Annotated in this window: 108 protein-coding genes and 1 pseudogene (2 of these 109 cut by a window edge); 66 read left to right on the top strand and 43 right to left on the bottom strand. The window is 71.0% G+C overall.

Features of this window, described 5'->3' with window-relative positions; translation table 11 throughout:
- Positions 1 to 190: the beginning of a YnfA family protein gene (locus IO36_RS38470; protein WP_078943695.1), read on the bottom strand. 206 nt of this gene lie to the left of the window's left edge; only the first 190 of its 396 coding nucleotides appear in the window; its start codon is at positions 188 to 190; its stop codon lies beyond the left edge, outside the window.
- A gap of 409 nt (positions 191 to 599) precedes the next feature.
- On the opposite strand from IO36_RS38470, the gene IO36_RS38465 reads away from it, so the two are divergent.
- Positions 600 to 1103 (top strand): MarR family winged helix-turn-helix transcriptional regulator, encoded by a 504-nt coding sequence (locus IO36_RS38465; protein ID WP_037627338.1) that lies wholly within the window; start codon positions 600 to 602, stop codon positions 1101 to 1103.
- Here the strand turns inward: IO36_RS38465 and IO36_RS38460 are convergent.
- The gene (locus IO36_RS38460; protein ID WP_037627336.1) at positions 1076 to 1489 is read right to left on the bottom strand and encodes a winged helix-turn-helix transcriptional regulator; all 414 of its coding nucleotides are present in this window, start codon (positions 1487 to 1489) and stop codon (positions 1076 to 1078) included. The two genes, IO36_RS38465 and IO36_RS38460, sit on opposite strands and share 28 nt — an antisense overlap.
- Before the next feature lie 122 nt (positions 1490 to 1611).
- Between IO36_RS38460 and IO36_RS38455 the strand changes: the two genes are divergently transcribed.
- Entirely contained in the window at positions 1612 to 2502 is an 891-nt protein-coding gene (locus IO36_RS38455; RefSeq protein ID WP_037627333.1) for an NADP-dependent oxidoreductase, read from the top strand.
- A gap of 3 nt (positions 2503 to 2505) precedes the next feature.
- Here IO36_RS38455 and IO36_RS38450 read toward each other — a convergent pair whose 3' ends face one another.
- Complete coding sequence (locus IO36_RS38450; protein ID WP_037627331.1) at positions 2506 to 3930, bottom strand: MFS transporter; 1425 nt, start codon at positions 3928 to 3930, stop codon at positions 2506 to 2508.
- A gap of 134 nt (positions 3931 to 4064) precedes the next feature.
- Here IO36_RS38450 and IO36_RS38445 point away from each other — a divergent pair, with 134 nt between their 5' ends.
- Both IO36_RS38445 and IO36_RS38440 read left to right on the top strand, forming a co-directional pair.
- Positions 4065 to 5156, top strand: coding sequence for an LLM class flavin-dependent oxidoreductase (locus IO36_RS38445; protein WP_037627329.1), 1092 nt, complete (start codon positions 4065 to 4067; stop codon positions 5154 to 5156).
- Positions 5153 to 5863, top strand: a complete 711-nt coding sequence (locus IO36_RS38440; RefSeq protein WP_037627328.1) for a CE1759 family FMN reductase — start codon at positions 5153 to 5155, stop codon at positions 5861 to 5863. The genes IO36_RS38445 and IO36_RS38440 overlap by 4 nt, the downstream gene beginning before the upstream one ends.
- Before the next feature lie 413 nt (positions 5864 to 6276).
- Here the strand turns inward: IO36_RS38440 and IO36_RS38435 are convergent, their stop codons facing one another.
- The 3 genes from IO36_RS38435 to IO36_RS38425 all read right to left on the bottom strand — a co-directional run bounded on the left by IO36_RS38435 (position 6277) and on the right by IO36_RS38425 (position 10742).
- Positions 6277 to 7800 (bottom strand): sensor histidine kinase, encoded by a 1524-nt coding sequence (locus tag IO36_RS38435; protein WP_037627327.1) that lies wholly within the window; start codon positions 7798 to 7800, stop codon positions 6277 to 6279.
- Complete coding sequence (locus tag IO36_RS38430) at positions 7801 to 8526, bottom strand: response regulator transcription factor (RefSeq protein ID WP_037627325.1); 726 nt, start codon at positions 8524 to 8526, stop codon at positions 7801 to 7803.
- Positions 8527 to 8783: 257 nt separating this feature from the next.
- Positions 8784 to 10742 (bottom strand): APC family permease, encoded by a 1959-nt coding sequence (locus tag IO36_RS38425; protein ID WP_037627323.1) that lies wholly within the window; start codon positions 10740 to 10742, stop codon positions 8784 to 8786.
- Between the two features lie 435 nt (positions 10743 to 11177).
- Between IO36_RS38425 and kdpF the strand changes: the two genes are divergently transcribed.
- From kdpF to IO36_RS38405, 4 genes are all read left to right on the top strand, one after another.
- Entirely contained in the window at positions 11178 to 11267 is a 90-nt protein-coding gene (gene kdpF, locus IO36_RS43940) for a K(+)-transporting ATPase subunit F (protein ID WP_009326374.1), read from the top strand.
- Between the two features lie 32 nt (positions 11268 to 11299).
- Positions 11300 to 12964, top strand: a complete 1665-nt coding sequence (gene kdpA / locus IO36_RS38415; RefSeq protein ID WP_037627320.1) for a potassium-transporting ATPase subunit KdpA — start codon at positions 11300 to 11302, stop codon at positions 12962 to 12964.
- A gap of 98 nt (positions 12965 to 13062) precedes the next feature.
- Entirely contained in the window at positions 13063 to 15162 is a 2100-nt protein-coding gene (kdpB, locus tag IO36_RS38410) for a potassium-transporting ATPase subunit KdpB (protein WP_037627318.1), read from the top strand.
- A gap of 24 nt (positions 15163 to 15186) precedes the next feature.
- Entirely contained in the window at positions 15187 to 15855 is a 669-nt protein-coding gene (locus IO36_RS38405) for a potassium-transporting ATPase subunit C (protein ID WP_209441331.1), read from the top strand.
- A gap of 100 nt (positions 15856 to 15955) precedes the next feature.
- On the opposite strand, the gene IO36_RS38400 is transcribed toward IO36_RS38405, so the two are convergent.
- Both IO36_RS38400 and IO36_RS38395 read right to left on the bottom strand, forming a co-directional pair.
- On the bottom strand, positions 15956 to 16654 hold the full coding sequence (locus IO36_RS38400) for a class F sortase (protein WP_037627313.1): 699 nt from the start codon (positions 16652 to 16654) through the stop codon (positions 15956 to 15958).
- A gap of 316 nt (positions 16655 to 16970) precedes the next feature.
- A complete protein-coding gene (locus IO36_RS38395) occupies positions 16971 to 17582 on the bottom strand; it encodes a hypothetical protein (RefSeq protein WP_037627311.1) in 612 nt (203 codons plus the stop codon).
- A 365-nt stretch (positions 17583 to 17947) separates the two neighbouring features.
- Here IO36_RS38395 and IO36_RS38390 point away from each other — a divergent pair, with 365 nt between their 5' ends.
- The gene (locus IO36_RS38390) at positions 17948 to 18709 is read left to right on the top strand and encodes an SDR family NAD(P)-dependent oxidoreductase (RefSeq protein ID WP_051901251.1); all 762 of its coding nucleotides are present in this window, start codon (positions 17948 to 17950) and stop codon (positions 18707 to 18709) included.
- A gap of 265 nt (positions 18710 to 18974) precedes the next feature.
- On the opposite strand, the gene IO36_RS38385 is transcribed toward IO36_RS38390, so the two are convergent.
- A complete protein-coding gene (locus tag IO36_RS38385) occupies positions 18975 to 19412 on the bottom strand; it encodes a hypothetical protein (RefSeq protein ID WP_037627309.1) in 438 nt (145 codons plus the stop codon).
- A gap of 576 nt (positions 19413 to 19988) precedes the next feature.
- On the opposite strand from IO36_RS38385, the gene hemL reads away from it, so the two are divergent.
- The 7 genes from hemL (at position 19989) to ccsB (ending at position 27848) form a co-directional block, all read left to right on the top strand.
- A complete protein-coding gene (gene hemL / locus IO36_RS38380; RefSeq protein ID WP_037627307.1) occupies positions 19989 to 21305 on the top strand; it encodes a glutamate-1-semialdehyde 2,1-aminomutase in 1317 nt (438 codons plus the stop codon).
- Positions 21302 to 22003 (top strand): histidine phosphatase family protein, encoded by a 702-nt coding sequence (locus tag IO36_RS38375; protein ID WP_037627304.1) that lies wholly within the window; start codon positions 21302 to 21304, stop codon positions 22001 to 22003. Before hemL ends, IO36_RS38375 begins: the two co-directional genes overlap by 4 nt.
- A gap of 162 nt (positions 22004 to 22165) precedes the next feature.
- Positions 22166 to 23428: a polysaccharide deacetylase family protein gene (locus tag IO36_RS38370; protein ID WP_107065900.1), complete on the top strand. Its 1263-nt coding sequence runs from the start codon at positions 22166 to 22168 to the stop codon at positions 23426 to 23428.
- 66 nt (positions 23429 to 23494) lie between these two features.
- On the top strand, positions 23495 to 24112 hold the full coding sequence (locus tag IO36_RS38365; RefSeq protein ID WP_037627301.1) for a TlpA family protein disulfide reductase: 618 nt from the start codon (positions 23495 to 23497) through the stop codon (positions 24110 to 24112).
- 50 nt (positions 24113 to 24162) lie between these two features.
- On the top strand, positions 24163 to 24900 hold the full coding sequence (locus tag IO36_RS38360; RefSeq protein WP_037627558.1) for a cytochrome c biogenesis CcdA family protein: 738 nt from the start codon (positions 24163 to 24165) through the stop codon (positions 24898 to 24900).
- Between the two features lie 3 nt (positions 24901 to 24903).
- The gene (gene resB / locus IO36_RS38355; protein ID WP_078943693.1) at positions 24904 to 26730 is read left to right on the top strand and encodes a cytochrome c biogenesis protein ResB; all 1827 of its coding nucleotides are present in this window, start codon (positions 24904 to 24906) and stop codon (positions 26728 to 26730) included.
- Positions 26727 to 27848, top strand: a complete 1122-nt coding sequence (gene ccsB, locus IO36_RS38350; protein WP_051901250.1) for a c-type cytochrome biogenesis protein CcsB — start codon at positions 26727 to 26729, stop codon at positions 27846 to 27848. The genes resB and ccsB overlap by 4 nt, the downstream gene beginning before the upstream one ends.
- A gap of 92 nt (positions 27849 to 27940) precedes the next feature.
- Here ccsB and IO36_RS38345 read toward each other — a convergent pair whose 3' ends face one another.
- The 6 genes from IO36_RS38345 to IO36_RS38320 all read right to left on the bottom strand — a co-directional run bounded on the left by IO36_RS38345 (position 27941) and on the right by IO36_RS38320 (position 35151).
- Complete coding sequence (locus IO36_RS38345) at positions 27941 to 29485, bottom strand: ABC transporter substrate-binding protein (RefSeq protein WP_037627299.1); 1545 nt, start codon at positions 29483 to 29485, stop codon at positions 27941 to 27943.
- Positions 29485 to 31626, bottom strand: coding sequence for a hypothetical protein (locus IO36_RS38340; RefSeq protein ID WP_051901249.1), 2142 nt, complete (start codon positions 31624 to 31626; stop codon positions 29485 to 29487). The genes IO36_RS38345 and IO36_RS38340 overlap by 1 nt, the downstream gene beginning before the upstream one ends.
- A gap of 99 nt (positions 31627 to 31725) precedes the next feature.
- On the bottom strand, positions 31726 to 32718 hold the full coding sequence (locus IO36_RS38335) for an isopenicillin N synthase family dioxygenase (RefSeq protein ID WP_245173634.1): 993 nt from the start codon (positions 32716 to 32718) through the stop codon (positions 31726 to 31728).
- A 1-nt stretch (position 32719) separates the two neighbouring features.
- Positions 32720 to 33178, bottom strand: a complete 459-nt coding sequence (locus IO36_RS38330; RefSeq protein ID WP_037627296.1) for a nucleoside deaminase — start codon at positions 33176 to 33178, stop codon at positions 32720 to 32722.
- An 82-nt stretch (positions 33179 to 33260) separates the two neighbouring features.
- Complete coding sequence (locus IO36_RS38325; RefSeq protein WP_037627294.1) at positions 33261 to 33917, bottom strand: class I SAM-dependent DNA methyltransferase; 657 nt, start codon at positions 33915 to 33917, stop codon at positions 33261 to 33263.
- Between the two features lie 247 nt (positions 33918 to 34164).
- Positions 34165 to 35151: a quinone oxidoreductase family protein gene (locus IO36_RS38320; protein ID WP_037627291.1), complete on the bottom strand. Its 987-nt coding sequence runs from the start codon at positions 35149 to 35151 to the stop codon at positions 34165 to 34167.
- Between the two features lie 145 nt (positions 35152 to 35296).
- On the opposite strand from IO36_RS38320, the gene IO36_RS38315 reads away from it, so the two are divergent.
- The gene (locus IO36_RS38315) at positions 35297 to 35638 is read left to right on the top strand and encodes an ArsR/SmtB family transcription factor (RefSeq protein ID WP_037627289.1); all 342 of its coding nucleotides are present in this window, start codon (positions 35297 to 35299) and stop codon (positions 35636 to 35638) included.
- Positions 35639 to 35803: 165 nt separating this feature from the next.
- On the opposite strand, the gene IO36_RS38310 is transcribed toward IO36_RS38315, so the two are convergent.
- Positions 35804 to 36202 (bottom strand): PLD nuclease N-terminal domain-containing protein, encoded by a 399-nt coding sequence (locus IO36_RS38310; RefSeq protein ID WP_037627287.1) that lies wholly within the window; start codon positions 36200 to 36202, stop codon positions 35804 to 35806.
- 89 nt (positions 36203 to 36291) lie between these two features.
- On the opposite strand from IO36_RS38310, the gene IO36_RS38305 reads away from it, so the two are divergent.
- The 8 genes from IO36_RS38305 (at position 36292) to IO36_RS38270 (ending at position 42805) form a co-directional block, all read left to right on the top strand.
- On the top strand, positions 36292 to 37743 hold the full coding sequence (locus IO36_RS38305; protein WP_037627285.1) for a menaquinone biosynthesis decarboxylase: 1452 nt from the start codon (positions 36292 to 36294) through the stop codon (positions 37741 to 37743).
- A complete protein-coding gene (gene mqnP, locus IO36_RS38300) occupies positions 37740 to 38642 on the top strand; it encodes a menaquinone biosynthesis prenyltransferase MqnP (protein WP_037627283.1) in 903 nt (300 codons plus the stop codon). The genes IO36_RS38305 and mqnP overlap by 4 nt, the downstream gene beginning before the upstream one ends.
- 31 nt (positions 38643 to 38673) lie before the next feature.
- Complete coding sequence (locus tag IO36_RS38295; RefSeq protein WP_037627280.1) at positions 38674 to 39363, top strand: UbiX family flavin prenyltransferase; 690 nt, start codon at positions 38674 to 38676, stop codon at positions 39361 to 39363.
- Between the two features lie 54 nt (positions 39364 to 39417).
- The gene (locus tag IO36_RS38290; protein ID WP_037627278.1) at positions 39418 to 39873 is read left to right on the top strand and encodes an Lrp/AsnC family transcriptional regulator; all 456 of its coding nucleotides are present in this window, start codon (positions 39418 to 39420) and stop codon (positions 39871 to 39873) included.
- A gap of 97 nt (positions 39874 to 39970) precedes the next feature.
- Positions 39971 to 41134, top strand: a complete 1164-nt coding sequence (gene mqnE / locus IO36_RS38285; protein WP_037627276.1) for an aminofutalosine synthase MqnE — start codon at positions 39971 to 39973, stop codon at positions 41132 to 41134.
- A 1-nt stretch (position 41135) separates the two neighbouring features.
- Positions 41136 to 41669 carry a GNAT family N-acetyltransferase gene (locus IO36_RS38280; RefSeq protein WP_037627274.1) on the top strand — a complete coding sequence of 178 codons (534 nt, stop codon included), beginning with the start codon at positions 41136 to 41138 and terminating at the stop codon, positions 41667 to 41669.
- Between the two features lie 105 nt (positions 41670 to 41774).
- Positions 41775 to 42080 (top strand): DUF4229 domain-containing protein, encoded by a 306-nt coding sequence (locus tag IO36_RS38275; RefSeq protein ID WP_037627272.1) that lies wholly within the window; start codon positions 41775 to 41777, stop codon positions 42078 to 42080.
- A 47-nt stretch (positions 42081 to 42127) separates the two neighbouring features.
- The gene (locus IO36_RS38270; protein WP_037627270.1) at positions 42128 to 42805 is read left to right on the top strand and encodes a TetR/AcrR family transcriptional regulator; all 678 of its coding nucleotides are present in this window, start codon (positions 42128 to 42130) and stop codon (positions 42803 to 42805) included.
- Positions 42806 to 42910: 105 nt separating this feature from the next.
- Here the strand turns inward: IO36_RS38270 and IO36_RS38265 are convergent, their stop codons facing one another.
- Both IO36_RS38265 and IO36_RS38260 read right to left on the bottom strand, forming a co-directional pair.
- Positions 42911 to 44200, bottom strand: a complete 1290-nt coding sequence (locus IO36_RS38265) for a DUF6716 putative glycosyltransferase (RefSeq protein WP_037627269.1) — start codon at positions 44198 to 44200, stop codon at positions 42911 to 42913.
- A gap of 203 nt (positions 44201 to 44403) precedes the next feature.
- Positions 44404 to 45372, bottom strand: a complete 969-nt coding sequence (locus IO36_RS38260) for a MaoC family dehydratase (protein WP_037627550.1) — start codon at positions 45370 to 45372, stop codon at positions 44404 to 44406.
- A gap of 523 nt (positions 45373 to 45895) precedes the next feature.
- On the opposite strand from IO36_RS38260, the gene IO36_RS38255 reads away from it, so the two are divergent.
- Positions 45896 to 47800, top strand: a complete 1905-nt coding sequence (locus tag IO36_RS38255; protein ID WP_037627267.1) for an AMP-dependent synthetase/ligase — start codon at positions 45896 to 45898, stop codon at positions 47798 to 47800.
- A 103-nt stretch (positions 47801 to 47903) separates the two neighbouring features.
- Here IO36_RS38255 and IO36_RS38250 read toward each other — a convergent pair whose 3' ends face one another.
- Entirely contained in the window at positions 47904 to 48107 is a 204-nt protein-coding gene (locus tag IO36_RS38250) for a cold-shock protein (protein WP_037627265.1), read from the bottom strand.
- 344 nt (positions 48108 to 48451) lie between these two features.
- Between IO36_RS38250 and IO36_RS38245 the strand changes: the two genes are divergently transcribed.
- Entirely contained in the window at positions 48452 to 49300 is an 849-nt protein-coding gene (locus tag IO36_RS38245) for a menaquinone biosynthetic enzyme MqnA/MqnD family protein (protein WP_037627263.1), read from the top strand.
- Between the two features lie 102 nt (positions 49301 to 49402).
- Positions 49403 to 51517: a serine/threonine-protein kinase gene (locus IO36_RS38240; protein WP_037627260.1), complete on the top strand. Its 2115-nt coding sequence runs from the start codon at positions 49403 to 49405 to the stop codon at positions 51515 to 51517.
- Here the strand turns inward: IO36_RS38240 and IO36_RS38235 are convergent, their stop codons facing one another.
- Positions 51518 to 52012, bottom strand: coding sequence for a hypothetical protein (locus IO36_RS38235; RefSeq protein WP_037627259.1), 495 nt, complete (start codon positions 52010 to 52012; stop codon positions 51518 to 51520).
- A gap of 205 nt (positions 52013 to 52217) precedes the next feature.
- Entirely contained in the window at positions 52218 to 56783 is a 4566-nt protein-coding gene (locus IO36_RS38230) for an FtsK/SpoIIIE domain-containing protein (RefSeq protein WP_037627548.1), read from the bottom strand.
- 278 nt (positions 56784 to 57061) lie between these two features.
- Between IO36_RS38230 and IO36_RS38225 the strand changes: the two genes are divergently transcribed.
- The 6 genes from IO36_RS38225 to IO36_RS38200 all read left to right on the top strand — a co-directional run bounded on the left by IO36_RS38225 (position 57062) and on the right by IO36_RS38200 (position 60908).
- Positions 57062 to 57367, top strand: a complete 306-nt coding sequence (locus IO36_RS38225) for a WXG100 family type VII secretion target (protein WP_078943692.1) — start codon at positions 57062 to 57064, stop codon at positions 57365 to 57367.
- Positions 57368 to 57488: 121 nt separating this feature from the next.
- Positions 57489 to 57803 carry a hypothetical protein gene (locus IO36_RS38220; protein ID WP_037627258.1) on the top strand — a complete coding sequence of 105 codons (315 nt, stop codon included), beginning with the start codon at positions 57489 to 57491 and terminating at the stop codon, positions 57801 to 57803.
- Entirely contained in the window at positions 57800 to 59083 is a 1284-nt protein-coding gene (locus IO36_RS38215; protein ID WP_037627256.1) for a WXG100 family type VII secretion target, read from the top strand. Before IO36_RS38220 ends, IO36_RS38215 begins: the two co-directional genes overlap by 4 nt.
- Positions 59084 to 59158: 75 nt before the next feature.
- Positions 59159 to 59668 carry a hypothetical protein gene (locus tag IO36_RS38210; RefSeq protein WP_051901248.1) on the top strand — a complete coding sequence of 170 codons (510 nt, stop codon included), beginning with the start codon at positions 59159 to 59161 and terminating at the stop codon, positions 59666 to 59668.
- Positions 59665 to 60366, top strand: a complete 702-nt coding sequence (locus IO36_RS38205) for a hypothetical protein (protein ID WP_037627250.1) — start codon at positions 59665 to 59667, stop codon at positions 60364 to 60366. The genes IO36_RS38210 and IO36_RS38205 overlap by 4 nt, the downstream gene beginning before the upstream one ends.
- On the top strand, positions 60363 to 60908 hold the full coding sequence (locus IO36_RS38200) for a hypothetical protein (RefSeq protein WP_037627248.1): 546 nt from the start codon (positions 60363 to 60365) through the stop codon (positions 60906 to 60908). The genes IO36_RS38205 and IO36_RS38200 overlap by 4 nt, the downstream gene beginning before the upstream one ends.
- Before the next feature lie 49 nt (positions 60909 to 60957).
- On the opposite strand, the gene IO36_RS38195 is transcribed toward IO36_RS38200, so the two are convergent.
- A complete protein-coding gene (locus IO36_RS38195; RefSeq protein WP_037627246.1) occupies positions 60958 to 61170 on the bottom strand; it encodes a hypothetical protein in 213 nt (70 codons plus the stop codon).
- A 12-nt stretch (positions 61171 to 61182) separates the two neighbouring features.
- A complete protein-coding gene (locus IO36_RS38190) occupies positions 61183 to 61875 on the bottom strand; it encodes a hypothetical protein (protein WP_051901247.1) in 693 nt (230 codons plus the stop codon).
- 311 nt (positions 61876 to 62186) lie between these two features.
- On the opposite strand from IO36_RS38190, the gene IO36_RS38185 reads away from it, so the two are divergent.
- The 5 genes from IO36_RS38185 (at position 62187) to IO36_RS38165 (ending at position 66110) form a co-directional block, all read left to right on the top strand.
- On the top strand, positions 62187 to 62501 hold the full coding sequence (locus IO36_RS38185) for a hypothetical protein (RefSeq protein WP_158997734.1): 315 nt from the start codon (positions 62187 to 62189) through the stop codon (positions 62499 to 62501).
- Positions 62498 to 63901, top strand: a complete 1404-nt coding sequence (locus IO36_RS43565) for a hypothetical protein (RefSeq protein WP_051901246.1) — start codon at positions 62498 to 62500, stop codon at positions 63899 to 63901. Before IO36_RS38185 ends, IO36_RS43565 begins: the two co-directional genes overlap by 4 nt.
- Positions 63902 to 63970: 69 nt before the next feature.
- The gene (locus IO36_RS38175; RefSeq protein WP_037627243.1) at positions 63971 to 64798 is read left to right on the top strand and encodes a hypothetical protein; all 828 of its coding nucleotides are present in this window, start codon (positions 63971 to 63973) and stop codon (positions 64796 to 64798) included.
- Between the two features lie 104 nt (positions 64799 to 64902).
- Entirely contained in the window at positions 64903 to 65511 is a 609-nt protein-coding gene (locus IO36_RS38170; protein ID WP_063764946.1) for a hypothetical protein, read from the top strand.
- On the top strand, positions 65511 to 66110 hold the full coding sequence (locus IO36_RS38165) for a hypothetical protein (protein WP_037627241.1): 600 nt from the start codon (positions 65511 to 65513) through the stop codon (positions 66108 to 66110). Before IO36_RS38170 ends, IO36_RS38165 begins: the two co-directional genes overlap by 1 nt.
- 4 nt (positions 66111 to 66114) lie before the next feature.
- On the opposite strand, the gene IO36_RS38160 is transcribed toward IO36_RS38165, so the two are convergent.
- From IO36_RS38160 to IO36_RS38135, 6 genes are all read right to left on the bottom strand, one after another.
- Positions 66115 to 66846: a hypothetical protein gene (locus IO36_RS38160; RefSeq protein ID WP_245173633.1), complete on the bottom strand. Its 732-nt coding sequence runs from the start codon at positions 66844 to 66846 to the stop codon at positions 66115 to 66117.
- 43 nt (positions 66847 to 66889) lie between these two features.
- Positions 66890 to 67564, bottom strand: coding sequence for a hypothetical protein (locus IO36_RS38155; protein ID WP_245173632.1), 675 nt, complete (start codon positions 67562 to 67564; stop codon positions 66890 to 66892).
- 316 nt (positions 67565 to 67880) lie between these two features.
- Positions 67881 to 69164: a membrane protein gene (locus IO36_RS38150; RefSeq protein WP_037627237.1), complete on the bottom strand. Its 1284-nt coding sequence runs from the start codon at positions 69162 to 69164 to the stop codon at positions 67881 to 67883.
- A 1-nt stretch (position 69165) separates the two neighbouring features.
- Positions 69166 to 69468 carry a hypothetical protein gene (locus IO36_RS38145; RefSeq protein ID WP_037627235.1) on the bottom strand — a complete coding sequence of 101 codons (303 nt, stop codon included), beginning with the start codon at positions 69466 to 69468 and terminating at the stop codon, positions 69166 to 69168.
- Between the two features lie 51 nt (positions 69469 to 69519).
- Positions 69520 to 70563, bottom strand: a complete 1044-nt coding sequence (locus IO36_RS38140; protein WP_037627233.1) for a hypothetical protein — start codon at positions 70561 to 70563, stop codon at positions 69520 to 69522.
- The gene (locus IO36_RS38135; protein WP_245173631.1) at positions 70551 to 71165 is read right to left on the bottom strand and encodes a hypothetical protein; all 615 of its coding nucleotides are present in this window, start codon (positions 71163 to 71165) and stop codon (positions 70551 to 70553) included. Before IO36_RS38135 ends, IO36_RS38140 begins: the two co-directional genes overlap by 13 nt.
- Before the next feature lie 421 nt (positions 71166 to 71586).
- On the opposite strand from IO36_RS38135, the gene IO36_RS38130 reads away from it, so the two are divergent.
- The 13 genes from IO36_RS38130 (at position 71587) to IO36_RS38070 (ending at position 85318) form a co-directional block, all read left to right on the top strand.
- Positions 71587 to 72237 carry a hypothetical protein gene (locus IO36_RS38130; protein ID WP_037627231.1) on the top strand — a complete coding sequence of 217 codons (651 nt, stop codon included), beginning with the start codon at positions 71587 to 71589 and terminating at the stop codon, positions 72235 to 72237.
- A 94-nt stretch (positions 72238 to 72331) separates the two neighbouring features.
- Positions 72332 to 76912 (top strand): DUF6531 domain-containing protein, encoded by a 4581-nt coding sequence (locus tag IO36_RS49075; RefSeq protein ID WP_051901243.1) that lies wholly within the window; start codon positions 72332 to 72334, stop codon positions 76910 to 76912.
- 11 nt (positions 76913 to 76923) lie between these two features.
- Positions 76924 to 77508 carry a hypothetical protein gene (locus IO36_RS38120; RefSeq protein ID WP_245173630.1) on the top strand — a complete coding sequence of 195 codons (585 nt, stop codon included), beginning with the start codon at positions 76924 to 76926 and terminating at the stop codon, positions 77506 to 77508.
- An 18-nt stretch (positions 77509 to 77526) separates the two neighbouring features.
- Positions 77527 to 78147 carry a hypothetical protein gene (locus tag IO36_RS38115; RefSeq protein WP_037627227.1) on the top strand — a complete coding sequence of 207 codons (621 nt, stop codon included), beginning with the start codon at positions 77527 to 77529 and terminating at the stop codon, positions 78145 to 78147.
- A 360-nt stretch (positions 78148 to 78507) separates the two neighbouring features.
- Entirely contained in the window at positions 78508 to 79236 is a 729-nt protein-coding gene (locus IO36_RS38110; RefSeq protein WP_037627224.1) for a hypothetical protein, read from the top strand.
- Positions 79237 to 79256: 20 nt separating this feature from the next.
- Positions 79257 to 80117: a hypothetical protein gene (locus tag IO36_RS38105; RefSeq protein WP_037627222.1), complete on the top strand. Its 861-nt coding sequence runs from the start codon at positions 79257 to 79259 to the stop codon at positions 80115 to 80117.
- Complete coding sequence (locus IO36_RS38100) at positions 80114 to 81424, top strand: TadA family conjugal transfer-associated ATPase (protein WP_037627221.1); 1311 nt, start codon at positions 80114 to 80116, stop codon at positions 81422 to 81424. The genes IO36_RS38105 and IO36_RS38100 overlap by 4 nt, the downstream gene beginning before the upstream one ends.
- A 179-nt stretch (positions 81425 to 81603) precedes the next feature.
- The gene (locus IO36_RS38095; RefSeq protein WP_037627532.1) at positions 81604 to 82533 is read left to right on the top strand and encodes a type II secretion system F family protein; all 930 of its coding nucleotides are present in this window, start codon (positions 81604 to 81606) and stop codon (positions 82531 to 82533) included.
- The gene (locus IO36_RS38090) at positions 82530 to 83453 is read left to right on the top strand and encodes a type II secretion system F family protein (protein WP_037627220.1); all 924 of its coding nucleotides are present in this window, start codon (positions 82530 to 82532) and stop codon (positions 83451 to 83453) included. Before IO36_RS38095 ends, IO36_RS38090 begins: the two co-directional genes overlap by 4 nt.
- 47 nt (positions 83454 to 83500) lie before the next feature.
- Positions 83501 to 83752 (top strand): hypothetical protein, encoded by a 252-nt coding sequence (locus IO36_RS38085; RefSeq protein ID WP_037627216.1) that lies wholly within the window; start codon positions 83501 to 83503, stop codon positions 83750 to 83752.
- 95 nt (positions 83753 to 83847) lie between these two features.
- Positions 83848 to 84228 carry a TadE family protein gene (locus IO36_RS38080; protein WP_240657695.1) on the top strand — a complete coding sequence of 127 codons (381 nt, stop codon included), beginning with the start codon at positions 83848 to 83850 and terminating at the stop codon, positions 84226 to 84228.
- A 101-nt stretch (positions 84229 to 84329) separates the two neighbouring features.
- A complete protein-coding gene (locus IO36_RS38075; protein WP_037627529.1) occupies positions 84330 to 84746 on the top strand; it encodes a TadE/TadG family type IV pilus assembly protein in 417 nt (138 codons plus the stop codon).
- A gap of 80 nt (positions 84747 to 84826) precedes the next feature.
- Positions 84827 to 85318: a pilus assembly protein TadG-related protein gene (locus tag IO36_RS38070; protein WP_051901270.1), complete on the top strand. Its 492-nt coding sequence runs from the start codon at positions 84827 to 84829 to the stop codon at positions 85316 to 85318.
- A gap of 53 nt (positions 85319 to 85371) precedes the next feature.
- Here the strand turns inward: IO36_RS38070 and IO36_RS48745 are convergent, their stop codons facing one another.
- From IO36_RS48745 to IO36_RS38020, 10 genes are all read right to left on the bottom strand, one after another.
- Complete coding sequence (locus IO36_RS48745) at positions 85372 to 85755, bottom strand: hypothetical protein (RefSeq protein WP_245173629.1); 384 nt, start codon at positions 85753 to 85755, stop codon at positions 85372 to 85374.
- Between the two features lie 43 nt (positions 85756 to 85798).
- On the bottom strand, positions 85799 to 86128 hold the full coding sequence (locus IO36_RS38060; RefSeq protein ID WP_037627210.1) for a hypothetical protein: 330 nt from the start codon (positions 86126 to 86128) through the stop codon (positions 85799 to 85801).
- A 234-nt stretch (positions 86129 to 86362) separates the two neighbouring features.
- Positions 86363 to 87067: a hypothetical protein gene (locus IO36_RS38055; RefSeq protein ID WP_037627208.1), complete on the bottom strand. Its 705-nt coding sequence runs from the start codon at positions 87065 to 87067 to the stop codon at positions 86363 to 86365.
- Positions 87068 to 87122: 55 nt separating this feature from the next.
- A complete protein-coding gene (locus IO36_RS38050; protein ID WP_051901242.1) occupies positions 87123 to 87482 on the bottom strand; it encodes a toxin-antitoxin system YwqK family antitoxin in 360 nt (119 codons plus the stop codon).
- Positions 87483 to 87537: 55 nt separating this feature from the next.
- Entirely contained in the window at positions 87538 to 87744 is a 207-nt protein-coding gene (locus IO36_RS38045; protein ID WP_037627206.1) for a DUF397 domain-containing protein, read from the bottom strand.
- 8 nt (positions 87745 to 87752) lie between these two features.
- On the bottom strand, positions 87753 to 88604 hold the full coding sequence (locus tag IO36_RS38040; protein WP_037627523.1) for a helix-turn-helix domain-containing protein: 852 nt from the start codon (positions 88602 to 88604) through the stop codon (positions 87753 to 87755).
- Between the two features lie 189 nt (positions 88605 to 88793).
- Complete coding sequence (locus tag IO36_RS38035; RefSeq protein WP_158997732.1) at positions 88794 to 89141, bottom strand: DUF6086 family protein; 348 nt, start codon at positions 89139 to 89141, stop codon at positions 88794 to 88796.
- A gap of 35 nt (positions 89142 to 89176) precedes the next feature.
- Positions 89177 to 89668: a SitI3 family protein gene (locus IO36_RS38030; protein ID WP_037627203.1), complete on the bottom strand. Its 492-nt coding sequence runs from the start codon at positions 89666 to 89668 to the stop codon at positions 89177 to 89179.
- A 20-nt stretch (positions 89669 to 89688) separates the two neighbouring features.
- Positions 89689 to 91122 carry a CdiA C-terminal domain-containing protein gene (locus tag IO36_RS43555; protein WP_051901241.1) on the bottom strand — a complete coding sequence of 478 codons (1434 nt, stop codon included), beginning with the start codon at positions 91120 to 91122 and terminating at the stop codon, positions 89689 to 89691.
- The gene (locus IO36_RS38020; RefSeq protein WP_037627201.1) at positions 91119 to 91439 is read right to left on the bottom strand and encodes a hypothetical protein; all 321 of its coding nucleotides are present in this window, start codon (positions 91437 to 91439) and stop codon (positions 91119 to 91121) included. Before IO36_RS38020 ends, IO36_RS43555 begins: the two co-directional genes overlap by 4 nt.
- Before the next feature lie 384 nt (positions 91440 to 91823).
- On the opposite strand from IO36_RS38020, the gene IO36_RS38015 reads away from it, so the two are divergent.
- From IO36_RS38015 to IO36_RS38000, 4 genes are all read left to right on the top strand, one after another.
- Positions 91824 to 94892, top strand: coding sequence for a bacterial transcriptional activator domain-containing protein (locus tag IO36_RS38015; protein ID WP_037627200.1), 3069 nt, complete (start codon positions 91824 to 91826; stop codon positions 94890 to 94892).
- A 655-nt stretch (positions 94893 to 95547) separates the two neighbouring features.
- Positions 95548 to 96285, top strand: a complete 738-nt coding sequence (locus IO36_RS38010; RefSeq protein ID WP_037627518.1) for a prepilin peptidase — start codon at positions 95548 to 95550, stop codon at positions 96283 to 96285.
- Positions 96286 to 96403: 118 nt separating this feature from the next.
- Positions 96404 to 97603, top strand: a complete 1200-nt coding sequence (gene mqnC / locus IO36_RS38005; protein WP_037627198.1) for a cyclic dehypoxanthinyl futalosine synthase — start codon at positions 96404 to 96406, stop codon at positions 97601 to 97603.
- A gap of 7 nt (positions 97604 to 97610) precedes the next feature.
- The gene (locus IO36_RS38000; protein WP_037627194.1) at positions 97611 to 98210 is read left to right on the top strand and encodes an imidazolonepropionase-like domain-containing protein; all 600 of its coding nucleotides are present in this window, start codon (positions 97611 to 97613) and stop codon (positions 98208 to 98210) included.
- Positions 98211 to 98450: 240 nt separating this feature from the next.
- Here IO36_RS38000 and IO36_RS37995 read toward each other — a convergent pair whose 3' ends face one another.
- Positions 98451 to 99503 carry a chitinase gene (locus tag IO36_RS37995; protein WP_037627192.1) on the bottom strand — a complete coding sequence of 351 codons (1053 nt, stop codon included), beginning with the start codon at positions 99501 to 99503 and terminating at the stop codon, positions 98451 to 98453.
- 318 nt (positions 99504 to 99821) lie between these two features.
- On the opposite strand from IO36_RS37995, the gene IO36_RS37990 reads away from it, so the two are divergent.
- The 5 genes and pseudogenes from IO36_RS37990 to IO36_RS37970 all read left to right on the top strand — a co-directional run bounded on the left by IO36_RS37990 (position 99822) and on the right by IO36_RS37970 (position 106517).
- Positions 99822 to 100259 (top strand): hypothetical protein, encoded by a 438-nt coding sequence (locus IO36_RS37990; protein ID WP_037627190.1) that lies wholly within the window; start codon positions 99822 to 99824, stop codon positions 100257 to 100259.
- 17 nt (positions 100260 to 100276) lie between these two features.
- A pseudogene (locus IO36_RS37985) lies at positions 100277 to 102537 on the top strand (bifunctional polysaccharide deacetylase/glycosyltransferase family 2 protein).
- A complete protein-coding gene (locus IO36_RS37980) occupies positions 102538 to 103938 on the top strand; it encodes an acyltransferase family protein (RefSeq protein ID WP_037627188.1) in 1401 nt (466 codons plus the stop codon). It begins immediately after the preceding pseudogene.
- Positions 103939 to 104090: 152 nt separating this feature from the next.
- A complete protein-coding gene (locus IO36_RS37975) occupies positions 104091 to 105626 on the top strand; it encodes a reprolysin-like metallopeptidase (protein ID WP_037627185.1) in 1536 nt (511 codons plus the stop codon).
- Between the two features lie 195 nt (positions 105627 to 105821).
- Complete coding sequence (locus tag IO36_RS37970) at positions 105822 to 106517, top strand: demethylmenaquinone methyltransferase (RefSeq protein ID WP_037627517.1); 696 nt, start codon at positions 105822 to 105824, stop codon at positions 106515 to 106517.
- 45 nt (positions 106518 to 106562) lie between these two features.
- Here the strand turns inward: IO36_RS37970 and IO36_RS37965 are convergent, their stop codons facing one another.
- Both IO36_RS37965 and IO36_RS37960 read right to left on the bottom strand, forming a co-directional pair.
- Entirely contained in the window at positions 106563 to 106895 is a 333-nt protein-coding gene (locus IO36_RS37965) for a PASTA domain-containing protein (protein ID WP_167347442.1), read from the bottom strand.
- A gap of 240 nt (positions 106896 to 107135) precedes the next feature.
- Entirely contained in the window at positions 107136 to 107642 is a 507-nt protein-coding gene (locus IO36_RS37960) for a GNAT family N-acetyltransferase (RefSeq protein ID WP_037627182.1), read from the bottom strand.
- 98 nt (positions 107643 to 107740) lie between these two features.
- On the opposite strand from IO36_RS37960, the gene IO36_RS37955 reads away from it, so the two are divergent.
- Complete coding sequence (locus IO36_RS37955) at positions 107741 to 109042, top strand: geranylgeranyl reductase family protein (protein ID WP_037627180.1); 1302 nt, start codon at positions 107741 to 107743, stop codon at positions 109040 to 109042.
- Positions 109043 to 109179: 137 nt separating this feature from the next.
- Here the strand turns inward: IO36_RS37955 and IO36_RS37950 are convergent, their stop codons facing one another.
- A complete protein-coding gene (locus tag IO36_RS37950) occupies positions 109180 to 110013 on the bottom strand; it encodes a C40 family peptidase (protein WP_037627177.1) in 834 nt (277 codons plus the stop codon).
- A 722-nt stretch (positions 110014 to 110735) separates the two neighbouring features.
- Here IO36_RS37950 and IO36_RS37945 point away from each other — a divergent pair.
- The 4 genes in view from IO36_RS37945 to IO36_RS37930 are tightly spaced (at most 14 nt apart) and all read left to right on the top strand, a layout consistent with a single transcriptional unit that may run on beyond the window.
- Entirely contained in the window at positions 110736 to 111095 is a 360-nt protein-coding gene (locus IO36_RS37945) for an NADH-quinone oxidoreductase subunit A (protein WP_037627175.1), read from the top strand.
- A 14-nt stretch (positions 111096 to 111109) separates the two neighbouring features.
- Positions 111110 to 111664: a NuoB/complex I 20 kDa subunit family protein gene (locus IO36_RS37940; RefSeq protein WP_007383964.1), complete on the top strand. Its 555-nt coding sequence runs from the start codon at positions 111110 to 111112 to the stop codon at positions 111662 to 111664.
- Entirely contained in the window at positions 111661 to 112401 is a 741-nt protein-coding gene (locus IO36_RS37935) for an NADH-quinone oxidoreductase subunit C (protein ID WP_037627173.1), read from the top strand. Before IO36_RS37940 ends, IO36_RS37935 begins: the two co-directional genes overlap by 4 nt.
- On the top strand, positions 112398 to 113275 hold the 5' portion of the coding sequence (locus tag IO36_RS37930) for an NADH-quinone oxidoreductase subunit D (RefSeq protein ID WP_037627171.1). Its footprint extends 463 nt past the window's final position; only the first 878 of its 1341 coding nucleotides appear in the window; its start codon is at positions 112398 to 112400; its stop codon lies off the right edge, out of view. Before IO36_RS37935 ends, IO36_RS37930 begins: the two co-directional genes overlap by 4 nt.

Below are 113275 nucleotides of genomic sequence, written 5' to 3'. Positions count from 1 at the left end.
CGAGGGTCATCACGCCGGCGCCGATCCAGATCGCGCCGCGGTGTTCGCGGACGCCCTGCCAGACGAGCCAGGCGCCGCCGATCTCCAGGAGTGCGGCGAGGGCGAAGAGCAGCGCGGTGGGTCGGGGCCGTGCCGGTGCATCAGCCCGTCGCCGTCGGACGGAGATGTGGACGTTGGTGGCGACGGGCATCGATGTACCGGCACGTCCCCTCGCGTGCGTGGCCGGGTGCCGGTGAATCGTTGCTGAGGTCCAGCCCCTCGCGCCGGATCCCGGCCGCGGGTGCGTGGTGGCTGACGCCCTGGGCTTCGCGCCGGAATCCGGCGGCTGCGGTGCGTCGTGGCTGTCGCCGTGGGCTTCGCGTGGTCGGCCCGGCCGGCTGCACGCTTCGTCCTGCCCATCGGCACCTTTCAGCCCCGGGCAAGGACAATTCAGCCCCTCCGGCGTTTGAGGAGCGGGGGGTCGGGGGCGGAGCCCCTGGGGTCGGGTCGGGTCGGGTTGGGTAGGGGCGGAGGGGGCGAAAGTAGCTTGGGGAGTGGGTGCTCGTGTCTGGTGGGGGAAGGACTGCGGCGTACGATTTCGGCAGGTGAAAGGGGGCCCTATGGGCGGCGACGGGGGTGCGCGGGGGCGGCTGCTGGAGGAGCTGGCGGACGTGTCGCGCCGGTACATGGCCTCGTACGCCCTGTTCAACCAGGCCCTCGCCGACCACGTCGGCCTGCACCCCACGGACGTGCAGTGCGTGAACCTGCTCAGCCTGGAGAACGGTCCCGTGACCACGGGGCGGATCGCCGAGATGACGGGGCTGACCACCGGGTCGGCCACGCGGCTGGTGGACCGGCTGGAGAAGGCCGGTTACGTGGTGCGGGAGCGCGACGTGGTCGACCGGCGGCGGGTGCTGGTGGCGACCGTGCCCGAGAAGATCGCCGAGTTCGGGCGGATGTGGGAGCGGCTGGGCGCGGGCTGGTACGGCCTGTTCGAGGGGCTGGACGAGGACGGGATCGCCCTGATCATCGGGCACATGCGGCGCACGGTCGACTTCAGCGCCGAGCAGGTGGCCCGCCTGCGGTCCGGGGATTTTCAGGAAGCCTCGGACGACGCGTCGTAGCGCTCGCGTGCCTCGACGACCTCCTCGATGTGGTGCTCCGCCCAGTCCTTGACGGCGGTGAGCAGGCAGCTGAGGTTCACGCCCAGCTGTGTGAGTTCGTAGTCGACGCGGACCGGTACGGACGGCGTGACCGTGCGGGACAGGATGCCGTCGCGCTCCAGTGAACGCAGCGTCTGCGTCAGCATCTTGGGGCTGACGCCGGCGATCTTGCGGCCGAGGTCGCTGTACCGCATGGGTCCGCCCGCCTCGGCGAGCGCGCTCACGATCAGGCTGACCCACTTGTCGCTGATGCGGTCCAGGAGCTGGTTGGTGGGGCAGCTCTTGAGGAACGCGTCGTACTCGAAACGGGCCTGTTGGCGCCGCTGGGCCGCCGTCGTGGTCGCCATGACGTACCTCCGGGTGACGTACGCACCTTCAGGTGCCTACTTACCAATGGATAGTAGCTCTTCCTAGGGTTGTTGTGGCGGGTGAGAGACCCGCGGATGACCTACAGATGGGGTGAGCTGGGATGCGTGCAGCGGTCGTGACGTCGTTCGGTGGTCCGGAAGCCGTCGAGATCGGCGAGGTCGCCCTGCCGGAGCCGGGGGCGCGGCAGGTGCGGATCAGGGTGACGGCAGCGGCGGTGAACCCCGTGGACGCCGGGGTGCGCGCCGGTGTCTTCGGGGGCGCGGGGAAGCGGCTGGGGCTCGGCTGGGACGTGGCCGGGGTCGTGGACGCGGTGGGGGTCGCCTCGGGGTGGAACGTCGGTGACGAGGTGGTGGCGCTGGCGTACGGGACCGCCAAGGACCTCGGTACGCACGCCGACCAGGTGGTCGTCGACGCGGACGCGGTGGCCGTGGCGCCCCGTTCGGTCGACGCGGCGCACGCGGCGAGCCTGCCGCTCAACGCTCTGACCGCGGCCCAGGCGCTGGACCGGCTGGCGCTGGAGCCGGGGCAGAGTCTGCTCGTGACCGGGGCGGCGGGCGCGGTCGGCGGGTACGCCGTGCAGCTCGCCTCCCGGCTCGGGGTGAGGGTGATCGGGCTGGCCCGGGAGGACGACGAGGAGTTCGTGCGGTCCCTGGGGGCGGAGCGGTTCGTGTCGGACGGGGTGGCCCCGGGCAGTGTGGACGCGGTCCTGGACGCGGCGATCCTGGGTGCCGACGCCCTGGAGTGGGTGCGGGACGGGGGCGTCTTCCTGGGTGTCATCCCCGGGGCCCAGCCGGAGTCCGTGCGCGGGGTGCGGACCGGCGCCGTGGAGGTCGCCGCCGACGGGGCCCGGCTCGCGGAGCTCGTGGCGCTCGTCGACGAGGGGGTGCTGACGACGCGGGTGGCCGGGACGTACGCGCTCGACGAGGCCGTGAAGGCGCATGCGCGGCTCGCGGAGGGCGGGCTGCGGGGCCGGCTGGTCCTCGTGCCGTAGCGGTCACTGGTGGTGCTGGTCCGGTGCCTTGAGCGGGAGCAGGCGTACGAGGGGGCAGCACAGGAGGGTGACGGCGGCGACGACGGTGAGGCTCACGCCGGCGGGGCGGGCCCCGTCCCCGCCGGTGTGGAAGTAGACGGTGGTGACGGCGGCCGCTCCGACGGCGTTCGCGAGCTGCTGGACCGCGCCGAGCGAGCCGCCCGCGCTGCCGGCCTCCTCGGGGGCGATGTCGCCGATGGTGACGTCGTAGAGCGAGCCGAAGCAGGCGCCCATGCCGAGGCCGATGACGAGCAGCGGCGGGACCAGGGCCCAGCCGCCGGTGTCCGTGCCGGAGACGGTGACCAGGGCGAGCAGGTGGACGGTTCCGGCGAGGGTGACGAGGAAGCCGATGAGGACGAGGCGGCGGCCCAGGCGGGCGATCAGGCGGTAACAGGCGATCGAGGCGATGACGATGCCGGCGGACAGGGGGGTCAGGGCGAGCGCGGCGGACGCGGGGGAGCGGCCGAGGCCCTGCTGGAGGAAGAGGGAGACGACGTAGAGGAGTCCGGCGACCGCGGCGAAGAAGACGATGCCGAGGAGCAGTCCCGAGGTGAAGCCGCGGTTGTGCAGGAGGGAGGGCCGGATCAGGGGGCTGGGGGCGGTGCGCTGGCGGTGGCAGAACGCGGCGAAGAGCGCGAGTCCGGCGAGCAGGAGGAGGACGGGGACCGCGTTCCAGCCGTGGGCCGAGCCCTCGATGAGGCCGCTGAGCAGGGCGAGCATGGTGGCGCCGAGAAGGGCGGAGCCGGGGATGTCGACCGTGGTCCCGCGGTCGCCGGTGTCGTGGGGGAGCAGGCGGGCGGCGGCGAGGAGTGCGGCGCCGCCGAGGGCGAGGTTGATCAGGAACATCGGGCGCCAGCCGAGGCCGGCGAGGTCGGCGTCGACGATGAACCCGGCGAGGACGGGGCCGCCGACGGCGGACAGGCCCATCACCGGCCCGAAGAGGCTGTAGGCCTTGCCGATCTGGTCGCGGGGCCAGGTCGCGCCGAGGATGCCGAAGCCCTGGGGGATGACGAGCGCGCCGAACGCGCCCTGGACGAGCCGGGCGGCGACGAGGGTGCCCGGGGTCGGCGCGAGGCCGCAGGCGAGGGACGCGGCGGTGAAGCCGGCGAGGCCGGTCAGGAAGAGCCGGCGGCGGCCGTACCTGTCGCCGAGCCGTCCGCCGAGGACGAGCAGGACGCCGAGCGCGAGGGCGTAGGAGGCGCCGAGCCACTGGATGAGGGCGGTGCCGCCGCCGAGGTCGTGGGCGATGGTCGGGGCGGCGATGTTGGTGATGGTGCCGTCGAGGAGGTCGAGGACGTCGGCGGCGAGGACGACACCGAGGATCGCCCAGCGGGCGCGGGCGGAGGGGTGCTCCGTCTTTTCATTTGCGTCATGCAGTATCTGCGTCACGCAGATAAATGTGAGGCATGGGCCGCGGCGGGGTCAAGCGGGATTACGGCTGGAGGCCGGCGATGGAATACCTGGGGCGGGGTGGTGGTTCGAGGGTATAGTTGAAGCGTCAACAACTTGGAGGGTGAGCGACCATGCAGTTCGGGATCTTCAGCGTCGGCGATGTGACACCGGACCCCACCACGGGACGGGAGCCGACCGAGCGCGAGCGCATCAAGGCCATGGTCGCCATCGCGCTGAAGGCCGAGGAGGTCGGACTCGACGTCTTCGCGACCGGCGAGCACCACAACCCGCCGTTCGTGCCGTCGTCACCGACGACGATGCTCGGCTACATCGCGGCGCGCACCGAGAAGCTCGTGCTGTCCACGTCCACCACGCTGATCACCACCAACGACCCGGTGAAGATCGCCGAGGACTACGCGATGCTCCAGCACCTCGCGGACGGCCGGGTCGATCTGATGATGGGCCGCGGCAACACCGGCCCGGTCTACCCCTGGTTCGGGCAGGACATCCGCCAGGGCATCAACCTCGCCGTCGAGAACTACGCGCTGCTGCACCGTCTGTGGCGCGAGGACGTGGTGACGTGGGAGGGCAAGTTCCGTACGCCGCTGCAGTCGTTCACCTCCACCCCGCGCCCGCTGGACGGTGTCGCGCCCTTCGTCTGGCACGGCTCCATCCGCTCGCCCGAGATCGCCGAACAGGCCGCGTACTACGGCGACGGCTTCTTCCACAACAACATCTTCTGGCCCGCGGACCACACCAAGAAGATGATCGAGCTCTACCGCGAGCGGTACGCGCACTACGGGCACGGCACGGCCGAGCAGGCGATCGTCGGGCTCGGCGGCCAGGTGTTCATGCGGGCCAACTCGCAGGACGCGGTACGGGAGTTCAGGCCGTACTTCGACAACGCGCCGGTGTACGGGCACGGGCCGTCGCTGGAGGAGTTCACCGAGCAGACGCCGCTGACCGTCGGCTCGCCGCAGCAGGTCATCGAGAAGACGCTGGCGTTCCGCGAGTACGCCGGTGACTACCAGCGCCAGCTGTTCCTGATGGACCACGCGGGCCTGCCCCTCAAGACCGTCCTGGAGCAGCTCGACCTCCTCGGCGAGCAGGTCGTGCCCGTGCTGCGCGAGGAGTTCGCCAAGAACCGTCCGGCCGATGTGCCGGACGCGCCGACCCACGCGGCGCGGGTGGCCGCGGCCAAGGAAGAGGTGAGCCGGGTATGAAGCTCGTCGTCGTCTCGGCGGGGCTGAGTGTTCCGTCGTCCACACGGCTGCTGGGTGACCGGCTGGCGGCCGCGACCGCCGGCCGGGCGGGCGGCTCGGTGGACGTCCGGGTCGTCGAACTGCGCGACCTCGCGGTCGAGATCGCGCACAACCTGACCAACGGTTTCCCCGGTCCCGCCCTGTCCGCCGCGATCGACGACGTGACGTCCGCGGACGGTCTGATCGTCGTCACGCCGGTCTTCTCCGCTTCGTACAGCGGGCTGTTCAAGTCGTTCTTCGACGTGCTCGACCAGGGTGTGCTGGCGGGCAAGCCCGTGCTGATCGCGGCCACCGGGGGGAGTGGGCGGCACTCGCTGGTCCTCGAGCACGCGGTGCGGCCGTTGTTCGCCTATCTGCGGGCTGTGGTCGTGCCGACCGGGGTGTACGCGGCTTCGGAGGACTGGGGTGCGGAGGGGCTGGCCGAGCGGGTCGATCGGGCTGCGGGGGAGCTGGCGGCACTGCTGCCGGCGCCGGTCGCGGCTCCGGTGTCCTCCTCCGCCCCCGAGGCGGCGGTCCCGGCCCAGCCCGCTGCCGGCCGAGCGGACCGGCCCATCGCCGGGCAGGCAGCTCAGCCCGTTGCCGGGCGGCCGGACCAGCCCATCGCTGGGCGGGCGGACGGGTTCCATGTGGTCCCGTTCGAGGAACAGCTGGCGGCGCTGCGCCCGTAACAGCTGTTTCTTCGCCCCCTCCGCCCCTACCCTTCCCGTACCTGGGGCTCCGCCCCAGACCCCGCTCCTCAAACGCCGGAGGGGCTGAATTTTCCCGGGCCGGGGCTGGTAGGCGCGCCGGGGGGGGGCTGAATTTTCCCGGGCGGGGCTGGAACGTTCCCGCGCCGGAACTGGATCTCAGTTCCCGCGCCGGAACTGGATCTCACACAAGCCACCACGCACCCGCAGCCGGGATTCGGCGTGAGGGGCCGTGCCGGTACATCGATGCCCGTCGCCACTAACGTCCACATCCCTGTCCAACGGCGACGGGCTGATGCACCGGCACGGCCCCGACCCACCCACCGGACCGTCGGCGCTCCGCCTCCGGCGACGGGCTGATGCACCGGCACGGCCCCGACCCGCCCACCGGACCGTCAGTGCGCGGCGGCCTCCACCGTGAAGCCGATCACCGTTCCGCCGCCCCTTCGCGGGTAGGCGAACGGCGTGCCCCCGTGGGCCGCGGAGACCTCGCGGACGATCGACAGACCGAGGCCCGAGCCGGGCAGGCTGCGCGCGTCGGCCGCCCGGTAGAAGCGGTCGAAGACCCGCACCAGATCCTCGTCACCGATCCCGGGACCACGGTCGAGCACCTCGACCCGTACCGGTACGGGAGCCCCGTGACGCCCGGCGAATGACCCGTCCGAACCGGTGGAGTCGGCGGAGCCCGGGGACGGGGACGGCGCCGGGCCGGGCGCGCTGATCGTGTCGGTGTGGGGTGGGGCCGGGCGGGGCCCCGTCACCCGGATCTCGATCGGCTCCGTCCCGCCCCGGTCGAACTTCGCCGCGTTCTCCACCAGATTCGACACCGCCCGCTGCAACGCGCTCGGCCGCCCGTCGACCGTGGTGTCCCCCGCGACCCGGACGGACACGTCCCGCCCGGTGCGCCGCCGCGCGGTGATCGCCACGTCCTCGGCCAGCTCGGCGAGGTCCAGCCGCCGCACGGGCTCGGTGTCCGACTGCCCGGCCGCGAGGGCGACGAGCTCGTTGACGAGGTCGGTCAGCTCCCGCGACTCCAGCGCCAGGTCGGCGACGAGTTCCTCACGGGCGTCGGGCGGCAGTTCGTCGATCCGGCGGAGCATGGAGATGTTCGTGCGCAGGGAGGTCAGCGGCGTACGGAGCTCGTGTCCCGCGTCCTGGACGAGCCGGCGCTGGTCCTCCTCGGACTGGGCGAGCCGGCCGAGCATCCGGTCGAAGGACCGGCCGAGCCGGGCGACCTCGTCGTGTCCGGTGACCGGCACCTGGATGCCGAGGCGACCGGTGCGGGCGACGTCCTCCGCGGCCCCGGCGAGCCGCACCAGGCGCCGGGTGATGCGCCGGGCCAGCCACCAGCCGAACAGCCCCGCGGCGATCACGACGGCCCCGACGAGCAGGACGGTCCGCTGCTGGAGCTCCCGGAGCAGGTCCTCGGTGTCGCTGAACTGCTGGGCGACCTGGACGGCGCCGCGTCCGCCGCCGAGCGAGACGGTGGCGAGCCGGTAGCGGTCGCCGGCGACGTCGACGTCCTTGTGCTGGACGAGCCCGCCGGCCCGGTCGTGGTCGGCGACGGCGCGGTCGTGGCTGTCGACGGGCAGGGGCGGGACACCGTGGTCGACGATCACGCCGCCGGGCCCGAGGACCTGCACGTCGGTGCGGCTGGGCCGGATGATGTCGTCGAGGGGCCCGTCGTGGTCGGGGTCGGAGGAGGCGAAGTCGCTCGTGTGCAGCGAGTGCTCGCGGACCTGGTCGCGCAGGTCCTGCACGACCTCGGCGAAGACGGTCTGCTGGTCGACCCGTACCAGCCGTGCGGCGGCGTCGTAGCTGAGGAACCCGACCAGGACCGTGACGACGGCGGCGACGGCCGCGAAGGACACGGTGAAGGTGGCCCGCAGGGAGGACACCTGCCGCAGCCGTCGTCGCACTCAGTCCTCCCTCAGGACGTACCCCACGCCCCGCACGGTGTGGATCAGCGCGGGGGCGCCGGGCTCGTCGAGCTTGCGCCGCAGGTAGCCCACGTAGACGGCGAGGTTCTTGGAGCCGGGGCCGAAGTCGTAGCCCCAGATCCGGTCGTAGATCGTGGAGTGGTCGAGGACGATGCCGGCGTTGCGGACGAGCAGTTCGAGGAGCTCGAACTCGGTGCGGGTCAGTTCCAGCTCGCGCTGCCCGCGCCAGGCGCGGCGGGCCTGGATGTCCATGCGCAGCCCGGCGGCGGAGATCTGCGCGCCGGAGGTCTGGGGCTCGCGGGGCGCGGGTGTGGACGTGTCCTCGTCGAAGGAGCCGTTGCCGGTGCGGCGCAGCAGGGCGCGCAGCCGGGCGAAGACCTCCTCGACATCGAACGGCTTGACGACGTAGTCGTCGGCGCCGGCGTCGAGGCCGGCGATGCGGTCGGCGGTCTCGACGAGCGCGGTGAGCATCAGGATGGGGGTGCGGTCGCCCTCGGCGCGCAGCACGCGGCAGACCTGGAGGCCGTCGATGCCGGGCATCATGACGTCGAGGACGAGGACGTCCGGCGGGGTGCGGTGGGCCTGGGCCAGCGCCTCCACCCCGTCGGCCACGGCCGTCACCTGGTAGCCCTCCAGGGTCAGTGCCCTTTCCAGGGCATGGCGGATGGCGCGGTCGTCCTCGGCGAGCAGTACGTTCTGGGGCACGCGACCAGTCTGCCAAGCCGTGGGCGGCGTGCGACCTGGTGAGCGGGTCCGGGAGGGGCCTTCTTACCGGCCTCCTACCCCTTTCCGGTGTGTCGGACGTGCCCGGATGCCGTGTCACCTGGGACGGGCCGCACCCGGCCTCGGGGAGGCCTCACCCGCCACGGGGGCGGACTCCGCCGGAGCCCGGGACGGGCTCACCCGGCATCCGGCGGGGCTCACTCGGTACCCGGCGGGGCTCACCCGGTACCCGTCGGGCCTCAGCCGACGTGGACCTTGGGCCGTCGCGCCCGGTCGGGTTCGGCCTCGCGCAGGACCTCCCGGGTGACGGGGGCGACCTCGCCCTGCCCGAAGAGGAAGAAGCGCAGGAAGTTGGTGAAGGGGTTGCCCTCGGTCCACTCGAAGTAGATGTGCGGGATGCCGCCGGTGGTGTCGCGGACGTGCAGGAGCAGGGCGGCCAGGGCGTTGGGGATGGAGGCGGACTCCAGGGTCAGGACGCGGTAGCGGCCGTGCAGCACCTCGCCGCGTACGTTCATGACGGACTCGAACTCCGAGGGGTCCCCGACGGTGACCTCCAGGAAGACGAAGTCCTCGTGGGCCGGGAGGTCGTGGTCGGCGCGGATCTGCTCGATCTTCTCGCGGTACTCGGCGATGTCGCGCTTGTCGGGTTCGTTGGCGACGAAGCGCATGCGCCGGCTGGCGATGTCCCGGACGAACCGTTCGGCCATGTCGTCCATGCTCATGCTGGTCACCCGCAGTTCGAAGGCGCGGGCGAGCCGGGAGAGCAGGGAGACGAGGATGATGCCGGCGATGAAGCAGGCGCCGATCTTCACACCGTCGGGGCGCTCGATGATGTTGACGACGGTCGTGTAGAGGAAGACCGCGGAGATGACCGCGAAGAGCACGGTCCAGTGCTTCTGGCGGGCCTTGCGGGCGGCGATGGTGACGGCGATGGCGGCGGAGCTGATCAGGACGAGGACACCGGTGGCGTACGCGCCGCCCTGCTTGTCGACGTCGGCGTCGAAGATCCAGGTGACCAGGAACGCGATCAGGATGAAGACGATCACCATGGGGCGGACGGCCCGGGCCCAGTGCGGGGCCATGCCGTAGCGCGGGAGATAGCGCGGCATGAGGTTGAGCAGTCCCGCCATGGCGGAGGCGCCGGCGAACCACAGGATGCAGATGGTGGAGACGTCGTAGACCGTGCCGAAGGCGTTGCCGAGGTATTCGTGGGCGAGGTAGGCGAGGGCGCGGCCGTTGGCCTGGCCGCCCGGCTGGAACTCCTTCTCGGGGATCAGCACGGTGGTGATGAAGCTGGTGACGATCAGGAAGACGCTCATGATCACGGCGGAGGTGGTCAGCAGCTTCTTGGCGCCGCGGATGCGTCCGGCGGGCTTCTCCTCGGTGTCGGCCGGGTCGCCCTCCACGTGGGGCATGACCGCGACTCCGGTCTCGAAGCCGGACAGGCCGAGGGCGAGTTTCGGGAAGACGAGCAGGGAGACGCCGATCATGGCGAGGACGTTGCCGTGTTCGGCGGTGAGCGCGGTGGTCCAGTCGGTGACGAGGTGCTCGTGGGTGGCGACCTCCCAGACTCCCGCGGCGGCGACGACGACGTTGAGCCCGAGGTAGATGCCCACCAGGACCACCGCGACGCCGATCGCCTCCAGGAAGCCCTTGAGGAAGACGGCCCCCAGCAGGGCCACCAGGAACAGGGTGATCAGCATCTGCTTGTCGTGCAGCGCGCTGTTCAGATGGGGGTTCTCCACCAGGTGGGTGGAGGCGTCGGCCGCCGAGAGGGTGATGGTGATCAGGAAGTCGGTGGCGGCGAAGCCGAGGAGGGTGAGGACGAACAGCTTGCCCTTCCAGAAGGAGAGCAGGCGTTCCAGCATGGCGATGGAGCCCTCGCCGTGGGGGCTTTCCTCGGCGACCCGGCGGTAGACGGGCAGGGCGCCCGCGAGGGTGACGATGACGAGGACGACGGTCGCGACGGGGGACAGCAGTCCGGCGGCGAGTGCGGCGATGCCGGGCTGGTAGCCGAGGGTGGAGAAGTAGTCGACGCCGGTCAGGCACATGACGCGCCACCAGCGCTGGCCCTTGTGGGCGGGCGCGGGCTCGGTCGGCTTCGGCAGCTGACGGCCCTTGCTCTTGCTGATGTCGGAGAGGCCTTCCAGCATCCACGCCCGCAAGCGGCTCGGCGGGGCGGGCTCGGTGCTGGCCATCGGTGACTCTCCTGACGTACGTCTCTTCGAACGGTTCCGGCCATCGAGGAGACGGCGCCCATCAGCGTATGCAGAGAGTGATCCCTGGGCCCGAGCGTCCAGGGGCCTCAGGCGTCAAGCTTGCGTTAAGACCCGCTGGTCGCGCATCACGGGAGCGCCGAGAGGGAGTTCCCCGTCGCCCGTTCAGGTGCCGCGCCTTCCGTGACCGACCCGGCCCGTTCCGCTGTGCCCTGTATGGGAAGTGTCAAAGGCTCGCCGCTCCCCGTATGGGAGGTGTCAACGGCGGTCGCATCCGGCCGGTGAGGGGTTTTGCTCGGACTGTCCGTCCACACCCGCACCTCCCTAGGAGCTCACGATGGCCGATCTGGCCTTCGTCGTCACCACGATCGCGGTGTTCGCGCTGGTGGCCCTTGTCGCCAAGGGGGTGACGAAGCTGTGACCGCCGAAAACGTAGTCGGCCTGGTCGTGGCCGTCGCCCTGCTGGGCTATCTCGTCCTCGCCCTCATCTTCCCGGAGAGGTTCTGACCGTGACATCAGCTGCCACCGCAGCGGGCGACATGGGCTCCGTCCTCGCAGGCGTACTCCAGCTCGTCGCCCTCGTCGGCGCGCTGGCGCTCGTCCACGTGCCCGTCGGCACCTACATGGCCCGGGTCTACTCCTCCGAGAAGCACCTGCGGGTGGAGAGGTGGATCTACAAGGGCATCGGCGCCGACCCCGACGCGCAGATGCGCTGGCCCGCGTATCTGCGCGGTGTCCTCGCCTTCTCCGCGGTCGGCGTGCTGTTCCTCTATCTGCTCCAGCGGCTGCAGGGCGTGCTGCCGGGCTCGCTCCACTTCACCTCGGTCGGCCCGGCGCAGTCGTTCAACACGGCCGTGTCGTTCGTGACGAACACCAACTGGCAGTCGTACTACGGCGAGCAGACCATGGGGCATGTCGTGCAGACCGCCGGTCTGGCCGTGCAGAACTTCGTCTCCGCGGCGGTCGGCATGGCGGTCGCGGTGGCCCTGGTGCGTGGGTTCGCGCGGTCGCGGACCGGCGAGCTGGGCAACTTCTGGGCCGATCTGGTGCGCGGCACGCTGCGGATCCTGCTGCCGCTGTCCGTCGTCGCCGCGCTCGTCCTGGTGGCGTGCGGTGTGATCCAGAACTTCTCCGGCATCCACGAGGTCGGACAGTTCATGGGCAGCTCGCAGCAGTGGAACGGCGGCGCGGTCGCCTCGCAGGAGGCCGTCAAGGAGCTCGGCACGAACGGCGGCGGCTACTTCAACGCCAACTCCGCCCACCCCTTCGAGAATCCGACCCCGTTCTCGAACCTCTTCGAGATCTTCCTGATCCTGGTGATCCCCTTCTCCCTGACCCGGACCTTCGGCGTGATGGTCGGCTCGGTGAAGCAGGGGTACGCGATCCTCGCGACGATGGCCGCGATCTGGCTGGGCTTCACCGCCCTGATGATGTGGACGGAGTTCGCCCACCACGGCCCGGCGCTCCAGGCCGCGGGCGGCGCGCTGGAGGGCAAGGAGGTCCGCTTCGGCGTCGGCGGCTCCTCGATCTTCGCCGTGGCGACGACGCTGACCTCGACGGGCGCTGTGGACTCCTTCCACTCCTCGTTCACCGGGCTCGGCGGCGGCATCACGATGCTGGGGATGCAGCTCGGCGAGATCGCGCCCGGCGGCACCGGATCCGGCCTCTACGGCATGCTGATCATGGCGGTGATCGCGGTGTTCATCGCCGGTCTGATGGTCGGCCGCACGCCCGAGTACCTGGGCAAGAAGATCGGCGGCCGCGAGATGAAGCTCGCCGCCTGCTACATCCTGATCACCCCGGCCCTGGTGCTGGTGTTCACCGCCGCCTCCATGGCGCTGCCGACCCCGCGGCACTCGATGCTCAATCCCGGCGCGCACGGGTTCTCCGAGGTGCTGTACGCCTTCACCTCGGCGTCGAACAACAACGGTTCGGCCTTCGCCGGGCTGAACGCGAACACCGACTGGTTCAACACCATGACCGGGCTCGCGATGCTGCTGGGCCGCTTCCTGCCGATGGTGTTCGTCCTCGCGCTGGCCGGCTCGCTCGCCGGGCAGCGGCCGGTCCCGATGACCGCGGGCACCCTGCGCACCGAGAAGCCGCTGTTCACGGGGCTGCTGGTCGGCGCGATCCTGATCATCACCGGCCTGACCTACTTCCCGGCCCTCGCCCTGGGGCCGCTCGCCGAGGGGCTGGCGTCATGACGACCCCGACAGAGAACCCGACGACAGAGAACCCGGCCCGTACACGGAACCCGGCCCGTACACAGAACCCGGCCCGTACTGAGAACCAAGGGGACTCCATGTCCACAGCCACTCCCGCCCGGGCGCCGCACAGCGACGTCCCCGCGGGGCACAAGCCCGCCGAGGGCCGGGTCGGCACAGGTCTGTTCGACCCCGGGCAACTGGTCAGGTCGCTGCCGGACGCCTTCCGCAAACTCGACCCGCGGGTGATGGTCAAGTCGCCGGTCATGTTCGTGGTGTGGATCGGCTCCGTGCTGACCACCGTGTTCTCCTTCCAGCACCCGGGCGACTGGTTCGGCTGGACGATCAGCGCCTGGCTGTGGCTCACCGTCGTCTTCGCCAACCTGGCCGAGGCGGTCGCCGAGGGGCGCGGCAAGGCGCAGGCGGACACCCTGCGCAGGGCCAAGACCGACACGGTCGCGCGGCGACTGCTGACGGACGGCTCCGAGGAGCGGGTGCCAGGAACCGCGCTGACGATCGGCGACCTGGTCGTCTGCGAGGCCGGCGACACCATCCCCGGCGACGGGGACGTCGTCGAGGGCGTGGCCTCGGTGGACGAGTCGGCCATCACCGGCGAGTCCGCCCCGGTCATCCGGGAGTCCGGCGGGGACCGCTCCGCCGTCACCGGCGGCACGAAGGTCCTCTCCGACCGGATCGTCGTCAAGATCACGACCAGGCCCGGCGAGACCTTCATCGACCGGATGATCGCCCTGGTCGAGGGCGCGGCCCGGCAGAAGACGCCCAACGAGATCGCGCTGAACATCCTGCTGGCCTCGCTGACGATCGTCTTCCTGCTGGCCTGCGCCACGCTGCCGCCACTCGCGGACTACGCGGGCACCCGTCTCACGATGGTCGTGCTGGTGGCCCTGCTGGTCTGTCTGATCCCGACCACGATCGGCGCGCTGCTCTCCGCGATCGGCATCGCCGGCATGGACCGCCTGGTCCAGCGCAACGTGCTCGCCCTGTCCGGCCGGGCGGTCGAGGCCGCCGGTGACGTGTCGACGCTGCTCCTGGACAAGACCGGCACGATCACGCTCGGCAACCGGCGGGCCGCCGAGTTCGTGCCGGTCGCGGGGACGACCGAGGCCGAGGTCGCCGACGCCGCCCAGCTCTCCTCGCTCGCGGACGAGACTCCCGAGGGCCGCTCCGTCGTCGTCCTGGCCAAGGAGCGGTACGGGCTGCGCGAGCGGCACCAGGGCGAGCTCACCGGCGCCGAGTGGATCGCCTTCACCGCCCGGACCCGGATGTCCGGCGTGGACGTCGAGGGACGCAAGGTCCGCAAGGGCGCGGCCGGTTCGGTCGTCGCCTGGGTCCGGGAGCGGGGCGGCGCGGTCGCCGAGGACGCGGGTCCCCTCGCGGACCGGATCTCCGGGGCGGGCGGCACCCCGCTGCTCGTGGCCGTCGAGGACGCGCGCGGCGCCCGGGTCCTCGGTGTGATCCACCTCAAGGACGTCGTCAAGGAGGGCATGCGCGAACGGTTCGACGAACTGCGCCGCATGGGCATCAGGACGGTCATGATCACGGGTGACAACCCGCTGACCGCGAAGGCGATCGCCGAGGAGGCGGGCGTCGACGACTTCCTCGCCGAGGCCACCCCCGAGGACAAGATGGCGCTCATCAAGCGGGAACAGGCGGGCGGCAAGCTCGTCGCGATGACCGGCGACGGCACCAACGACGCCCCCGCGCTCGCCCAGGCCGACGTCGGCGTGGCCATGAACACCGGAACCTCGGCCGCCAAGGAGGCCGGGAACATGGTGGACCTGGACTCCGACCCCACCAAGCTCATCGAGATCGTCGAGATCGGCAAGCAACTGCTGATCACCCGGGGCGCGCTCACGACGTTCTCCATCGCCAACGACGTCGCGAAGTACTTCGCGATCATCCCGGCGCTGTTCGCCGCGGTCTACCCGGGCCTGGACAGGCTCAACATCATGCACCTGTCCTCGCCCGACTCCGCGATCCTCTCCGCGGTCGTCTTCAACGCGCTCGTCATCATCGCGCTGGTGCCGCTCGCCCTGAAGGGGGTGCGCTACCGCCCGACGAGCGCCGACAGGCTGCTCCGCCGCAACCTCGCCGTCTACGGCCTCGGCGGCCTGATCGCCCCGTTCGTCGGCATCAAGATCATCGACCTTCTCGTCTCCCTCGTCCCCGGGCTGTAACTCCTCGAAAGCGTGCTGACTGCCATGAACAACTCCGCGATCAACACGGCCCGGCTGCTCGGGGCGGGCCTGCGCGCCCTCCTCGTCCTGACCCTGGTGACCGGCGTCCTCTACCCGCTGGCGGTAACCGGCGTCGCACAAGGGCTGTTCGGGAACAAGGCGAACGGCTCCGAGATCACGGCGGACGGCAGGGTCGTCGGCTCGTCGCTGATCGGGCAGCCGTACGACCTGCCGTCGAAGAAGGGCCAGGAGACCCCCGAACCGGATCTGAAGTGGTTCCAGGGCCGCCCCGCGAACGGCCTCGGCACCAACTCCGTCAACACCCGGTACAAGCTGCTTCTGTCCGGTGCGACGAACCTCGCCGCCGACAACAAGGACCTCGTCCGGCAGGTCGAGGACGCCAAGGCCGCCGTGGTCGAGGACAACTCGGTGCCCGGCTACACGGTCAGGCCCTCCCAGGTCCCCGCCGACGCCGTCACCTCCTCCGGCTCCGGCCTCGACCCCGACATCTCCCCGCGGTACGCCGACCTCCAGGTCCACCGGGTCGCCGACCGCAACGGCCTCTCCGTCGCCCGGGTGAGGCAGTTGGTCGCCGACCACACCGAGGGCCGCACCCTCGGCTTCATCGGCGAACCCCGCGTCAACGTCCTCGAACTCAACGTCGCACTGCGGGAACTCGTGTCCCGGAGCTGACAACAGGCGCGCGAGAAAGGGGAGTCGGAACCCGGTCCCGCCGGGTGCCGGCTCCCCTTCCTGTGCGCACGGTCCGCAGGTCCGCGCCCGGTCCCGCCCGTCAGGCGAGGTGGGCGAAGACGACGAGGTTGTCGGTGTAGTCCTTGACCGAACGGTCGTAGGTGCCGGCGCAGGTGATGAGCCGGACCTCGGCGTCCGGGGTGTCTGCGTACACCCGGTCGTCCGGGAAGGCGTCCTTCGCGAAGGTCTCCGCGCTGTCGACGACGAACGACGCCGTCCGGCCGTCGGACCGCTCGACGCTGAAGGTGTCGCCCTTCTTCAGGTCGCCGAGCCCGGCGAACACGGCGGCGGAGGTCTTCGTGTCGACGTGGCCGGCGATGATCGCCGTCCCCACCTCGCCCGGGGAGACGCCCTTGGCGTACCAGCCGACCAGGTTCGTGTCGTTCGCGGGCGGGGGCTGGAGCCGGCCCGTGTCGTCGATGGAGAGCTCCGTGAAGGGCGCGTCCACCGAGATCTTCGGGATGTGCAGCCGGGTCGGCTCGGCCCGCGGGAGGTGCTTCCCGCCCGGGCGGTCGTTCGAGGGCGAGGCGGAGGAGAGAGGCGCGTGCGAGTGCGCGGGCGCCGCAGCGGCCGGGGCGGCGGGAGCGGGGCCGGAGGGTTCGTCCTGGCGGTGGAGCACGTTCGTGGCCAGCAGGACCGCGATACCGGCGCACCACACGACCCAGGTCGCACGGCGCCGGAAGGTCCGCTCGGGCGGCACGTGCGGGGTCTCGGCGGGAGAGGACAACCGGGCTGCCATCGGGTACCACCTCATCGGATCGGGGCAGCGGAGCGGACGGGTGGGGACAGCGGGAGCAACGGGGACCGGGGGAACAACGGGACCGGTGGGAGTTACGGGAACGGCAGAGGCAATGCGAACGGCAGAGGCAATGGGAACGGCAGGAGCGACGGGAACAGCAGCAGTAGGGGGGAGCGACAAGGGCGGTCTGGGTGGCGGGAGCGGGAGGGGACGGAGCCGTCGGGGGGACAGGGGCCGGGGGAGGGACCGGCCGGGCCGCCACGGGGTGAGTGGGTGGCGGCCCGGACCGCTATGTCGGCTATGTCGTCAGACATGGTCAGGCCACACCACCCTGGGCGTTCCTACGGCGCAGCATGTACACGCCCGCCGCGGCGAGGCCCAGGACCCCGACTCCGCCGGCCGTGACGCCGGACGTCGTGGCGAGACCGCCACCGCCGGTGTGCATGCCGCCGTGCGGCCGGTCCTCGGACTCCTTGCTGCCCGAGTCCCACGAGCCCTTGTCCGTCCCGGAGCTCCAGGAACCGCTGCCGTGCTCCGAGCTGCTGGAGGAGTCCTTGTCCTTGTAGGTCTCCGGGTCGTACTTCTTGTCGCCCTTCGAGGAGTCGTCCGTCTTGATGGACATCAGCGCGCCACCGCCGGTGTGCATGCCGCCTTCCGGCTTCTGGTGGTGCCAGGTGGGCTTGCCCTGGTCGCTGTCGTCCTTGCCGTGCTCCGCGCCGTAGCCGGAGTCCTCGTGCTCCTTGCCGGAGTCGGAGTGCTCCTTGCCGTAGCCGGAGTCTTCCTTGGAGGAAGAAGAGGAGGACGAGGAGGAAGAGGAGGAGTCGCTGTGGTCCCAGTCGCCGGACGCGGCGGCGTACGCGCCCGGGGCGCCGATCGCGAGGGCGGCGGTGGCCGTCGCGGCGGCCAGGAGCATGCGGGCAGATCGCATTGTCGGAGTCCTTCCGTCAGAACCAGGCAGCTGACCTCTTGTCAGCAGGCGAAAACCCGGTGCGACGTGATCCACCGTCAGCCCGATGTGCGCACCGCACCACTCGAGAGCCCCGCACGGCCCAGGGGGAAGGTCCTCCCGGGTGGTCGCCCGGGCGGCCGTCCAGGAGTGGCGCGACCGTTCTGACCTGGTATTTCATCGTCCTCGTCATGGCCGGAGCGGCCCGGATCGGCTCCGTACGCATGACCCGATCGGCGGCGACTCGTCTGCTTCGCGGGCTGCGCCGTGCGAGGGGTGCACCGTCAGATCCCTTTGTGGCGACGGCTCTTGTCTTGGGGGAGTCGTGGGAGATTCATGGGTGAGTCATGTCCTGGGAGAAGGGGGCGGCCGTGCGCGGCGAACGGAAGATCACGGTGGTGACCGGTGGCAGCCGGGGTATCGGCGCTGCCGTCTGCCGTCGGCTGGCCCTGGAGGGCCACGACGTCGTCATCGGCTACCGGTCCGGCCGGGAGGCGGCCGGGCAGGTGGCGGAGGCCGTCGTGGGCGCGGGCCGGCGCGGTCTGCCGGTGGCCGTGGACACGAGCGACCCCGTCGCGGTCGACGCGCTCTTCGACCGGGCGGCCGCCGAGCTGGGCCCGGTCACCGGGCTCGTGAACAACGCGGGCGTCAGCGGTCCCAACGGGCCGCTGGCCGACGCCGACCCCGAAGGCATGCGGGACGCCCTCGCGGTCAACGTCCTCGGCTATCTGCTCTGCGCGCGCCGGGCCGTGCGGGAGATGACCGCGGCCGGCGGGGGAGCGATCGTCAACGTCTCGTCCGCCGCGGCGACCCTGGGCAGCCCGGGGCAGTACGTCCACTACGCGGCGGCGAAGGCGGCCGTCGACACCCTGACCCTCGGTCTGGCCAAGGAGGTCGCGGCCGACGGGATCCGGGTGAACGGTGTCGCCCCGGGCACGGTCTGGACCGACTTCCACGAGGATCCGCAGCGCCCGGCCAAGGTCGCTGCCGTCGTCCCCATGGGCCGGGCGGGCCGGCCCGAGGAGATCTCCGGCGCGGTGGCCTGGCTCCTGTCGGACGACGCCTCGTACACGACGGGCGCGGTCCTGCGCGTCGCGGGCGGGCTCTAGTCGGGGGCGGTGGCGGGCTCCTGCGTACGGACTCCCTGGCGGTCCGGTCACCGGCCCGGAGCGCGGTCCGGTCACCGGCCCGGCGGGCGGTCCGGAGAATCGCCGGGCGGGAGGATCGGCCCACCGGTCCGGGGGCGGCGGTTCAGCCCACCGGTCCCGGGGCGGTCCGGGGCAGGGGCCCCGACACGGAGCCCGGCTCAGCGGTACCGGGGAACGGAAGAGGCGGGGTCCTGGGACCCCGCCCGCTGTCGTGGAGGACCCGGGATCAGGGCCAGACCAGGCAGTAGGGCTGGTGCCCCGCCTCGTGCAGCCGCTGGGAGAAGTCCTGCCACTCGTGCAGCAGCTGGTAGACGTTGAAGGCGTCGCGCGGACCGCCGCGGTCGGGGACCGTGGACCAGATGAAGGCGGCGGCGCCGACGGCCTCCTCGCCTATGCCGCGGATCGGGTCGACGACGGTCATCGGGAGCTTGACCACGGCGTAGTCGGGGTGCAGGACGACGAGCTCGAGCGGCGGCACCTTGTTCAGGGGGACGCCTTCTATGCCGGTGAGGACCATCGCGGCCATCGTCTCCGGCTTGATCTTGGTGAACATGCCGTTCATGCCGAGTTCGTCGCCGCCGAGCTCCTCGGGGCGCATCGAGATGGGGACCCTGGCGGCCGTCGCGCCGTCCGGCGCGCCGAAATATTTGTACGTCACCCCCACTCGGCCACCATTCCCGCTCTCCGCCCGCAGTCGTTCGACCGCGCGATCGATCCGCTCGTCGGGGTCACCCTGCGATCCCTGTACCTGGCCGGCTCTGCCGGCCGCTTCCTCCGCCTCACGCCGGTGCTTCCCCCGCCGGGCACGCCGAGGGTTGAGGTCATCGGTCCCCTCGCCCAGTCCACCGCGATGCATATCTCCACCCGACTGCTTTTCTAAGTCGCGCGACCCCCGCCACGCAACCCGATCATCGTGACAGTGACCTCCCCCACGGTCGCACGCCGAAACGTACGCCGAAATACCTGTCCGCGGGATCTTCGCGGCCCCTGAACGCCGTCGTTCATGTGAGCTGTCCGTTCGTGTCCCAGTTTCGCAGATGGCCGGGGTCCGGGACCCGGATGTCGTACCGGGCTCCGTCACACCGGCCCGGCGATGGCCGGGATCTTTCCTCTGCCGTGCCGTACGTCGGGCCGGGGCGCTCCGTTCACGCCGCCCCGTTCTTCCCCTCACGGCGCACGGGGGCCGCTGGCCTACCCTGAGGAGGTCACTAGCCCCCCGGAGTCGGAGACGTCGCAGGTCATGACCGAACTGCCTTATCCCTACGAAGCCCCAGCCTCGCAGTCGCTGTTCGACCGTGCGGCGGTCGTCACACCAGGTGGCGTGAATTCTCCGGTGCGGGCCTTCCGCGCCGTGGGCGGTACGCCCCGGTTCATGGTGTCCGGTACCGGTCCGTATCTGACCGACGCCGACGGCCGTGAGTACGTTGACCTCGTCTGCTCCTGGGGTCCGATGATCCTCGGGCACTCCCACCCCGAGGTCATCGCCGCCGTGCAGGCGGCCGTCGCGCGCGGTACGTCCTTCGGCACGCCCGGTGAGGGGGAGGTCGCCCTCGCCGAGGAGATCGTCGCCCGCATCGAGCCCGTCGAGCAGGTCCGGCTCGTCTCCAGCGGCACCGAGGCGACCATGTCGGCCATCCGGCTCGCCCGCGGGTTCACCCGGCGCACGAAGGTGATCAAGTTCGCCGGTTGCTACCACGGCCACGTCGACTCGCTGCTCGCCGCGGCCGGCAGCGGGCTGGCGACCTTCGCGCTGCCCGACACGCCCGGTGTGACCGGCGCCCAGGCGGCCGACACCATCGTCCTGCCGTACAACGACCTCGAGGCCGTGCAGGCCGCCTTCCACGCACACCCGGGCGAGATCGCCTGTGTGATCACCGAGGCCTCGCCCGGCAACATGGGCGTGGTGCCGCCGGCGCCCGGCTTCAACCAGGGTCTGAAGGACGCCTGCGCGAAGAACGGCGCCCTGTACATCTCCGACGAGGTCATGACCGGCTTCCGTACCAGCCGGGCCGGCTGGTACGGGATCGACGGGGTGCGCCCCGACCTGATGACCTTCGGCAAGGTCATGGGCGGCGGCTTCCCGGCCGCCGCGTTCGGCGGCCGCGCGGACGTGATGGCCCACCTCGCGCCGGCCGGGCCGGTGTACCAGGCGGGCACGCTCTCGGGCAATCCCGTCGCCACCGCCGCCGGGCTCGCGCAGCTGCGGCTGCTCGACCAGGCCGCGTACGACAAGGTCGACGCGGTGTCGGCGCGGATCCAGGAGCTGGTGACCGAGGCGCTCGCCAAGGAGGGTGTGACCCACCGTCTGCAGCGCGCCTCCAACATGTTCTCGGTCTTCTTCACGGGCCGTGAGGTGCGCGACTACGAGGGGGCGAAGGCGCAGGAGTCCTTCCGCTACACCGCGTTCTTCCACGCGATGCTGGCGCAGGGCGTCTACCTGCCGCCGTCCTCGTTCGAGTCGTGGTTCGTGTCGACGGCCCACGACGACCAGGCGGTTCAGCGGATCGCCGACGCCCTTCCGGCGGCGGCACGGGCAGCGGCGGAGGCCACGGCATGAGCGAGACCAGCGGGAAGAACGGCGCGGGGGACATCACCGTCGTCCACCTGATGCGGCACGGCGAGGTCGCCAACCCGGAGGGGGTGCTGTACGGGCGGCTGCCCGGCTATCACCTGTCCGAGCTGGGGCGGCAGATGGCGGACCGGGTGGCCGAGCACCTGGCCTCGCGCGATGTCACGCATGTCGTGGCCTCGCCGCTGGAGCGGGCGCAGGAGACGGCCACGCCGATCGCCAAGGCCCACGGGCTCGATCTGGCGACCGACGGGCGGCTCATCGAGGCCGACAACGTCTTCCAGGGCAAGACCTTCGGGGTCGGGGACGGCGCGCTGCGGCGGCCGGAGAACTGGAAGCACCTGGTCAACCCGTTCAAGCCGTCCTGGGGCGAGCCGTACGTGGACCAGGTGGTCCGCATGATGGGGGCGCTGGACGCGGCCAAGGACGCGGCGCGCGGGCACGAGGCGGTGCTGGTGAGCCATCAGCTGCCGATCTGGATCGTGCGCAGCTACGCGGAGAAGCGGCGGCTGTGGCACGACCCGCGCAAGCGGCAGTGCACCCTGGCCTCGCTGACGACGTTCACCTATCGCGGCGACAAGATCGTGTCCGTGGGGTACACCGAGCCCGCGCGGGATCTGGTGCCGGCTCATCTCCTCGCGGGCGCCAAGCCGGTGAAGGGGAAGGACAAGGCGTTCGGGGCCTGAGCGGCCGTCAGGGGGACCGGGCGAAGAACCGGTCCAATCGGGCGCATCTTCGTAAAATCATATAAATCCGAGCGCGTTAAACGGAACCCCGGTCTTCGTCGTGCCCTCTCATGGGATACAAGCTGAGAGTCAGCTGAGAGGGTGCGATGAAAAGAGGACCGTATGCGCGACGTCAGCCGAAGGGGAATGATCGGCCTCGGTGCGGGTGCGGCGACCGCGTTCGGACTCGCCGCGTGCGGTACCACCTCCGGTAAGGACGCCAAGCGGCATCCCGACAGCTCCGCGTCCGCCGGAACCGGCCGGCCCGGTGCCCCGAAGAAGCCGACCATGCGGCTCATCGGCGACGGCTCCACCGCCTTCACCGGCAAGCAGCCGCGCCAGCCGGCCGCGCCCGTGCCGCTGGAGCCCGGCGAGACCCCGCCGCAGTTCGTGGTCTTCTCCTGGGACGGGGCCGGAGAGGTCGGCACCGGCCTCTTCGACCGCTTCCTGCGGCTCGCCAGGGAGAACGACGCGCACATGACGTTCTTCCTCTCCGGGCTGTACCTGCTGCCCGAGTCGAAGAAGCGCCTCTACGACCCGCCGAACAACCCGCGCGGCGCGTCGGACATCGGCTACCTCAGCGACGAGCACGTCCGCTCCACCCTGAAGCTGGTCCGTCAGGCCTGGCTCGACGGCCACGAGATCGGCACCCACTTCAACGGGCACTTCTGCGGCGGCTCCGGCTCCGTCGGCAACTGGACGGCCCGGCAGTGGACCAGCGAGATCGAACAGGCCAAGTCCTTCGTCACCGAGTGGCGCACCAACACCGGCTGGACCGACCTGCCGCCGCTGCCCTTCGACTACGAGAAGGAACTGATCGGCGCCCGCACCCCCTGTCTGCTCGGCCAGAACAGCCTGCTGCCCGCCGCCAGGGAACTGGGCTGGCGCTACGACGCCTCCTCGCCCGGCGGCGTCCAGCGCTGGCCGCAGAAGAAGGAAGGGCTGTGGGACCTGCCCCTGCAGGCCATGCCCTTCCCCGGGCACCGCTTCGAGGTCCTCTCGATGGACTACAACATCCTCGCCAACCAGTCGATCGCCACCACCCGGGCGCCCTCGTACAACTACCCGGGCTGGCGCACCCAGGCGTCCGCGTCCTACGTGGCCGGGTTCAAGCGGGCGTACGAGACGAACCGGGCGCCCTTCTTCATCGGCAACCACTTCGAGGAGTGGAACGGCGGCATCTACATGGACGCCGTCGAGCACGTCTTCACGCACATCGCACAGGAGAAGCAGAAGGGCGCCGACGTGCGCATGGTCTCCTTCCGCCAGTTCGTGGACTGGCTGGACGTCCAGAAGCCCGAGGTGCTGGCGAAGCTCCAGGCCATGGACGTGGCCGAGGAGCCCGTCGGTGGCTGGCACCGCTACCTCCGGGGGCAGGCCGCCTGAAATGGGGGTTTCCACCCGCAAGGGGGGTGCGGAAGATCCCCGAAACGGGCATGCGAAACTTTTCACATGAGTGCCGCCTGCCGCGCAGACCAGCGCCCGAACCGCCCCCGCGTCGCCCTGTACACCGCGGGGGCCGCCCTTGCCGCGCTCCTGCTGTCCGCCTGCGGATCCGGCGGCACCTCCGGTGGCGGCGGCGGCAACAACTTCGTCAAGGGCAAGGACGGCATCTCCACCGTCGCCAAGGGCTCCCGGGACACGGCCCCCGACCTCTCGGGCAAGACGGTCGACGGCAAGCACATCGACGTCGCCGACTACAAGGGCAAGGTCGTCGTCCTCAACGTGTGGGGCTCCTGGTGCCCGCCGTGCCGCGCCGAGACGCCCAACCTCGTGAAGGTCGCCAAGGCCACCGCGGGGCAGGGCGTGCAGTTCGTCGGCATCAACACGCGGGACGCCAGCACCTCCCTGCCCCGGGCCTTCGAGGAGGAGCAGAAGGTCCCGTACCCCAGCCTGTACGACCCGACGGGCAAGCTGATGCTGCGCTTCAAGAAGGGCACGCTCAACCCGCAGACGATCCCCTCCACGATCATCATCGACCGGGACGGGAAGATCGCGGCGCGTACGCTCCAGGCGCTCAGCGAGGACAAGCTGCACGAGATGCTCGACCCCGTCCTCGCGGAGAAGTGACCGCCGTGTCCCTGCTCCAGACGACCACGACCCTCGCCGCCTCGACCGACATGAACACCACGGTCTACAGCGGCGCCCTGCTGCTCGCGCTGCCCATCGCGGTGCTCGGCGGGCTCGTCTCCTTCTTCTCGCCGTGCGTCCTGCCCCTCGTGCCCGGCTATCTGTCCTACGTCACGGGGGTCAGCGGCACGGACCTGGCCGAGGCCCGGCGCGGCCGGATGGTCGCGGGCGCCAGCCTCTTCGTGTTCGGCTTCACCGCCGTGTTCGTCTCCGGCGGGGCGCTGTTCGGCTACTTCGGCTCGACGCTGCACGAGTACAACGGCACGCTCGGCAAGGTCCTCGGCGCGCTGATGATCGCGCTGGGCGTCTTCTTCATGGGGCTGATGCCCTGGCTCACCCAGCGTGAGTTCCGCTTCCACAAGCGGCCGGTGACCGGGCTCGCGGGGGCGCCGATACTGGGCGCCCTGTTCGGCATCGGCTGGACGCCGTGCCTCGGCCCCACACTCACCTCCGTCAACATGCTCTCGATGGACCAGGCGAGCGCCGGGCGCGGGGCCATACTGACGGTCGCCTACTGTCTCGGTCTCGGCGTGCCCTTCGTCCTCGCCGCGGTCGCCTTCCGCAAGGCGCTCGGCGCGTTCGGCTGGGTGAAGCGGCACTACGCGTGGGTGATGCGGATCGGCGGCGGAATGATGATCGTGACCGGCCTGCTCCTGCTCACCGGTGCCTGGGACGGCATCGTGCAGCAGATGCAGAGCTGGTCCGAAGGCTTCACGGTAGGGATCTGATCCATGAGCAGCACTGACACCGGCAAGACGACCGGCCCGGCCGGCGCCGGGGAACCGGCCGGCGAGGACGTCCTGGCCTCCCGGGAGCCGGCGGACGCCCACGAGATCGGCGAGGCCGGGGCGCAGCTGTCCACCGCGCCCGTGGAGACCGCGATGCCCGGCTCCTTCGGCGGCTCCCGGGCCCCCGGGGCCGCCGGATGGATCGCCTGGACCGCCCGCGAGGTCACCGGCTGGGCGCGCTGGATCTGGCGCCAGCTCACCTCGATGCGGGTCGCGCTGATCCTGCTCTTCCTGCTGTCGCTCGGCGCCATCCCCGGATCGCTGATCCCGCAGTCCGGCACCGACGCGGACAAGGTGCAGGCGTTCAAGGACGCGCACAGCGTGCTCGGCCCGCTGTACGACCGGCTCGGCCTGTTCCACGTGTACAGCTCGGTGTGGTTCTCCGCGATCTACATCCTGCTGTTCGTCTCGCTCATCGGCTGCATCGTGCCCCGCACCTGGCAGTTCGTCGGACAGCTGCGCGGCCGTCCGCCGGGCGCCCCCAAGCGGCTGACCCGGCTGCCCGCGTACACGACCTGGCGCACCGCCGCGGAGCCCGAGCAGGTCCGCGAGATCGCACTGAAGGTCCTGAAGGAGAAGCGGTTCCGGGCCTACGCCGACAAGGACTCCGTCGCCGCGGAGAAGGGCTACCTGCGCGAGACCGGCAACCTGCTCTTCCACATCGCGCTGATCGTGATGCTCGTAGCCTTCGCCTGGGGCCAGCTCTTCAAGTCCGAGGGCGACAAGCTGATCGTCGAGGGCGACGGCTTCTCCAACTCGCTCCTGTCCTACGACGACTTCAAGTCCGGCAGCCTCTTCAGCCTCGACGACCTGACCCCGTTCAGCTTCGACCTGAAGAACTTCACCGGCACCTACGAGCGGACCGGCCCCAACAAGGGCACGCCCCGCACGTACCAGGCGGACCTCACCTACAGCGAGGGCGCCTACGGCAAGGAGCGCCGGACCGTCGTCAAGGTCAACGAGCCGCTCGTGATCGGTGACACGAAGGTCTATCTGACCGCCCACGGCTACGCGCCCACCGTGACCGTCCGCGACGGCAAGGGCAAGGTCGTCTTCCACGAGGCCGTGCCGCTGCTGCCGCTCGACTCCAACGTCACCTCGCAGGGCGCCATCAAGGTCATGGACGGCTACCGGAACGCGAAGGGCGCGACCGAACAGCTCGGCTTCTCGGCCTTCTTCGTGCCGACCTTCGCCGGGGCGGGCAAGGGCGACATGTTCTCCCAGTTCCCCGCGCTCGACTACCCCGTGCTGGCGCTGAGCGGCTTCCACGGCAGCCTCGGTGTCGACGCCGGCCTCCCGCAGAACGTGTACCAGCTCGACACGAGCCACATGAAGCAGTTCAAGGACGCCAAGGGCGAGATCGTCAAGGCGCGGCTGCGGCCGGGCGAGACGATGACGCTGCCGGACGGCGCCGGTTCGATCACCTTCGACAAGGACATCAAGGAGTGGGCGAACTTCCAGGTCACCCAGCAGCCCGGCAGTGACTGGGCGCTGGCCGGGGCGGTCGCCGCGATCTTCGGACTCGCCGGTTCGCTGTTCATCCAGCGCCGCCGCGTCTGGGTGCGGGCGACCACCGGCGACGACGGGGTCACCGTCGTCGAGATGGCCGGGCTCGGCCGCAGCGAGTCCGCGAAGCTTCCCGAGGAGCTCGGCGACCTGGCCGCGCTCGTGCACGAACAGGCACCCACCAAGCCCGACGAAGACGCGGCACCCACCGACGCCGACGCCGAACCCCCCGTACCCGCCGCTGAAGGGTCCAAGAAGCAGTGACGCTTGCCACCGCACACGACCTGGGCGCCGTGACCGAACTGGCCACCGCGACCAACGAACACCTCGCCAACATCAGCAACACGCTGATCTACTCCGCGATGGCCGTCTACACCCTGGCCTTCTTCGCCTTCATCGCCGAGTGGCTCTTCGGCAGCCGCAGCAAGGTCGCCCGCACGGCCAGCGCGCTCACCGCGAAGGACGCGACGGCGGGGGCCGCGGCTCCCGCGGTCACCGTGCAGAGCGCCGGCGGCACCACGGTGCTGGAGCGGCCGAAGGTCGTCACCCGCTCCGCGGCGGGCGCGCGTGACGTGCCCGACGGGCCCGGCGCCCACGGCGGCGACGAGCAGGGCGACCTGTACGGACGCATCGCCGTGTCCCTCAGCGTGCTGGCCTGGGGCGTCGAGGCGGCCGGTGTGCTCGCCCGCGCCCTGTCGGTGCAGCGGGCCCCCTGGGGCAACATGTACGAGTTCAACATCACCTTCTCCACCGTGGCGGTCGGGGTCTTCCTCGTCCTGCTCGCGCTGAAGAAGAACGTGCGCTGGCTCGGCCTCCCCCTGATCACCACGGTCCTGCTGGACCTCGGTCTCGCCGTCACCGTCCTGTACACCGCGAGCGACCAGCTGGTCCCCGCGCTGCACTCGTACTGGCTGTACATCCACGTCTCGACGGCGATCCTGTGCGGCGCCGTCTTCTACGTGGGCGCCGTCGGCACGATCCTGTACCTGTTCAAGGACTCCTACGAGAACAAGCTCGTGCGCGGCGGGACGCCCGGCACCTTCGCCACCTCCGTCATGGAGCGGCTGCCCTCCGCGGCCTCGCTCGACAAGTTCTCCTACCGCGTGAACGCGGCCGTCTTCCCGCTGTGGACGTTCACGATCATCGCGGGCGCGATCTGGGCGGGCGACGCCTGGGGCCGCTACTGGGGCTGGGACCCCAAGGAGACCTGGGCGTTCATCACCTGGGTCGCCTACGCCTGTCACCTGCACGCGCGGGCCACGGCCGGCTGGAAGGGCCGCAAGGCCGCCTACATCGCCCTGATCGCCTTCGGCTGCTGGCTGTTCAACTACTACGGCGTCAACATCTTCGTCGGCGGCAAGCACTCCTACGCGGGAGTCTGACCTCCCTCTCGCGCCAAGGCCGGCCCTCGTGACCCCGTCACGGAGGCCGGCCTTTTCCATGGGGCGGTGAGCCCCTGCCGGTGTCCGCCGCGTCAGGACGGGGGCAGACACTGCGCCGCCGGCGGCTTCCCGTCCGGCCAGGCGATCCGTACGAAGCGGGCGCGGCTGTCGTGGGTCAGTTCCACGACGGGCACGGCCTTGTCGTACGGGTTCCCGTGGGCGTCCAGACAGATCCACCCGCTCGCGCCGTTCACCCGCAGCTGCGCGCCCTTCACCTGGGGCCACTGCAGGCCGACGTCCGCGAGCGCGGGGATCCGCCCGGTCGGCGAGGCCCCGCGGATCCCGCGCACCGCCAGCCGCGTCGCGTCGTAGGCGATGATCAGCTGGCCGTCGTCGAGGGAGACCGGGCCGATCGGGCCGACCGGCTCCCGTACGGCGCTGTCCAGCAGACGCGTCAGCACCTTCGCGTCGGCCGCGCTGCCGCCGGTCCGCGCGGTGTCCTTCAGCCAGGCGTCCGGATGGGCCAGGGAGGTGTAGCGCACGGTCAGCCGGGGGTCCTTCACCGCGGCGGGGTCGAGGTCCTTGTCGCCCGCGAGGTAGGAGCCCTCGTCGCCGGTGAGCACGGTGAAGCGGCGGTCCGAGCAGCCCCGGGCGCCGAGCGCGTTGATGAACTGCCGCAACTGGGTGTGCCGGCCGGCGAACAGGACGGTGTCCGTGGTCTTCGGGGTGTTGCACAGGATGGTGGCGATCTGTGCGAAGACGTTGGCGGTGCTGCCCTCCTTGCTGCGGTCGGCGGGCGGGGTGAAGGGCTGGGCCTCGTAGCGGGCGCCCTTCAGCATCTTCTCGAACGACGTCTGGAGCGTGCGGGTGTAGGGGTCGCCGGTCCGGTCGTAGACGAGGAAGGCGCTGGCCGCCGACACCTTGGCGAAGGAGGCGAGGGCGCGTGCCTCGTCGGTGTTGGTCGGCGAGACCCGGGCGAGCCCCGGGAAGGGGTCCGTGCCGTCCTGTCCGTTGGCGAGACTGTCGGCGGTGATCGAACTCCCTATCACCGGGATGCCCCGCCGGGTCAGCTCCGCGACCGCCTTCCTGTTGTTGTCGGTGCTCATCCCGACCCCGGTCACCGCGCGCAGCCGGTCCGGCCCCTTCGCCATCCGGTCCAGCGCGTCGACCGTGTACCGCCAGGAGGCGCCGGTGGCACCGGGGTTGGCGAGCACGAGCCGGATCTTCGGCTTCAGTCCGGTCGTGTCGTGGTTGGCCTGGTACTGCGCCAGATACGCGCCCTGGAGTTCGTGCTGGACGTCGGCGAGGTTGTCGGCGTCGGTCGCGGTGAAGGGTTCGAGCAGTGCGACGGTGACGTAACTGCCGGGCGCCAGGCGGTGGTTCTCCCGGTTGATCGCCCGGACGGTGGCGCTGAACCGCGCGCGTCCGAAGGCGTACGTCGTCCAGGAGACGCCGACGCACTCGTCGCCGCCCTCGGGCTGGACGACCCCGGGGGCGCAGGACCGGTCCACCCGCGCGGCCGTCATCCCGCCCCAGGCGCCGAGGCCCACCAGGGCGGCCGCGAGCGTCAGGGCGACATACCTGCGGAAACGAATCTCCCAGATGTCCTCGCGCAGCCACACCCACAAGCGGGCCATCACCGCCCTCCTTCCTCGTCGTCCGGGACCCGCAGCGGCCGTCCGGCCAGCGCGTCCGCGGGCCAGTCCCGCGAGGCCCGCCACAGCAGGGCGTTGCCCGCGGGCCGCAGGTTCGACAGCTGTTCCAGTTCGAAGCGCAGCCGCTCGGCCACCCTCGGGTCGGGCAGCACCAGCGGGTCGGTCAGCTGCCACACGGCGTGCAGCAACCGCCGTACCCGCAGGTGCAGTACGGGGTCCACGTCCGGGGGCGGCCGGTGCGCGGCGTCCGTGCGGCCGAGGGCGACGGAGGCCCGGTGGTCCCGGCCCTCGACGTCACGGCCGTCCGGGCCGTGCGCGTGGTAGTAGGGCGCCGAGGCGATGAACAGGAGCGCGGACAGCCAGTCGCGGGTCTCGTGCAGGGGGAAGGTGTCGCGCAGCTGGGCCACCGCGAAGTCGGCCTTGCCGAGCGCGAGTTCGTGGTGCAGCCGATAGCGACCGCCGTCGGCGCCGGCGCTCTCGCCGAGGTCCTGGTAGTGGTCGACGAGGGCGCGGTGCACCGCCTGCCACCGTTCGTGGCCGGGGTCGTCGTGGTGCAGCCGCAGCAGCAGGAGCGCGCGCAGGAAGGGATCGCCGACGAAGTGTCCCGGCGCCGTCGTCCAGCCCTCCGCGGTGAGCCGTTCCTCCAGTCCGAGGACGCCCGACGTGCCGAAGTCCTCGGGCAGCCGGGCCTGGGCCAGCGAGCACGCCGAGTCGCGGTCGTGGGCCGCGGCCAGCACGGCCAGCTCGTCGAGCCGGCCGCCGGGGACGAGCCGGCCGAGGAGCTCCTGGTACGCGGGGCGGCCGGCCCGGTCCTCGTGCGGGGCCACGTCCGCGGTCAGCAGCGCGCCCAGGGAGTCGGCGCCGTCGGGGAGGTTCTGCCGGACCGAGGCGGCCAGCAGGGTGATGCCGAGCGGGCTGCCTCCCGTCAGCCGGTGGGTGGCGTGCGGCAGCTGTGGCGGTACGGCGACCGGCCCGGCGAGGTCTCCGGACGCGGTGTCCATGAGGTGCAGGGTGTCGTCCGGGGTCAGCGGCGGCAGCGTGACGAGCAGGGCCCGTGAGGAGGGGGAGGTGCCGGGCCGCCAGTCGGTGGCCCGGGCCGTCTCGGGCAGGGCGAGGCGGCCCGCGTTGCGCAGTGCCGGGTGCGCGGGGCCGCGCAGCGCCGTGAAGAACACGGCCTGGTCCTCGACTCCCTCGGCGCGGTCGCTCAGAACGGCCTCCAGGATGCCGAGGCCCGCGGGTTCCTGGACGTTGTCGATCAGCAGGACCGGGCGTCCCCGCCGGTGCGAACGCTGGACGACGCCCGCGTAGGCGTCGTCCAGGTCGGCCAGCAGCGCCCGTACGAGATGGCGCTCGGCGTGTCTTCGGGAGCCTCCGCCCGCCCGGAAGTGCCGGGAGAGCAGGATCAGCGCGAGCTTGGGGCTGCCGCCCGCGTTCGGGTAGTCGCGGTACCAGGCGGCGGCCCTGCGCAGTCTGCGGTGGGCGGGGGAGACGCCCTCGGTGAACGCCTCCAGGGTGGCCTCGATGATGGGCTCCACGACCGGACCCGTGCCGCTCATGGAGGCGATGAGCTTGGAGATCACCTTGCTCACCCAGCGGCCCGCGAATCCCGACAGCCAGCTCTCGGTCTCGCTGAGCAGCAGGATGCGCTCCGCCTCCTGCCGGATGCGCGGGAGGTCGCGGTCGCTCCAGCCGCCCGCCGCCACCGCCAGCAGCCCCGACGACAGCCGCGGGAACCCGATCCGTCCGGCACCCTTCACCGGTTCGGCGAGCTGTTCGGCGGCCGTGGTGAGCGCCTGTCCCACCGGTGACCAGGACTCGGGCGGACGGTCCGCGGGCGGCGCGGCGAACTGCGGTTCCTCGCCGTCGAGGAGGGCGGTCGGGGTGTGTCCGCGGTAGGCCTCGCGCAGGGCCAGGAGCACGGCGGTCTTGCCCAGCCCCCGGCCGCCCGTGAAGACCACGAAGGGCGGCTCCGCGGGGTGTTCGTAGGGTGTGGCGCGCAGCTGGAACGGACGCAGACCGACCAGTCGTGACGCGAGTCCGGGCGGATCGGTGTCGAAGAGCGCCCCCCGCCCGTGCAGCCCTGTGTGCACCGCATCTCCCCCTTGGTCCGCGGTTCGGTCCATATGTGCTGCTGTGAGGTGTATCAACAACAGTTTAAGAAGGGGGAGTTGGTTCGGGATAGAGCGATCGGCGTCCGTTCGGTCACGAAAACGTTCCGGTGTTCAACCGATAGTGATCGAATCGAGCTTCCGGCGCAGGTAGACATGGGAGTCGACGGGCTCGTGGGCGACCCGGCCGACGGGAGCGGGCACCGACTCGACCAGCGTTCCCGGGGTGCACTCGCCGAAGTACACGAGCGAGATCAGCTCCTCGGCGGGCGCGTCGGCCGGCGGCGGGAGCACCCGGTGCCGGCCCGAACGCCAGCGGTCGCCGGTCCAACGGGCCATGAGGTCGCCGATGTTGACGGTCAGCGCGGCCGGGTCGTAGGGCGCGTCCCGCCAGCCGCCGGCGTCCGTGAACACCTGGAGCCCGCCCTTGCCGGTCTGGCGGTCGAGCACGGTCACCGTGCCGAAGTCGGTGTGCGGCCCGATCCGGAACTGCCCGGGCCGCGGCTCGCCGACGACCTCGGTGCCCGGATACCAATTGATGTTGAAGCCGTACGTCGGGTGGTCCATGTGCCGGGTGAAGAAGTCCCCTTCGAGGCCGAGCGCCCCGCCGAGCAGGTCCAGCAGCAGCCGCTCGAGGCCGGCCATCGCCGTCAGGTACTCCTCGGTGAGCTCCCGCAGCTCCGGGGTCTCGGCGGGCCAGACGTTGGGCGCGTACCAGGCCGCGTTCACCTCCGGGTCCGCGAACGGTTCACGGGTCGCGAAGGTGAGCGACTCCTTGAGGTCCGGCGGGGTCCGCGTGCCCTCGGCGTAGCCGTTGGCCTCGGCGCCCGGACCGAGCCAGCCGCGCCCGCCGACCCGGGTGGCGTACGGCCGCTTGGCCTGCTCGGGCAGGACGAAGAAGGAGCGGGCGGTCTCGCGCAGCCGGCGGCGCAGTTCCGGGTCCACGCCGTGGCCGGTGACGAGCAGGAAGCCGGCCCGGCGCAGGGCGTCGTCGACGGTGCGGGCGAGCGCGGCGCGGGCGTCGCGGTCCCCGGAGCGCCAGGGCTCCAGGTCGACGGTGGGGATGTCGGAGGGGGGCGTCACGGGGACGCCGGAAGGGTTCGTCACGTCACTCACCGATGTCCTCGTTCCACAGGGCCGGGTTCTTCTCGATGAAGTCGCGCATCAGCGCCGTGCACTCGGGGTCGTCGAGCAGCACGATCTCCACCCCGTGCGCGGCGAGCCAGTCGTGGCCGCCGTGGAAGGTGGCCGCCTCGCCGACGACCACCCGGGAGATCCCGAACTGCCGGACCAGCCCGCTGCAGTACCAGCACGGCGACAGGGTGGTCACCATGGTCGTGCCCCGGTAACTCCGCTGCCGTCCCGCGTCGCGGAAGGCGGCCGTCTCGCCGTGCGCCGAGGGGTCGCCGTCCTGGACGCGGCGGTTGTGGCCCCGGCCGAGCAGGGTGCCGTCCGCGCCGTACAGCGCGGCCCCGATGGGGATGCCGCCCTCGGCGAGTCCGGCGCGTGCCTCCGCCAGCGCGGTCGCGAGCCATGCGCGGGCCTGTGCCTGATCGATGCGCTCCATGCCTCCACTGTCCCCCGGAGCCCCCGCTCGCGCGGCCGGAACACGAGGGCCGCGCGAGGAAGTGCCCGGCGGGGTGCCGCCGTCACGGGGCCGCGGGGGCACCGCCCTTGCGGGCCATGACGAAGGCCTGCGGGGTCTTCTCCCCGTCGTCGGCCTCGCGCACCAGGCGGGCGACCTCGTCCAGGCCCTCCGCCCGCAGGAGCGCGGCGATCCGCTCGGGCGGGAAGCGGTGCACGTCGAGGTCCACGTCATGGCCGTACGCGTGCTCCAGCCGGACCTGTCCGTCGCCCGCCTTGAACGCGATGAGCAGATGGCCGCCGGGGGCGAGGACCCGCCGGAACTCGGCGAACATCACGGGCAGTTCGTCGATCGGCGTGTGCACGGTCGAGTACCAGACGAGGGCTCCGGCGAGGGCCGCGTCCGGCAGGTCGAGTCCGGTCATCGTGCCCGTCTCGAACCGCAGACGAGGATGGGCACGGCGGGCCACCGCGACCATTCCGGGGGAGAGGTCGATCCCGAACGCGTCGAGGCCGAGCTTCTCCAGATGGACCGTCACCCGCCCGGGACCGCATCCGAGATCCGCCACGGGTCCGCCCCCGCCGGCCCGCACCCGTTCGGCGAACGCCTCCAGCATCGCCGTGTCCAGCGGCTTCGCGACCGGCAGGTCCCGGAACAGCTCGGCGTAGTCGGCGGCGACGGTGTCGTAGGAGGCGCGGGTGGCGTGGAGGCGGGTCGTCATGGCGGTGAACGCTAGACCCGGGGTCCGACAGCGACGGCCACGACCGCAGCGAACCGGCCATCCGGGGCGGCGGGTTCCCGCGGCCGCCGGTCCAGGCGTCACGACTCCCGCGAACCGGTCGCCCGGGGGCGCCGGTTGCCGCGTCACGGCCCCGTGAGTCCGGTCCCCGGCGACGGAGGGCTCGCGTGGACCGGCCGCGTGCGGCGGGCGGTTCCCGTGTCACGACCCCCGCGTGACGACCCCCGTGTCACGCATCCTGCGTGCCGGTCACCCGCAGGAGCAGCTTGCCCGTGCTCGTGCGCGATCCCATCAGCGCGTGCGCCCCGGCGGCGTCCTCCAGGGCGAACTCCGCCGTCACGGGCAGGGTGACGGTGCCGTCGGCCACCGTCGCGAACGCCTTCGCGGCGAGGTCCCGTACGGCGGCCGGGTCCGCCGCGGCCAGGCCGAGGATCGAGAACCCGGAGACGGTGAGGCCGGTCGGGTTCAGCTCCTTCTGTCCCACCGTCCAGGGCTCCTCCGAGCCGGCGTTGCCGAACGCGACGAGACGGCCGAAGCGGGCCAGGGAGGCGAGGGTGTCCCGGAAGGTCTCGCCGCCCACCGGGTCCAGGGCCAGGTCCACCCCGCGGCCGTCGGTCGCGTCGCGCACCTCGTCCCGGAAGGAACCCGTGAACACCTGGTCGTAGCCGTTGCCGAGGGCGTACTCGGCCTTCGCCGCGCTGGACACGACGCCGTACACCGTCCCGGCCCCGGCCGCCTTGGCCAGCTGCCCCAGCACCGTTCCCACGCCGCCCGCGGCACTCTGCACGAGCACCGTCTCGCCCGGCCGGATCCGGCCCACGCTGTGCAGGAGCGCGTACGCGGTGGGCAGGACGGTGGGCAGCGTGGCGCCCGTGCGCAGTCCGACACCGTCCGGCAGCGGGAAGGCGGTCGCGGCGTCGGCCACGACCACGTCCGCGTACGCCCCGCCCGCCGTGAGCGCCGCGACCTCCTGGCCGGCCCGCAGTCCCGTGACGTCCGGGCCGACCGCCCGGATCCGGCCCGAGACCTCGAGGCCCGGCACGAACGGCAGGCCCGGCACGCGGTAGCCCTCCGACCTCGCCAGCAGGTCGGCGAAGTTCACGCCCACGTAGGCCACGTCGATGCTCACCTGCCCGGGGCCGGGGTCGGGGACCTTCGCCTCGGTGACCCGCAGGACCTCGGGACCGCCGTACTCCTGGAATTCGACCGTACGCATGGCATACCTCCGGTAGACGCCCGGCTGGACGGCCCGCACCCGCGGACTGTTCAATGAAAAGCGAACACTCGGGAGTGTATGGTTTTCATCGAACACTCGGCAAGCGGTTCGGGAGAACGCGGGCCGCGGAACCAGGGAGGCCGGCGTGGCGGAGCGCACCAGTCACCGGGCGGCGCCCGAGCACACCCATCCCGACGACGTCCCGGTGCTCGCCGCCCTCGCGGCCCTCGCCGATCCCGTGCGGATCCAGCTCGTCAGAGAGCTGGCCGGGTCCCCGGAATGGAGCCGCAGCTGCGGCGGATTCGACGTGCCCGTCGGCAAGGCGGCCCTCAGCCATCACTTCGCCGTGCTGCGCGGCGCAGGTCTCGTCGAGCAGCGCGACGCGGGCCCCAAGCGGGTCAACCGGCTGCGCCGGGCGGAGTTCGACGCCCGCTTCCCGGGCCTTCTCGCCCTGGTGCTGCGCGCGGAGCCGGCCGACGGGATCTGAGGGGCCGTCGGCGCGGCCGACGGCCCGGGCGTCGCTACGACGTCCCGGTGGGCGGCACCCCTGTGAGCCGCGGCCCGGCGGCGGGCACGGCTCCTGCCACGGCCGGGGGTGCGCCCCCGGCCGGTTCTCGGCCGTCCTCCGCGGAGTCGGCCGTCCTCGCAGGACTCAGCTGTCCTCGTCGGACCTGCTCTGGTCCTCGCGGCGGCGCAGTTCCTCCTCGCGGCGGCGCAGGTCCTCCTCCCAGTCCTTCAGCAGGGCCTCGTCCTTGCGGTTCTCGGCCTTGAGGGACTTCAGGAACTCGGGGTTGTCGTCGGGCGCGACGAACGTGGTCCGGTGGTTGCGGTGCCACTCGGCGGGCGTGGAGCCGCCCGCGGGCCCCCGGCGGTTGCGGCCCGCGACCAGCCAGGCGACCGGACCGACCAGCACCTCGCCGAACAGCAGGATGATGATGACCCAGACCACCTTCGGCAGGCCCTTGACCTCCTCCTCCGGCGTGTTCAGACAGTCGATGAACGCGTAGATCCACAGCCCCAGCACCAGCAGGAAGGGCAGATACCTGAGCATGGCCGGACGATCCCCCAGTGAGCGACGGCGGGGCGGCACGGGCCCCCCGGTGACGGGCACAGATTAGCGGGTGGCCGATACTTGGACACATGGCTTACGACGATCTTCGCTCCCTGCTCAGGGCGCTGGAGCGCGAGGGAGACCTCAAGCGCATCAAGGCCGAGGTGGATCCGTACCTGGAGGTCGGGGAGATCGTCGACCGGGTGCAGAAGGCCGGCGGGCCCGCGCTCCTCTTCGAGAACGTGAAGGGCTCCTCCATGCCCCTCGCGATGAACGTGTTCGGCACCGACCGGCGGCTGCTCAAGGCCCTCGGCCTGAAGTCGTACGGAGAGATCTCCGAGAAGATCGGCGGACTGCTCCGGCCCGAACTGCCGCACGGCTTCGTGGGCGTGCGCGAGGCGTTCGGCAAGCTCGGCGCGATGGCGCACGTCCCGCCCAAGAAGGTCAAGGACGCGCCGGTTCAGGAAGTGGTGCTCCAGGGCGAGGACGTCGACCTCGACGCCCTGCCCGCCCTGTTCACCTGGCCCGACGACGGCGGCTCCTTCTTCAACCTCGGGCTCACCCACACCAAGGACCCCGAGTCCGGCATCCGCAACCTCGGTCTCTACCGGCTCCAGCGCCACGACAAGCGCACCATCGGCATGCACTGGCAGATCCACAAGGACAGCCGCAACCACTACCAGGTCGCCGCCCGCAGGGGCGAGCGGCTGCCCGTGGCGATCGCCTTCGGCTGCCCGCCCGCGGTCACCTACGCCTCCACCGCCCCGCTGCCCGGAGACATCGACGAGTACCTCTTCGCCGGGTTCCTCCAGGGCAAGCGGATCGAGATGGTCGACTGCAAGACCGTCCCGCTCCAGGTGCCCGCCAACGCCGAGGTCGTCCTGGAGGGCTGGCTCGAGCCCGGCGAGATGCTGCCCGAGGGGCCGTTCGGCGACCACACCGGCTTCTACACCCCGCAGGAGCCGTTCCCGGCGCTGACCATCGACTGCGTGACGATGCGGCGCAGGCCGCTGCTCCAGTCCATCGTGGTGGGCCGGCCCCCGACGGAGGACGGCCCGCTCGGCCGGGCGACGGAGCGGTTCTTCCTGCCCCTGCTGAAGATCATCGTCCCGGACATCGTGGACTACCACCTCCCCGAGGCGGGCGGTTTCCACAACTGCGCGATCGTCGCGATCGACAAGAAGTACCCCAAGCACGCCCAGAAGGTGATGCACGCCGTCTGGGGCGCCCACATGATGTCCCTGACGAAACTCATCGTGGTCGTGGACGCCGACTGCGACGTCCACGATCTGCACGAGGTCGCCTGGCGCGCCCTCGGCAACACGGACTACGCCCGTGACCTCACGGTCGTCGAAGGCCCGGTCGACCATCTCGACCACGCCTCCTACCAGCAGTTCTGGGGCGGCAAGGCGGGCATCGACGCGACGAGGAAGTGGCCCGAGGAGGGCTACACCCGGGACGGCGGCTGGCCCGAGATGGTGCTGTCCGACCCGCAGACGGCGGCGAAGGTCGACCGCCGTTGGAAGGAGTACGGGCTGTGAGTTCAGCTTCCGCGGCGCTTCCGCAGCCGGGCCGCACCAAGGCGTTCCTGCGCCTCGTCATGATCGAGCACTCGGTGTTCGCGCTGCCCTTCGCCTACATCGCGGCCCTGACGGCGATGTTCGAGGTCGACAGGAACATCCACTGGGGGACGCTGCTCCTGGTGACCGTCGCGATGGTGGGCCTGCGGACCTTCGCGATGGCCGCGAACCGGATCATCGACCGCGAGATCGACGCCCGCAACCCCCGGACGGCCCAGCGCGAACTGGTCACCGGCGCGATGAGCGTCAAGCACGCCTGGACCGGCGCGCTGATCGCCCTGGTCGTCTTCCTCGGCGCCGCGGCGCTGCTCAACCCGCTGTGCCTGGCGCTGGCGCCCATCGCGGTCATCCCGATGGTCGTCTATCCGTACGGCAAGCGGTTCACGAACTTCCCGCAGGCCATCCTCGGGCTCGCCCAGGCGATGGGCCCGGTCGGCGCCTGGATCGCCGTCACCGGCACCTGGTCCTGGGACGCGGTCGTCCTCGGTCTCGCGGTCGGCGTCTGGATCGGCGGCTTCGACCTGATCTACGCCTGCCAGGACGTCGAGACGGACCGTGAGATCGGTGTGATGTCCGTGCCGGCCCGCTTCGGCATCCCGGCCGCGGTCACCGGCGCCCGCGTCTGCCACGCCGTGACGACGGCGCTCTTCGTCTGGTACGGCGCGGCCACCGGCGCCGGGGTCTTCTTCTGGCTCGGCCTGGTGATCGTGGCCGGCGCGTTCCTCTACGAGCACTCCATCGTGAAGCCGCACGACCTGAGCCGGCTGAACCGGGCGTTCTTCCAGGTCAACGGCTTCATCGGGATCGCCCTGTTCGTGTGCGCCCTGCTCGACCTGCTGGTGCGCGGGCTGACGGTCTGACCATGGGCGGTGGCCGGATAGGCTCGACATCATGAAGCCAGGACAGACGCAGCGCCGGCCTTGGATCGTGGGGGTGTCCGGGGCGTCCGGTACGCCGTACGCGGCCTCGGTGCTGCGTTCACTGCTGGACGCGGGCGAGAGCGTCGACCTCGTCGTCAGCAGAGCCTCACGGCTCACGCTGCTCGACGAGACCGGCCTCCCCTTCCGTGACGCCCACTGGCGGGCCGACCTGCGGGCGTGGCTGGAGCGGGGCGCCGACGGCAAGCCCGGCACCTTCGACGTCCCCGACGAGCACCTCGACGCCGTACGGCACTGGAGCGCGGGCGACCTGGCGGCCGGGCCCTCCTCGGGCTCGTACCCGGCCAAGGGCATGCTGATCGTGCCCGCGTCCACCGCCTGTGTGGCCGGGGTCGCGCTCGGGCTGTCCAAGGACCTGCTGCAGCGCGCCGCGAGCGTCACCCTCAAGGAGGGCCGCACGCTGGTCGTCGCCGTGCGGGAGACCCCGCTGAACGGGCAGACACTGCGTCACCTGGTCTCCCTGGACGACGCGGGCGCCACCGTGCTGCCCGCCTCGCCCGCGTTCTACGCGGGGGCCACGCACATCCAGGACCTGGTGGACTTCGTCGCCGGCCGGGCCCTCGACGCGGCGGGCGTCGAACACGGCCTGTACCGCCGGTGGAAGGGCGGACTCGGGAGCGGCTCCCGGGACGCCACCACCTAGACTCGCAAGATTCTCAAGACGTCTCAGACCTTTTCAGCGGAAGGCTTCGATCGCATGGACGCGGTGGACAGGCAGCTCATCCAGGCCCTGAGAGAGAACGGCCGGGCCTCCTACGCGGAGCTGGGGCGCCTCGTCGGTCTGTCGGGACCCAGTGTCACCGACCGCATCAACCGGCTGGAGGCGGCCGGGGTCATCACCGGGTACCGCGCGACGGTCGACTCGGCCTCGCTCGGTCTCGGCGTCACCGCCCTGATCGGCATCTCGCTCTCCGACGCGGCCGACCACGAGGACGTGGCCCGGCGGCTGCGCGACCTCAGCGAGATCGAGGACTGCTGGTTCATCGCGGGCGACGACTCGTTCATGCTCAAGGTGCGCTCCAGCGACGTCGACGGACTGGAGAAGACCATCCGGCGTCTGTCCGGCACCAAGGGCGTCTCCCGCACCCGGACGACGATCGTGCTCTCCACGAAGTGGGAGAACCGGGTCGGAGAGCTGCCGGAAGAGGACTAGGCACACCCCGGGTGGGGCGAAAGGCCCAGGTGGGGGCCTTTCGCCGAGAGGGCGGGGAGTACGGTTGGCAGCGTTCGTCACAGGGAGAGGTAATCGCATGGATGTCGGGCTCAAGCGCGAGCTGGAGGACAAGGTCCGGGCCGGTGAGCGGCTGACCCGTGAGGACGGCATCGCGCTCTACGAGTCGGACGACCTGGCGTGGCTCGGCGGCCTCGCGCACGAGGTGCGCACGCGCAAGAACGGCGACGTCGTCCACTTCAACGTCAACCGCCACCTCAACATGACGAACGTGTGCACCGCGTCCTGCGCGTACTGCTCGTTCCAGCGCAAGCCGGGCGAGAAGGACGCGTACACGATGCGCATCGAGGAGGCGGTGAAGCTCGCCAAGGCGATGGAGGGCGAGAACCTCACCGAGCTGCACATCGTCAACGGCCTGCACCCCAGCCTGCCCTGGCGCTACTACCCGCGCTCGCTCAGCGAGCTGAAGAAGGCCCTGCCGAACGTCTCGCTGAAGGCGTTCACGGCCACCGAGATCCACCACTTCGAGACCATCTCGGGGCTGTCGGCCTCCGAGATCCTCGACGAGCTGATCGAGGCCGGGCTGGAGTCGCTGACCGGCGGCGGCGCGGAGATCTTCGACTGGGAGGTCAGGCAGCACATCGTCGACCACCGCACCCACTGGGAGGACTGGTCGCGCATCCACCGCCTCGCGCACGAGAAGGGTCTCAAGACCCCGTGCACGATGCTGTACGGGCACATCGAGGAGCCCCGCCACCGCGTGGACCACGTGCTGCGGCTGCGTGAGCTCCAGGACGAGACCGGCGGCTTCCAGGTCTTCATCCCGCTGCGCTACCAGCACGACTTCGTGGACATGCAGGACGGCAAGGTCAGGAACCGCCTCCAGGCGCGCACCCAGATGGCGACCGGCGCCGAGGCGCTGAAGACCTTCGCGGTCTCCCGGCTGCTCTTCGACAACGTCCCGCACGTCAAGGTCTTCTGGGTCATGCACGGCGTCCAGACCGCCCAGCTCGCGCTCCAGCACGGCGCCGACGACATGGACGGCTCGGTCGTCGAGTACAAGATCACGCACGACGCCGACAACTACGGCACCCCGAACAAGCTCACCCGCGAGGACCTGCTGGACCTCATCCGCGACGCCGGCTTCCGCCCGGTGGAGCGCAACACGCGGTACGAGATCATCCGCGAGTACGACGGACCGGACCCGGCGCGTCGTGAGTCGCCCCAGCCGATGCGGGTCTGACGTGGCGCTGGTCTTCGAACTGGACCCGGCGGTCACCCCGGGCCTCCGGGACGGCGTGGTCGCCCTGTGGACGGACGTCTCGAACGCCGGCGGCTCCGTCGGCTTCGTGCCGCCGGTGACCCCCGGCGACGTGCGCCCCGAGCTGGTGAAGCACTTCGTCGCCATGGCGGAGGGCCGCACCCGGCTGCTGGTCGGCCTGGACGAGGAGGGCGCCGTCGCCGCGACCGCCTTCCTCACCCACAACACCCACCGGCTGATGAAGCACTGGGTCTGGCTCTACACCGTGATGGTGCACCCCCGGCACCAGGGCAAGGGGCACGGGAGGGACCTGCTCGCCGCCGCCGAGGAGGCGGCGGGCGGCCTCGAGGGCGTCGACGCCATACGGCTGACCTGCCGGGGCGGTGAGGGCCTGGAGCGGTTCTACGCCTCCTGCGGCTACAAGGAGGTCGGGCGGGTCCCGGGCGCGATCCGTGTCGCGCCCGGCGACGACCGCGACGACATCACCATGCTGCTGCCCCTCGCCCGCCGCGGCTGAGGGGCCGCGCGTTCCCGACCGAGGACCCCCTGCAAGATCGACGTCCCGGCGTGCTTCACTGGACGGGGTCCTTCGGGAACGTTCGCAACGAAAGAGTGGATTGAGATGCTCCGCTACACACTGATGCGCCTTGGGATCTTCGTGGGCTGCCTCGTGGTCGTCTGGGGCCTCGTCTACTCGGGCATCGCCCCGCGCGGCCTCGGCGACTCCAACTACATGTGGGTCGTCCTGTTGGCCCTGGTGATCTCCGCGCCGATCAGCTTCGTCGTCCTGCGCGGCGCCCGCGACCGCGCCTCGGAGCAGGTCGTCGCGCGCGTCGACCGCGCCCGGGCGAACCTGGAGCGCAACCGCGCCCAGGAGGACGCCGCCGTGGACGAGGCCGCCACGGGCACCGCGAGCCGGGCGTCCTGAATCCGCCGCGCGCCCGGCCGCGCCGCGGTCCCTCGTAGGCTTGGCGCATGGGTGCTGTGAAGAACAAGCGGATGCCGCGCGCGGTGCGCGAACAGCAGATGCTGGACGCCGCTGTACGGACCTTCGGGCAGCGCGGGTACCGCGCGGCGTCGATGGACGAGATCGCCGAACTGGCGGGCGTGTCCAAGCCGTTGGTGTACCTGTACCTGAACTCGAAGGAAGACCTGTTCACCGCCTGCATCCGGCGTGAGGCCGCGGCGCTCACCGCCGCGGTCCGTGCCGGTGTCCGCACCGAACTGCCCGCCGACCGCCAACTCTGGGAAGGGCTGCGGGCGTTCTTCACCCACACCGCCGAGAACCCGGACGGCTGGTCGGTGCTGCACCTCCAGGCCCGTACGCACGGCGAGCCCTTCGCCGCCGAGGTCTTCGCGATGCGCGAGGAACTGGTCCGGTTCGTCACGCAGTTGATCGTCGTCGCGGCGCGCGAGGCGCACCGCGACCCGTCGTTGCCCGCGCGCGAGGTCGCCGGACTCGCGGAGGCGCTCGTCGGTGCCGCCGAGTCGATGGCCGCCTGGGCCAACGCCACCCCGGGCGTCTCGGCCCGGCAGGCCGCCGCCACCCTGATGAACTTCGCCTGGGCGGGACTCGGCACCCTCATGCAGGGCCGGCCCTGGACCCCGCCGCCCGCCGCCGCCGTCCCGCACCAGACCACCGCGGAGGCCTGACCGGGGAGGACGGCGGGGGCCGTTCGTGCCGGGTCGGGGTCCGAGGGTGCCGGGCGGTGGGGCCTTTCGTGCCGGGGCTTTCCTTGCCGGTCCGGGGCCGTCGGTTCAGTGCCGGCCCCAGCGGCGCAGGGCCGGGGCGACCCGTTCCCGGCCCACCCGGTAGAGGGACTTGGCGCCGCTGCGTGCCGCCCGCCGGATCACGGTCCGCAGCGGGCCCGTACCGGCCGCACCCGGCACGAGTGCCAGCGGCCGGCCCTTCTCGTCCATGCCGTTGCGCTCCAGGATGCCGCCGAGATACGCGCCCGCCCGCCGCGGCGAGTAGTACGGCCGCAGCGCCGGCAGCCGGCCCGCTCCCAGCGCCGCGAGCCGGGCGCGGGCGGCGGCGTAGGGGTCGCTCTTGCCGATGCCCTGCCGCGCCGCCCAGGCCGGGTCGACGCGGGGTGCCGCGCCGGCGTCCAGGTCGTCCCAGGAGGCCAGACAGCCCGAGTGGACGAAGTAGTGGTTGCCGTGCGCCTCCCGGACGCCGAAGTCGGTGAGGATCGCGGTCGGGATGCCCCGGTGCATCGACTCCAGGGCGGCCGTCGAGCTGACGGTCACCAACAGGTCGGTACGGTCCAGGACTTCGCCCATGTTGCCGTAGACCAGACGCAGGTTGGGCGGGGCCGGCTCGGCCAGCCGCTCGACGAGCAGCTGGTACGGGTCGGCCTCGACGTGGGTGGTGTGCTCGCCCGGGAGACTGCGCAGCTTCATCAGCACCAGCCGTTCGGGATGCCGTCGCGCGTGGGCCGCCGCCCGCTCCAGCAGCCCGAGCCGGGCCTCCCGGCCCTTGCGCACCGACGGCTGCACGGCGAAGGTGAGGGTGAACGGCCGTTCCGTGGACGGCGCGTAGGGCTCGCCGCCGAGGAAGGGCAGCGCGCACTCCACCACCGAGTCCGGATCGACGCCGACACTCGCGAACGCGGCCCGGAAGCGGTCCGCGTCGTACGCGCTGTTGGCGAGGACGAGATCGGTGCCGGCCCGGGTCATCAGTCCGTCGACCATCTTCTCGTACACGACCCCGACATAGCCGGTGACCGTGACCGGCCGCCGCTCCCGGCCCTCCCAGGCGATGCCGAGGCCGTGGGCGAGGGCGAGGGTCGTGCCGCCGACGGTGGCCAGGACCGCCACGTCGGCCGCGGCGAGCTCCTCGTCGTCGACCAGTTCCGCGACCGTGACCTCGCGCCGGGTGTCCGGCACGATCCCGATCTCCTCCAGCTGGCGCTCCGTCGGGGTGGCCCGGGTGCGCAGGAAGAGGGCGTCGAGCGCGTGCCCGGGCGCGATCTGCCGGGCCACGGAGGCGCCCCACTTCCAGCGGGTGTCGGAGTCGGCGATGACGGCGATTCGTCTGGGGGGCATGCGCGAGCCTTTCCTGGCCGGCCGGGGGAGTGGACCGAGGCTAGGAACGGTGTCTGAGGGCGGGATGAGTGAGGGCTTGAAAGCACCTTGGGGCGCTGGGTGTGGCCTATGAGGATTTTCTCAACCCACCCTTACCAACTGGGAGTTGAGGACGGAGGCGGTGCCCGGTGAGGGGCTCCGGCCATGAACTGTTCGCCCGGAGTTCACGCGTCCGGCGCGTGCGGCCGCACCTCGGCCCGCAGATGGACCCGGCCGCCCGAGCGGAGCTCGAACGACGGCCCCCGCTCGGCGTAGGTCACCGTTCCCGGCAGCAGCACCGGCGCCCTGAACTCGGCCCGCACTTCCACCGCTTGCCGCGGACCGTACTCGGCGAGGCAGCGGGCGAGCGTCCACATGCCGTGCGCGATGGCGCGCGGGAAGCCGAAGAGGCGGGCGGTGAGCGGATGCAGATGGATGGGGTTGCGGTCCCCGGAGACGGCGGCGTAGCGGCGGCCGACGTCCGCGGCGAGGGGCCACTCGGCGACGGCGGGCAGGGGCGCGGGTCCGTCGGGGGAGGGGAGCGGAGCGGACGGCGGTGCCTCGTGGCGCGGGTTCCCGTCCCCGTTCCCTTCCCGGCTCCCGTCCCCGCCGGCCTCGGCCCGCGCTTCGTCCGGGGTCCCGGGCCGGTGCCGGTGCCGGGCGAGGTAGGTGCTCGTGGACTCCCAGACGAGCCTGCCCCCGGTCCGCGCCTCGGTCAGCACGGTCGCCTCCGTGCCCCGTCGGTGCGGCGCCAGTTTCCCGACCTCCACGGCGAGTTCGTACTCCCGGGTCGCGCCGGCCCCCTCGTGCCGGGTGATGCCGATCGAGGTGTGCACCAGACCGAGCAGCGGGAGCGGGAACGCGCGCCCCGCCATGATCCGCATCGCCAGGGGGAAGGCGAGCACGTGCGGATAGGTGAGGGGCAGGGCGTCGGCGCCGGTCGGGAACCCGCAGGCCCGCTCGTACGCGGCGAGGTGCGCGAGGTCGATCCGTACGCGGGGCAGGACGAGCCGGGTGGCGGGCACGGGGGCGTCGGGGCGGGGCCGCTTGAGGGGGGAGAGCAGGGCGCCGCGGGCCAGCAGCGGGACGAGGGAGGGCGTGGCGGTGAGGGTGCGGGTCCGAGGCTCGGGGCGGATGGGCGGCCGAGTGCGCATCGAGGTCTCCAAGCGGACGGGGAGGTGCGGCTCCCGGTGGGTTCTCCGGGGAGGGGGTTGGACGGCGTTCGGGCGGGCATCTCTTTACTCTGGAGTAAGTTACCGGGGGTAAGGCTACGTCAGGGGGAGGGCGGGGTCGAGATGGGATGCGGAAGGCGGCTGTCGGTGCCGGACCCGCCGGGAGTGCCGGTGCCGGGTCGGACAGGGGCGCGGGTGCCGGGTTCGCCGGGGGTGCGGGTTCAAGGCCCGTCGGGGGTGCCGGTACCGGGTTCGGCGGGGTCGCCGGTGCCGGGCCCGCGTACGGAAAAGAGCACAGCTACCCCGGGTAACTCCCACCTCGCCTGCGGCAAAGCGTCACAAACCCCACACTTCGGCGCCGTAGGATCCCCGTCTCACCGGGTTGCCGAGACCCCCCTGAACCACCCACTTCCCAGGGCCGTATGAGGAAGCGCCACGCGCGCACCGTCGAGCCCGAACACGCTTTGCACCCGCCCCGGCCTCCCGGCCGACAAGGAGCCGCCCCGTGTCCAGCCCGTACGCCTACGACTCCGCCCCCGTCCTCCCGGAGCCCGAGATCAAGCGGCTGGACGGCGTGGTGCGCGAGGTCGCGGTGCCGCCGATCGTGGGCCAGGTGACGCACGGCTCCCTCGCCGACATCCCCTTCGACAACGCGGCCGCGGCCCCGCTGGAGCCGGTCCTCAGCCGGAAGGCGCCGGACGGCGAGGGCTGGCGGGACGTGAGCGCGGCCGAGTTCGCGGACGAGGTCCTCGCGGTGGCCAAGGGGCTGATCGCGGAGGGGTTCGTGCCGGGCGACCGGATCGCCATCATGGCCCGGACGACGTACGAGTGGACGCTCCTCGACTTCGCCGCCTGGGCCGCGGGCCTGGTCACCGTGCCCGTCTATCCGACCTCCTCGGTCTTCCAGACCCGCTGGATCCTCCAGGACTCGGGGGCCGTCGCGCTCGCCGTGGAGAACGTGGGGCAGGCCGCGGCGCTCGGCCCCGAGCGGGAGCACATCCCCGATCTGCGGCACGTGTGGGTCTTCGAGAAGGGGCACCTGGAGCGGCTCGCGGAGCTCGGCCGCGACGTCCCGGACCAGGAAGTGGCCGTACGGCGCGGGATGCTCGGCCCGGACACGCTCGCCACCCTCATCTACACCTCCGGCACCACCGGCCGTCCCAAGGGCTGCGTCCTGACCCACGGCAACTTCTTCGCCGAGGTCGACAACGCCGTCGAACTGCTCTACCCGATCTTCAAGGCCCGCTCCCAGGACCCCGCCTCCACCCTGCTCTTCCTGCCCCTCTCGCACGTCTTCGGCCGCATGGTGGCCGTCGCCTGTCTGCGCGCCCGGGTGAAACTGGGCCACGCCCCGAGCCTGGAGACCGAGGAACTCCTCGCGGACCTGGCGTCGTTCAAGCCGACCTTCCTGCTCGCCATCCCCTATGTGCTGGAGAAGGTCTTCAACACCGCCCGCGCGACGGCCGAACGGATGGGCCGCGGTTCCTCCTTCGACCGGGCGGCCCGGATCGCCCAGAAGTACGGAGAGGCCGTCGAGGCCCGGCAGCACGGCGCCGGTCCCGGACCCGGCCGCTCCCTGCGCGCGGCCCGCGCCCTCTACGACCCCCTGGTCTACCGCCGGATCCGGGCCGCCCTCGGCGGCAGGGTCCGGTACGCCATCTGCGGCGGGTCCCCGCTCGGCCGCCGGCTCGCCGCCTTCTACGCGGGAGCCGGGATCGAGATCTTCGAGGGGTACGGCCTGACGGAGACCACGGCCGCCGCGACCGTCACCCCGCCGCAGAAGCCGCGCCTCGGCACGGTGGGCCGGCCCCTGCCGGGCACCCGGGTGCGGATCGCCGCCGACGGGGAGGTGCTGCTGTGCGGCGCCCAGGTCTTCCGCGGCTACTGGGACCCGCACGCGGGCGGGGTCGTCGACGCCGCCCCGGACGGCTGGTTCGCCACCGGTGACATCGGGGAGCTGGACGACGGCGGCTATCTCGCCATCACCGGCCGCAAGAAGGAGATCCTGATCACCGCGGGCGGCAAGAACGTCGCCCCGGCGCCGCTCCAGGACTTCCTCCGCTCCCATCCGCTGATCGCCCAGTGCATGGTCCTCGGCGACCGCCGACCGTTCGTCTCCGCCCTCGTCACCCTCGACCCCGAGGGCATCGCCCACTGGCGCCGGATGAACGGCAAGCATCCGGTCCCGCCGGAACTCGTCATGGACGAACCGGAGTTGCTGGCCATCGTGCAGCGCGCGATCGACGAGGCCAACCGGATGGTCTCGCGCCCCGAGTCCATCCGCCGCTTCACCGTCCTGCCCGTCGCCTTCACCGAGGAGGCGGGCCACCTGACCCCCTCCATGAAGCTGCGCCGCGCGGCGATCGAGAAGGACTTCAGCAGGGAGATAGAGGCTCTGTACGCGGTGTAGACGCGCGGAGGAAAGGCAGGAGCCCCGCTGCCGGATGGCGCGGGGCTCCTTGGGTACTGCTATCCGTTCCGGATCAAAGCTTCGGGCTCATGGAGCCGGGGGCTTAGAGCGGAGTGACGTTCTCCGCCTGCGGGCCCTTCGGACCCTGCGTGACGTCGAAGGAAACCGACTGGTTCTCTTCGAGCGAACGGAAACCGTTCGCGTTGATCGCGGAGTAGTGGACGAAGACGTCCGGGCCGCCGCCTTCCTGGGCAATGAAACCAAAGCCCTTTTCGGCGTTGAACCACTTCACGGTTCCGGTAGCCATAAGCCCTCCTTGGGCCCAAAGGGTTGCCCTGCTCCAGAACCTGCGATTGTCTAAACAACTGCATACGTCTGAAAACGACGAGAGCCCGCGGTCACATGCTCCGCAGGCTCTGTACTGCAAGGGAAACCAAACTGCAACTTGCGGCGAGCCTAGCACGCGGGCAGCCGAAAGCAATAGAGGCGAAGATCACGTCATCCGGACGGGTGGTCCAAGGCCGGTCAGGGGCCTGACGTGCGTTGACTTCGAGGTGTCACGACGGTTGACACGCGGGGTCGGGATGGTTTCCACCAGCACACGCCGACCCTGAAGCCTGCACCGTATCGCATGGGGGCTAGCCTCGCGATGTGGACAATTCTCGCACCCGGCCGCGCGTCGGCCACATCCAGTTCCTGAACTGCCTGCCCCTGTACTGGGGGCTCGCGAGAACGGGCACGCTCCTCGACTTCGAGCTCACCAAGGACACCCCCGAGAAGCTCAGCGAGCAGCTGGTGCGGGGGGATCTCGACATCGGGCCGATCACGCTCGTCGAGTTCCTCAAGCACGCCGACGACCTCGTCGCCTTTCCCGACATCGCGGTGGGCTGCGACGGCCCCGTGATGTCCTGCGTGATCGTCTCGCAGGTCCCCCTCGACCGTCTGGACGGCGCCCGCGTCGCCCTCGGCTCCACCTCGCGCACCTCCGTGCGGCTCGCCCAGCTGCTGCTGGCCGAGAAGGTCGGGGTGCGGCCCTCGTACTACACGTGCCCGCCCGATCTGAGCCTGATGATGCAGGAGGCCGACGCCGCCGTCCTCATCGGCGACGCGGCGCTGCGCGCCAACCTGCTCGACGGGCCGAAGTACGGGCTCCAGGTGCACGACCTCGGCGCGCTGTGGAAGGAGTGGACCGGTCTGCCGTTCGTCTTCGCCGTCTGGGCGGCCCGGCGCGACTACCTGGAGCGCGAGCCGCTCGTCACCCGCAAGGTGCACCAGGCCTTCCTCGCCTCCAGGGACCTGTCCCTGGACGAGGTCTCCAAGGTCGCCGAGCAGGCGGCCCGCTGGGAGGCCTTCGACGAGTCCGTCCTGGAGCAGTACTTCACGACGCTCGACTTCCGCTTCGGCGGCCCGCAGCTCAAGGCCGTACGGGAGTTCGCGCGCCGGGTGGGCCCGACGACCGGGTTCCCGGAGGATGTGAACGTCCGGCTCCTGCAGCCGTGACGACGCCGGCCGCCCCCGGTCCCGCACGTTCCCGGGGCCGGGAGCGGTCACGGCACTACGCTGCTGGGCAGTGTGTACGGGGGAGGGGGAACCGTGAGTGCCATGCAGCCGCTCGGAGCCGACGAACCCACGGTCGTGGGGCCCTACCGCCTGCTGGGCCGGCTGGGCTCGGGCGGCATGGGGCGCGTGTACCTGGGACGCAGCGCGGGCGGACGTACCGTCGCGGTCAAGATCGTGCATCCGCACTTCGCGCTCGACGAGGAGTTCCGTGCCCGCTTCCGCCGTGAGGTGGAGGCCGCGCGGCGGGTGGGCGGTGCCTGGACGGCGCCCGTCCTGGACGCGGACCCCGAGGCCCCGGTCCCCTGGGTCGCCACCGGCTACGCCGCCGGACCCTCGCTGACGTCCGCCGTCGCCGACGGCGGACCGCTGCCCGTCCACTCTGCCCGCGTGCTCGGCGCCGGACTGGCCGAGGCGCTCACCGCGGTCCACGCCCTGGGGCTCGTCCACCGGGACGTGAAGCCCTCCAACGTGCTGCTCACCCTCGACGGCCCGCTCCTGATCGACTTCGGCATCGCCCGGGCCACGGACGGCACCGCTTCGCTGACCTCGACCGGGGTCTCGGTCGGCTCCCCGGGCTACATGTCCCCGGAGCAGATCCTCGGCAAGGGGATCACGGGAGCCGCGGACGTCTTCTCGCTCGGCGCGGTCCTCGCGTACGCGGCCACCGGCGAGCCGCCCTTCCCCGGCGACTCCTCCGCCTCCCTCCTCTACAAGGTGGTGCACGAAGAGCCTCGACTCGACTCCCTGGAAGGGGAGTTGCGCGAACTGGTGGCGGCCTGTCTGGCCAAGCAGCCGGCTGCGCGGCCCACTCCGGGCGAGGTGGCCGCCCGACTGGCCCCGCAGGGCGCCGCCCGGCTCGTGTCGGCGGGCTGGCTGCCGGGCGCCCTGGTGGAGCGGGTGAGCCGAAGTGCCGTACAGATCCTGAACCTTGAGGCGACGGGTTCGGCACAGGCGCCGCTGTCCGGACCGCTGGGCTTCAGCACCCCCTCGGTCGAGGCGGGGCGGGTGACCGGGGGCGGGGAGGGCTCCGGCGCCGGGGGCGGTACGGGTTCGGGAGTGTCGGCGGGCTCCGGCGGCGGGGCCGGTGCGGGGGCCGGCACCGGCTCGGGTACGGGGTCTGGCGCGGGGGCCGGTACCGGCTGGGGTACGGGTTCCGCGCCGGGGTCCGGTGGTGGCTCGGGTACGGGTTCCGTGCCGGGGTCCGGTGGTGGCTCGGGTACGGGGGCCGGGGTGGGGTCCGGGTTCGGCGCGGGCTCCGGCTTCGGCGTGGCTTCCGGCTCCGAATCCGGCGCGGTGGTGTCCGGGGCGGTCGTGTCCGGCGGGACCGCCGGGACGCCGGGTCCGGGGCAGGGGTTCGGGCCGCCTCCGCCCGGCTTCGGGCCACCGCCCGCGATGCCCGCGTACGTACCGGGGCAGGCCGGCGCCCGGGACACCGGGCCGCAGGACGCCGTGCACCACGAGGGGGCGGCGGCCCCGGGGACGTCCGAGCGCCCGGGCAGGCTCTCCGTCAGCGTCGCGGCGACCTCCGCGCCCGGCGCCGGAGGACAGGGCCGCCGGGTGAGCTGTACGGTCGCGCTGGCCGTCGCGGGCGCGCTGGCGGCGGTGACCGTCGGATCCGCGTTCCTCTTCGACCTGCTGCCGGGCGGCGACGAGGACGGGGCGAAGGTGGCGGGCGGGCGCCCGTCGGCGAGCCGGAGCGTCTCCGCCACGGGGCCGAGCGCGACCGCCGAGGAACCGGGCTCCACGCGGACCGCCCCGGTACCGGCCCCGACCGGGAGCACGGCCGATCCGGGCGGGCAGCTGTCGAAGATCCCCGCCTCCTACCTCGGCACCTGGGAGGGCGACGGACTCGGCCTGAGCGGCACGCTGCCCATGGGGAAGTTCCGCGTCACCGTCCACCAGGCGGCGGTGGGGCAGGAGCTGGGCACCTTCCGGCAGACCGACCAGATCGGCGGCATCTGCGACGACGTCCTCGTACTGAAGAAGGTCACCGCGAAGCAGCTCGTCGCCACGAGCGTGGCCTCGGAGTCCAACCGTGACGTCTGCACCAAGGGCCGGCACGAGGTCCGGCTGACGCCGGTCGGCAGCGACCTCACCTACGAGACGGACAACCCCGAGGCGGGGGACCCGGTGGCCCGGATGGCCAAGGTCGGCTGATCAGCCGGCCGTCGCGTCCGCCGGGCTCTCGCCGGGTCCGGCCTTCGCCACCTCGCGCGCCCTCATGATCTTCATGGCCGTCGTGATCAGCACGGTGGAGACCAGGACCGTCGAGAGCAGGCCGACGGCCCAGAACCACGGGTACTCGACGTGGATCCAGCAGGGGTTGCCCCGGGCGTAGCAGCCGCCGTCCCAGTCGCGCCGGTGCTTGGGGCGGAAGCCCGCGAAGACGACGACCGCCCACACGAAGACGGCGGCGGCGCCGGACAGGGAGGCGACGGCCCAGCCGACCGAGCGGAGCGGACTCGCCTTCCACGTCACGCGGCCGAGGGACATGACCGCCACGGCCAGTCCGGCCGGCAGCAGGGTGCCGACGAAGGCCGCGAAGGCGTACCCGCCGCCGGGTGCGGCGGGCGCCGTCCGGCCCCAGAGGTCGGCACCCCAGGTCATGACGGTGAGCGCGAACCCGACGATCGCCGCCGTGACGATCACCATGACGAGGCAGCCGAACCACGTACCTCCCCGGGAAGCCTTCTCGTCGTGCTGCCCCGCGGACGGTCCCCGCCGCACATGCTCGTACCCGAGTGCCGCCCCCGCGGCCCGCCGCCGCCTGGGTCGCGCCGATCCGCCCACCGGACCCGCCCCCCTCTTCTCTCGTCACCTCTGCCCTTGGTCCCGCCCCGGCCCGGACGGGCCCCGCTCACATCGGGGTCGTCACCGTCAGCGGCTCCCCGTCGCCGAGGTGCAGCAGGCCCTTGCCGGGGGCGACCGGCCCGCCGACCATGCTGCGGTTCGTACGGATGCCGATCAGCTCGCCCGCGGAGGAGTCCTGCGGACACAGCAGGATGCCCCGGCGGCCCTTCTTCATCTCGACCTGCCAGCCGGAGAAGCCGCTGCACACGTCCTCCTCGTCCCCGGCGATGACCAGGCCTAGACCGCGTTCGGTGCCGCGCTGCACGATCCGCTTGAAGACCGTCGCGGCGTCGCAGTCCTCCAGGACCTCGCCGTCGTCGACCAGCACCACGACCGGCGCCTCGGGCGTCGCCGAGTCGATGGCCTCGCGCAGGTCGTCGCTCTCGATGTCGTCCTCGTCGAAGACCTTCAACACGCCGTCCTGGCCGTCCAGTTCGCGCAACGGCGAGGGGCGCGGAGCCGCGACGACCAGCCGTACGCCCTGGGCCAGGTACGAGCGCGCCATGTTCATCAGCGTCGTACTGCGCCCGGACTTGGCGGGGCCCGCGACGACGAACGTCGGCACGCCCCGGGACAGGTCGGGGCCGAAGCCCCTGACGTCGTCGCCGCCGATGCCCACGAGGCTCCACAGCGGAGAGCGGGAGGCGTCGGGGTCGCGCATCTCCCACGCGTCCGCGAAGGTGATCCGGGTGGGCAGCACGTCCACCCGGAACGGGCGCCGGGAGCGCGGCAGCGCGGCGTCGCGGGCGGTGGCGGCCTCGCCGATCGCCGTGAGCGCGGCCGCCTGGCCCTGGCCGGTGGCGTCCTCGGTGAGCAGGGCGAACTGGGTCTCGGTGCCGTGCTCGTTGCGGTAGCCGCGGCCGGGCGGGATCTCCTCGGGGACCTTGCGCGCGTTGACGCCGATCAGCGAGAAGTCCGAGCGGTCGGCGAGCCGCAGGGCGTACTTGTCCTCGGTGAGCGAGCCGATCCGGGTGGAGAGGATCTGCCGGTCGCCCGTCATCACCAGGTGCAGCCCGACGCTCGCGCCCTCGCGCATCATCGCCGTGAGCTGGTCGGTCAGATCGCCGTGGTCGTACTCGCCGAGCGTCGGCAGCCAGCCCTCCCAGCGGTCCAGCAGCACCACGATGTGCGGCAGCCGCTCCTCCTCGGCCGACGCGGCCCGCTGCTCGCCGATGTCGGCGAAGCCCTTCTCCGCCAACAGGTCCTGCCTGCGCGAGAGTTCACCCTTGAGCCGGGCGACGAGGCGGACCACGCGCTCGGTCTGGTTGCGGCCGACGACGGCACCGCAGTGCGGCAGCCGGGTCAGCGCGTTGAGCGCGCCGTTGCCGCAGTCGATGCCGTACAGATGGACGTCGGCGGCCGAGTGGGTGCGGGCCAGCGAACCGGCGATCGTCCGCAGGATCTGGGAGCGGCCGCTGCGCGGGGCGCCGCCGATGAGCAGATGCCCGAAGGAGGCGAAGTCCACCACGACCGGGCGGCGCGCCTGGTCGGCGGGCAGGTCCTCGACGCCGTACGGAGCCGGAGGGAGCTTGCCGGGACCGCCCCGGAACGCCGGCGCGGTGATCTCGTCGAGCAGCAGCGTCTCGGCGAGGGCGGGCAGCCAGGGGCTGTGCTGGGGCGGGATGCCGAGGGCCAGGTTGGCCTCGCGCACGGCGTCGACCAGCACCTTGAGGTCGGTGATCTCCTCCTCCTCGCGCTGCTCGGCCTTCGGCTTGACCAGCGCGGCCCGCCCGAGGTCCGCCCAGCCGAGCGGTCCGGCCCAGGGCGCGAGCGCCGCCGGGTCGGCCGCACCGGGCCGGCGGCCGCCGACGCGTCCGGACTGGAACGGTACGAGGGAGGCGTGCCCGAGCCGCACGTAGGCGCGTCCCGGCGTGTTCTTGGAGATGTGGCCGGCCTCGGGGGAGTCGATGACGTCGCTCGACTCGCCGCCGTCGGTCACCCGCAGCGCTATCCGGAGGTTGGTGTTGGCCCGGATCTCCGGCGAGACGACACCGCTGGGCCGCTGGGTCGCCAGCAGCAGGTGGATGCCGAGCGAACGTCCCCGCTGGGCGATGTTGACCAGGCCCGTCACGAAGTCGGGCAGGTCGCGCACCATGGAGGCGAACTCGTCGATGACGATGAGGAGTCGGGGCACGGGCGCGTGCGAGGGGTCCCGGCGGACCAGGTCCTGGTAGTCCTCGATGTCCTTGGCGTCGGCGGCGGCGAGGATGTGCTCGCGCCGCTTGAGCTCCGCGCCGAGCGATTCCAGCGCGCGCTCCACGAGATGGGCATCGAGGTCGGTCACCATGCCCACGGTGTGCGGGAGTTGGACGCAGTCCTTGAACGCCGAGCCGCCCTTGTAGTCGACGAGGACGAACGTCATGTTCTCGGGGGTGTTGGCGACGGCCAGAGAGGCCACGATCGTCTGGAGCAGCTCCGACTTGCCGGAGCCCGTCGTACCCGCGATGAGGCCGTGCGGGCCGTCGCGGCGCATGTCGATGCCGAACGGGCCGTCGTAGGACTCGCCGATGACCGCCGTCGTCGACTGTCCGCCCAGCCGCCAGCGGGCGCTGATCGCGTCGCCGGTCGGCGGCTCCAGCTGGAGCACGTCGAGCAGCCGGCTCGCGCCCGGGAGGGCCGAGTCCTCGGTCTCGCCGCTGATGTCGCGCAGCGCGGACAGGGAGCGCGCGAGCCGGGAGCACCAGGCGGCCGACACGAGGTCGGGCCGTACGTCCCGCACCCGGGCGATGCCCGTCTGCTGCACGCGCAGCCGCAGTTCGAGCTCCTTCTCCGTCCCGGCGGCGGAATCGCCGGCCTCGGTGGCGTGCCAGGCGTGGAAGGAGGGGAAGCCGCCGGGGGCGGAGGGCGCGGCCAGGGCCGGTCCCCGCTGGTCGGGGTGCTCCTCGGGACGGGGCTCCGCGATGACGATGGCCTGGCACTCGCCGGGCAGGAAGCGTTCCTCGGCGTCCAGACAGATCGAGTACAGCGACATGGCCGGGCCCTCGCGCAGCAGGCGCACCACTCCCGGCATGGACCGCAGCCGCCGGGAGCCGTCCCAGACGACGACGATGTCCGGGTCGCTGAAGGTGGCCTTGTTGCCGTTCTGCCGGGCGGCCTTCTGGCGGGCGTCGAGGAGCTGGGTCAGCTCGCCGATGCGGGCGCCGACGGTCTCGGCGTCCGTGCCGATGAGGACGTTGGCGTCCTGGGCGCCGGCGGGCCTGCTGTGCGGGAGCCAGCGCACCCAGTCCCAGCTGTCCCGGCCGGCGTTCTCCGTCAGGACGTAGAACTGGACGTCGAGGGGGCTGTGCAGCACCGCGGTCTGCGCGACGGCCCAACGCCCCAGCGCCCGGGCCGAGTCACCGGGTCCGGCGACGCCGACGACACCGCGCTCGGCGAGCGGGAGGGCGACCGGGGCGTCCTCGATGGTCCAGGTGACCTGGCGCTTGTGGTCGTCCTGCTCGGGGTCGTCGAGCACGACCTCGGAGGGCAGCTGTCCGGTGCCGACGCGCAGCAGCAGATGGTCGGCGTCCGTACGGCGCCGCTCCCACAGCCGGGTGCGCGGCCCGGTGCCCAGCGACAGCACGGTCGCCGGATCGGGGACCGCCCGGCGCCGGTCGAGCCGTTCGGCGACCAGGGCCTCCTGGGCGTCCTTCTCGATCCGGGCCTTGTGCTCCTTGTACTCCTTGACCTGCTTGGCGTGGGACTTGCGGCCCTGCTTCTTGTCCATGAGGTAGTTGCCGAGCATGATCAGCGGGCTCAGCAGAGCCATGATCATGTAATACCAGCGTCCGAAGACCAGCACCATGACGACGGCGCTGACCAGCGGCGTCAGCGCCATCAGCCAGGGCAGCGGACGGGCCTCGTAGTCCCGTACGGGATTCGGCAGCCGGAACTTCGTCTCCCGCTCCGGCGGGTGCAGCCGCGGGGGCCGGTTGTAGTCGAGGCCGGCTCCGTCGTCCGACCACTTGAGCGCGGCGTCGGGCGGGGAGTAACGGTCCAGCTGGAAAAGGGTGTTGCCGACCGCGACCTGGGCGCCGAGGGGCCAGCCGTCGTCCTCGCGCTCCTCGAGGGGTTCGCCGTCGAGGGTGACGCCCTGCTTCTCCCCGTGCACGGTGACGCCGCACGTCCCGTCCGTTGCAACTGACAACGTCAGTGCCCTCTGCGGAAGTTCGGGGTCGTCGACGCGTACGTACGAGGCGGGTCCGCTGCCGATGTCGTACCGGCCGATCCCGAGCCGGTGCACCGCACCGGCCGCCGGGCCGCCCGCCACCCGCAGTTCGACCAGTCCGGTCGGCTCGCCGGGCAGGCATCCGGCCGGGTCGTGCAGGCTCACGACGGCGCCCTCGCGCAGCGGCGAGGTGGCGATGGTGGCGCCGGGGTCGACGGCGCGTCCGTCCACGAACGCGACCGGAGCGCCGGCGCCGGCCGCCCCCGGCTGCTGCCCGATGGGGATGATCTGCGCTCCGACGCCGTAACCGACGTGCTCCGCCAGCTCCTTGGCGATGTCCCCCACCGAGGACTCGGGATCCGCGTCGAGCACCACGTCGGCGGTGGCGCCGCCGAGCGGGTCGACGACGGTCAGGGTCAACCGCACGCTCGTCCTCCCCCAGACACCGAAGGCCGCTTCCGGAACGCGGGCCACAGTGCTCCCGACCATAGCCGCTCACCGCTTCCCGCAGGCAACGGCCCGTGTGAGGGAACCACGAAGGCCCGTGCCGGTGAACGCCCTTGGTGCGGGCTCGTGACACAACCGGGGTGTGCTCCTGCAAGCGCCGTAAGTAAGCTGCTTGCTCGACGCGGACGGGTCGCACCATCCGCACCAGGAGCCACGGGGGTTGGCCCTGCGGCGAGTTGAAGCATGGAGGACGCCACATGGCCGGCGGCAAAGACGCTGACATCACTTACGAGAAGATGCGGCACGCCGCGAAGCGGCTCGGCCACGAGAAGGAGAAGATGGAGGACAAGCTCCACGGCCTCGACAGCTACATCGACGGCCTCGTCGCCGACGGCTACACGACCTCCAAGGGCTCCCAGGCCTTCGACGACTCCTTCAAGGAGTTCACCAAGGGCATGAAGGACACCCTCGAGGGCCTCAAGGGAATGGCCAAGTTCCTGGAGGACGCGGCGAAGGCGTACGAGGACCTGGACGACCAGCTGGCCAAGGGCGTCAAGGGCTGACAGCCGGACCTTGCGGACCGCACCGGGGCGACGGGGCGCACCAGCGCCCGGTCGCGCCCGTGTCCGGTCCGCTTCGCAGTGATGGAGCCCGAGTGACTGTTGAGCAGGAAGTCTGAAAACCGTGGCGGACAGAACCCGATACGACCTCGATCTGATCAAGGATTGCTCGGACTCGCTCTACCGTATTCACCGTGAGTTCGACCAGCACGGCAATCCCGCTGACGGCTACGACGACGACCTGGGCAGCGACAGACTCCGGGACGTGTTCGACGACTTCTCGGACACCTGGAAGAAGAACCGCAAGAAGCTGATGAAGGACATCGAGAACCTCGCCAAGTACACCGCCGAGGCGGCCAAGGCGTACGAGGACATCGATCACAAGCTCGCGGAGGCGCTCAGGAACGCCAAGAAGAGCGATCAGAAGGGGAAGCCGTGACAGCCCGTCCCAGGGACTGGACGCCGATGTACGACTCCGACCCCGTGCCCGGTGACCCGCACGAGGTGGCGCGGCTCGGCAAGAAGCTGCGCGGCATGGCCGAGGAGATCGACACGCAGGCCCGGAACATCAGGGCGTTGGCTTCCGTCGACGGCTGGGACAGTGACGCCGGCCGTGCCTTCCACGAGACCGCGAGCGACACCGCCGGACGGCTGAAGAAGGTGTACGACCGCTACGACGAGGCGTCGAAGGCACTGGGGACGCAGGTCAAGGACGGCGAGTCGGACGAGTACGCCGGCGAGCTGCACCGTGCGCAGCGCATGGCCGACGGGGCTCTGGACGATTTCCGTGCCGCGGAGGTCGATCACAAGGCGGCCCAGAAGGTGCTGGAGCCGTACACCGGCACCGTTCCGTCCCAGGAAGACCATGTCGAGCGCACGAAGCAGGAGAAGAAGAGGGACGACGCCGCGCATCTCATGGCTGTGGCGCGCAGCAAGATCGAATCCGCCAAGGAGATCCGTGACGACGCGGCGAAGCGGGCCGCCCACCGGATCAAGAACGTGATTCATCACGACGGCGTGCACGACCCCGGCGGAATCATGAACTGGATCGCGGATCACGCGGACTGGATCTCGACCGCCGCCACGGTTCTGGCCGTTGCGGCGCTGATCGCGGCAGTCGTCCTGTCGGGCGGCACGCTCGCCATCGTTCTTGTCGGGCTGGCTTCCGCGCTCAGTGCCACCGCTCTGTCGGGGCGGCTGTACGACGTCTTCGCCCGGGGCGGGAAGTTCGACTGGCTGAAGATCACGTTTGATGTCCTCGGGATCATCCCGGGCCTCGGCGCGCTGAAGGGGCTCTCGGCGGCGGCCAAGGGCTCGCGGCTTGTCGTCGCTCAGGAGGCGGTCTGGGCCGGTTTCACCAACGGCTTCGCCGTGAAGAGCATCAACCGAGGAGTCGGCCTCGCTTCCAAATACCTGGCCAAGAAGGGCATCACCAAGGTGAAGCTGCCCGCGAACGGGTTCGACCCGGAGGGCGTCACCCGCTTCATCAAGGGTGCCGCGTTCGGCAACGCGTATGTCCAGAGTTTGATTCGACTCCGTGGCAGGTTCGGGGCCGACGACACGACGCACCCGGTCAGCCCGCCGCCCGGTGACACGCGGCCCACCCCCGCGCCGGACGTGAGCCCCAGGCCTTCGGGTCCGTCCGGAACTCCTTCGCCGACGCCGCAGCCGAGCCCTTCTCCGACCTCGTTCCACGCTGCACTGGCGCCTACTGGATAGGGAGAGATTCACGTGGGTGACTATCACGCCCTCAGTCCCGGACAATTTGTCGATGACCGGGGGACCGTTCATGACATGGTCCCTTCGGAGCTCATCGCCGCCGTCCCAGCCGCGAGGGCGGCCGCCGAGCGGTTCGGGCGGGAGGTGCGCTTCGACTTCCTGGATGACCGGGCCGTCCACTGGATGCTGTTCCAGCGGCGCCAGGACACGGAGAAGGCCAGTGTCATGGGCTGCCTCGCCGCGATTCCGCTCTTCATCTTCGGACTGGGTGCGTGGCCCTTCTGGGACCTGGTCGCGTCCGGCAAGTCCCGCCAGTTCCAGATCGCGTTCATCGTCGTCGACGCGCTGATCGTCTGCGGTTCGCTGGTGGGAACCTATCTGGTGCGGCGCCGGAGCCTGCTCGACCCGACCGACCGGAACGTACGGTGCAGAGCCCGCCTCTATCGCAAGATCGCCGGGATCGCCCGGCAGGGCGGTGCCGACGTACCGCGTCTGTACCCGTACTACGGGATGTACGCGACGTCGCGGACGTTCTACCCCGATGCCACTGAGCGCCCCGTGCCGGAGAAGGAACAGGCTCCATGACCACCGACCTCGAGTTGTCGGCGTTCACACCCACGCACTCCGCGCCGCCCGCCCTTCGCGCCGACGACATCCACGTCCGCTGGGTGATGCCGGAGATCTTCCATGACATCCCGGTCCATGAGACGGACGACGACGAGGCCGTACGACTCTTGGAGGAGCTCGCCGAGAAGGCGCTCCCGGATGCGGCGGACGACGACAGGACGCGGTTCGCGGTCATCTGCGCACTCGGATTCGACGACCTGCTGGCCGCTGGTGTCGAGTACGCCGGTATCTGCGTGACGGCCGTCGACGAGACCCCCTGCACCGCGACCGTCTTCGCGTCCCTGATGGACAGCCCGGAGGTCGACGGGGGTGTCCCGGCTGTGGTGAAGGAGATGGCGTCGACGTTTCGTCGGCTCGACGGAACCGACGTCTCCGAGGTGGAACTCCCCTGCGGACCTGCCGTGGTGTGCATCGGAACGCGCGAGTCGCAACTCACGGGTGAGCTGACCGAGTCGGGTCACAGCCTTGCCTTCCCCACCGGATACATCCGTGTCTACGTGCCCCTTCCGAACGGCACCACGGTCGCGATGGAGATGTCGACACCCACGATGGAGGGCTGGGACGTTTTCTCCACCATGTTCGGCAACACGGCCAGCAGCATCCGCCTCTTCACGGCCGACGGCTCGCCGCTGATCACCGCAGGGACCGGCCGGTGAGCGTCAGCGATCCGGCGCCCTCCGACTACCGGCTCCTCGTACCCCGAGACTGGTTCCGTGTCGATCTCACGCACGAGCGCTGGCGCCGCCAGTTGAAGACCTTCGTGGACAAGGAGTCGGAGGGAAACCGCGTCCCGGCGGAGGCTGCTCGAAACCTGTGGACAACGCTCCGCAACACCGCCGAAGGCAGCCTCGCTCAGGGCGGTCTGGAGTTCTTCCTGAAGACCGAGTCGCCCGGTTCGGCCCTCCCCGCATCCCTCTTGATCTCGTTGGCGATGACGCCTCGCGGACTGGCGCCCACGCCGGACGACCTCGCCTCGGAGCTGACCCGACGGGTGAATGCCGATGCCGAGGTGGACGTCCAGGCACTGCCTGCGGGCGGGACCGTCCGAGCGATCACGCAGACGACCATGGACTTCCACGTGTGCATGCCCGGCGGTGTTGGATACCTGCACCTGGCTTTCGCTGTACCACTGAGCGGCACCGACAGCCCGATGGGCGACCTGTGCGATGCCATCGCTCACTCTTTGCGCTGGGTCTGAAGCCGGGCTCGGCCGCTGTCGAGCCTGGTGACGACAGTGCGGCGCCTGGCTACCGTACGCACGTCTTGCTGCCCCGTACGGACGTGCCGTAGGAGGTCTGCCACACGCCCTGAGCGGTCTTCGCCAGGCGTGTGTCGTACAGAACGAAGGCGTCGTTCCCAGCGGGAGTCCGGTCGACCTTCTCGGTTTTGCGGTCCTTGTTGTACGCCTCGGTCTCATCCGCGTGCTTGCCGCTGCCCCTTTCGGACTTGACGTGCCCCATCGCACAGCCATGTCAGACGTCGGAGGTGTGGGGTCCCTCGGTCCGTGACCGGCGCATCAGATACAGGTGGAGGTCGCTGCGCTGCTCCTCCGTGGTGAGCATCAGCCAGGAGCCGTCGGAGAAGCTGACGCGAAGCTTTCGGTTGTCGTACTCGGGCAGTGGGTCCTCAATGACCGCCCGGTCCGCGGGGATCTCGGCGACGAGGCGCATGCGATCGTCCCTGCGGACGGAAACCCGCTTCGGCGGGGCGGCCAGCACGATCCGGCCCTCCGCCAGCACGACGAAACGTTGGTGATGGGAGGAATGGCCGTACCAGCGCAGCAGGAACTGTCCCGCGGCCTTGTCCCAGTCACCGTCGAAGGTGGCGTTGAGGCCCTGCTCGGCGATGGCCTTGTCCCGTCTGTCGACGGCCAGGTCGTCGGCCCTGCCTCGCTCGCGTTCCTCCTTCGTCGACAGAAGGCGCTTGAGAGCCTCCTCGCCGGAGGCGAGAAGGCTGAACAGCATGGCGATGGGCATCAGGGGCGCGACGAGCACGGCGCCCAGGATGCCGAGCGGTCGCAGGAACGCGGGACGCAACGGGCCCGCCCCGGCCGCCTGGTGGACATCCGCCGGAGGCTGCGGGATCCGGCCTATCACGCACCACGCACCGGCGTCCGGAACGACCCCGAGGCGGTTGCGTGCTGTGCGGTCGCTGCTCCTGGACAACTCGTTCCACCTTCCTCGCTGCGTGCGGGCGAAGTATCGCAGCACCGTCTCATGTTCAAGACGGAGGAATTCATCGGAAGGCTGTGCACCTCGATCGCGGGGTCCTTGAGCTGGATCATGTGATCCCCGGCGACACGGGTCCAGGCCTGGAGGGGATGGCGAAGAGCACCGTCCCGCGGGCGCCGCCTTTGCTCTCCATTGGTTGCCCGTCCGAAAACGGGTGCACGAGGGTGGAGGACGGCTGCCGTGGGACCGGTGGGCCGGAAGAGGCGGTCGGGACGGCCGCCGGCAGCGGGCGCACGGGGGTGCCAGTGGCGGATCACATAGCGGTGTCGACGACGGAACTGCGGGAGATAGGCCGCTCCGTCGCGAAACTGAAGGGCCACTTCGAACACGCCAAGGACCTCGTCGACTCCTACGACGCCGAGATGGGATCGGGAGAGGTCGCCGAAGCCCTCGACGCCTTCGCCGACGACTGGAAGAAGAAGCGCAAACAGCTCTGCGACGGCCTGGAGTTCCTCGGCCGGACCGCGGAAGAGGCCGCCAAGGCCTACGACGGCCTGGACCAGCATCTCGCCGACGCGCTGCTCAAGTCCCAGGCGGGCAAGGGCGGCGAGGGCAAGTGAGCGACGACTTCCCCGGTGTCGACTGGCAGACCGCGCGCTACGACGACAAGGAGTTCACCCCGGGTGACCCCTACGAGGTCGCCCGGCTCGGCAAACGCATCGCCGACACCGCCGCCCTGATCCAGGAACAGGCCGCCAAACTGCACAATTTGGTCGACGGCAACGGATGGGACTCCGACGCCGGCCGTGAGTTCCAGAAGAAGACCGGTGACACGGTCGGACTCCTCACCAAGTCCCACCAGCGGTACGCGGCCGCAGCCGAAGCCCTGGGCACCACGGTGGGCAGCGCCCCCGCCGACGAACACGGGCACACGGACTGGGCCACCGCGCTCGATCACGCCCAGAACCTCGTCCGGGCCGCCCTGACCAGGGCCAAGACCGCCGATGCGGACCGCAGCCACTGCCAGAAGCAGCTCGACCAGCACCCGGGACCCGACGAACACCCCGACAAGCACAAGCTGGACAAGCAGAAGGACTGCGCCGACGCGGACCTGGACAGCGCCAGGGCCGACCTTCGACGGGCCCTGTCCTACCGCGACGCCCAGGCCGGATACGCCAAGGCGGCCATCCACGACGCCGTCGAGCACGACGGCCTGAAGGATCCCCAGCACCACTGGTGGGACAACTGGAAGGACTGGGTCGCGGACATCGGGCACTGGGCCGGAGTCGCGGCGGCCGTCCTCGGCGTACTGGCCCTGGTCCTGAGCTGGGTACCGGTACTAGGAGAGGTGCTCGCCGCCCTGGCCCTGATCGCCTCGGTCGTGGCGCTGGTCTGCGACACCGTTTCCGCGCTCGACGGCAAGGGCACGTGGCTGGACGTCGCCATCGACGCGATCGGCGTCCTGTCCTTCGGCGCCGGCCGTCTGCTCGGCACCACGGCCAAGGAGGCCGCCGTGGCCGCCCGCGGGTCCTCCGCCCTCAAGGACGTGGGCCTGGCACGGGAGGCCGGACTGAACCCGGCGGCGGCCCGAGGCCTCGCCGAAGCCCTCAACGGGGTGAAGCCCGGCCAGATCGGCAAGGCGCTGGCCGAGGGACCGGCCGAGCTCCTGCCCCGTATGCGGTCGGTCGTCAAGGAATCGCTGGACGTCAAGGCGTACGTGGACGACATCCGGGTGGCCGCAGGTCAACTGCCCAAGGAGGCAAGCCTGCTCACCGAGGGAGCCCCCAAGCTGGCGCAGATCTCCGGTTCGTCGTTCAAGACCATGGCGGGACTCGGCAAGGCCCTCTACATCGGCAGCCAGACCCTGCCCCTCGCACTCGGCTGGTCCAACCTGGCGCCGGTCGGCGAAGGCGAGTCGAAGGCCACCGGCCCCAACCTCCTGAGCGGGCTGAAGGAGATTCCCGGGATCGGCGCCGGCGGCATCCCGTTCTACAACTGGACGTGGCACGCGAGTGGGTGAGACCGGCGAAGGCGGCAGACCCGAGGACAGGGCGGGCGCGGGCCGCCACGCAGAACCGAGGATCGAGTGGTGAACGAAGAGGAGTCGGTCGACGACCTGTTCGCGCGGCTGCCGGAGGACGGGCGCCGCACGCTGGAACAGATCGGCACGGGCCTGCCGGAACTGCGCCGCATGGCCGCCGGCGACGGCGGAATGCCGAAGGTGCGCGCGGTGCTCTCCGAGTTCACCAGCGCCTCGCGGCCGCGTCGCCCCGGTGACGACGAGGGACCGGCGCAGCGGACCGCCGTACGGCCGTGGGTGGTGCTGTTCCTGTCGGCCCTCGCCGGGGTGGTCCTCACCGAGGCCTCCACTCTCGTCCTGGGAGAGACCGCGCTGCTGGTGGGCGTGGTCTGCGGACTGGGCGTCCTCTTCGCGGCCCTCAGGACGCGCGCGTCGCGCGGAGGCCTCGTCCTGCGGTGGATCACGGTGGCGGCGTACGCCGTCCTGGTCGCCGCCGGCTCCTTCGGCACCCAGCAGTGGTACCTGCGGCTACGAGGCGCCGAGCAGCCGGTGACGATCGTCCGACCGCTCCATCAGTGGACGCACGGCACCCGGGAGACGTACTGCAGGGTCCGGCTCCAGGACGGTTCCGTCCGGCAGGTGCTCGGCAACAGGGAGAACTGCGCCGACCGGGCCGGCCTCAGGGACATCGCCGTCGTCGATCCGGCGGGCCACTACCGGCCCTTCCTCGGGACCAGGTCCGAGATCGGAGGCACGGCGGGCGCGGTCGTCGCCCTGGGCGCCGCCGCTGTTCTGATCCTCGCTCCGGCGTGCGCCGTGGTGCTGGGACGTGCACGGCGGAGCGGTGAGCCCGGCGGAGAGCCCGGCGGAGAGCGAACGGGAGGACGAACGGAATGACGGGACGGTCGGACAACGGCACGGCGGCTCAGCGGGGGGTGGGCGAAATCGTCCGGGCTGGGGCAGGTGCAGGGGCCGGGACTGAGACTGGGGTGGGGGCGGAGATGGGACCGGGACCGGGACCGGCGCCTGTCCTCGCGCCGCCCTCCGACTACCGGCTCGCCGCCCCCGAAGGCTGGGAACGGGTCGTCCTCGACCCGGAACGCTGGCCCCATCGCATCGACAAACTCGTCCAGCGAGGGCTGCGCGGAACGAGGGCGACACCGCAGCTCAAAGCGGCGCTGGCGGAACGGATCCGGGACCAGGCCGAGGCCGCGCACGCGAACGGCGGGGTGGAGATGTACCTCGTCAACCAGGTCATCGGGCAGGTTCCGGTGTCCGCCGGACTGGTCGTGACCCTGCTGCGTCCGCCGCCCGGGACCACCCCCGGGGGCCTGGCCGACACCGCCGTGGCGCTCGCCGCGAGCGGCGCCGACGTCAACACCGTCGAGCTGCCCGCCGGTCCGGCCGTACGCCACCTCCACCGCCGTCGGCCGGCACCCGACGACCCGGACGGCAACAGGCTCACCGTCACCCACCTGGACGTCCACCTCGCCGTCCCGAACAGCGACCTGCGTCTGCTGCTCTCCTTCTCCACCCCCATGGAGCCGCTGGCGGACGCGCTGGTGACGCTCTTCGACTCGATCGCCCGCACACTCCAGTGGATGGCCTGATGCCCGCGTACTCCGATTCCACCGTCCTCATGCAGGCGCCCGACGACGCCGTCTCCCTCCCCGTGCGCGGCCCCGTCGATCTGGACGTCTGGGCGCTGGACGCGGCCCGGCGCCGCCTGGGAGCGGGCGCCGACGCGCGGCTGGCCGAGGCGCTCGCCGTCGAACTGGGTGAAGCGGCGGCCGACGCGCGCAGCCGTGGCCCGATCGTCGCGCTCTCGTACGTTCCCGAGCCGACGCTCGGGGAGCTGGCCCGCGTCGAGCTGTCCCCGCTGGTCGCCGACGACACGTATCCGGCCGTCACCGTCGAGCTGCTCCACCGCTATCTGGCCATGCCGACGGACCGCTCGTTCCGTCCGCCCGAGGCCGAGCGGCGTGCGGTGCCGGCCGGACCGGCCGTCCGGGTCCGGCACGCGTACGTCCAGGAGCCGGACCGCGACGGGACGGGCACGATCCTGGAGACCTGCGCCTACGGCATCTGCCCGGACGAGAAGTGGGGCCTGGTCCTGCTCACCTCCTGGCGCGCCCTCGCCCACACCGACGCCCTGTGCGCACTGACGGACAGCCTGGCGCAGACGATCACGGTGAGACCCACCGGCTGATTGCTCAGCCCGGTCCAGCCGTCGGCCCGGTGTCCCCGACGGGGTCGACGAAGGAAACGGTCCGCAGAACGGCCACGAGGAGGTCGCAGAATTCGGCCCAGTAGTCCATGGAGGCCGTGAAGAGGGTGAACACGGCGGTGAAAGGTCCGGTCGGGAAGGGGACGTGTACCTGGATCTGTCCGGTCATGAGATCCGACGTGCCGTCCGCCGCCGTTGCCTCCGGACCGAGCGTGTACTGGCGCAGCGTGACGCAGGACACCGCGGGACCGCAGGGCAGTTCGAGCCAGCGGGCGTCGTTGTACGGGTCGCCCGAGAGGATGGCCAGAATGCCCTGGGCGACCACGTCGGTGTCGCTCGCGGTCTGGTCGGTCGGGATGGCCGCCACGGTGAAGGAGCACTGGGCTGCGCCCTCCGCGAGCTCGTGCCGGGCGGCCGCCCCGTCGGGCTCGGCCCCGTCGGAGACCGTGGAGAACAGCCCCATCGCCGCGTACGAGATTCCGCTCTTCGCCATGAGTTCGGCGATTCCCGCGTAGTACGGGGCCGCCGGGCCCCAGACCTCGTCGTCACCACGTGAGTAGAGCTCGCGTACGAAAGCGTGGGCACGCTCCGTCCGGGCTTCGGGAGTCGCGGCGACGGGAAGCGCGAAGAAGCCCTCGGGAACCAGGAACCATAGGGGTGGCGGCTCGTCGTGGGGCGCCGTGAGGGGAACGACGCGCACCGCATCGTCGGAGGTCACCAAGGAGATCGAGACCGTTCTGGGCAGGAGCGGGAGTGGGACATCAGAGGTCTTCCGGGCGGTAGTCCGCAGGCTGGACTTCTCGCCCCGTCGAATCCATCAGCATGTTCGTTTCCGAGGCGCCGAAGAACGCATCGAGCTTGCTCGGAAGCAGGAACTCGACTCGGTAGTGGCCCCCCGGGGGGCGGCTGATCACAGGGGAAACGCCATCGGGCGCCTGAATCCTCGACGTGTAGGTCGCTACGGCCGATCGCTGCGCCTCGGTGAGGGAGTCCTTGGACAACAGCTCGATCGGGCTGACCAGATGACGTGTCAGGCGTTGACGCCTGATGCTGCTCAGCCTGCACCAAGAGTCATCCATGAAGGTGACGGTGAAATCACTGCCGTCCTTGAAATCCTTCCGCTCGACGCGACGTACGGCCGAACGCGGGACTTCCCAGAGGAGCTGGTCGTCGATGTTCCTCGGATCCTTCTTGTGGAAAGGGAAGCCCACGACGACCAGTCGTCGGTCTGTGACGATGGCGTGGGTGCCGTAGAGCTTCCCGTCCGAACGTCCGGGGTCGAGTCGCCAGGGCAGCGTGCGGGCGATGGTGCCGGGTGCGGCCCACACGACGGGGAAGTCCCGGACCTCGTTGTCCCGGTCGTCCGGGGCGTCGGAGCCGGAGCGGGGGAAGGCGCTGCCGCTGAGGTTGCCTCCGGCCGAGGAGAAGACGCCCATGACGGCGACCCCCACGGCCAGGGCGGTCCCCTTGACGGTTCTCCGCGCCGCCGAGTCGCCCGCGGAACGAGCCCTGTACGTCGGCCCCTGCGGCCAGCCCGGCAACTCGTCCTGGATGTCATGGCGTTCGGGGCCCCGGAACCACCGCATGCCCCTGACGGGCGTGGCCGCTCCCGTGGCGAAGGCGACTGGGGCGCGGGCGAGGAGTGTCTCCCCCGGATCGGGCTGCCAGACGTTCATGTCCGCACACATCTTCCCTGCCCGACGGCTCTCGTGAGCCGAGGCATATCGTCTGCTCGCCGCTTCGTGTCGATGCTCAACCTCCCGACGCGGCCTTCTCGAACTGGTCACCGGGGAAGAGCGCCTCGCCTATGTGCTGATGAATGGGGACGATCTTGGGGAAGATCTTGAGACCGGCATCGATGGCGATGCCCGCACCCATCGGGTTGATCTTCACCCCGGGGATCATGTTCAGCCCCTTGGAGCCCATCCACTGGCCCTCGTGATAGCCGGCGCTCGAGAGGCCTCCCATGCGGGACATGAGGCCACTGCTTCCGTGCGACACCTCGAAGACGTGGTCGGACATGCCGCCGATCTTGACCAGTCCGGCCTTGCCCAGTCCGCCGGCGAGCCCGTTCGAGGACTTGCCGAAGGCCATCAGGATGCGCGAACTGCCGATGTCGGTCGCCTGGAATCCCTTACCCAGCGCGGCGACCTTTCCGGCTGCCGCGACCCGGGCGATGTCGGCGGTTTCCCCGGCCACCTTGATGCCCTTGCCGAACATGCCGATTCCCGGCATCAGGCCGACCGCGTCCATTCCGATCTGCATCCAGCCGACATCGGCGCCGGCGGCCTTGGCCAGTCCGTGGGCGGCCAGGGCGAGCCCGCTCGCGAGAAGGGCCGCGGTACCGAAGACCGCCGCCAGAGGGGGGAAGGGGAGCGTGACGATGGCCAGCAGTCCCAGAACTGCCGTCAGGTCGCTCAGCAGGTCGCCGATCAGTTTGATCATGTCGGCGTGATCCTGGATCCACTGGCCGGTGGCGTCCCAGGCGTCCGTGATGCCGTGGCCCAGCTTGTCCCAGAAGTCGGGTTCGTCCGGTGCGATGTCCCCCGCCTTGTCGAGCTCCTTGCCGATCAGCCCGGCAGCCCGCCGGTAGCGGTCCTCGAGGTCGTGGACCTTGCTGGTGACCTCGTTCACCGCACTCGACGTCTTGGCCAGGTCCTCGCTGCCCTTGCCCTCGGCCTTCTGTTCGGCCTTGTCCTTGGCCTCGAGCTTCTCCCCGGCCGTCTTTTCGAGACGGTCGGCCTCGTCCTGGAAGCCGTGCAGTTCGTTGGCCCACCGGTGCAGTGCACGGGATGCCTTGCCGAAGGAATCGTGGCTCTTGCGGATCAGAGGCGTGACGTCGTCACCGATGTACTCGGTGAAGGCGACCGCGGTCTTGCCCTTCCAGGCCCCCGCCTCGATCTGCTCGAGCTCTTTCAGGGCCGTTCCCAGCTCGCCCGCCAGGCTCCCGAGCTTCCGGGCGAGCTCCCGGGTGTCCTCGACGTCCCCGGGAGTGGGGTCCCACCCGATGTGGGGGAACGCCGGACGCTTCGTCACCTCACGCGCCCTTCTTCTTCGGCGCCTTGAGCGACTCGGCGAGATCGAGGTCGAGCTTGCCGAAGGAATCGGCGATCTTGTCGATCATCTTGACCGCGCCGCCGGCGTGCTTCCCGAGCTGCTTGATGCCGTAGCCCCAGTCGTCGGCGAAGTCCTGCACGTCCTCGACCAGTTTGACCTCGCCGACGGCAGAGGCGTCGGCGCCGCGCAGACCTCGCCGGGTGGCTTCCATGCGGTCGCTGATCGTGGAGAACGTCTTCTTCAGATCCTCGAAGACCGTGTCCTCGAGGCGCAGGTCACTCATACGGGGTCCCGCTTCCTGGGTTCGTGACGGGCTGTGGCTTCGGGTCGGTCCTCAGCGGTTGACCGCCTGGATCTCCTGCACGGTGATGTCCTGGGTGGTCCCGAAGGTCCCGTCGGGGAGGGTGCCGCCTGCTCCTCCTGTGCCGGTCCAGGTGACCGCCCAGGTGATGGTGGCGCGGAGTTTGTAGGAACCGTCGCCCGAGGAGCGCAGGTACTTGATTCCGCAGGACGGGGTCTGTCCGGCCTTGCCCCGGGCGTACGGGGTGCCGATCGAGTGGTCGTCGTTCAGCCGGCACTCTCCCGAGGCCGGGTAGGTCTCGGCGTCGCCGGTTCCGGGTTCCAGCCGGAGCGAGACGGGCTTCGCGGTGGTGGTCGCCGAGATGTGGAGCCCGGCGACATCGAGCGCCGCCGTCACGGACACGTCCTTGAAGGTCGCCTTGTCGAGCCAGGCCCAGGTGGGGAGATTGACCTTGGTGACGTCCCGGGGCGCGAGGGTGACCTTGGTCTCCGGGAGCTGGATGGTGTTGTAGGCGGCTTCGGCGAGAATCCTGGGCGTGACGGCCTGTGGGACACCGGGATCGTCGTTGTTCGTCACCCAGAAGGGGAGTTCACCGCATTCCATGCTGGCGGGGTCGTCGAGACGGTCGGGATTCTGGACGGCGACCCACCATTTCCCCTCGTCGGCCTTGTCCCCGTTGTAGTCCTTGTACTTGCCGTCCTTGTAGATGTCCCGGAACTGGCCGACCGCGGTCTTCGCGTAGTTGGCCTGACCAGGGGTGTTGATCGTTTCCTCGTACATCGTCTCGACGTACTTCTTGAACTCGGCCACAGACCGCGGCTCGTACCAGCACGCCGGCGGGGTCCAGTCACCCACCGGCTGAACCGCGCCGCTGCCACTGCCCCGAGGACGGACCGAGCCGGAGTAGGTCACCTGTGAGACAAGGGTTCCGGCGTCGGAATGGGCGCTCTGCTTGGTGTTGCCCTGAGTGCCCGCGCTCGGCGGCCAGTCGGCATGGGCGGTTCCGGGAATCAGTGCGAGCGCCCCCGCCAGGGCGCCGGCGGCCGCGACGCGACCGGGGACGGCTACGGGGTGCACGACTTGTGCCCCCGCTGCGAAGCGAGCTTCGTCGTCTGCCAGACGCCCTTGTCGTTCTTCTCGAGTCGCGTCGTATAGAGAACGTACGACTTGTCCGTCACGGCCGTCTTGAGGACCTTGCTCGACTTCCGCTCCTTCGCGAAGGCCTTGGACTGGTCCTCGCAGTACACGACGCCCGCAGAGGTGGAGTCGAAGAGGTCGATCTTGGGGTTGTAATAGCGGTTGACGCCCGTGATCGAGTAGCCGTTCTTCACGATGGACGTGACCCAGTCCCCGGCGTCGGCCAGTGCGGTGCCGCGGTAGTAGAAGCCGAGGGCAGGCAGTTCGGCATCACCTTCGGCGATGGCGTAGTTCGTCGCATCGACTCTCCGCTGAACGTCGGCGAGAACCGCGTCCTTCGTGGTGTCCCCGGTCTTCCAGTTCTCGAAGCTGTCGCTGAGATCGCTCGGAAGAGTGATGTCCGGGCGCTTCACGTCCGTCGATGCGCTCGGGCCGGGAGAGGCCGGAGCCGCGGTGCCGGTGTCGGCGCCGGGGATCTTGTCGTTGCCCTTTGTGCTGTCGCCCCCACCGCCACAAGCCGTCAGCAGCAAGGCTGTTGTCACAGCGAACGCGGTAGCAACGGGCAAAGAGCGGCGCTTCACAAGGGACTCCCCGGGGGACATCGGTTGGGCGAAGTCGGTCAAGGGCAATGACGGTATCCATGGGGCTCTTGGTTTCGCCAGGCGGAAACCCCGAGCTGGACGTGGGCATACGGGGGTGTTCCGGGGTGAAGTGGCGTTCCGCGGTGGCCTGATGGTGTTCCGGGACACATCGGCCCGTGCGGCGTCGGGCCCGCTTCCACATCTCGCGCGGCGTTTGCGTTCGACACCTTCACATGAGGTGCCGCGCGGGTGGAGCTCCTCGTCTCCGGGGTGTCGTCCCCGCGTCCGCCGCACCTCGTACGCTGGCCCGAGCCGAACGGGTCGAACACACGGGGCCGGTTCGCACACAAGGCAGAGGATCAACGACGCACCCGGGGGCGCCATGGACCGCTACATCGAAACCCTCACCGTCGAGCGCGGCGGTTTCCGGATCAAGGTGCCGGAGTCGTGGTGGGAGTTCGACGTGCGGCCCGAGTCCCGGGACGACTCCATCCGGCGGATGGTGAGCGAACGGATCCGGCAGAGGCCCGAGTTGGCGCCGTACCGCGACACCTACGTCGGCTTCCTCCGTAGAGCGGCGGCGGACGCCTGGAACTCGGGTGCCCTCTACTGCGGCTGCATGGCCGAGTCCTTCGGCGGCGACACCCCGATCACCGGCTCGGTCACCGTCTCCATCGTCGGCGGACGTACGCGCGCGGGTGAGCCCCTGTCCACCGACCCTCAGGTCATGGCGGGCCAACTCGCCGTGCGGGAGGCGAAGAAGGAGGGCGACGCCTGGCGGAAGGTCACCACCGTCGAGATACCCGGCGTAGGTCCCGCCGCCCGGACGTACGGCATCGAGGACATCCCCGTCCCCGACGACAGCCTCGGGCGCACGATCCGCGCCGTGCTGATGCAGACGTTCATCCCCGTGCCCGGCCAGGAGGGCAAGGTCGCCCTGGTAGCGGGCAGCAGTCAGGTGCTCGATCTCGCCGACTCCTTCTTCGACGTCTTCGACGCCGTCACCTCCACGTTCCGCTTCGCGCGGTCCTAGACCCGCGGCCCTTTCCTTTCTCACTTCGCGCCGGTCCAGTAACTTCGCTCATGCGTACGGTTGTTGTTGAGACGGACGTGACGGGGGTTGCGGCATGGCGGGGAATCGGCCGGGTGACTGGCATGTCCTGGAGCTGGACAAAGACCCGACGCCGGGTGATCCGGACCGGGTGCGCAAGCTCTCGAAGGATCTGCTCGACTTCGCCGATGACGTGTCGGACGCCTTGCGGCTGATCAAGGGGATGGCGGGTGAGGACGCTGTTCTCGCCTGGGCGGGGAAGTCGGCGAAGGCGTTCCAGGACGAGTTCTCGGATGTGCCGAAGCAGCTGAAGAAGCTGAAGAAGTCGTACGAGATGGCGGGGGACGCGCTCGGGGACTACTGGCCGAAGCTGGAGCGGGCGCAGGCGCTGGCCGACAAGGCCCTCGCCAAGGGGCGGGAGGCGCAGGCGGATCTCGGCTCCGCCAAGTCCCGTTTGTCGTCGGCGGATTCGTGGGTGACGCGGGCGACCAAGGAAGCGGACAAGTACAAGGACGATCCGACGGGCGGCAAGGACGCGGAGAAGCCGGACGAGTCGAAGGTCCGTGCCGCGACGCGGGATGCCCAGCACGCCAAGTCCGCGCAGACGAGCGCGCAGTCGGACGTGACGAACGCGAACAGTGCGCTGGACGCGGCGAAGAAGATGGCCGAGGACGCCCGCAGGATGCGGGAGGAGGCGGCGCGGGACGCGAAGTCGAAGATCGACGAGGCGTCGGACGCGGGGATCCACAACCGGAAGTGGTGGGAGGAGGTCGGGGACTGGTTCTCCGACAACTGGGACACGATCGTCACGGTGTGCAAGGTGGTCGTGGCGGTGGTGGGGATCATCGCGATGATCATCGGGGGGCCGATCCTCGGCGCGATCGTGCTGGTCGCCGCGCTGGTGGTGCTCGCCGACACGCTCAACAAATACGCGAAGGGCCAAGCCTCCCTGTGGGATGTGGCCTTCGCGGCGCTGGACTGCATACCCGGGATGAAGGGGCTCACCACCCTCGGCGGACTCGCCAAGGGACTCAAGGGCCTCAAGGCCTTCGGCAAGACCGGTCTCAAGGGCCTGGCGTTGGGGGCCAAGGGGTTCGGCAAGAGCGCACGCTCCCTCGGCCGTCCGATGAAGAAGCTCTTCACCTGCGGAGATCCCATCGACATGGCGACGGGCCAGATGGTGATGTCCGAGACGGACGTGTCTCTGGACGGTGTACTGCCCCTGGTGCTGGAGCGCCACCACCGCACCGGTCTGACCGGCGGCCGTCACTTCGGGCGGGCCTGGACCTCCACGCTCGACCAGCGGCTGGTCCTCGACGCCACGGGCGTACGGTTCTTCGCCGCGGACGGCATGGTCCTCACCTACCCCGTGCCCGAACCGGACGTGCCCGTCCTGCCCGTGGAGGGTCCGCACTGGCCGCTGAGCTGGGACGGCGGCCCCGGGGGGACCCTCACGGTGAGCCGGCCGGAGACGGGCGGCACCCTGAGCTTCCGGCCCCGGGAGGGCCGGCCGCCGCGGGAACTGCCCCTCGCCGCGATCGGCGACCGGAACGACAACACGATCACCGTCGAGTACGCCGCCGACGGCAGCCCGGCCGAGATCGTCCACCAGGGCGGCTACCGCATCGGCGTCACCTGCGAGTCGGGGCGGGTCGTGAACCTCACCCTGCTCAGCGACCCCGCGCGGCCGACCCTGATGACGTACGGCTACGACAAGCACGGGCGTCTCACCGAGGTCCGCAACTCCTCGGGCCGGCCTCTGAAGCTCGTCTACGACGACCGCGGCCGTCTCACCGGCTGGGAGGACCGCAACGGAGCCTGGTACCGGTACACGTACGACGAGCCGGGCCGCTGTGTCGCCGTCAACGGTGTGCACGGAATCCTCGACTACACCTTCGACTACGACGACGAGAGGCACCTGACCCGCGCCGTCAGTTCCCTGGGGCACACCACCGTCTATCAGTTCAACGACGCGTACCAGTTGATCGCCGAGACGGACGCGCTGGGCCACACCGAGTTCCACGAATGGAACCGGCGGGATCAACCGACCTCCCGCACCGACCGGTTGGGACAGGTCACGCGGATGGAGTGGGACGAGCTCGGCCGGCTCACCGAAGTGGTGCTCCCCGACGGCACGGTGTCCGCGGCCCGGTACAACGCGCAGGGCCTGCCCGTCGAGCTCACGGGATACGACGGCACGGTCGTACGTCAGGAGTGGGACGAGCGGGGCAACTGCACGTCACTGACCGACACCGACGGGACGACCACGGAGTTCACCCGGGACCGGACCGGTGCCGTCACCTCCGTGACCGATCCGCTCGGCGCCGTCCAGCGGTTCGTCAACAACCCCGCGGGACAGATCGTTTCCGCGACCGACGCCCTGGGGGCGGAGACCCGGTTCGGATACGACGCCTCCGGGCGGGTCACCGCCGTCGTCGACCCGGTCGGGGAGGTGACCCGCCAGGAATGGACCGTGGAGGGACATCTCGCCGCCCGGACGGGCCCGGACGGATCGACCGAGGCGTGGACGTACGACGGCGAGGGGAACCGGCTCACGCACACCGACGCCCTGGGCCGGGTCACCCGGTTCGAGTACGGGGCCTTCGACCTGCTGACCGCCCGCACGACACCGGACGGCGCGCGGTACGCCTTCCGCCACGACAGCGAGCTGCGCCTCTGCCAGGTCACCGATCCGAGGGGCCTGACCTGGGACTACACCTACGACGCGGTGGGCAGCCCGACGTCCGAGACCGACTTCGACGGGCGGACCGTCCGCTACGCCTACGACGCCGCGCGCCGGCTCACCGGCCGGACGAACCCGCTGGGGCAGAGCACCGCCTTCGCCTACGACGCGGTGGGCAACCAGGTCGAGAAGACCGTGGACGGCCGGACCACGGTGTTCACGCACACGCCCGGGGGCCGTCTCCTGCGGGCCGAGGGCCCCGACGCCACCCTGACGCTCCGCTACGACGGGGCCGGGCGCATCGCCGGAGAAGCGGTGGACGGACGCGAGCTCGCCACGTCGTACGACGCCGCGGGGCGGCCGGTCCGCCGTGTCACACCGGCCGGTGCCACCACCACGTACACCTACGACGCCGCGGGGAACCGCACGGCGCTCAGCACCGCGGGTCACGTGCTCACCTCCTCCTACGACGCCGCGGGACGTGAGACGGCCCGGGCGTTCGGGCACGGCCTCACCCTCGGTTTCGCCTGGGACACCGGGGACCGCCTCGGCTCCCAGACGCTGGAGGACATCCGCTCCTCCCGTCCTCCGGCCCGCCGGACGTACACCTACCGCGCGGACGGGAACCTGACCGGGATCGACGACCCGGCCGCCGGCCGGCGCACCTTCGACCTCGACGTCCTGGGCCAGGTCACCGCGGTGCGCGCCGCCGGCTGGACCGAGTCGTACGCCTACGACGGGACGGGCAACGTGACCGGCGCGGACTGGCCGGCGGACCGCGACCAACCCGAGGCGCGGGGCGCGCGCGCCTACGCCGGCAACCGACTCGTCGGTGCCGGTTCCGTCCACTACGAGTACGACGACGCCGGCCGTGTCGTCCTGCGCCGCCGCACCAGGCTGTCGCGGAAGCCGGACATCTGGCGCTACTCCTGGGACGCCGAGGACCGGCTCGTCGGCGTCACCACGCCGGACGGCACACGGTGGTGCTACCTCCACGACGCGCTCGGCCGCCGCGTGGCCAAGCGGCGCCTCGCGGCGGACGGGGTCACGGTCGCCGAGGAGACGCGTTTCGTGTGGGACGGCCCACACCTCGTCGAGCAGACCGGCCGGGTGGCCGGCACGGACGGGGGAGCCGACCTCGAGACGACGCTCACCTGGGAGCGCGACGACACCCGCCCTCTGACCCAGACGGAGCGCACGACCCAGGCCGGCGCGCCCCAGGACGTCATGGACGAACGGTTCTTCGCCATCGTCACGGACCTGGTCGGCACCCCGACCGAACTCGTCGACGAGTCCGGCGTGATCGTCTGGCGCGGCGACACCACACTGTGGGGGCTGGGAACCCGTTCCGATCAGGGGTCACGCGCGGTGCCGGGCTCCGGCGCGTCCACCCCGCTGCGCTTCCCCGGCCAGTACCACGACGCCGAGACGGGGCTGCACCACAACTGCTTCCGGCACTACGACCCGGCGTCGGCCGTCTACCTCAGCCCCGATCCGCTGGGCATGGACGCCGGGCCCAACCCGCGCCGCTACGTCGTCAACCCGCTGCTGTGGTCCGACTATCTCGGCCTGAAGCAGTGCTCCAAGATCCTCGGCGAGAACATGGCGAAGGAGGGCCGCGCGGTGGGACCCGGCCAGGCGGCCGCCCACATCGTCCCCTCCGGGTTCTCGCGCGGCGGCGGCCCGCGGATGAGGGGACTCCTGGCCAAGTACAAGGTCGACATCAACGACGCTGCGAACGGCATCCCGCTGGGGCATCCGAGGCCGCACAACTTCACGCACAGCAACCGTTTCCTCGGCCGCCTCGACGCCCATCTGCACAACGTCGTCGCGGACCGCGTCGCCCGGGGCTTCGGGGACCGCGCCATCCGCACGACGCTTCGGAGGGAACTGCGCAGTATCGGCCGGCAGATCGAGTCCGAGCTGTCCGGCGTCACCACCTCGGTGCCGAGCACCGCCTACTGGACGGCGTGATGATGTCCTCCATGAACTCCGAACCCCTGGCCGTGTACCGGCTCATGCCGAGCGCCCGGAATCTGCGCACCCTGCGTCTGGACGACTCGCTCATCGATCTCAAGCGCTGGCAGTTCCAGGGCGACCGGGCGCCGCGGCCCACCGCGTTCGCGGCGGAGTGGACGGGTGATCCGAAGGCCCGCAAGGCCGAGTTCGCGTCCGACTATCCCGGCGCTCCGATCCTCGCCGGCCCGCTCGCGGACCGGCTGCGGGAGGATCTGGAGAAGTCGGGCGGCCTGCTTCCGGTCCGCGTCGAAGGGGCGCCCGCGGACGCCTACCTGCTCCACCTCGTGGACCAGGTCGTCGACTGCGTGGACACCCGCGCCTCGTCGCAGCCGAAGAAGGCGACCGGCGAGATGCAGAAGACCGTCTTCCGCCCGGACGCCCTCCCGCTGGCCCTGCCCTCCTTCCGCGTGCCGCAGTTCCCTGTCGCCGTGCAGTGGAACGCCTGGGCGGTCAACCGTCTGACCGAGCTCCTCGGAGACGACCTGGAGGCCCGCCTGGTCTGGTCCGAGGACCCGGGTGTCAGGCCTCATCCCGGCCCGTGGGGGTTCTGAGTCCGGACGGGACCTCAGATGACCGACAGCACCTCGAACGCCCTTGCCGTCTACCGCCTGCTGCCGCGCATGGGCGAGTTCCGGACGCTGCTCCTCGGCAGTTCCCTGAGGAAACTCATCCGCCGGCAGATCACCGGGTCCGAGGCGGACATGCCGACCTCGCTCACCGGTTCGTGGGACGGCAATCCCGGCTGGCGCAGGAGCGAGTTCCCGAGCGGCTATCCCGGTGCTCCGGTCCTGAGCCGGCGCGTGGCGGGCCTGCTCGAGGCCGAGCTGTCGGCCTCGGGTCCCTTCGTGCCGGTCGTCACCGAACCGGCCGGGCCGGCCCTCCCCGGCGACGGCGGCGGCTCCGACGACTACGTCCTCCAGGTCGTGGAGCCCGTCGTCGACTGCCTGGACACCCGCCGGTCGTCCAAGCCGAAGCGGACCACCGGCGAGATCACCAAGGCCCACTTCCGGCCGGAAGCCGTGCCCGTGAGGCTCGCCGCGTTCCGGGTTCCCGAGTTCCCCGGCGGCGTTTACTGGAACGCCTGGGCCGTCTCCCGTCTGACCGAGCTCCTCGGCGACGACCTGGAGGCCCGCCTGGTCTGGTCGGAGGACCCGGGCGTCACGCCTCATCCCAGCCCGTGGGGGTTCTGAGTCCGGCCCGTGCGTGAGCACCTCGTGCAGGCCTCGTGCACGGGCCGTGACGGCCGTTCCGGACCGCGGTGGTGATTCGCTGGCGCACAGGTGACGGACAGTCCGTGACGTCGCCCTCAACACGGAACCGAACGGCCGCCGTTGCGCGTCGATAACGTCGAGTCGGGTGTGCCGCAGGGCCCTTGGAGCGCCTTGAGGGGCTTATGTGCGGCTGATACGGTGCCATGGCTTGACACTCGCCCTGGCGCCGGAAGTCCGGCCAGGTCGCACGGTCCGTCCCGTAAAGGGGATCGGGGGTGAAGTGTCCTACTTGGCTCGTGAATTGACAGACATTTTCTTGGGTGTACGGGGAGCGGTTGCGTGAGGATCCAAGAGCGTACGGGGGCGGGCAACGGCCGTTCCGCCGGGTCGGCGCAGCCGGCGGTCGGCGAGCGTCTGCCCAGCCCGCCTCGCGAGCGCAAACCCGCACTGGCCGCCCTCGCGGTGCTCCTCATCCTCGTCGGCGCGCTCGGCGCGACCATGCTGGTGCTGCGCGCCGGTGACCGGGTCGAGGTCGTGAAGGTGACGAGCGACATCCAGGCCGGCGAGTCCGTGGGCGACCACACGACCTCCGTGCTGGTCGCCGAGGACGCGTCCATCAACTACGTCCCGTGGGCACAGCTCGGCGAGCTGAAGAAGCTCAAGGCCAAGTCCCCGATCTACAAGGGGACCGTGGTCATCGGTGAGATGTTCGCCAGTGGCGCGGAGCTTCCCGCAGGCAAGGTCTCCGTGGGCGTCTCCCTCAAGGAGGGGCAGTACCCCGCGGACATCAAGCCCGGTGACACGGTGGCCGTCTACCGCGTCGGCGACACCGGATCGAGCGGCAGCCGCGGTTCGTCGAACGCGACGGGCTCCGCCGGCTCCTCGGGCGGTGGCGACGGCCTCATCGTCGAACGGGCGAAGGTCAGTGCGGTCAAGAACGACTCGGACAGCACCATCAGCAGCACCAACCTGCCCGTCACGCTGATCCTGGACAGCGGTCAGGCGGCCGCCGTCACCACCGCGGCCTCGGCCGGCCAGGTCGCCCTCGTCATCGTTCCCGGCAACTAGAGGCGAGTGAGTAGACGGACATGGCGCTCATCGCCCTCGCCGCAGACAAGGGTTCCCCCGGGGTCACCACCGCCGCCGTCGCGCTCGCGGCGGTCTGGCCCCGCCGGGTCCTGCTCGCCGAGACCGACCCGGCCGGCGGCGACCTCGTGTACCGCAGCGCGGCGGCCCACGGCGGCCCGCTGAACCCCAACACCGGCATGCTGTCGATCGCGGCGACCGCCCGGCGCGGTCTCGTACCCGACCAGCTCTGGGACCACGTACAGCCGTTGAGCGGTGGTCTCGAGGTCCTCGTCGGCCTCGGGATGTCCGAGCAGGCCGCCGGTCTCGCCGGACTCTGGCCCACCCTGGGCCGGGCGTTCGCCCAGCTCGCCGACTCCCCGGACGCGCCCGCCGACGTCATCGCCGACTGCGGCCGGATCAGCGGGGACACCCCCGCCGCCGAACTCTTCCCGCACGCCGCCCTGGTGCTCCTGCTCGCCCGTACCGAGCCCGAGTCCATCGCCCGCGTCCGCGACCGCGCCGCGGCCCTGTCCGCCAAGCTGCACGGCGGCCCGCGCGGCGCCGGCGGGCTCGCGACCCCGTTCATCGGTGTCGTCCTCGTCGCCGACCCGGGCGACTCCGCCAAGCTGGTCCACCAGGTCAACGACATGCTCGTCGCGGCCCAGACCGGAGCCCGTGTCGTCGGGACGATCGCCGACGACCCGGCCGGCGCCGCCCAGCTCGCCGGCCGTCGGCGCGGCCGCCTCGACAAGTCGCTGCTCATCCGCTCGGCCCGAAAGGTCGCCGGAGACCTGTACCAGCAGTACGGCGCCGCCTGGTCCGTATCCGCCGAGGGACCGGGCGCCGGGCAGGGACAGCCCGCCGCCGGAGCCGGCCGATGACCGCCGTCGACCACCAGCTGGTCAAGCGGTTCCGGCAGGACGCCGGCGACCGCATCTCCGAGCAGCGCCGCGAGGACCAGGTCCGCGGCGTCACCCCGATGTCCGGCGAGGACGAGCGGCACTACGCCCGTGCCGTCATCGCCCAGATACTCGAGGACCACGCCCGCACCGAGATCAACCTCGGCCGGACCCCGCTCGACGCGGAGACCGAGGAGCAGTACGCGGCCGCCGTCCACGCCGCGCTCTTCGGCGTCGGCCGGCTCCAGCCCCTCCTCGACGACCCGGACGTCGAGAACATCGACATCAACGGGTACGACGAGGTCTTCATCGGCTACGCCGACGGCCGGGAGACCAAGGGCGACCCGGTCGCCGAGACCGACGAGGAACTCGTCGAGCTGATCCAGGTCCTCGGCGCGTACTCGGGTCTGTCGTCCCGGCCCTTCGACTCCGCGAACCCGCAGCTCGACCTCAGGCTGCCGGACGGCTCCCGCCTCTCCGCCGTGATGGACGTGACCCGCCGCCCGGCGCTCTCGATCCGCCGCGCGCGGCTCGGCAAGGTCTTCATGTCCGACCTCGTGGGCAACGGCACGCTGACCCCCGAGGTCGCGCACTTCCTCGCCTGCGCCGTCCGCGCCCGCAAGAACATCATGATCGCGGGAGCGACGAACGCGGGGAAGACGACCCTGCTGCGCGCCCTCGCCAACGAGATCCCGCCGCACGAGCGCCTCATCACCGTCGAGCGCGCCCTGGAGCTCGGCCTCGACACCTTCGCCGAACTGCACCCGAACGTCGTGGCGTTCGAGGAGCGGCTGCCCAACTCCGAGGGCCAGGGCGCCATCACGATGGCCGAACTGGTGCGCCGCTCGCTGCGCATGAACCCCTCGCGCGTCATCGTCGGCGAGGTCCTCGGCGACGAGATCGTCACCATGCTCAACGCGATGTCCCAGGGCAACGACGGCTCGCTGTCCACGATCCACGCGAACAGCTCCAGCGAGGTCTTCAACCGCATCTCCACGTACGCGCTCCAGGCGAGCGAGCGGCTGCCCATCGAGGCCAGTCAGATGCTCATCGCGGGCGCGGTGAACTTCGTGGTCTTCATCCAGCGCCGCAACGGCTACGAGTCCGGCGGCCGGCTCCAGCGCATGGTGACCTCCGTGCGCGAGGTCAACGGCGTCGACGGCCGGGTGCTGTCCAGCGAGGTGTTCGCCGAGGCCCCGGACGGCCGGATCGTCCCGCACGCGCCCATCGCCTGCCTCGACGAACTCGTCGCGCAGGGCTACCGGCTGCCCGGCAGCGGGAATTGGTGACGACGATGACCCAGGACATGACGGCGGCAACGGTCGCCGCGATGCCGCACCTGACCACGGCCGTGGCGCCGCACCTGACCGGGGCCGTGGCGCCGGGCGGCACGCCGGACCCGGCCGCGCTCGCGGGGCTCGCCGCCCCGGACACGGTCCCGCTCGCGGCCCTCGACTCGCTCGGCACCATGGGCGGACTGTTCTCCCTGCCCGTGCTGTACGCGCTCACCTGCGGGATCGCCGTCGGCGGCGGCCTCGCGCTGTTCGTGATCGCCGTACGCGGACTGCCCGCCAAGCCCGAGCACGAGCGGCAGAAGGCGAGCGAGCGCGCCAACGAGTTGCTCCGCTTCGCCGGCCGGCGCGGCTCGATCGCCGCGATCGCCGGTCTCGTCGTCCTCCTGCTCACCCGTTGGGCCGTCGCGGGACTCGCGGCCGGTGTCCTCGTCTTCTTCTGGGACAAGCTCTTCGGCGGCGCCTCCGAGGAGAAGGCCGCGATGCGCCGGGTCGAGGCCCTCGCCTCCTGGACCGAGTCGCTGCGCGACACCATCGCCGGAGCGGTCGGTCTGGAGCAGGCCATCCCCGCCTCGGCGCGGGCCTCCGCGCCCGTCCTGCGGCCGCACCTGGACGCGCTGGTCGACCGGCTGCGCTCCCGCACGCCGCTCCCCGACGCCCTTCAGCAGCTCGCCGACGAGATCGACGACGCGTCCGCGGACATCATCGTGGCCGCCCTCATCCTCAACGCGCGGCTGCGCGGGCCGGGGCTCCGCCAGGTGCTGGGCGCGCTCGCCAAGTCGGCGCGCGAGGAGGTCGACATGCGTCAGCGGGTGATGGCCCAGCGCGCCTCGACCCGCCGCTCGGTGCAGATCGTCGTCGCGGTGTCGATCGCCTTCGTCCTCGGACTGTCCATCTTCAACCGGCAGTTCGTCGAGCCGTACGGCACGGCGGTCGGACAGCTCGTCCTCGCCTGTGTCTGCGGCCTGTTCGGCCTCGGCTTCTGGTGGCTGCGCAAGCTGTCCACGATCGAGACCCCGGAACGCTTCCTGGTACGGGACGAGGCGTCCGTGCGGTTCGTGCGGCCCCGTACACCGGTTTCCGGGGACGAGGCGGTACGCCGATGAACCTGACCATGCCGATCCTGATCGGCGCCGTCCTCGGCCTCGGCGTCTACGCCCTGGTCCGCGCGCTCATGCCGTCCCGGCGCAGCGCGGTCGCGCAGGTCGCCCGGATCGACGCGATGCGGGCCCGCGGGGCGGCGTACGAGTCCGCGCACCAGGGGCAGCGGGACAGCGGGCCCTTCGCGGGACTGCGCGCCCAGGTCGGTGCGCGCGTCGCCGAGCTCTACCTCCAGCAGGGCTGGGAACAGCGCTCGCTGCGCGCCGACCTGGCCGTCCTGGACCGGAGCTGGGAGAGGTTCCTCGCGACGAAGGTGCTGCTGGCCGCGGCCGGTGTCTTCTTCGGTCCGTTCCTCTTCGCCGTCGTCTGGACCCTCGGTGTCGGGCGCAGCCCGATCATCCCGGTCTGGCTCGCGCTGCTGTTCGCGGTCGTCTTCTTCTTCCTGCCCGATATGGAGGTGCGGCGGGACGCGGTGGACCGGCGCCGCGACCTGCGGCGGGTGATCGGCGCGTATCTGGACCTCGTGTCGATGAGCCTGGCCGGCGGGCGCGGTCTGCCCGAGGCGCTGATGGCCGCCGCCGAGATCTCCGACGGCTGGGCCACGCGGCGCATCCGCAACGCGCTCGCCGACGCCCGGATCACCGGCACCAGCCAGTGGCAGGCGCTCGGCTCGCTCGGCGAGGAACTCGGCGTCGAGGAGCTCAAGGACCTGTCCGCCTCCCTGGCGCTCGTCGCGGACGACGGCGCCAAGGTGCGCGAGTCGCTCGCCTCGCGCGCCGAGACCATGCGCCACCGCGAACTGTCCGAGATCGAGGGCAGCGCGGGCGAGAAGTCGCAGTCGATGCTCGTCGCCCAGCTGCTGCTGTGCGCCGGCTTCCTGGTGTTCCTGATCTTCCCGGCGGCGATGCGCGTGTTCCAGGTCTGATCCCCGCCCCCCAACGCCACCACTCTTCTTCGAGAGGACAACTCACCATGAACGGACGGAACTTCAGCACCGGGATCCCGGGGGTGGACTTCCTGATCACCTTCCTCCAGGGACGGGTGCAGCGTGCCCGCTCCGGCGAACTCGACCGGGGCGCGTCCGCGGTCGAGTGGGTCATCATCTCCGCCGTCGTCGTCGCCATCGTCGGCGTCGTCGCGGCGATCATCAACGCGGCGCTGAGCGACGGCGCCAACAAGGTCGGCAACTGCATCAAGGGCGCCGACGCCGGCAAGACCTGCTGAGTCCGCAAACGGGGATACGAGTGAGCGAGGACCGAGGGGTACGCCGCTGGGTGCGCCGCAGGGTGGAGGCGGCCTCCGCCCGCGGTGACTCCGGCATGACCGCGATCGAGTTCGTGCTGCTCACTCCGGTGCTGTTCTTCATGATCTTCGCGACGGTGCAGTTCGCGCTGTACTTCTTCGCGGACCATGTCGCCCAGGCGGCGGCCCAGGCGGGTGCCCGCAAGGCCCGCGCCACGGCGGACGCGCAGCCCGGCGCGTGGCGCGGGGAGGCGGGGGACGTCGTCGACAGCTACATCCGCCAGCTCGGCCCGAAGCTGGTGCTGTCCCCGGACGTGAGGATGCTCCAGCCGGAGCAGGACACCGTGGGCGTCGAGATCACGGCGAGGGTCCCGGCGGTGTTCCCGGGCCTGGACCTGACGGTGCATGCGCGGTCGTCGGGCCCGGTGGAGCGGTTCGTGAAGGAGGAGGGGCCGTGAGGGGACCGAGGGCTCTGCCCGCCGACGTCCCGGACGGCCCGTCCGGGCGGAGGGACGCCGTGCCGGGGCCGGGGGCCTGGCCGGGGGCTCTTCTCGGGGCCGTGCGCGACCGCGTGGGCGACGACCACCGCGACCGGGGGCTGTCCACCATCGAGGTGGTCATCCTGGCGCCGGTGATGATCCTCTTCATCCTCGTCCTGGTGGCGTTCGGGCAGCTCGTCAACGGCCGCGGGGCGCTGGACGGCGCGGCCCGGGACGCCGCGCGGGCCGGCTCGATCCAGAAGGACCACGCGACCGCGATGGCCGAGGCCAGGAAGGCTGCCGAGGCCGACCTCGGGGACGTCTGCTCGGGGCCGGTGAACGTGACGCAGACCAGCACGGGCTTCGAACCGGACACGCTGTTCACCGTCGAGGTGAGCTGCGAGGTGCGGGGCCTGGCGATGATCGGCCTCGACGTGCCGACCACGCTCCAGTCGTCCTTCAGCTCACCTCTCGACCCGTTCCGGAGGACGGCATGAAGCGGGGACGCGCCGCGGGGGCGGGGATGACGCAGGGTTCCTCTGTGGGCGAGGGCGTCCGGCCGTTCGCGGGGGAGGGCATGGAGCCGTTCGCGCCCGAGGGGGTGAAGGCGTTCGCCGCCGTACGCGGCTGGGTGGCCGGGCGCCGGGAGCGGCTGGACGACCGGGGCTCGGGCGCCGGCGCGGTCATCATCTTCGCGCTCGTCTTCCTCTCCCTCTCGGCCTTCGTCATCGACGGCGGGATGTCCATCTCCAAGCGGGAGCGGGCGGCCGACATCGCCGAGCAGGCGGCCCGTTACGCCGCCGAGGACATCGACCTCGAATCCCTCTACGAGAACGAGAACGGCCCGGCGCCCATCAACTTCGAGAACTGCGGCGCCCGGGTGAAGGCGTTCGCCCGCGAGATGGGCATGTCCGGCGCTGACATCGCCGCGACGCACTGCGTGACCGCCGACGCCGACCAGGTGGAGGTGGAGGTCCAGCTGACCTATTCGCCGGTCTTCACGGGCATGTTCTACGGCGGAGACGTGACGGTCCACGGCCGAGCGGTGGCGGAGAACGAGGTGGGCTGAGGCACCTGCCTCGAACCGACGGGATCCAGGTTCCCGTTCTGCCGGGGAGGGGCTCAGTCCACCGTGACCCCGAGATCGCCCGTCAGGATCTCCAGCAGCCGTGCTTCGGGCACCTCCGGGACCTGGTACCGGACTGTCCTGACGTGGGTGAGGAAGTCCGGTGGCAGGGAGACGTGGTACGTGCGGAGGTAGTACGGCAGGTCCTGCCGCCACAGCCAGGTCCCGTCCGTGGACAGGGACCCGATGCCGGACAGGAGGGGGCCCTGCGGGTCCAGGACGTCGGGGCCCGCGCTCATCTCGGACCAGATCCCGGCACCCTGCCCGAGATAGCCGAGGATCCGGGCCTCGTCCGGCTCGCCCACCGGGTTCACGGCATCCCGCAGAAACCCGTCCGGGGCAAGCCCCCAACCCGGTTCGAGCTCACGGAAGAACCCCACGACCCGGATCATCCCCGCACCCCGCCGATCTTCCGTCCGAGGGCTACTTCGCCCCGTCCTTCTTCTCCGTCTTCACGCCCTCCGAGACGTCCTTCGCCAGCTGGTCGTCGAGTTTGCGGAACTCGCGGACGACGGCGTCGGACATCTTGGCGAGGGCGTCGAGGGACTGGCCGATGTCCTCGCGGCCGTCCTCCCAGCCGGACTCGAAGTCGTCCAGGGCGTCGTAGACCGTGTGGTCGCCGAGGTCGTCCTTGTACGACTCGAAGAGCTTCTTGGTGTGGTTCAGCCGGGTCTTGATGTCCCGCAGCCGGCCGCCGTAGTCCTCCAACTCGCTCAGCGGGAGCGCGAGGTCGCTCTTGCCGCCACCACTCATGTCCGTTCCCCCTTGTCGAGTCGCGAAGTCCCGGTCGGGCGAACCGGAACGTGCCGGTCACCGCGTCGAAGATGTCGTGGAACGCCTCGGCCAGGTCCAGCACGGGGCTGGCTCCGGAGACGAGGACGACCTGGTCGGTGGTTCCCGGGACCGGGATGTACGTCTGGGTCAGCACCATCCGAAGCGTACGGGTGTCGCCCCCCGCGACGGCACGGGCCGACGTGTGGGGCTCGATCACGCGTCCTCGTCCTCGTCGTCGAAGGTGACGGGGGTGTACGTCTTCGCGTGGGCGGCGAGAAACGTGCGCGCTTCCAGGGGAAAGGGAAGGGGTGCCAGGGCTACGTAGTCGATGAGATTCTTCGGCGGGTAGTAGTCGACGAAACGGTATTCCACACGGGCCAGTTCGGCCGTGTCCGCGTACCGGTGGGCCACCCCGACGGCTTCCAGGAGCTCGGAAAGTCCGTACGTTCCGACCTCGTCCCCGAGGCCGACGGGAAGCCGGTAACGGTTCACCTCGGAATCCGAGACCGGAATTCCGCCCGAGCCGATGACCTGGAGCTGGGGGAGACCGAAGCCGAACCACGGACCGGTCTTCCTCACGAGCATCCAGCGATCGGCCTTCCCGCTCTGGAAGATGTCGCACTCGTCGCCCGAGAAGACGGGAAACATGCTCAGGCCCGTCCTGGTGAGCGGAGGGTGGGACTCCTCCAGACCGGGGATCTCCTCGTGCCCGGCTTGAACGAGGTGGACGAATTCCGCGTGGAACGCCTCCCGTTCCTCCGACCGCTCGAGGCACGAGAAGTGGAGATTCCCGTCGAGGAAGGAGGGGGAGTCGGACCACTGGTCCCGAAGCAGGCGGTATCCGATGATCTCCCCGCACTGCCCATCGATCGGGGGAGCCGCCTCGCCGCAGATCTGGCAAAGGTTGATGTCGGGCATGGCTCTCCTGGCGGTGGTCGGTCCGATGGGAGGGGACGATGGTCTGGGCGCGGCTTCAGGCGTCAAAGCTCCGGTCGTCGATGAGTTCGCCGCTCTCCGACCACTTCTTGATCGAACGAACCGTTCCGCGCGCGCCGTACTCCTTCTCGACGGCGAGTCGGCCGTTGTGGTGCCAGTCCCGCCACCGGCCGTACGGAATTCCTCGTCGGCACTGGCCTTCCGCTCTGTCCGTTCCGTCCGCATACCACTCGCGGGCGGGGCCGTCCTCCAGGCCTTCGGCGTAGGTGGTCATGGCGACCACCTGTCCTGTCCGGGGATCCGCTTCGACGGTTTCTCCGGTGAACGGCCGACCTTGATGAGTCAGTGACCGGTCGATTCCCATGTCCAGTTCGGGATCGTCGACGTCGATGCGCATCAGTGGGTGACTCCCGGGACGAGACCTGTGGACGAAGCCGCGAAATCCAGAGGCACTACCGCCGCCGGGGTGCGGTGACCGTTCCGGTGCGTATGGCGCGGAGGAGGTGGTCGACCGGGGCCGGGGTGGTGCTGAGGACGACACCGGGGTCGTCGGATTCGCGGAGGTGGAGGGCAGCGACGGTCGAGGCGAGCTCGACGCAGGCGTTTCCTTCGCCGCCGCCGGAGAAGGAGGACTTCTGCCAGGTGTAGGGGGTGCTCATGCCACGCCTCACAGTTCCTTTGTCAGCCGGTGGATGAAGTCGCGCGACCGCTCGGGCTCGAACGACACGCTCGTCACCTTACGGAACAGCGATCTGAGACGGTCGAGTTGAGCCTCCGAATCGATGAACGCCGTGCCGTACGGAGCGTCGCGCACGAAGGTGTCCAGGCGGGGAACGGTGCCACCCATATGCACCATGGCGCTGCCGGCCCCGGCGAATCCGTCGAGGTCGTAGGGAATGACCCGCACGGTCACGTGGTCGGCCTCGGAGAGCTCCAGGATCCTGCCCAGCTGCACCCGGGTGGCCGCTCGGTCGCCGACCCTGATCCGCAGCGCCGACTCGTGGATCACCGTTTCGTACGGAATCGTCCTCGGTCCTTCCAGGATCGTGCGACGTCGCATCCTGTGCTGCACCCATGACTCCAGCTGATCCGGGCGCAGTTCGGGAGTCGTGAACGAGAACAGTGCGCGGGCGTAGTCCTCGGTCTGGAGAAGCCCGGGTACGTGGAGGAAGTCGACGTCGCGGCGGAACGTGGCGTAGTGCTCCAGCTCCGCGAGGTCAAGGAAGGGTGCGGGGAGGATTCCGCGGTACTCCTCCCACCAGCCGCGGGTGCGATCCGTGGCCAGGATCGCCAGGCCGTCGATCAAAGCCTCGTCGAGGCAGGCGTAGTGGGCGGCGAGGCGGCGGAGGCGTGCCTCGCTGACACCCGACAGTCCGGACTCGACATGGGTCATCTGGGACGAGCTCACTCCGAGGAGCGCGGCTGTCTCCCGCGCCGTCATGCCTGCCGACTCGCGCATCCTGCGCAGCTCCGCGCCCACGCGCAGTTGTCGGGCGGTGGGGTGGCTCCGCAGCGGCATCAACAGCTCCTTCACTGCAACTCGGCGCTCGGGGTGCCTCGTTCGGGTGTCAGGCTACGGCAACGGATTGCGGTACCTCACTTTTGAGGTCCACGTTCGGTGACGTGACGCAGGCGCTGCGGAACCCGGGACCCCGGAAGCGCACCACTCCGTCCTGCCGTGACACCGCCACCGCCCGCATCCGCCCCCTCAGATGGGCATGGCCCGGGCGTGCTGGTCCCGGAGCGCCGCCCAGGCCAGTTCCTGAGCCGGGCCGGGCATGGCGGGAGCCGGGTGGCCGGCCCTGTCGATGAGTACCAGGGCCGTGGCGATGAAACCGAGGCTCAGGGAACGGAGGATTCCCTGATCCGACGCGGTGAATCGGTCTATGGCCACTTCGGAGAGCTTCCGGAAGCGTTCGAAATCCACGACGCATTCACCGGCCGCGAGTGACCCCACTCCCGAGTCCGTCCTGTAGATCCCGGAGAAGACGTCCGAACTGCCCTTGAACGCGTGGGCGACCTCGGCATCAGGGCGCCAGATGTCGCGTCCGGGCATGTCGCTCGAGTGAAACCTGAACTTCACTGGAGAACTCAATCCATGTCCATGGTGTGGGTCTCCCGGCGATAGGGCCGGGGCACGAGAGCGAGCCGGTCCGCTCGCCAGAGGTCGTCCCGCTCGTTGAGGCTCAGTTCGCCGTTCTTGCGGAGCAGCCAGACGACCTCGAACTGGTAGTGCAGTACGGCGTCGCCCTCGATCCGATCCAGCAGGGGTGCGATCAGGCGGATCATGTCGTTCTGCTGGTCCGAAGTGTCTGCTTCCTTGCCCATGCGGAACCCGACGCCGACCGTCGGGGCGAACCCGAGATGCGTGACGATGGGGTCCCACGGCTGGGGCGGCCGCTGCTGGAGCACGCTGACGCACGTCCCACGACGGGTGTACGCGAAAACTCCCTTCTCCGTCAGTTGCTCCCCCGTGATCGATTCGTCGAACACGCCGGATTCCCTGCCGATCTCGGCGAGCCAGGATGCGACCTCGGACGCGGGTGACTGTGTCGCGATGTCGAGGTCATATTCGATTGCCATGCGGAAAGATCCCTTGATTCCTACGGATAGAGATGAACTATGTTGCCCTCGCGATCGATGACCATCACCTCCTTCAAGCCCTCCTTGGGCCAACTCTGAAACTGCTGTCGGAGAGCACCCAGATCGGCTCCGCTGTCTCCGAGGTTCAGGACGACGCGCTCCGTCTGTCCCTTGTCGACCTTCTTCTCCACGGCCCGCCAGATGGAGCGGGGGTTGTCGGAGGTGGGGGCGTAGTTGTCGAATATCTTTCCTTCGACACGGAAGTCGGGTTTGGTTCCGTTGGGCATCTTCCCGGGAGACTGTTCGACGTCGTACCCCTGCCGGGCCAAGGTTTCGGCCGAGTGCACTTCCCGGCCTTTCGCGCGTATCGTCTCGGCGTCGTCATTCTTGCTGAGGGATTCCGGATTCCCGCGAGGCTGGGCATGGGGGTCCGCCTCGCCCGACGGCTTGGTCCGGTCGACCTTGGCCGCCGTGTCCCAGTCGCCGCCCCCGCCCCCGCCTGAGCCGTCGGACGTCATGTCGACCCGGTCGGGCCCCATCGCGTCGTTCATGATGCCGGCCGCGCCGGCGCCCGCGATCGAGAGCCCGGCGGCGATCTGGGCCGCGGCCGCGACGTTGATGGGAATCCCGAGAGCCGCTCCGATCCCGGTCGCGTCCAGCAGGATGCCGCCGACTTCCTCACCGGCCCCCAGCGCCGCCAGGCCGAGCCCGCCGAGCACGGCCAGCGTCGACGGGAGATCGTCCACCATGGCCTTGCCGATGGAAGCGAGGTCCGAGACGAGGATCTCACCCGCCTCCGTCAGCGCCTCTCCGACCTCGGAGGCGACGGAGTCCACGGCATTGCCGAACTTGTCCCATCGGGAATCGTGCATCCCGTCGTGGGTGATGGCGCGGTGGATGATCGCGGCGGCCCGGTCCGCGGCGTCGTCACGAACGCGCTTGGCCTCCCGCAGCAGGGCCTTCGCCTCACCGAGGTCACCCGCGGCGGCGTCCCGTTTCTTCTTCAGCCGCACCAGTTCGGGATCGTCGTCCTTGGTGTGCGGCGGAAGGTTCCCGATGCCCGTGGCCGCCGACCGGTGGTCGGCGTCCGCGTCCTTGGCCGCTTTCAACGCCTTGTCGGCCAGCTGTTGGGCGTGCTCGAGAGCCGAGGCCCAGTCGCCCGTGCTGCCGGGGCGGACGCGCGTGCCCATCGCGCTCGCGGCCTTGTCGTAGCGGTGGTAGGCCTTCCGCAGAGGTTTGATCGTGTCCTGCGCCGTGTCGCGGAAGGAGTCGGCCGCCTTGGACTTCCAGGACTCGACACCGCTCAGCGCCTCGACGTCGCCCGCTTCGCGCTGAATGTCGTTCGCCATCTCGCGGAGCGACTGCCCGAGCAGCGCGATCGCATCCGGGTCCCCCGGAATCGGATCGCCGTCCTCACCCAGTACGGACCACTCGTGGGCCGGTGGACGGCTCACGAGGGCCCCTGACCCTGTTTGGTCTTCGCGTCCTGCCGGCGCAGGGCGGCGGCGAGTTCCGCGTCGATGGCGTCGTAGCTCTTGGCCGCTTCCCAGGTGATCGTGCCGAGCGTCTCGATCTGCTCGGCCAGGTCCTTGCGGTGGATCTTCCAATTGCTCGCGAATTCGTCGAACGCGTCGACGATGCGCTGGTTTCCCAGTTCTGCCGGCGAGAAGTCCTCGGCCGGGTTGGCTCGGTCGGTGAAGGAGTGGTAGATCCGCTGCAACGCGCGAGAACACTCGCGTATGCGCTGTGTGTCCGCCTTCAGATCGCTCATCGACGCCCCGTGGTCCGACGCGCGGTTCCATCCTCGCGCGCTCTGCGTTCATGCCAACCTTGTGACTCTATGCGAGCCCCGTTCGCCTCGGGTATAGCCGAATTCAACGGCAGGCAAAGGGCGCTGTGCTCGGTCGGAAGCGTCGCACCCCGACAGGCCTGTCGCGCACGGTGCGTGAAGGCGGTGTGAAAGCGGTGGGGGTCAACGGGGGAGGCGGGTGCCGGGGGTGAAGGGGCAACTCGGTTGTGCCGGACGGTTGGTGAGGAAACGGGCGGGGTGGGGGCAATGTCCCCTGCCGGGCCTTCGACACCCTCTTTAGACTCTCAGTAGGCTCGGTCCACCCCCGAACTCACGCCCTCCCCAAACGAACCCAGGACACCAGCCATGGCGCGACGCACCAACTCCAGTCCGACGGGCGGCTCGCCGGGTCCGAGGAATCGGACGCCGCAGCCCCTGCCCCGGCGTCGTCGGACGTTCGGGGACTTCGTGAAGGCGTTCGGGGCCCTCGTGGCCCTGCTGGTACTGCTCGTCGGCGTACCCGGCGCGCTCGTCGTCGCGGTCGGCTGGCCGCTGCCGGACGGCGCGCCCTCGCTGGACTGGCTCCAGCAGGAGATCACCGTCGGCACCTTCATCCGGGTGCTGACGGTCATCGTGTGGCTCGCCTGGGCCCAGTTCACCGCCTGCGTCCTCGTGGAGATGAAGGCCGCTCTGTCGGGCGTCGGACTGCCGAACCGCGTACCGGGCGCCGGGGCCAGCCAGTTGCTGGCCCGCCAGCTCGTCGCGGCGCTCCTGCTCGTCGGCGCCGCCGCCGCGAGCTTCACCCCGGGCCTCTCCCAGCTCGGCCAGAGCCCGGACGGCGCCCGGCAGGGCTCGGTCGCCACCGCCCAGCAGACCCCGGGCGGGCTGTTCGCGCAGCAGCAGGAGCGGTCCGCCGCCGAAGCCGCCGCCGCGGTCGCCGAACAGGCCGCCGACGCCGCGGCCCACGCGGCCTCCCGGGCCGACGCAGGCGCCTCCGCCCGGTACGGCGACACGAAGTACTACCGGATCCAGCCCCCCGAGGGCCGCCACCACGACTCCCTCTGGGAGATCGCGCAGCGCCACCTCGGCGACGGGCGCCGGTACAAGGAGATCTACGAGCTCAACAAGGACCGTACGCAGCCCGACGGGTCCAAGCTGTCCGAGGCCAGCCTGATCCGGCCCGGCTGGATCATGGAGATGCCCGGCGACGCCCACGGCGGCGAACTGGTCGAGATGCCCGAAGCGAAGCCCGGCGTCCCGGAACAGGTCCGGCACCAGATCCAGGACTACTCCAGGACCGGCCACCAGGCGCAGGGCGACCAGCGCCAGGCGGGCGGGGAGCAGGGCGGCCGGGGCGAGCAGGGCGGCCAAGGCGAGCAGGGCGCGCAGAACGGCCGGAGCGGCCGGGGCGACCAGGACACCGCCCAGTTCCGCGTGCCCCAGCAGCGCGCCGGCGGCGACGCCGACGGGCAGCGCGAGCACGCCGATGACACCTCCGCGGACAGCCGCCACGGTGAGGGCGCTCCCGCCGCCTTTGACGGGAGCGGCTTCGGACTGCCCGAGGCCCTCGTCGGCGCCCCCCTCCTCGCCGCGGGCCTCCTCGGCGCCCTCGGCCGGCGCCGCCGCCAGGCCCTGTGGCAGTCGGCGCTCGGCGCCGTCGGCGGGCGCCGCGGCATGGAACCGCCGGTCCCGACCGGATCGGCCGCGGACGCCCAGGACGCGCTGCTCGTCGGCGCCGACCCCGAGGGCGTACGCCGCCTCGACCTGTCGCTGCGCGGGCTCGCCGCCTCCCTCGCGGCCGAGTCGCGGCCGCTGCCGACCGTCTACGCGGCCTGGCTCGGCGGCAACGGCGATCTGCACCTCCAGCTCGCCCAGCCCGCCGGGAAGCCGCCCGCGCCGTGGCAGCTCGGCCAGGACCAGACGTTCTGGATGCTGGCCCGGGCCGACGCCGAGCGGTACGAGGAGACCGACACCGCCGCCCCCTACCCGGGCCTGGTCAGCCTCGGCACGATGGACGACTCACGCCTCCTGCTCAACCTGGAGGCCGTGCCCGGCATCGTCTCCCTCGGCGGAAGCCCCGCCGACCGCGCGGGCGTCTTCGCCTCCGTCGCCGCCGAACTCGCCACCAACGGCTGGTCGGACCGCATGACGATCACCCTCGTCGGCTTCGGCGAGGACCTGACCCCGCTCGCGCCCAACCGGCTGCGCCACCTCGACGGCATCGAGGCGCTCGTCGAGACCATGGAGGCCGAGACCCGGCAGCGGCGCGGAGCGCTCGGCGCCGCCGGGCACGACTCCGTGCTCACCGGCCGCACCGGGCCCGCCCAGCACACCCGTTGGGCCCCGCACCTCGTCCTCCTCTCCGTCGAACCGTCCCCGGCGGACGCCCTCCGGCTCGCCGAACTGGCCGCCGACGCCGGACGCCTGGGCATCGGCTACCTCGTGGGCACCGAGTCCGGCGAACTGCCGGGCGCCGCCTGGGAGATGGAGATCACCGGCGAGGGCAAGCTGCTCGCACCGCTGCTCGGCCTCGAACTCGACGCGCAGATGCTGCCGGCCGCCCAGCAGCAGGCGGTCGTGGAACTCTTCGTCGAGGCGGACCCGGAGGGCGGGCCCGACGACCCGACCGACTCCCCGCCGTTCCTCGTCGACATCAGCGAACAGGGGCGGCCCGCCGTGTACGCGCGGCTGGTGGGCCCGTACGAGATCATCGGCCTGGACACGCCCGACGGGGAGCGCAGCCCGCTGCTGCACGAGGCGCTGGCGCTGCTCCTGCTGCACCGCGAGGGCGTGCACCCGCGCGTCCTGTCCTCGGCGCTGTGGCCGCGCGGTGTCACCGAGGACGTGCGGGACGCGCTCGTCGAGCGGCTGCGCGGCTGGCTCGGCACCGACCCCGACGGCACCGCGCGCCTGGCCGCCGACGCGACCGGGCGGCTCACGCTCGCCAAGTCCGTCGTCTCCGACCTCGACGTCCTGCGCTCCCTCTACCACGAGGCGACGCAGGGCAAGGGAGTCGACAGCAGGGTCGTGCGAGGGCGGCTGCTCACCGACGCGCTCGTCCTCGTCCGCGGCCCGCTGCTCGCCGACCGCCCCGAAGGACGGTACGGCTGGCTCACCCACGAGATCGTCGACGCCCAGCTGCCGCTGCTCGTCGCGGACATCGGACTCGCGCTCTCCTCGTTCCACCTGGAGAAGGACCGGGCGGAGAAGGCCATCGAGGCGCTGAACGCGTCGATGAACTCCGCGCCGGCCGACGAGCGGCTGTGGAACGAACTGCTGCGCGCGACGCACGCCACGGGGGACGAGGACAGGGTGAAGCGGCTCGCCGCGGACCTGGTGGCCCGCAGCGGGGCGCGGGGGCTGCCGCCCCGGACCGAGGCGCTGCTCGACGAACTCCTGCCGACGTGGCGCAGCGGCACGGCGGCAGTGGGCTGACCCCACCGGCCCGGCCGCCGGCCCGGCGGCGCACCGGACCGGCCATCGGACTGGCGGCGCACCGGACCGGCTCGGCTCGGCACCGGACCGGCCACCGGCTCGGCATCGGACCGGCTCGGCCGCCGGACCGGACCGGACCGGCTCGGCACCGGACCGGCGGCGCACCGGCCACCGGCTCGGCCGCCGGGCCCGGACCGGCTCGGCACCGGATCGGACCGGCACCGGATCGGACCGGCCCCCGGCTCGGCATCCGAACGGCGGCGCACCGGCCACCGGCTCGGCACCGGACCGGCGGCGCACCGGCCACCGGCTGGGCACCGGACCGGCGGCGCACCGGACGGGCGGCGCACCGGTCCGGCTCGGCCGCCGGACCGGACCGGCTCGGCCGCCGGACCGGCACCGGACCGGGGCCATTGGACGACCCGCAAGGGACCGGCCACCGGACCCGCAAGGGACCGGTCACCGGACCCGCGCCGGACCGGCCACCGGACCAGAGCCGCGCCGGACCGCCCGTGTCCGGGCCGACCGCCCGCGGCCGGCAGCTCCGGGGCGGTGGCTGCCCCAGCCTTGGGGCGGTGCCGTCCCAGCCGTGGGGGCGGTGCCCGTCACCGCCCTCGCTCACGACCGTCGTACCGCACTCTTCCTGGGGGACCGCGTGGATCTCGACCGATGGCTCGTCGTCGGCGCCGTGCTGTGGGGCGCGGCGGCGGGACTCCTGGTGCCCCGGCCCGCGTACCGCTTCGCCGTCGACCCGGGCGAGCCGTGGCGGGACACCTGTCCCGAAGGGCGGCCGATCACCGGGGCAGCCGGCGGCTGGCTCGGGCTCGCCCGTTCCCCGGGCGGCACCCGCTACGGCCCGAGCGTCCTGCTCGTCGCGCCGGTCACCGCCCTGCTCTGCGCCGGGCTCGCCCTGGCCACCGGCACGCGCCCGGAGCTGATCGTCTGGCTGCTGCTGGCGCCGCTCGGCGTGCTGCTGGCCGTGGTGGACTTCCGGGTGCAGCGGCTGCCGGACGCGCTGACCCTGCCGCTCGCGGCGGCGGCGCTCGCGCTGCTCGGGGCGGCCGCCGCGCTGCCCGAGCACGCGGGGGAGTGGGCCACCGCGCTGCTCGGCGCGCTCGCGCTCGGCGGCGCGTACTTCGTGCTGTTCCTCGTCAATCCGAACGGCATGGGCTTCGGCGACGTGAAGCTCGCGCTCGGTCTCGGCGCGATGCTCGGCTGGTACGGATGGAGCGTGGTCGTCCTCGGGACCTTCGCCGGGTTCCTGTTCGGCGGCCTGTACGGGATGGTCCTGGTGATCGCGCGGCGCGCGGGGCGCAAGACGTCGATCCCGTTCGGCCCGTTCCTGATCGCGGGGGCCTACGTGGGGCTGCTCATCGGGGCCTTCGCGGCCTGACCCCCGCCGCCGCGTCCCCGTGCGTGACCTCGGCCGGTGGGCCTGGCGTCGGCGGGTGCGGCGGGCTGGCGTAGGGTGGTTGAGTCTGTCCACAACCCTTACGAAAGGGACGCTCCCGGTGACCGAGAAGGCCGACCTTCAGTCCGTGCTGGACCGTGCCGCCGAGGGTGGGCGGATCACTCCGGAAGAGGCGCTCGTCCTCTACCGTGACGCCCCGCTGCACGCGCTCGGCGCCGCCGCCGACGCCGTGCGCCGCCGCAGGTACGCGGGTACGGAGCACATCGCGACGTACATCATCGAGCGCAACATCAACTACACGAACGTGTGCGTCACGGCGTGCAAGTTCTGCGCCTTCTACGCGGCCCCCAAGGACACCGCCAAGGGCTGGACGCGCGACCTCGACGACATCCTGCGCCGCTGCGCGGAGACCGTCGAGCTCGGCGGTACGCAGATCATGTTCCAGGGCGGACACCACCCGGACTACGGCGTCGAGTACTACGAGAAGCACTTCGCCGCGATCAAGGGCGCGTACCCCGAGCTGGTCATCCACTCCCTCGGCGCCTCCGAGGTCGAGCACATGGCCCGGATCTCCAAGGTGAGCGTCGAGGAGGCCGTCCAGCGGATCCACGCGGCCGGTCTCGACTCGTTCGCCGGCGCCGGCGCCGAGCTGCTCCCGGCCCGCCCGCGCAAGGCGATCGCCCCGCTCAAGGAGAGCGGCGAGCGGTGGCTGGAGATCATGGAGATCGCCCACGGGCTCGGCGTCGAGTCGACGTCCACGATGCTGATGGGTACCGGCGAGACCAACGCCGAGCGCATCGAGCACCTGCGGATGATCCGCGACGTACAGGACCGGACGGGCGGCTTCCGCGCCTTCATCCCGTACACCTACCAGCCCGAGAACAACCACCTGAAGGGCCGCACGCAGGCGACGCTCTTCGAGTACCTGCGGATGATCTCCATCGCCCGTCTGTTCCTCGACAACGTGGCCCACATCCAGGGCTCCTGGCTGACCACAGGCAAGGAGGTCGGCCAGCTCTCCCTGCACTACGGCGCGGACGACCTCGGCTCGATCATGCTGGAGGAGAACGTCGTCTCCTCCGCCGGCGCCAAGCACCGCTCCAACCGCCTGGAGATCATCGACCTGATCCGCAAGGCGGGCCGTGTCCCCGCCCAGCGGACCACGACGTACGAGCACATCGTCGTCCACGACGACCCGGCGAACGACCCGGTCGACGAGCGCGTGATGTCCCACATCTCCTCGACGGCCATCGAGGGCGGCACCGCGCACCCCGAGCTGAAGCTGCTGGCCTCCAACTAGCCGCGCGATGACGACACTTCACGTCGCCGAACGGTCGCCGGAGACCGCGGTCCTGGTCGACGGGGCCGCGGTCGCCGCCGTCGGCCCGTACGAGGACCTGGCCGCCGCCCACCCGGACGCGAAGCTGCGCCGCTGGCCCGGCATCCTCACGCCGGGACTGCTGAACCCGTACGGCCCCGAGCTCCTGGAAGCCACGTACCACCCGGACCCGCGCGAGGCCGAGGGCTTCGGCACCGAGCCCATCGGCGGGGAGCGGGCCCTGCGGATCTTCCGTGCCGACCCCGCACGCCTCGGCGCGAGCGCGCGCCGAGGGGTCCAGCGGATGCTGGCGCACGGCACGGTGGCGGTGGCGGGGGAGCTGCGGTCGCGGGCCGTGGCCGACGCGGTGCGCAGGTCGGGGCTCGCGGTGGGACAGCGCCCGGACCGGCTCCCGGGTCCGGCGGCCCTGTCCCCGGTCCCGCTGATCCTGCTCCCGGCGCTGGTACCGGGCGGTCCCGCCCGGTTCGCCGTCTTCGACGTCGCGGACCGCGCGGAACTGGTCCGGCGCGGTGCTGGGACCTGCGTGGCGACGGTGATCGGCGGACGGCTGGTGTACAGGGGCCGCTGAAGGCGACCGGGTCCGCCACCCCGGCCGGCCCGGGGTTCGGCTTCGCCATGGCATGCGGTGACGGCTCGGCCGTGAACTCCCGCGCGTGCGTACGGGGTTCGGCCCCACCGGCGCGAGGTTCCGGCCGGGCGCGCGAGGCCGCGTCGTTTCGCTCAACCCGCGAACGTCCGTGTGCGCGTACGGGGTTCGGCCCCGCCCGCCCGAGGTTCCGGCCCGGCATGCGAGCCCGCGTCCCGTCGCTCAGCCCGCGAACGCCCTCGCGAACGCACCCGCGCTCTGCCGCACGCCGCTGCAGTCCGTCGCCGCGTCGTCCGCCGTGGCGCTGCCCTTCTCGCACTGCCGGTCCCGGAACGTCGACCACATCGACACCCAGGCCACGCCCTTCTTCTCGGCGAACTCCCGTACCTGTGCCGCGTCGGCGAGTCCGAACGTCTCGTGCTTCACGTCGTTGACGCCGATCATCGAGGTGAGCGCGAGCCCGTGCCAGGCGTCGGCGTCCGACAGCCCGAACACCTTCTTCAGCTGGGTGTGGGCCGCCTCGGCGGACGTGATCGCGTAGTCGCCCATGTCACCGTCGTACGAACTGCCGTAGTTCATGGTCATGATGTTGACCGTGGAGACGTCCACGGAGTGGTCGTTGGCGGACTCCAGGAGGGCCAGACCCTCGGCGTCCAGGCCGGACGGCATCACGGGCAGGGTGAAGGACACCTTCAGCCCCGGGCGCTTCTTCTGGAGCAGCGCGATGGCCTCGGAACGCAGCGCGACCGAGTCGGGGTCGCCCAACTGGGCTCCCTCGACATCGAAGTCGGCCTGCGTCGAGCCGACGGCGTCCAGCGCGGCCCCGTAGGCAGCGGCGAGTTCGTCCGCGCTGTCGCACGTGGACGCCAGCTCCTTGCCGGACGCGCCGCCGAACGACACCCGCACCCGCGCGCCGGACTTCTTCAGCGCCCGCGTACGGGACTTCACGGCCGAGTCGCCGATCGCGGCCACGCCGTCCCACTCGGGTGTGCAGCCGCTGCCGTCCGAGATCACGAAGGCCAGGTTGTACGTGGTCGGCGACCCCGCGGAGTCGGTCCCGGCGGCGGTCGTGGCGCTCACGTACGGGGCGTACGAGGTGTCCGAGGACGTCGACGAGCCGGGGGCCGGGGACGCCTCCGCGGCCGTCGTCCGGCCGGCCCGTGCGGTCGCCGAGCCCGTGCCGCCGTCGGCGTCACCGTCGCCCGAGGAGCATCCCGAACAGGCCAGGGCCACCAGACACAGAACCCCCGCGGCCGGCTTCAGGAAACGCCGCATCGCGCACGCACCCACTCTCGTGATTCTCGTGATGTCTGTCTCGAGGCGGAAACAAAACGGTCGTTTCCCGAGGGGAAATCTGTCACACCCGGAGCGGATTGCCGAATGAAGATCACGCGGGAAAGTCGAGGGAAGGCGAGCCGACAAAAGGCGTGATACGGGCGGCAAAAGGGTTCATTTCTCTCATGCTTGACGGGTCCGGGCCGCGTGGGCAATTCCCGATTCTCACAGAGAAACTACAGGCCGAGGCGCCTCTCATGGGCCGCTCACACGGAATCCGGAGTTTTTGACACATAAACGCGTCCTACCGTCTGGGGAATGCAATCCGAGCCCGCCATCCAGAACCATGCCCAGGTGCGTGGCCGTCGCCGCAAACGCGGCAGCGCGGCCGTCGACGGTCCCGTGTTCGTCGACAACTCGGGACGCAGAGCCCGGCTGCTGAGCAGAATCGGCATGCTCGTCGGCGTCGGCTGCCTCGGATACGCGGTCGTGCTCGGGATGGCCTTCATGGGGTGGGGCACGTCCCTCACGCCGTCCTCGCTCCTCCCCTTCGACGGAGGCCGGGCCGGCTCGGCCCCCGGCGCGGGCCACGCCCCGCCCTCGGCCCCGCCCACCGGCCCGGCACCCTCCACCGCCCCCACGACGACCGCGGGGGCGGCCGCCGGAGCGACGTCCGGCGCGAGGGCCGACGGAACGGCCGGAACAGCATCCGGCACGACCACGGATTCGGCGACCGCCTCCGCCGGCGCCAACTGACGGGCGCGGCCACTCTCATGACCACGACGACACCCTCGCGCGGCCGACGGCGCGCCCCCTCCCGGATGGAGCGGGCCGCCGGCAGGGCCGCCGCGCTGCAGAAACCCCGCGTCATCCTCGCCCTGCTGCTCCTGCTGGCGCTCGTCAGCGTGATGCTGCTCGACGGCTATCTGCGCTCCGAGATCGGCAACGACGCCCGGGTCCGCGACGGCGCCGCCTACGACAAGGTCCCCCAGAAGATCCTCGACGGCGGACCCATCCTGACGTTCGCGGGCGGCACCGCGACGACGCAGTCCGTGCCGAAGAAGACCATCGTGCTGACCTTCGACGACGGTCCGACCGCGGACTGGACGCCGGAGGTCCTCAAGGTCCTGGAGGAGAACGACGTCGAGGGCACGTTCTTCATGGTCGGCTCGATGGTCTCCCGCTACCCGGACGTGGTGAAGACCCTCGTGGACCAGGGCAACGAGGTCGGCATCCACACCTTCACCCACGTCGACCTCTCCTACCAGAGCACCGCCCGCCTCCAACGTGAGCTGAAGCAGACGCAGTTGGCCCTCGCCGGCGCGGCGGGCGTCACCACCACGCTGTTCCGCGCCCCGTACTCCTCGGAGATCAGCGCCGTCGACAACTACAGCTGGCCCGTCTACAAGGAGCTGGGCGGCCTCGGCTACACCAGCGTCTTCGTCGACACCGACAGCGACGACTGGAAGAAGCCGGGCGTCTCGAAGATCGTCCGATGGGCGACCCCGAAGAACGGCGAGGGCGCCATCGTCCTCATGCACGACGCCGGCGGCGACCGCTCGCAGACGGTCGCCGCACTCGGCACGTACATCAGGAAGATGAAGGCGAAGGGGTACTCCTTCACCACCGTCAGCGGAGCCCAGGCGAAGCTGAACCGGGCCGCGGCCCGGGCGCGGAGCACAGGAGACGCCGGAAGCGCCATCGGGTCGTCCCAGGTCCCCCGCCGGGATTCCGCGGGGACGGGCGCGGGTGCGGACGCGGGTACGGGCGCGTCCGCCGGTGCGGGTGCGGGTGCGGGTGCGGGTGCCGGTGCGAGCGGCGCCGCGCTGGGTGCCCAGCGGAAGGCCACCGGCGCGACCCTCTACGAGGGCAAGGCGCTCGTCTACGCCGTGGCGGTCGCCGAATGGGTCGTACCGGCCCTGTCCTGGTTCCTCGTGGTGGTCGGCGTGGCCGTCATGGGCCGGTTCGCGATGATGCTCGTCCTCGCCCGTCGGCACCACCGCCTGCGCAACCGCCGACGCGGCCGGGGCGGGAAGGCCGGCTGGGGACCCGAGGTCACCAGGCCGGTGACCGTCGTCGTGCCCGCCTACAACGAGAAGGAGTGCATCGCCAACACCCTTGAGTCCCTGGCGAGAAGCACCCATCCGATCGAGATCATCGTGGTCGACGACGGTTCCGAGGACGGCACGGCCGAGATCGCCGAATCGCTCGGCCTGCCGAACGTCCGGGTCATCCGGCAGGAGAACGCCGGCAAGCCCGCCGCGCTCAACAACGGTGTCCGCAACGCCCGTCACGACATCGTCGTCATGATGGACGGCGCTCCCTCATCGGGGCCTGGCAGCACATCGAGTACGTGATGGGCTTCAACCTCGACCGCCGCATGTACGACCTGCTGCGCTGCATGCCGACCATCCCCGGAGCGATCGGCGCGTTCCGCCGGGACGCGGTCCTCGAGGCCGGCGGCATGAGCGAGGACACGCTCGCCGAGGACACCGACATCACCATCGCCCTGCACCGGGCGGGATGGCGGGTCGTCTACCAGGAGCACGCCAAGGCCTGGACGGAGGCGCCCGGTTCGTTCCATCAGCTCTGGTCGCAGCGCTACCGCTGGAGCTACGGCACCATGCAGGCGCTCTGGAAGCACCGCAAGTCGCTGACGGACAAGGGGCCTTCGGGCCGGTTCGGACGCGTGGGCATGCCACTGGTGGTGCTCTTCCAGATCGTCACCCCGGTGTTCGCCCCGCTCATCGACGTGTTCACCCTCTACTCGATGATCTTCGTGGACTTCCGGGCCGCGCTGCTCGCCTGGCTGGCCGTCCTGGCGGTCCAACTGGTCTGCGCCGCCTATGCGTTCCATCTCGACGGGGAGAAGTACCGCTACCTCGCGATGCTGCCGCTGCAGCAACTCGCCTATCGCCAGATGATGTACCTCGTTCTGATCCACTCCTGCGTCACGGCCCTGACCGGCGGCCGTCTGCGCTGGCAGAAGCTCAAGCGCACGGGCGAGGTCGCAACCCCGGCAGGAGTGAGCTAGATGACCTGGGGCGCCGAACAGCAGGGCCAGGGGTACGAGGGCGGATACGGCTCCGGGTACGGACACGACGCCGGGTACGGGTACGGCGGCGGGTACGGGCAGGCTCCCGCGTACGGGTACGACTCCGGGAACGGACTCCCGTACGTAGGGCCCGTCCCCTACGGCCAGCCCGTGACGTACGAGCAGCCGACTGCGTACCAGCAGCCGACCCCGTACGGGCAGCCCGTGACGTACGAGGAGCCGGTGCCGTACGAGGAGCTGGGACCGAACGAGGAGCCGGGACCGTACGCCCCCGAGCCGGAGGAACCCGCCCCGGCGCAGGCGGAGCCGGACCCAGCCCCTTCCCCCTCCCCGGGGACGGGCAAGGCGGGCGGCCGTGACCGCTACTTCGACGCGCTGCGCGCCGTCGCCCTCGTGCGTGTCGTCACCTATCACACCTTCGGCTGGGCCTGGGCGGGGCTGGTCTTCCCGTCGATGGGCGTGATGTTCGCGCTCGCCGGCACCCTGATGGCCAGGTCCCTGGAGCGCCCCGCGCTCGCGGTGGTGCGCGGCCGGCTGCGGCGACTGCTGCCGCCGTTCTGGTTCTGGGGCCTCTTCGTCGTGCTGGCGATGCTGGTCCACGGCTGGATGCCGGGATGGCAGATCGTGTTCTGGATCGTCCCGGTCGGCGATCCCCCGGGCGACCGGTGGGGCGTCCAGGCCTGGGAGATCCTCTGGTACCTGCGGACGTACCTCTGGTTCGTGCTGCTGTCCCCGCTGCTGCTGAGGATGTTCCGCAAGGCGCCGGTCCCGGTGCTGCTCCTCTCGCTGGCCCCGATCGTGGTCTTCCAGTACGGATGGCAGCCGTCGTACGACCGTTTCGGCAGCGCCCTCACCGACCTCGCCACCTACCTCTTCTGCTGGCTGCTCGGCTTCGCCCACCGCGAGGGCGTGCTCCAGCGCCTGAGGCCGGCCGCTGTGGTCCTCGGATCGGCCGCCGCCCTCGCGTACGGCGCCTGGTACGCCTTCGCGCACCAGGCGGACTTCGGCACCTACGACCTCGACGAGAACCCCCTCGCCCAGGCCTTCTGGTCGGCGGGTTTCGTGACGGCGCTGATGTACTTCAAGGCCCGCCACGACGTCGACTTCGCCTGGCTCGCTCGCTTCGGACGGCTCGACCGCACGGTGACGATCTTCAACGCGCGCGCGGTGACGATCTACCTCTGGCACGAGATCGCGCTGATCCTGGCCGTCCCGCTGATCGACCGGTTCTGGGACGTGCCGGCCTTCGAGAAGTGGCTGCCGCTGGAGAGCCAGTGGTTCATGTTCGGAGTCGGCTGGGTGCTGATCGGGGCCGCGGTCCTCCTGTTCGGCTGGGTCGAGGACGTGGCCGCCCGGAAGGGACCCCGGCTGCTGCCCTGAGGGCCGCCTTCGGGAGGTGCCCGGGTGGGCGGCTGACGGCCCGAAGAGTGAACCTCGCCCCGGTTGGCCCTGGCCGGACGTGTGCAACGAGCGGGGCGCGATCTTGGTTACGGAGCATGGGGGGAGACCCCACAGAGAGGCTCACGTTCCCCATGCGTCGTTCCCTGTTCGCCGCGTCCACCGCGGCGACCGCACTCGCCGCCGCCCTGTCGCTGGCCGTGAACACACCCGCGGCCGCCGGACCCGGATCCGGCCACAACCCCGAGCCCTGGGTGAAGCGCAGCGCGGTGATGCGCGCGAATCCCAAGGACTTCCATTCGCTGTGCCGCAGACAGAGGGACGGCGTGCCCGAGCGCCGCACCTTCCCGCTCTTCGAGCACCAGAAGGGCTTCACGGCGATCGAGGACTTCAAGCGCCAGGACCTGGACGGCACGGTGTTCTGGTCCGGCCACGACCCGAGGCATCCGGAGAACACGATCTCCGTGTCCGTCATCGGCGCGTGCACGGCCGGGCCGGTCACCCTGTCCGGCGAGATCGAGGAGGGCTTCCGCCAGTACCTGTACAAGCCGGTGGCCAAGCGGCCGGGCAGGTACCTGCTGCAGGAGATCGACGCGCTGAAACTGCCCCCGAGCGGCCAGGGCGTGGACACGGTGACCGTGCCCCCGACCCGGTCGGTCAGGCCGCACGAGCCGGGGCGGCGGATCGCCACCCCCGACAACCCCGCGGCCATCGACATCGTCGTCGCCTACACCCCGGCCACCGTCACCGAACTCGGCTCCACCGCCGCCGTCCAGAGCCGGATCCGGTACGGCGTGAACCAGCTGAACAGGGCCCTCGCGACCAGCCAGGTGCCGGCCAGCGTGCACGTCGTCAACACCTACGAGACCGCGGCGACCGGTGTCGCCCGTGAGAACGCCGGAACCCTGCTGAGCATGATCAGCAACCCCCTGAACCTGACCCTCGGAGCCCCGGCCGCCGCCCAGCGGCTCGCGTACAGCGCCGACCTGGTGGCGCTCATCGCCTCCATCCCGGCGGAGGACAGTTCGGGGCAGGCCAACCTGCCCACCCCGGCGGGCCCGGGGACCAGCAACAACGCGTTCTCGGTCACCAGCGCCTTCTCGATCACGGCATGGGAGAACCTCGCGCACGAGATCGGCCACAACTTCGGTCTCATGCACGACCGCAAGACGGTGGTGTCCCAGGGCGGTACGACTCCCGTGGGCACCGACAACTACGGCTGGGTCACCGCCGACCAGCGGCACCACACGGTCATGGCGTACTCCAGCGCCTGCACCCAGCCGTGCGCGGTCGTCAACCAGTACTCCAACACCGTGAACCTGCTGAACGGCCAGGCTCTCGGCGACGAGAACAACAACAACGCCGCCAACGCGACGAGGGCCGCCGAGTTCCTGGCGAACTACCGGGCCTCCCAGGTCACCAACCGGGTCTCCCTCACCATGACCTCCTCCCCGCCCGCCGGGGGCAGCCTCACGCCGAGCGAGTACGGCCCGTACGACCCCGGTACGCAGGTCACCGTCACCGCCGATGTGAGTCCCGGCTTCCGGCTCGTCGGCTGGGACGTCGACGGGGTGCGCCAGACGGACACCACGACGAGCTACACGATCACCATGAACGCCGCCCACACCCTCAACGCGGTGTTCGCCGAGATTCCCGAGCCCCCGCAGTAGTACTGCTCGACACCGGTACGCGGTGTGCGGCGCGGAACCCGCCGCGCTGCGGAACGCGTCGGCCTCGGGAACAGCGCCGTAGCCTCCCCGGTTCACGGGGGCGGGTGCGGCGCTGTTCCCCGTACGCGGGAACGGTGGGTGGTTCCCGGCCGGGCGCCGGAGAGCCGTGGGGGCCCTACTGCCACAATGGGGACCGTGACCCGCGCATCCCTGGACAAGCAGCCGCACGAAGTCGCCTCGATGTTCGACGACGTGGCGGAACGGTACGACCTGACGAACGACCTGCTGTCGCTCGGCCAGGACCGGGCGTGGCGCAAGGAGGTCGCGAAGGCGGTCGACGCGCGCCCCGCGCAGAAGATCCTGGACCTCGCGGCCGGTACCGCGACCTCCTCGCTGCCCTTCGCCCGCACCGGCGCCTACGTCGTCCCCTGCGACTTCTCCCTCGGGATGCTGCGCGTCGGCAAGCGGAACCACCCCTGGCTGCCGCTGACCGCCGGCGACGCGACGAAGCTGCCCTTCAAGGACGACACGTTCGACGCCGTCACGATCTCCTTCGGGCTGCGCAACGTCCAGGACACCGACACCGCGCTGCGCGAGCTCTACCGCGTCACCAAGCCGGGCGGACGTGTCGTGATCTGCGAGTTCTCGCACCCCACCTGGGCGCCGTTCCGCACCGTCTACACCGAGTACCTGATGCGCGCGCTGCCCCCGGTCGCCCGCGCCGCCTCCTCCAACCCCGACGCGTACGTCTACCTCGCCGAGTCCATCCGCGCCTGGCCGACCCAGCCGCAACTCGCCGAGCGGCTCATCAAGGCCGGCTGGTCGAAGGTGGCCTGGCGCAACCTGACGGGCGGCATCGTCGCCCTCCACCGCGGCTACAAGCAGGCCTGACCCCTCCCGGTACCGCGCGCCCCGGCCGCCTCGGCGGGCGTCCGGCTACCTCAGTACCTCGAACGGATCGCCGGGAAGGTCGAGTTCTCGGCGCAGTCCGCCCGACGGCGGACGGGGCGGACGCGGTTCGCGCACCCCGGCACCGCCCTCCGCCTCACCGAGGTCGAACCACACCGTGACGACGGCTCCGCGCGGCACCTCGACCCCGGGCTGCGGAAATTGCCGTACGACATAGTCGACGACCGTCCGATGGAAATCGGGCCGGTCGGGTGCGGCGAGCAGCACCCCGCGAGCCTCAGCCGTCTCACGCGCGTCCACGGCCATCAGACCGACGAGCCTCGGCACGCGCACTTCGGGTGTCTTGGGTGTTATGCGCACAGACGTCACCCCCCAGCGGTACCGGCAGGGTAAGCCTCGCCCGTGCCCTTCCGGAAGCCGTCGGCATCCGTGCCGGAAACGGTAGGCACCCATGCCGGAGGCCGCAGGCCCCCGTACCGGGGAGCGGTCGGCACCCGGACCGGGGGAGCCGCCTGCACTGGCGCCGGACCCCGGCCCGCACCGGCGCCGGACCCGCCTGCACCCGCGCGGTACCCCGTCGCCGTCACCGGCCGGCGGCGGTCACAGGGCCAGCCGGTAGCGGTGTCCCTCCTGCTGCGACGAGGGCAGGGTGAACCGCTCCGCCAGCTCCATGCCGAGCCGCTTCGTCACGGCGATGGAACGGGCGTTGCCCGCGTTGACCATGGCGACGACGTCGGTGACGCCCGCCGAGCGGACCCGCTCCAGGGTGGTGCGCGCCGCCGCCGTGACGTACCCCTTGCCCCAGTGCTCCCGCCCCAGCCGCCAGCCGATCTCGATCTTCCCGGCCGGACCCCAGGCGTGCGGCCACGGCTGCGCGCCCGTGAAGCCCAGCACCTCGTCCCCGGGACCGAGCAGCGTCCACAGACAGAACCCGAACTCCGCGTCGTGCCGCCGCTGGCGCGCGGTGAGTTCCTCGTAGACCGACCGCTCGGCCGCGCGGCCTCCGTGGAACTCCATGACCTCGGGGTCGTCGAAGACCCGGTGCCAGGCGAGAGCATCCTCGTCGGTGGGAACGCGCAGTCGTACTGCGGGGAGAGCTCGGTTCACGGGGCAGCCCTTCAGCCGGGTGATCGGTACCGCTGCATAGACTGCCCATGTCCAGTGCCCGTCGGCACGTTGATTTCGAGTCTTGGGGAGACCCCGCCGTGACCGAGCCCCAGCCCCTCTCCGAAAACACCGCCGACGTCATCGTCGTCGGGGCCGGGCCAGCCGGTTCGACCACCGCGTACTACCTGGCGAAGGCGGGCCTCGACGTCCTGCTCCTGGAGAAGACGGCCTTCCCGCGCGAGAAGGTCTGCGGCGACGGACTGACCCCCCGCGCCACCAAGCAGCTCGTGTCGATGGGCATCGACATCTCCGAGGAGGCCGGCTGGCTCCGCAACAAGGGCCTGCGCATCATCGGCGGCGGTGTGCGTCTCCAGCTCGACTGGCCGGATCTCGCCTCCTTCCCCGACTACGGACTCGTCCGCAAGCGGGACGACTTCGACGAGCAGCTGGCGCGCCAGGCGCAGAAGGCGGGCGCCCGGCTGTACGAGCGCTGCAACGTCGGCGCCCCGATCCTGGACGAGCGCACCGGCCGGATCATCGGCGTGCACGCCAAGCTGGGCGACGCCGACTCCAAGGAGAAGCGGGAGGTGACCTTCCACGCCCCGCTGGTGGTGGCTGCGGACGGCAACTCCAGCCGCCTCTCCCTCGCGATGGGCCTGCACCGCCGCGAGGACCGCCCGATGGGCGTCGCCGTGCGTACGTACTTCACCTCGCCGCGCCACGACGACGACTACCTGGAGTCGTGGCTGGAGCTGTGGGACCGCCGGGGCGCCGAGGACCGTCTGCTGCCCGGCTACGGGTGGATCTTCGGCATGGGCGACGGCACCTCGAACGTCGGCCTGGGCGTCCTCAACACCTCCGACTCCTTCAAGGAGCTCGACTGGCGCGAGGTCCTGAAGGCCTGGTGCGCCTCGATGCCGGAGGACTGGGGCTACACCCCCGAGAACATGACCGGCCCGATCCGCGGCGCGGCCCTCCCGATGGCCTTCAACCGCCAGCCGCACTACACCAAGGGCCTGCTGCTGGTGGGCGACGCCGGCGGTCTGGTGAACCCCTTCAACGGCGAGGGCATCGCCTACGCCATGGAGTCCGGCCAGATCGTGGCCGACGTCATCGTCCAGGCCCACGCGCGCGCCACTCCCGGGCAGCGGGAACTGGCCCTCCACCGCTACCCGCGCGTCCTGAAGGACACCTACGGCGGCTACTACACGCTCGGCCGCGCCTTCGTGAAGCTCATCGGCAACCCGAAGGTCATGAAGATCGCCACGCAGCGGGGTCTGACCCACCCGATGCTGATGAAGTTCACCCTGAAGATGCTCGCGAACCTCACCGACCCGACGGGCGGCGACGCGATGGACCGCATCATCAACGGCCTCTCGAAGGTGGCCCCGAAGGCCTGACCGCCGGCTCCGCCGCCCCGGTGGTCACCGGGGCGGCCCCTGGCCGTCGGCGTCCGGCCCGGAGCCGGAACATCGCCGGAACAGCCCGAAGGACCGCTCCCCGCACAGGAAGCGGTCCTTCGGGAGTCACCGGCGGCTCAGAGCACGCGCACCGCGCCCGTGGCCGGGTAGCCCGAGAGGTCCTGGATCACGACGCCCTTGGAGGGGTTCGCCGCGTCGAGGTACTGGCCGTTACCGATGTACACGCCGACGTGGTAGGCCGAACCGGCCGAACCCCAGTACAGAATGTCGCCGACCTGGACATTGGACAGGGAAACCGGCGTACCGGACACCGACTGGTCCTGAGAGACGCGCGGCAGGTCGACGCCGACCTGCTTGAACGCCGCCTGCACCAGACCGGAGCAGTCCCACGCGTTGGGTCCGGTGCCGCCCATGACGTACGCGTCGCCGACCTGGGCCTTGAGGAAGGCGATGACGGTCGCCACGCTGCCGCTGGCCGGGGCCGCGACGTTCGTGGACGTGGAGGCGCTCGCCGACAGGACGGTCCGCGCCGAGGAGCGCGAGACGGCGTCGGCGGCCGCGGCCTTGCGGGCGGCCTCGGCCTTCTTCTTGGCCTCAGCCTTCTTCTTCGCGTCCGCGAGGTCGGCCTTGGCCTGCTTGGCGGCCTTGGCGGCGGCCGCGTCGCGCTCCGCCTGCAGCTCGTAGTTGGCCGCGGTCTGCTGGGTGGCGTCCGCGGACTGGGCGACCTGGGTGGCCAGGTCGGCCGTCAGGGTCGGCAGCTCCATGGTCTGCGTGACGGGCTCGGCGGCGCTCGCCGAACCAGCCGCCGCGGCCACTGCCAGGGTGCTGAGGACGCCACCGGCAACTCCGGCGCGCATCGCGAGCGACGGAGCGTTGCGACGGGGCTTCCGGTGGCTTCGTATGTGTGCGGTGTGGGACATGGGTACTAGCGGTACCAGGGGCTCCTCCATACCTTCAAGAAACGTGTGGTGCGCCACAGTTGTTCAATCGGCCGCCGAATTCGTCGCCCGTCACTCTTTATTGACGCCGTAACGGGCATTGCGGACACTGTCCATCAGGCCCGTGATCATGGCCTTTCAGTATTACGTCCGAATTGCCCCCCGCCTACCACCGGTTGAAACGGATGGCCAAGCCCGGCTTATCTGACCCATAGGTAGATGTGGCGCAGGTCACGGAACGGTCACCCGGGGCGTCGCGTCCCGCGCGGGAGCGCCGATCGCCCGTCGGCCGGCCGAGCTCGTGAACGCGTGCACGTGTCCACATCGGTCCCCTCCGTCCCTCCGAAGTGTGAACGCGCTCCTCTATCAAGGGGGTGCGTCCAGCGCCAATTTGCATGCGGAGGAAGTCTCTTGATATGGAGACGACCCTCTCGGCCTGCGGCGATGAGCGAAAATGTCACGTCTCGTGATCGACCTGACGCTTCGCGTGTGAAGATCACTGCTCATCCGACTTCATGATCGTTCGTCAGGTGGTGGAGATCACAAAGCTAAGGCAATACCCCGTGTCGCAGATCACAGACCGCCGGGCATAAGATGCGAGGCAGTTGGGCTTGTGACCTGCTTCACATGTCCGCGATCTTCGCCGGGACGGGCGGGGTTGGCGGTACGGACGGGGCGGGGAGCGGGCTCGTCGAACCGCCACCAGTCAGTGCCGACTGAGAGGAGCGAGGAGCGTGAACGCGTATGCGCCGATCCTCGTACTGGGAGCCCTCGGGGCAGGCTTTGCGATCTTCTCCGTGGTCATGGCCACGCTGATCGGTCCGAAGCGGTACAACCGCGCCAAACTCGACGCCTACGAGTGTGGCATCGAGCCGACCCCCACGCCGGTCGGCGGCGGGCGTTTTCCCATCAAGTACTACCTGACGGCGATGCTCTTCATCGTCTTCGACATCGAGATCGTCTTCCTCTACCCCTGGGCCGTCACGTTCGACGCCCTGGGTGTTTTCGGGCTCGTGGAGATGCTGCTCTTCGTGCTCACCGTCTTCGTCGCCTACGCGTACGTATGGCGGCGCGGCGGCCTGGAATGGGACTGAGGGGCCTTTAACTCATGGGACTCGAAGAAAAGCTGCCGAGCGGATTCCTGCTGACGACCGTCGAGCAGGCCGCGGGCTGGGTGCGCAAGGCGTCCGTCTTCCCCGCGACATTCGGACTCGCCTGCTGTGCCATCGAGATGATGACGACCGGCGCCGGGCGTTACGACCTGGCGCGCTTCGGTATGGAGGTCTTCCGCGGGTCGCCCCGCCAGGCCGACCTGATGATCGTGGCCGGCCGGGTGAGCCAGAAGATGGCGCCGGTGCTGCGGCAGGTCTACGACCAGATGCCCAACCCCAAGTGGGTCATTTCCATGGGTGTTTGTGCGTCATCGGGCGGAATGTTCAACAACTACGCCATTGTGCAGGGAGTCGACCACATCGTCCCGGTCGACATCTATTTGCCCGGATGTCCGCCGCGGCCCGAGATGCTGATGGACGCGATTCTCAAGCTCCACCAGAAGATCCAGAGCTCGAAGCTCGGCGTGAACGCCGAGGAAGCGGCCCGCGAGGCGGAGGAAGCGGCGCTCAAGGCGCTTCCCACCATCGAGATGAAGGGCCTGCTGCGGTGAGCGACGCGAACGGCAACGGGGTCAACCCCGAGAAGGACCTGAGCGCCTCCAACCTTCCCGGCCAGCGAGGCGACAAGGGCGAGGAGATCCGCGTCCAGCGCGGCATGTTCGGCGCCAACAACGGCGGCGACACCACCGGCTACGGCGGCCTGGTCCGCTCGATCCGGCTGCCCGGCGCGGCCACCCGCCCCTACGGCGGCTGGTTCGACGAGGTGGCCGACGAGCTGGAGGGCGCCCTGGAGGAACAGGGACTCGTCCCCGAGAACGTCATCGACAAGACGGTCGTCGACCGCGACGAGATCACGTTCCACGTCGAACGCGAGTACCTGCTCCCCGTCGCCCGGACCCTGCGCGACGACCCGGCCCTCCGGTTCGAGCTGTGCACGGGCGTCTCCGGCGTCCACCTCCCGCACGACAAGGGCCGCGAGCTGCACGCCGTCTACCACCTGCGCTCGATCACCCACAACCGGCTCATCCGGCTGGAGGTCAGCGCCCCGGACGCGGACCCGCACGTCCCGTCGCTCGTCACCGTCTATCCGACGAACGACTGGCACGAGCGCGAGGCGTACGACTTCTTCGGCCTGATCTTCGACGGCCACCCCGCCCTGACGCGGATCATGATGCCGGACGACTGGCAGGGCTTCCCGCAGCGCAAGGACTATCCCCTCGGCGGCATCCCCGTCGAGTACAAGGGCGCCCAGATCCCGGCTCCGGACCAGCGGAGGTCGTACTCATGAGCACGCAGACCCCTCCCGGGGCATCGGACGCCTCGCCCCGCGAGACGACCGAGGGCACCGTATATACGGTCACCGGCGGCGACTGGGACGAGATCGCCCAGTCCGCGGCCAAGTCCGACGACGAACGCATCATCGTCAACATGGGCCCGCAGCACCCGTCCACCCACGGCGTGCTCCGGCTCATCCTGGAGATCGACGGCGAGACCGTCACCGAGGCCCGCTGCGGCATCGGCTACCTCCACACGGGCATCGAGAAGAACCTCGAGTTCCGCACGTGGACCCAGGGCACCACGTTCGTGACGCGCATGGACTACCTGACGCCGTTCTTCAACGAGACGGCCTACTGTCTCGGCGTCGAGAAGCTCCTCGGGATCACCGACCAGATCCCCGACCGCGCCTCGATCATCCGGGTGCTCCTGATGGAGCTGAACCGACTCTCCTCCCATCTGGTGTGCATCGCCACCGGAGGCATGGAGCTGGGCGCCACCACGATCATGATCTACGGCTTCCGTGACCGCGAGCTCATCCTCGACATCTACGAGCTGATCACCGGCCTGCGCATGAACCACGCGTTCGTCCGCCCCGGCGGACTCGCCCAGGACCTGCCCCCGGGCGCGGTGGACCAGATCCGCGAGTTCGTGAAGAAGATGACGAAGAACCTTCCCGAGTACGACAAGCTCGCCACCGGGAACCCCATCTTCAAGGCCCGCATGCAGGACGTCGGCTACCTCGACCTGGCCGGCTGCATGGCCCTCGGCGCCACCGGCCCGATCCTGCGCTCGGCCGGCCTGCCGCACGACCTGCGCAAGTCCCAGCCGTACTGCGGATACGAGACCTACGACTTCGAGGTCCCGACCGCCGACACCTGCGACTC

The organism is Streptomyces aureus, assembly GCF_000725495.1.
Taxonomy (GTDB): domain Bacteria; phylum Actinomycetota; class Actinomycetes; order Streptomycetales; family Streptomycetaceae; genus Streptomyces; species Streptomyces aureus_B.
Note: the sequence above shows the minus strand (reverse complement) of the source record. Positions and strands in the feature narration are given on the sequence as shown.

Excerpts from the sequence above, each read along its gene's own strand:
- IO36_RS38270 (WP_037627270.1), top strand. The coding sequence starts at position 42,128 with ATGGGTGCTGTGAAGAACAAGCGGATGCCGCGCGCGGTGCGCGAACAG.
- IO36_RS38130 (WP_037627231.1), top strand. The coding sequence starts at position 71,587 with ATGGACCGCTACATCGAAACCCTCACCGTCGAGCGCGGCGGTTTCCGG.
- IO36_RS38085 (WP_037627216.1), top strand. The coding sequence starts at position 83,501 with ATGAACGGACGGAACTTCAGCACCGGGATCCCGGGGGTGGACTTCCTG.
- IO36_RS38405 (WP_209441331.1), top strand. The coding sequence starts at position 15,187 with ATGAACAACTCCGCGATCAACACGGCCCGGCTGCTCGGGGCGGGCCTG.
- kdpA (WP_037627320.1), top strand. The coding sequence starts at position 11,300 with ATGGGCTCCGTCCTCGCAGGCGTACTCCAGCTCGTCGCCCTCGTCGGC.
- IO36_RS38045 (WP_037627206.1), bottom strand. The coding sequence starts at position 87,744 with ATGAGCACCCCCTACACCTGGCAGAAGTCCTCCTTCTCCGGCGGCGGC.
- IO36_RS38365 (WP_037627301.1), top strand. The coding sequence starts at position 23,495 with ATGAGTGCCGCCTGCCGCGCAGACCAGCGCCCGAACCGCCCCCGCGTC.
- IO36_RS37975 (WP_037627185.1), top strand. The coding sequence starts at position 104,091 with ATGCGTCGTTCCCTGTTCGCCGCGTCCACCGCGGCGACCGCACTCGCC.
- IO36_RS38145 (WP_037627235.1), bottom strand. The coding sequence starts at position 69,468 with ATGAGTGACCTGCGCCTCGAGGACACGGTCTTCGAGGATCTGAAGAAG.
- IO36_RS38360 (WP_037627558.1), top strand. The coding sequence starts at position 24,163 with ATGAACACCACGGTCTACAGCGGCGCCCTGCTGCTCGCGCTGCCCATC.
- IO36_RS37995 (WP_037627192.1), bottom strand. The coding sequence starts at position 99,503 with ATGCGGCGTTTCCTGAAGCCGGCCGCGGGGGTTCTGTGTCTGGTGGCC.
- IO36_RS38325 (WP_037627294.1), bottom strand. The coding sequence starts at position 33,917 with ATGACGACCCGCCTCCACGCCACCCGCGCCTCCTACGACACCGTCGCC.
- IO36_RS49075 (WP_051901243.1), top strand. The coding sequence starts at position 72,332 with ATGGCGGGGAATCGGCCGGGTGACTGGCATGTCCTGGAGCTGGACAAA.
- IO36_RS38275 (WP_037627272.1), top strand. The coding sequence starts at position 41,775 with ATGCTCCGCTACACACTGATGCGCCTTGGGATCTTCGTGGGCTGCCTC.
- IO36_RS38080 (WP_240657695.1), top strand. The coding sequence starts at position 83,848 with ATGACCGCGATCGAGTTCGTGCTGCTCACTCCGGTGCTGTTCTTCATG.
- IO36_RS38375 (WP_037627304.1), top strand. The coding sequence starts at position 21,302 with ATGAGCGAGACCAGCGGGAAGAACGGCGCGGGGGACATCACCGTCGTC.
- IO36_RS38030 (WP_037627203.1), bottom strand. The coding sequence starts at position 89,668 with ATGGCAATCGAATATGACCTCGACATCGCGACACAGTCACCCGCGTCC.
- IO36_RS38205 (WP_037627250.1), top strand. The coding sequence starts at position 59,665 with ATGACCACCGACCTCGAGTTGTCGGCGTTCACACCCACGCACTCCGCG.
- IO36_RS37940 (WP_007383964.1), top strand. The coding sequence starts at position 111,110 with ATGGGACTCGAAGAAAAGCTGCCGAGCGGATTCCTGCTGACGACCGTC.
- IO36_RS38060 (WP_037627210.1), bottom strand. The coding sequence starts at position 86,128 with ATGAGTGGTGGCGGCAAGAGCGACCTCGCGCTCCCGCTGAGCGAGTTG.
- IO36_RS38390 (WP_051901251.1), top strand. The coding sequence starts at position 17,948 with ATGTCCTGGGAGAAGGGGGCGGCCGTGCGCGGCGAACGGAAGATCACG.
- IO36_RS38440 (WP_037627328.1), top strand. The coding sequence starts at position 5,153 with ATGAAGCTCGTCGTCGTCTCGGCGGGGCTGAGTGTTCCGTCGTCCACA.
- IO36_RS37980 (WP_037627188.1), top strand. The coding sequence starts at position 102,538 with ATGACCTGGGGCGCCGAACAGCAGGGCCAGGGGTACGAGGGCGGATAC.
- IO36_RS38040 (WP_037627523.1), bottom strand. The coding sequence starts at position 88,604 with ATGCCGCTGCGGAGCCACCCCACCGCCCGACAACTGCGCGTGGGCGCG.
- IO36_RS38235 (WP_037627259.1), bottom strand. The coding sequence starts at position 52,012 with ATGGTGATCGTCACGGCGGCGATCGTCGGGTTCGCGCTCACCGTCATG.
- IO36_RS38015 (WP_037627200.1), top strand. The coding sequence starts at position 91,824 with ATGGCGCGACGCACCAACTCCAGTCCGACGGGCGGCTCGCCGGGTCCG.
- IO36_RS38250 (WP_037627265.1), bottom strand. The coding sequence starts at position 48,107 with ATGGCTACCGGAACCGTGAAGTGGTTCAACGCCGAAAAGGGCTTTGGT.
- IO36_RS38320 (WP_037627291.1), bottom strand. The coding sequence starts at position 35,151 with ATGCGTACGGTCGAATTCCAGGAGTACGGCGGTCCCGAGGTCCTGCGG.
- kdpB (WP_037627318.1), top strand. The coding sequence starts at position 13,063 with ATGTCCACAGCCACTCCCGCCCGGGCGCCGCACAGCGACGTCCCCGCG.
- IO36_RS38225 (WP_078943692.1), top strand. The coding sequence starts at position 57,062 with ATGGCCGGCGGCAAAGACGCTGACATCACTTACGAGAAGATGCGGCAC.
- IO36_RS38155 (WP_245173632.1), bottom strand. The coding sequence starts at position 67,564 with ATGGGCGTCTTCTCCTCGGCCGGAGGCAACCTCAGCGGCAGCGCCTTC.
- IO36_RS38240 (WP_037627260.1), top strand. The coding sequence starts at position 49,403 with ATGCAGCCGCTCGGAGCCGACGAACCCACGGTCGTGGGGCCCTACCGC.
- IO36_RS38115 (WP_037627227.1), top strand. The coding sequence starts at position 77,527 with ATGACCGACAGCACCTCGAACGCCCTTGCCGTCTACCGCCTGCTGCCG.
- IO36_RS38460 (WP_037627336.1), bottom strand. The coding sequence starts at position 1,489 with ATGGCGACCACGACGGCGGCCCAGCGGCGCCAACAGGCCCGTTTCGAG.
- IO36_RS38035 (WP_158997732.1), bottom strand. The coding sequence starts at position 89,141 with ATGCCCGGACGCGACATCTGGCGCCCTGATGCCGAGGTCGCCCACGCG.
- IO36_RS38090 (WP_037627220.1), top strand. The coding sequence starts at position 82,530 with ATGAACCTGACCATGCCGATCCTGATCGGCGCCGTCCTCGGCCTCGGC.
- IO36_RS38000 (WP_037627194.1), top strand. The coding sequence starts at position 97,611 with ATGACGACACTTCACGTCGCCGAACGGTCGCCGGAGACCGCGGTCCTG.
- IO36_RS38070 (WP_051901270.1), top strand. The coding sequence starts at position 84,827 with ATGGAGCCGTTCGCGCCCGAGGGGGTGAAGGCGTTCGCCGCCGTACGC.
- IO36_RS38260 (WP_037627550.1), bottom strand. The coding sequence starts at position 45,372 with ATGCGCACTCGGCCGCCCATCCGCCCCGAGCCTCGGACCCGCACCCTC.
- IO36_RS38330 (WP_037627296.1), bottom strand. The coding sequence starts at position 33,178 with ATGGAGCGCATCGATCAGGCACAGGCCCGCGCATGGCTCGCGACCGCG.
- IO36_RS38345 (WP_037627299.1), bottom strand. The coding sequence starts at position 29,485 with ATGGCCCGCTTGTGGGTGTGGCTGCGCGAGGACATCTGGGAGATTCGT.
- IO36_RS38195 (WP_037627246.1), bottom strand. The coding sequence starts at position 61,170 with ATGGGGCACGTCAAGTCCGAAAGGGGCAGCGGCAAGCACGCGGATGAG.
- IO36_RS38100 (WP_037627221.1), top strand. The coding sequence starts at position 80,114 with ATGACCGCCGTCGACCACCAGCTGGTCAAGCGGTTCCGGCAGGACGCC.
- IO36_RS38290 (WP_037627278.1), top strand. The coding sequence starts at position 39,418 with ATGGACGCGGTGGACAGGCAGCTCATCCAGGCCCTGAGAGAGAACGGC.
- IO36_RS38295 (WP_037627280.1), top strand. The coding sequence starts at position 38,674 with ATGAAGCCAGGACAGACGCAGCGCCGGCCTTGGATCGTGGGGGTGTCC.
- IO36_RS37990 (WP_037627190.1), top strand. The coding sequence starts at position 99,822 with ATGCAATCCGAGCCCGCCATCCAGAACCATGCCCAGGTGCGTGGCCGT.
- IO36_RS38105 (WP_037627222.1), top strand. The coding sequence starts at position 79,257 with ATGGCGCTCATCGCCCTCGCCGCAGACAAGGGTTCCCCCGGGGTCACC.
- IO36_RS38445 (WP_037627329.1), top strand. The coding sequence starts at position 4,065 with ATGCAGTTCGGGATCTTCAGCGTCGGCGATGTGACACCGGACCCCACC.
- resB (WP_078943693.1), top strand. The coding sequence starts at position 24,904 with ATGAGCAGCACTGACACCGGCAAGACGACCGGCCCGGCCGGCGCCGGG.
- IO36_RS38455 (WP_037627333.1), top strand. The coding sequence starts at position 1,612 with ATGCGTGCAGCGGTCGTGACGTCGTTCGGTGGTCCGGAAGCCGTCGAG.
- IO36_RS38020 (WP_037627201.1), bottom strand. The coding sequence starts at position 91,439 with ATGAGCGATCTGAAGGCGGACACACAGCGCATACGCGAGTGTTCTCGC.
- IO36_RS38265 (WP_037627269.1), bottom strand. The coding sequence starts at position 44,200 with ATGCCCCCCAGACGAATCGCCGTCATCGCCGACTCCGACACCCGCTGG.
- hemL (WP_037627307.1), top strand. The coding sequence starts at position 19,989 with ATGACCGAACTGCCTTATCCCTACGAAGCCCCAGCCTCGCAGTCGCTG.
- mqnE (WP_037627276.1), top strand. The coding sequence starts at position 39,971 with ATGGATGTCGGGCTCAAGCGCGAGCTGGAGGACAAGGTCCGGGCCGGT.
- IO36_RS38095 (WP_037627532.1), top strand. The coding sequence starts at position 81,604 with ATGGGCGGACTGTTCTCCCTGCCCGTGCTGTACGCGCTCACCTGCGGG.
- IO36_RS38050 (WP_051901242.1), bottom strand. The coding sequence starts at position 87,482 with ATGCGCATCGACGTCGACGATCCCGAACTGGACATGGGAATCGACCGG.
- IO36_RS38210 (WP_051901248.1), top strand. The coding sequence starts at position 59,159 with ATGGTCCCTTCGGAGCTCATCGCCGCCGTCCCAGCCGCGAGGGCGGCC.
- IO36_RS38400 (WP_037627313.1), bottom strand. The coding sequence starts at position 16,654 with ATGGCAGCCCGGTTGTCCTCTCCCGCCGAGACCCCGCACGTGCCGCCC.
- IO36_RS38120 (WP_245173630.1), top strand. The coding sequence starts at position 76,924 with ATGAACTCCGAACCCCTGGCCGTGTACCGGCTCATGCCGAGCGCCCGG.
- IO36_RS38465 (WP_037627338.1), top strand. The coding sequence starts at position 600 with ATGGGCGGCGACGGGGGTGCGCGGGGGCGGCTGCTGGAGGAGCTGGCG.
- IO36_RS38305 (WP_037627285.1), top strand. The coding sequence starts at position 36,292 with ATGGCTTACGACGATCTTCGCTCCCTGCTCAGGGCGCTGGAGCGCGAG.
- IO36_RS38425 (WP_037627323.1), bottom strand. The coding sequence starts at position 10,742 with ATGGCCAGCACCGAGCCCGCCCCGCCGAGCCGCTTGCGGGCGTGGATG.
- IO36_RS38340 (WP_051901249.1), bottom strand. The coding sequence starts at position 31,626 with ATGGACCGAACCGCGGACCAAGGGGGAGATGCGGTGCACACAGGGCTG.
- IO36_RS38310 (WP_037627287.1), bottom strand. The coding sequence starts at position 36,202 with ATGCTCAGGTATCTGCCCTTCCTGCTGGTGCTGGGGCTGTGGATCTAC.
- IO36_RS38055 (WP_037627208.1), bottom strand. The coding sequence starts at position 87,067 with ATGCCCGACATCAACCTTTGCCAGATCTGCGGCGAGGCGGCTCCCCCG.
- IO36_RS38170 (WP_063764946.1), top strand. The coding sequence starts at position 64,903 with ATGGGACCGGGACCGGGACCGGCGCCTGTCCTCGCGCCGCCCTCCGAC.
- IO36_RS38395 (WP_037627311.1), bottom strand. The coding sequence starts at position 17,582 with ATGCGATCTGCCCGCATGCTCCTGGCCGCCGCGACGGCCACCGCCGCC.
- IO36_RS37950 (WP_037627177.1), bottom strand. The coding sequence starts at position 110,013 with ATGGAGGAGCCCCTGGTACCGCTAGTACCCATGTCCCACACCGCACAC.
- IO36_RS38370 (WP_107065900.1), top strand. The coding sequence starts at position 22,166 with ATGCGCGACGTCAGCCGAAGGGGAATGATCGGCCTCGGTGCGGGTGCG.
- IO36_RS38165 (WP_037627241.1), top strand. The coding sequence starts at position 65,511 with ATGCCCGCGTACTCCGATTCCACCGTCCTCATGCAGGCGCCCGACGAC.